Source organism: Roseateles sp. FW301-B2 (assembly GCF_058788955.1).
In genome coordinates this window covers 54,765-169,243 of the sequence record NZ_JBYTBE010000007.1, presented here as the reverse complement: position 1 = coordinate 169,243, position 114,479 = coordinate 54,765, and the positions used below count along the sequence as shown (strand labels likewise).

Genomic DNA, 114,479 nt, shown 5'->3' with positions numbered 1-114,479 from the left:
GTCAACCTCTCGACCGCGCACATCGCCGCGATCGAGACCGCCGACCTGAAGTCGCTGTCGACCTCGGCCCTGCGCGCACTGACGAGCGACCAGCTGGATGCGCTGACCAACGGCCAGCTGCAGGCCCTGACCTCGGCGCAGGTTGCCGCGCTCACCACGGCCCAGGTGCAGGGCCTCAACACCGGTGATCTGAACGCCTTCACCAGCGACCAGTTCGCCAAGTTCACCTCGGCCCAGGTCGCCGCGATGAGCAGCGACCAGATCGCCCACCTCACGACCGAAGACCTCAACGCCCTGGGTACGGCCCAGTTCGCGGCGATGAACTCCGACCAAGTGGCGGCACTGACCTCGGTGCAGCTGCCCAAGCTGGAGTCCGCCGACCTGCGCGCCATCAGCACGGCCGCCCTGCGTGCCCTGAGCTCGGATCAGGTGGCCGACCTCACCAGCGACCAGATCGCCCAGCTGACCACCGCCCAGGTGGCGGCGCTGAACATCAACCCCGACCAGTTCGGTGGCCTGTCCACGGCCGACGTGGTGGCCCTGAGCTCGGCCCAGATCGCCGCGCTGACCTCGGCCCAGGTGGGCAACCTCTCGACCGCGCAGATCGCCGCGATCGAAACCGCCGATCTGAAGTCGCTGTCGACCTCGGCCCTGCGCGCGCTGACGAGCGACCAGCTCGACGCGCTGACCAACGGCCAACTGCAGGCCCTGACCTCGGCCCAAGTCGCCGCGCTGACGACCGCCCAGGTCCAAGGTCTCAACACCGGTGACCTGAACGCCTTCACCAGCGACCAGTTCGCCAAGTTCACCTCGGCGCAAGTCGCCGCGATGAGCAGCGACCAGATCGCGCATCTGACCACCGATGACCTGAATGCCTTCGGTACGGCCCAGTTCGCCGCCCTGAACTCCAGCCAGGTAGCGGCCCTGACCTCGGTGCAGCTGCCCAAGCTGGAATCGGCCGATCTGCGTGCCATCAGCACGGCCGCCTTCAAGGCGCTCAGCTCCGACCAGATCGCCGACCTGAGCAGCGACCAGATCGGCTCACTCACCACCGGCCAGATCAATGCGCTGACCACCGACCAGCTGCCCGGCCTGTCGTCCGCCGACATCGTGGCCCTGAGCTCGGCCCAGGTGGCCTCGCTGACGGCCGCCCAGATCGTCAACCTCTCGACCGCGCATATCGCCGCCATCGAGACCGCCGACCTGAAGTCGCTCAGCACCTCGGCCCTGCGTGCGCTGACGAGTGACCAACTCGATGCGCTGACCAACGGCCAGTTGCAGGCCCTGACCTCGGCGCAGGTCGCCGCGCTCACCACGGCCCAGGTGCAAGGTCTCAACACCGGTGACCTGAACGCCTTCACCAGCGACCAGTTCGCCAAGTTCACCTCGGCCCAGGTCGCCGCGATGACCAGCGACCAGATCGCACACCTCACCACCGAGGACCTGAACGCCTTCGGTACGGCCCAGTTCGCCGCGCTGAATTCCGACCAGGTCGCTGCGCTGACCACGGTGCAACTGCCCAAGCTGGAGTCCGCCGACCTGCGTGCCATCAGCACCGCAGCGCTGCGCGCCCTCAGCACCGAACAGATCGACGCGCTGACCAGCGACCAGATCGGTGCCATGACCACGGCCCAGGTGGCGGCACTGACCACCAACCCCGACCAGTTCGGCGGCCTGTCCACGGCCGACGTGGTGGCCCTGAGCTCGGCCCAGATCGCCGCGCTGACCTCGGCCCAGGTGGGCAACCTCTCGACCGCGCAGATCGCCGCGATCGAGACCGCCGATCTGAAGTCGCTGTCGACCTCGGCCCTGCGTGCTCTCAGCAGTGACCAGCTCGACGCCCTGACCAACGGCCAGCTGCAAGCGCTGACCTCGAGCCAGGTCGCCGCGCTGACGACCGCCCAGGTCCAAGGTCTGAACACGGGTGACCTGAACGCCTTCACCAGCGACCAGTTCGCCAAGTTCACCTCGGCCCAGGTGGCCGCGATGAGCAGCGACCAGATCGCACACCTCACCACCGAGGACCTGAACGCCTTCGGCACGGCCCAGTTCGCCGCGCTGAATTCCGACCAGATCGCCTCGCTGACCTCGGTGCAGCTGCCCAAGCTGGAGTCGGCCGACCTGCGTGCCATCACGACGGCGGCCTTCAAGGCGCTGAGCTCTGACCAGATCGCGGCACTCACCAGCGACCAGATCGGCCAGCTCACCACCGGCCAGATCAATGCGATGACCACCGACCAGCTGGCGGGCTTCGCCACGGCCGACATCGTTGCGCTGAGCTCGGCCCAGGTGGCCTCGCTGACGGCCGCCCAGATCGTCAACCTCTCGACCGCGCATATCGCCGCGATCGAGACCGCCGACCTGAAGTCGCTGTCGACCTCGGCCCTGCGTGCGCTGACCAGCGACCAGCTCGATGCGCTGACCAATGGCCAGCTGCAGGCGCTCACCAGTGCCCAGGTGGCGGCCTTGACGACCGCCCAGGTCCAGGGTCTGAACACCGGTGATCTGAATGCCTTCACCAGCGACCAGTTCGCCAAGTTCACCTCGGCCCAGGTCGCCGCGATGACCAGCGACCAGATCTCGCACCTGACCACCGAAGACCTGAATGCCTTCGGCACGGCCCAGTTCGCCGCGCTGAACTCCGAGCAGGTCGGTTCGCTGACCTCGGTGCAGCTGCCCAAGCTGGAGTCGGCGGATCTGCGTGCCATCAGCACGGCGGCCCTGCGCGCCCTCGGTACCGACCAGATCGCTGCCCTCACGAGCGACCAGATCGGCAGCATGACGACCGCCCAGGTCGCCGCGCTGAACACCAACCCGGATCAGTTCGCCGGCCTGAACACCGCTGCCATCGTCGCGATGAGCTCGGCCCAGATCGCCGCGCTGACCTCGGCCCAGATGGCCAATCTCTCGACCGCGCAGATTGCCGCGATCGAGACGGCCGATCTGAAGTCGCTGTCGACCTCGGCCCTGCGTGCTCTCAGCAGTGACCAGCTCGACGCCCTGACCAACGGCCAGCTGCAAGCGCTGACCTCGAGCCAGGTCGCCGCGCTGACGACCGCCCAGGTCCAAGGCCTCAACACGGGTGACCTGAACGCCTTCACCAGCGACCAGTTCGCCAAGTTCACCTCGGCGCAAGTCGCCGCGATGAGCAGCGACCAGATCGCTCACCTCACGACCGAAGACCTCAACGCCCTGGGCACCGCCCAATTCGCGGCGCTGAACTCCGACCAGGTGGCGGCACTGACCTCGGTGCAGCTGCCCAAGCTGGAGTCGGCCGACCTGCGTGCCATCACGACGGCGGCCTTCAAGGCACTGAGCTCGGATCAGATCGCGGCGCTCACCAGCGACCAGATCGGCCAGCTCACGACCGGCCAGATCAACGCGATGACCACCGACCAGCTGGCGGGCTTCGCCACGGCCGACATCGTCGCCCTGAGCTCGGCCCAGGTGGCCTCGCTGACCTCGGCCCAGATCGTCAACTTCTCGACCGCGCATATCGCCGCGATCGAGACCGCCGATCTGAAGTCGCTGTCGACCTCGGCCCTGCGTGCGCTGACCAGCGACCAGCTCGATGCCCTCACGAATGGCCAGCTGCAGGCCCTGACCTCGGCGCAGGTCGCCGCGCTCACCACGGCACAGGTGCAAGGCCTGAACACCGGTGACCTGAACGCCTTCACGAGCGACCAGTTCGCCAAGTTCACCACCGCCCAGGTGGCGGCAATGAGCAGCGACCAGATCGGCCACCTCACCACGGAGGACCTCAACGCCCTGGGCACCGCCCAGTTCGCGGCGCTGAACTCCGAGCAGGTCGGATCGCTGACCTCGGTGCAACTGCCCAAGCTGGAGTCGGCGGACCTGCGTGCCATCAGCACGGCGGCCCTGCGCGCCCTCAGCACCGACCAGATCGCTGCCCTCACGAGCGACCAGATCGGTTCGATGACGACCGCCCAGGTCGCGGCGCTGAACACCAACCCGGATCAGTTCGCCGGCCTGAACACCGCCGCCATCGTGGCGATGAGCTCGGCCCAGATCGCCGCCCTGACCTCGGCCCAGATGGCCAATCTCTCGACCGCGCAGATCGCGGCCATCGAGACGGCCGACCTGAAGTCGCTCAGCACCTCGGCCCTGCGTGCCCTCAGCAGCGACCAGCTCGACGCCCTGACCAACGGCCAGCTGCAGGCCCTGACCAGTGCCCAGGTGGCCGCGCTCACCACCGCCCAGGTGCAAGGTCTGAACACCGGTGACCTGAACGCCTTCACCAGCGACCAGTTCGCCAAGTTCACCTCGGCACAAGTGGCCGCGATGAGCAGCGACCAGATCGCCCACCTGACCACCGAAGACCTCAATGCCCTGGGCACCGCCCAATTCGCGGCGCTGAACTCCGACCAGGTGGCGGCGCTGACCTCGGTGCAGCTGCCCAAGCTGGAGTCCGCCGACCTGCGTGCCATCACGACGGCGGCCTTCAAGGCACTGAGCTCGGATCAGATCGCGGCGCTGACCAGCGACCAGATCGGCCAGCTCACCACCGGCCAGATCAATGCGATGACCACCGACCAGCTGGCGGGCTTCGCCACGGCCGACATCGTCGCCCTGAGCTCGGCCCAGGTGGCTTCGCTGACCTCGGCCCAGATCGTCAACCTCTCGACCGCGCATATCGCCGCGATCGAGACCGCCGATCTGAAGTCGCTGTCGACCTCGGCCCTGCGTGCGCTCACCAGCGACCAGCTCGATGCGCTGACCAATGGCCAGCTGCAGGCGCTGACCAGCGCCCAGGTGGTGGCCCTGGGTACCGACCAGGTGCGCAGCCTCAACACCGGTGACCTGAATGCGCTGACCTCGGATCAGTTCGCCAAGTTCACCACCGCCCAGGTGGCGGCGCTGAGCAGCGACCAGATCTCGCACCTCACCACGGAGGACCTCAACGCCCTGGGCACCGCCCAGTTCGCCGCGATGACCACCGAGCAGGTGGCGGCCTTCACCTCGGTGCAGCTGCCAAAGCTGGAGTCGGCGGATCTGCGTGCCATCAGCACGGCGGCCCTGCGCGCCCTCGGTACCGACCAGATCGCTGCCCTCACGAGCGACCAGATCGGCAGCATGACGACCGCCCAGGTCGCCGCGCTGAACACCAACCCGGATCAGTTTGCCGGCCTGAACACCGCCGCCATCGTGGCGATGAGCTCGGCCCAGATCGCCTCACTGACCTCGGCCCAGATGGCCAACTTCTCGACCGCACAGATCGCGGCCATCGAGACGGCGGACCTGAAGGCCTTGTCGACCTCGGCCCTGCGTGCGCTGAGCAGTGACCAGGTGGATGCGCTGACCAACGGCCAGCTGCAGGCCCTCACCTCCACGCAAGTGGCGGCGCTGACCACCGACCAGGTACGCGGCCTCAACACCGGGGATCTGAATGCACTGACCTCGGATCAGTTCGCCAAGCTGACCTCGGCCCAGGTGGCCGCGATGAGCAGCGACCAGATCTCGCACCTCACCACGGAGGACCTGAACGCCCTGGGCACCGCACAGTTCGCCGCGATGAGCACCGAACAGGTGGCGGCGCTGACCTCGGTACAGCTGCCCAAGCTGGAGTCCGCCGACCTGCGTGCCATCAGCACCGCGGCCCTGCGCGCCCTGAGCTCGGATCAGATTGCCGACCTCACCAGCGAGCAGATCGGCCAGCTCACCACCGGCCAGATCGGCGCGCTCACCAGCGACCACCTGCCGGGCCTCAGCACGGCCGACGTCGTGGCCCTGAGCTCGGCACAGATCGCGGCGCTGAGCTCGGCCCAGATCGTCGACTTCTCGACCGCGCAGATCGCGGCCATTGAAAGCGCCGATCTGAAGTCGCTCGGCACCTCCGCCCTGCGTGCGCTGAGCAGCGACCAGCTCGATGCCCTGAGCAACAGCCAGCTGCAGGCGCTCACCTCGGCCCAGGTGGCGGCACTCACCACCGAGCAGGTGCGCGGCCTCAACACCGGGGATCTGAACGCGCTGACCTCGGATCAGTTCGCCAAGTTCACCTCGGCCCAGGTGGCCGCGATGAGCAGCGACCAGATCCTGCATCTCAGCACCGAGGACCTCAACGCCCTCGGCACGGCACAGTTCGCGGCGATGAGCACCGAACAGGTGGCGGCGCTGACCTCGGTGCAGCTGCCCAAGCTGGAGTCGGCGGATCTGCGTGCCATCAGCACCGCAGCGCTGCAGGCGCTCAGCTCCGACCAGATCGCGGCGCTGAACTCTGACCAGATCGGCCAGCTCACCGCCACCCAGGTGGCGGCGCTGGGCTCCGACCAGATCGCCGGCCTGGCCACCGCGGACATCGTCGCACTCGGCTCGGCCCAAGTGGCGGCGCTGACCTCGGCCCAGATCGTCGACTTCTCGACCGCCCAGATCGCGGCGATCGAGACCGCCGATCTCAAGGCCCTGGGCACCGCCACGCTGCGCGCCCTGACCAGCGATCAGCTCGATGCGCTGAGCAACGGCCAGCTGCAGGCGCTGAGCTCCAGCCAGATCGCGGCCCTGGGTACCGACCAGATCCTGAGCCTGAACACCGCCGACCTGAACGCCTTCACCAGCGATCAGTTCAGCAAGTTCACCTCGGCCCAGGTGGCGGCCTTCAGCACCGACCAGATCAAGCACCTCACCACGGACGATCTGAACGCCCTGGGTACCGCGCAGTTTGCGGCCCTCAGCACCGACCAGGTGATGGCGCTGAGCACGCTGCAGATCAGCAATCTGGAAACCGCCGATCTGCGCGCCCTGAGCTCCAACTCGCTCCGCTCGCTGACCAGTGACCAGCTCGATGCGCTCACGGCCAACCAGCTGCAAGCGCTGGGCGGCCAGGTCATCCTGCTGACCACCGACCAGCTGGCCGGCCTGTCGAGCACCGACCTGAACGCCTTCTCGTCCACGCAGTTCGGCGTCATGACCAGCGCCCAGGTGCAGGGCTTCACCACGCTGCAGATCGCCAACCTGGAGACGGCCGACCTGAAGGCCCTCAGCACCGCGGCGATTGGCGCCCTGCACACCGATCAGTGGGCGGCCATCACCTCGACACAGATCGGCGTGCTGTCCACCTCGCAGATCGTGGCCATGACCACCGAGCAGGCCTCCGTGCTGAGCTCCGACCAGGTGCTGGGCTTCAGCACCACCCAGGTGGTGGCGCTGGAGACGCGCGACATCGCGGCCATGACCATGGAGGCGGCGAATGCCTTCACCAGTGAGGACATCCAGGTCATGAGTGGTGCGCAGCTCGGCGCTCTGCTGGCGGTCTCGCCCATCGTGCTGGACCTGAACGGCGACGGTGTCAGCACCACCAGTGCGGCCAACGGCGTCAACTTCGACCTGCTGGGCATCGGCCAGAACTCCAAGGTCGGCTGGGCGGCGGCGACCGACGGTCTGCTGGTGATGGACCGCAACCATGACGGCGTCATCAACGACGGCCGCGAGCTGTTCGGTGCCGGCACCCTGCTGGCCGACGGCAAGCGCGCCGGCGACGGCTACACCGCGATGGCGGCGGAGGACAGCAACCACGATGGCAAGCTGACAGCGGCCGACGCCCATTACCAGGACCTGCGTGTCTGGGTGGACGCCAACCAGGACGGCAAGACCGAGGCCGGCGAGCTGAAGACGCTCACCGAACTCAACATCGTCGAGCTGGACCTGCACGCGAGCAAGGGCTCCACGGTCGACAACGGCAATCTGCTGGGCCTGGTATCGGGCTACAAGACGGCCGATGGCGCCGAGCACGCGATGGCCGACGTCTGGTTTGCCAAGGACAGGACGGCCGGCACGGAGGCGCCAGCAGCCGACGTCAAGCTGACCGACCTGTTGGCGGCGCCAAGCGTCGAGGTCTTGCCTGGCGGTGGCATGGTGACAGCGCAGCAGCACCGCGACGCCGAGTTGCATGCCCATCTGTTGCCGCTCAAGCGACCGGAGGACGACGAGAACAAGGGCGTGCCGCTGATCTGATGCAGCATCAGCCTGCCTGAGTGGCGGAGGGCGGAGGTGGGGCCTGCGTGCACCACCTCCGCCCGCCGCGTATCTGCAACCCTGGCCACACTCACACGCACAGCCGCATCGCGATGCTTGGCTCCATCACCCAGCGCCTGCTGACCCTGTTCGGCCAGGCCCCGCCCCCGGACCCGCTGGCCATCAGCGATGCCCAGGCGGCCGCGCTCACCTCGACCCAGATCGCGGCGATGAGCACGGCCCAGCTCAATGCCCTGAGCGCGGTGCAGTTCGCCAACCTGACGAGTGCGCAGCTGCCCGGCATCACCACCCAGCAAATGTCCAAGCTGGAGACGCGCGACCTGGCCTCGCTCAGCACCGCCAATCTGCAGCTGCTCTCCAGTGCCCATATCAACGCCCTCACCTCGGCGCAGACACCGGCCCTCACCGCCTTCCAGGTGGCGGCGCTCACCACCCAGCAGATCGCCAAGCTGGGCACGGCGGACCTGAACGCCTTCAGCAGCAAGCAGTTCGCGGCCTTCACCAGCAGCCAGGTGCTGGCCTTCAGCAGCGCCCAGCTGGGCGCGCTGGAAAGCGCCGATCTGGCCACCCTCTCCACCCAGGTGATGGCCAGTCTGACGACGGCGCAGATCGTGGGCCTGGGCACGGCGCAGTTCGCCGCGCTGAGCAGCCAGCAACTGGCGGCGCTGGGCCCCAGCCAGATCGCCGCGATCGAGACGCGCGATATCGCCAAGCTCGCCACCCAAGGGCTCAGGGCGCTCACGCCGGAACAGCTGGACGCCTTCAGCACGGCGCAGATGCGCGCGCTCTCCTCGGCCCAGCTGGAGGCGCTGAGTTCGACCCAGCTGCAATCGCTCAGCGAGGCCCAGGTGGCGGCGATCGCCAGCCAGCAGCTTGGCAAGCTCACGCCCGACACCCTCAACGCGCTGAGCTCGGACCAGTTCGCCGCCCTCACCAGCGCCCAGGTGGCGAGCCTGAACACGGCCCAGATCGCCGCGCTGGAGCTGGAAGACCTGGCGGCGCTCAGCACCGCCGGCATCAAGGCCCTGGGCAGCGCCGCGATGGCGGCAATCAGCCCGGCGGGCATCGCCGCGCTCAGCAGCGATCAGTTCGCCACGCTCAGCTCGGCGCAGACCAGCAGGCTCAGCGCCGGCCAGATCGCCGCGATCGAAACCGCCGATCTGGCGGTGCTCAGCAGCGCCGCCCTGCGCGCGCTGGCGACCCAGCAGCTCGGCGGCCTGACGGCCGAGCAGCTGCTCTCGCTGAGCACGCTGCAAGTGGCGGCACTCACCACCGCCCAGCTGGCGGCGCTGACAAGCAGCCAGCTCAACGCGCTCGACAGCGGCCAGTTCGCCGCACTCGGCTCGGCCCAGGTGGCGGCGCTGCGCCCGGATCAGATCGGCAAGCTGGAGCTGGAGGACCTCGCCGCGCTCAGCAGCGCCGCCATCAAGGCGCTCGGCACCCTGGCCATCGGCGCGCTGCAGCCGCAGCAGATTGCCGCGCTGACCTCCAGCCAGTTCACCGCCTTCGGCTCGGGCCAGATGGCGGCGCTGAAGGCCGCGCAGATCGGCGCGATCGAGACCCAGGACCTGGTGGCCCTGGGCACGGCCGCGATCCGCGGCTTTGCCGACTCGCAGCTGCAAGGCCTGACCCCCGCGCAGATCGCCGCCCTCACGCCGGCCCAGGTGGCGGCCTTCAGCAACCATCAGCTGGCGGCCCTGAGCACACAGGCGCTCAACGGCCTCAGCACCACCCAGTTCGCCGCGCTCACGAGCGCCCAGATCGCGGCGCTGACGCCGCTGCAGATCAGCAAACTGGAAACCGCCGATGTGGCGGCCATCAGCACCAGCGCGCTGCGCGGGCTGGGCAGCACCGGTATCGCCGCGCTCAGCAGCGCCGCCATCGTGGCGCTGAGCACCACCCAGTTCGCCGCCCTCAGCACGGCCCAGGTCGTGGCGCTCAGCTCCAGCCAGATCGCGGCGATCCAGACCCAGGACATCGCGGCCATCTCCACCGCGGCCTTCAAGGCCTTGACGCCGGCCCAGTTCGAAGCCCTCAGCAGCGCCCAGTTGGGGGCCCTCTCGCCCAGCCAGGTGGCCTTGCTGAGCAGCGCCCAGCTGGGTGCGCTCGCCACCCAGGTGCTGAACTCGCTGGGCACGGCGCAGTTTGCCGCGCTCAGCAGCGCGCAGCTGGCCGGCCTCAGCCCGACCCAGGTGGCGGCGCTGGAAACCGCCGACCTGGCGGCCATCAGCAGCAGCGGCTTGCGCGGCTTCAATGCCGGCGCCCTGGCGAGCCTTGGCACGGCCGCCATCGTGGCCCTGGGCACCCAGCATTTCGCGGCGCTCACGTCGGCCCAGGTGGCGGGCTTCAGCAGCAGCCAGATCGCAGCCATCGAGACGCGCGACATCGCCGCCCTGGCCACCGCCGCCTTCAAGGCCCTGAGCCCCGCCCAGTTCGAGGGCCTGGGCACGGCCCAGATGGCGGCCCTCGTGCCGGCGCAGATCGCCCAGCTGGGCTCGGCCCAGCTGGCGGCGCTCTCCACCCAGGTGCTGAATGCCCTCGGCACGGCCCAGTTCGCGGCGCTCGGCAGCGCCCAGGTGGCAGGCCTCAGCACCCTGCAGATCGCCGCGCTGGAGACCGCCGACCTGGCGGCCCTCAACAGCAGCGCGATCCGCGGCCTCAGCGCCAGCGCCTTTGCCGGTCTCAGCACCGATGCCATCGTCGCGCTGAGCACGCAGCAGTTCGCCAACCTGACCACCGCGCAGGTGGCGGCCCTGCAGTCGCAGCAGATCGCGGCGATCGAGACGCGCGACCTCGCGGTGCTCTCCAGCGCCTCGCTGCGCGCGCTGGCGCCCGAGCAGGTGGCCGGCCTCAGCACCGCCCAGATCGCCGCGCTCACGCCCACCCAGGTCGGCTCGCTCACCACCGCCCAGGTGGCGGGCCTGTCCACCGAAGACCTGAACGCCCTCAGCCCGGTGCAGTTCGCGCGCCTGTCCACCGCCCATATCGCCACCCTCAGCAACGAGCAGGTGGCGTCCATCGGCACCAGCCTGTTCGCTACCCTCAGCACCGCCCAGGTCAGCGCCTTCACGACGGCCCAGATCCGCTCGATCAGCACCACCGACATCGTGGCCTTCACCACCGCACAGATCCCCGGCCTGCAGACCGAGGACATCGCGGCCATGAGCACGGCCCAGATCGCCGCCTTCGAGGTGGCCGATATCGGCGTCATGACGGGCGCGCAGCTGAGCGCCTATTTCCTCGCCACCCCGGTGATGCTGGACCTGAACGGCGACGGCGTGCGCACCCTGGCCGCCGCCCAGGGCGTGCAGTTCGACCTGAATGCCAGCGGCCATGCCGGCAAGGTGGCCTGGGTGGCGCCCAGCGACGGCCTGCTGGCCATGGACCGCAACCACGACGGCCGCATCAACGACGGCAGCGAGCTGTTCGGCAGCGCCACCCGCCTGCCCGACGGCAGCCGCGCGCGCGATGGTTTTGCCGCCATGGCGGCGCTGGACAGCAACCACGACGGCAAGCTCAGCGCCGCCGACCACGATTTCAAGGACCTGCGCGTCTGGGTCGATGCCAACAGCAATGGCCAGAGCGACGCGGGCGAACTCAAGACCCTGGCCGAGCTGGGCATCACCGAGCTGAACCTGCAGGCGCAGCCCGGCAAGGAGATCGACCACGGCAATCTGCTGGGCCTGACGGCCAGCTACCGGCGCGAGGACGGCAGCAGCGCGGCGCTGGCCGATGTCTGGCTCACCGGCGAGGGCACGCGTGGCAGCCAGCAGGCTGCCCTGCCGCCGCTGACCGAACTGCTGGCCCCGGCGGCCACGCCGCCCCTGCCCGAAGCACCGCTGCCGATTCAGGAGCGGCAAGCGGAGAGCCCCGCAGCGCTGCTCACGCAAACGCACCAGGCCTGGCGCGACGAGGGCTGGCAGCAGCTGCCGCTGATTTAGCCGCTGATTTAGCCAGCAAAGCCCCGGCGTCTCCCCGGGCTCGGGGCTGGCGCGCTGTGCTCTACTCTTGGTCATGAGCCAGATCGATCCGCGCGCCCATCTCGACCCCAGCGCCAGCCTGGCACCCGGCTGCGTGCTGCGCAGCGGCGCCTATGTGGGCGCCGGCGTGCGCCTCGAGGCCGGCGTGCAGCTCGATGCCAACGCTGCCCTGGTGGACTGCGAGGCCGGCCAGACCACCAGGCTGTGCCAGGGCGTGCGCGTCGGCGCCAACGCCACCGTGCTGGCCGGCGTGGTGATCGCGGCCAAGGCCGTCGTGCGGCCGGGCTCGGTGGTGACGCGCGCGGTGCCGCCCAACGCCATCGTCGAGGGCAACCCGGCCACCATCGTCGGCTATGTCGACACCTTGCACGAGGCCGCCGCGGCGCTGCGGCCGGCGCCCGGCAGCGGCCCGGCCAGCGTCGAGAGCACCAGCGTGCGCGGCGTCAGCGTGCACCAGTTCCCGATCGTGCCGGACATGCGCGGCAACCTCACGGTGGGCGAATTCGAGCGCCAGATCCCGTTCACGCCCAAGCGCTACTTCATGGTGTTCGGCGTGCCCAGCCGCGAGATCCGCGGCGAACATGCGCACCGCCGCTGCCACCAGTTCCTGATCTGCCTGCGCGGCAGCTGCTCGGTGGTGGCCGACGACGGCGAGCGCAAGGTCGAGGTGGAGCTGAACGCACCCAACCGCGGCCTCTACCTGCCCCCGATGACCTGGGGCATCCAGTACAAGCACACGCCCGACGCCTTGCTGATGGTGTTTGCCTCCGATTACTACGACGCCGGCGACTACATCCGCGACTACGCGGACTTCCTGCAGGCCGTTCAAGCAGCGTGATATGTCCGTTCCCTTTCTCGACCTCAAGCAGATCAATTTGGCCCACAAACAGGCGCTGATGCAGGCCTTCGAGCGCGTGCTCGACTCGGGCTGGTTCATCATGGGCGAGGAGCTCAAGCGCTTCGAGCAGGCCTGGGCCGACTACTGCGGCGCGCGCCATTGCGTGGGCGTGGCCAACGGCCTGGATGCGCTGGCGCTGTCGCTGCGGGCCATGGACATCGGCCCGGGCGACGAGGTCATCGTGCCCTCCAACACCTATATCGCCAGCTGGCTGGCCGTGACCCATGTGGGCGCCACGGTGGTGCCGGTGGAGCCCGACCCGGCGAGCTTCAATATCGACCCGGCGCGCATCCAGGCCGCCATCACGCCACGCACCCGCGCCATCATGCCGGTGCATCTGTACGGCCAGGCGGCCGATCTGGACCCCATCCTGGCGCTGGCCCAGCGCCACGGCCTGCGCGTGCTGGAGGACGGCGCCCAGGCCCATGGCGCGCGCTACCAAGGCCAGCGCCTGGGCGCCCATGGCGACGCGGTGGCCTGGAGCTTCTATCCCGGCAAGAACCTCGGTGCCCTGGGCGATGGCGGCGCCATCACCACCAACGATGCGGCCCTGGCCGAGCGCCTGCGCGCGCTGCGCAACTACGGCTCCAAGCGCAAGTACCACAACAAGGTGATCGGCTACAACTCGCGCCTGGACGAGTTGCAGGCCGCCCTGCTGAACGCCAAGTTGGGCGCGCTGGATGCCGAGAACGCACAACGCGCCGCGGTGGCCGCGCAGTATCTGGCGGGCCTGGCCGGCACCAGCCTGGGCCTGCCCCAGGTGCCGGCCTATGCCGAGCCGGTCTGGCATCTATTCGTGGTGAGGCATGGTCAACGCGACCTGCTGGCCCTGCGCCTGGCCGAGGCCGGCATCGCCACGGTGATCCATTACCCGGTGGCACCGCATCTGCAGCCGGCCTATGCCTTCATGGGCCAGGGCCCGGGCAGCTATCCGATCTCCGAGGCCATGCACCGCGAGGTGCTGAGCCTGCCGATCGGCCCGACCCAGACCGAGGCCGAGACGCGCGAGGTGATCGCGGCGCTGAAGCAGACCCTGGCCGGGCTCTGAACCATGGACATCACCACCCTGATCCCGGCCTACAAGCCCAAGTACATCCGCGAGCTGTTGGGCTGCCTGCGCCACCAGACTTTTCCCTCCAAGCGCATCCTGATCTCGGATGACAGCCCGAATGGCGAGTTCCGCCAGGCGCTCATGTCCGAGGCCCACCAGGCATTGCGCCAGCGCCTGCCCATCGAGGTGATCGAGGGGCCGCGCCAGGGTGCGTACGCCAACGTCAAGCACCTGATACGGCAGTGGAACGGCAGTTCCGAACTGGTGCACCTGCTGTTCGACGACGATGTCATCTACCCCGAGTTCTACCAGCGCCATCTGGTCACCCATGCCTCGGCCGAGCTTTCCTGCAGCATCAGCCGGCGCTGGACCGCCAACGAGACCGGCCTGCCCCTGGTGGTGGGCCTGCCGGTGCCGCCCCAGGTGGCCCAGCATCCCAACCGCCTGCTGATGCTGGACAGCGACGTGGTCTTCATGACCACGGTGGCCAAGTGCGAGAACTGGTTCGGCGAGTTTTCCAACGCGGTGCTGCGCGCCAGCAGCTGCGAGTTGCTGCTCCGGCCCGAGCTGGGCGGTGTGTCCTACGCCGGCATCTGGGACCTGGGCTTCTTCGTCAATGCCAGCCTGCACGGGCCCATCGGTTTCATCCAGGATCATCTGGGCTTCTTCCGCGTCGGCGGCAGCGGCAATTCGGCCGACCGCAACGGCCCGTTCATGAAGGGTGCCTTCCTGGGCTATACCGCGCTGGCGATGGGTGCGCACCGGCTCGGCCGACTGAGCCGCGAGCAATTGCTGGCCTGCTACCGCGTCATCGGCCCCTCACTGCAGCTGGACTATGCCGGGCAGGCCGACATGCAGGAGTTCCTGCGCATTCTGCCGGCGCTGGCACGTGAGGAGCCGGGCGCCGAAGAGCGCTTCATCCAGGCCTGGACCGAGTTCCAGACCACCCATCGCTTCTGAAAACATGGCACTCAAGCTGGAACGCTACCAGGCCCTGATCAGCGGCACCGAGCCCGGCCGGCTGGAGGCGATGGTGCGCGGCCTGCTGGTCCACTACTTCTTCCACGTCTCCAACAAGGCCATCGTCGAGGTGCTGACCGAGACGCCCACGGCGCCGCGCCGCGTGAACCTGCTCACGCCCACGCAGTTCCTGGGCCATGGCCGCATCCGGCTCGCGCCCGATGTGGTGTTCGGCGTGCCGCTCTCGCCCGGCAGCTATGGCTGCAGCTATGTGGAGGCGCGCACGCCCGGCGCGCTGATCGAGATCGGCGCCGGCACGACGCTCAACAACCGCGCCATGCTGCTCTCCGAGGGCGCCGGCATACGCATCGGCCAACGCTGCCTGATCGGCACCGACCTGCAAGTGATGGACACGAACGCGCATGAGCTGGCGGTGGCGCGCCGCCATATGGCGGATCAGCAACCGCAGGCGGTGGAGATCGGCGACGATGTCTTCATCGGCTCGAGCGTCATCATCCTCAAGGGCGCGCGCATCGGCGCGGGCTGCATCATCTCGGCCGGCACGGTGGTCACACCGAAGTTCCAGGCGCCGCCCAACAGCATCATCGCCGGCAACCCCTGCAGAATCGTCGGCACAGTACCCCAAGCATGAACGAGCAAGCCCACATTCATCCCCTCGCCGACGTGCAGAGCACCCAGCTCGGTGCCGGCACGCGCGTCTGGCAGTTCACCGTGGTGCTGGCCGGCGCGCGCATCGGCCGCGACTGCAACCTCAACGCCCAGGTCTTTGTGGAAAACGATGTGGTGGTAGGCGACCGCGTCACCGTCAAATGCGGCGTGCAGCTGTGGGACGGCATCACGGTGGAGGACGATGTCTTCATCGGCCCCAACGTCACGTTCACCAACGACCGCTACCCGCGCTCCAAGCAGTATCCCGAGGCCTTCCAGCGCACCCTCATCAAGGCCGGCGCCTCGATCGGCGCCAACGCCACCGTGCTGGGCGGCCTGACCATAGGCGCGGGCGCCTTGATCGGCGCGGGCAGCGTCGTCACCAAGCATGTGCCGGATGGCGAGCTCTGGGTCGGCAACCCGGCGGTGAGCCGCGGCCCGGTGCCGCGGCCCTAGCCCTCAGTACATGTCCGAGAGGTGCAGGAACTGCGAGTTCCTGGAATCGTCCACGCTGGCGACGATGCGCGCCGGGTCCATGATGTGGTCCATCAGCGTGATGCCGGTGGTGTCGGTGGACGCATTGGCACGATCGTAATCGCCGCGGTAGGAGATGCTGGAGACCGGCTGGCCGTTCATCATCTCGCGGTTGCACAGCGCCAGGTATTCCCAGGAGGCGATGTGGGTGCGCGCCGCCCAGGGATCGGGGTAGTTGGGCGTGGCCTCGTCGACCGCGCGGCACACCACCGACATATAGCCGCTGTCCTGCCCCGGCACATAGTTGTGCGGGTTCACCGGTGAATGCGGCAGGTAGAGGAAGTCCAGCGGCACCAGGTTGAAGTAGCGCAGCAGGTATTCCAGCATCGGCACCGAGTGGTACCAGAAGGTATTGGTCTCGGTCTGCAGCTTGCCGGCGTTGTTGAACTCGAGGCTGTAGCCCTCGCGCCGCATCACATTGGTGGAGACCACCATCAGCCCGCCCTTCTTCAGGAGCGGCCGGATGCCGGCCAGCACATGCAGGGGCGAGTAGACGTGGTAGAGCACGCCCGAGAGATTGATGAAGTCGAAGCCGCCATGGTCCTTGAGCTTGGCGCTCAGGTCATAGAGCAGGCCCACCTGCTGGAAGTCGAAGTTCACGCCATAGACCTGGCGCAGCACGTCCATCTTCTTCTGGCAATGCGGGATGGCGTCGGTGGCCAGCACCTTTCGGGCGCCCTGGCGGCACATCAGCGTGGGGATCAGGCCCTCCATGCTGCCGATGTCCAGGCAGTCCATGCCGCGCAGATTGCAGTTGCGCAACATCATGCGCGGCAGCATCGGCGTCTGCGGCGTGTCCACGCCCCTGGCCATCACACCGGGGGCCAGCTCGACGCTGTAATACCACCAGTCGTTCAGCACCGAGGCGATCAGTTCGGCATTGTCCAAGGCTTGCTCCTCTGCTTGTCGTTGTTCAACGCAGGCTGGCACCGACGCCACGGCCCATCGACCACATCATCGCCACCACCTGCTGGGTGTCGTAGAGCGCGCTGACATGGGCCACGCGCATGCCGTAGTAGTCGCCCTCGGCGGCCATCACGTCGAACAGCGAGCGCCGGCCCAGCTGCTGCCATTGCTGCAGCGTGGAGGCGCGCACGCGGTCGCTGTTGCGCAGGATCTCGACCACGCGACGCGCGCGGTCCAGCGAGGCGGCGGCGGCATCGTTCATCTCGATCAGGCGATAACGCTTGGCCTCGATGGCCTCGTCGCGCTGCAGCTGCGCCGCCTCGGCGCGGCGCTGCGCGGCGCTCAGGGTGTAGTCGGCGCCGGGTTGCAGCAAGGGGATGTTGACCGACACGCCGCCGGCCCAGTCGGTGGACCTGCCCTGCCCGCCCACCGCCGCGCCGATCACGCTCAGGTTGACGCTGGGCTTCTGGCCGGCGCGCACCGATTCGGCATAGCTGCGCTGCGCCTGCGCCTGCGCGCTGGCCTGGGCCACGTCGGGCGCGTCGAGGATGTCGCGCTCCAGCTCGGCCAGATCGGGCAGCTTGGTCAGCACCACGCTCATGCTGGCGCTGGCGGGCAGCTTGTCGCCCACCAGGCGGCGCATGCGCACCTCGGTCTGGCGCAGCGTGGTGAGGTTCTGTTCATAGGCCAGCTCGGCCTGCTGCAGGCTCTTCTGTGCCTGCACCAGCTCGCTGGCTCTGCCGCGGTCGGCCTTGGTGATGATTTCCAGCGCGTCCACCAGGCAGGCCATCTTGCGGGCGTACTGGTTGTAGATCTGGCCCACCAGTAGATAGCGGCTGCGGTCCAGCGCCAGCGACACGGTCTGCAGCGCCAGCTGCTCCTCCACGCTGCTCTGGCCCAGGCGCGCGGCCTCGGCCAGCGCGACGCGCCACTCGGTCAGCTTGGCGACGCGGCCGGCGTCGTAGAGCGGATAGATCACGTTCAGGTTCAGGCGCGTCTGTGCGCCCTTGGTCTGCTCGATGCCGCGCACCGAGGTATCGACGCCATTGAGCATGCCCACCACGCTGGCGCTGGGCAGGCTGCCGGCCTTGGCCTCGCGGATCTCGGCGTCGGCGGCCTCGCGCAGCAGGCGCATCGCGCCCACCGTGCGGCTGCGCTCGCGTGCCGCATCCATCAGGCTGAGCAGCTGCGCGCGCGGATCGGTGTCGCTGGTCTCCAGGCCATTGGCGCTGCGGCCCGTGCCGGCGGGCGCGGCGTCGTCCTCGTTGCAGCGGCTGGGCGGAACCACCGTCGTTGCAGCCGGCGCCGGCGCGGCCGCCTGCTTGCGAGCCACGCTTGCAACCGCCGGCGCGCTGGCCGGCATGGCAACGGGTTTCAGCGGCTGCAGGGCGCCATCGGCGCGCGCTGCGGCGGCGGCACCGGTCTGGCCCAGCGGCATGGCGGCCGCGATGGCCAGCAGGCCGGCGCGCCAATTCGCGTGGGTGAAAAAGTACTTGCTCGACATGAGCAGTACTACATCACAGGGTCGGAAAACTTAAGCGCCAAACAAGCGCCCTTGCGCGGCGCAAATCAGCGCTCGCGCAGCGCTTCCTGCGATTTCATCATCGGCCGCAGCAGATAGCTCAGCACGGTGCGTTCGCCGGTGCGTATCTCCACCTGCGCCGTCATGCCCGGGATCACCGGCAGGGTCTTGCCCTTGAAGTGCAGGTTGTTGCGCTCGGCCGCGACGATGGCGCGGTAGTAGCTGCCCTCGCCGCTCTTGTCGGCACCGTCGCTGATGGCATCGGGGCTGATGACCTCGATCTTGCCCTCCAGCCCGCCATAGACGTTGAAGTCGTAGCCGGTCAGCTTGACCTCGGCGGTCTGGCCCACGCGCACAAAGCCCACGTCGCGCGGCTTGATGCGCGCCTCCACCAGCACGCGCGGCCCCAGCGGCACGATCTCCATGATGGGCGCGCCGCCGGTGACGATGCCGCCCACGGTGTTGATGCGGATGTTCTTGACCATGCCCTTGACGGGCGAGCGCAGCACGGTGCGGCTCATCGCGTCGTGGCGCACCACCATCTGCTCGTCCACCTGGGCCAGCTCGGTCTTGGCGCGCACCAGATCGCTGCTGGCCTCCTGGCGGAAGCGGCTGATGCGTTCGGCGCGCTGCTGGTGCAGCTCGTTGACCTGGCGGTTCAGGCGCATCACCTCGACGTCCGACATCAGGCCACGCGCGGCCATGTCCTGGGCCATGCGCTGCTCGCGCTCCACCAGACCGGCGCTGCGGTTGATGCTGCTCACCGCCTCGTCGAGCAGGCGGCGCCGTGCCTCGAAGGCCTCGGTCTCGGCCTGGGCAATCGCCGGCAGGGCCTGCACCTCGGGCGGGAAGCTCAGGGTCCGGCCATAGGCCTCGGCCTGCAGGCGCGAGACCTGGGCCAAGAGCGCGACGCGCTTGGCCTGGCCCTCGTTCTGCTGCGCCTCGACGCGCGTCGGATCCAGCTGGGCCAGCTCCTGGCCGGCCTCGACCTGCATGCCCTCGCGCACCAGCAGCTGCTGCAGGATGCCGCTCTCCAGGCTGGCGATGATCTGCTCGCGCCCATCGGGAACCACCTTGCCGTCGCTGCGCGTGATCTCGTCGACGCGCGCGATCGAGGCCCAGGTGATCGCGGTCACCACCACCACCAGCATCAGGTAGATGGCCCAGGTGGCGCGCGGCAGCGGCTCGTTGATCTGCGCGCTCACCGCCGCGGAGACGAACATCGCCTCGTCGGGGCGCAGCGCCAGTTCCTTGCCTTGGGCTTTGTTGGGCTTGGCCATGGCTCAGACCGATGCCGAACGCTGCACCGGCTGGGTGGCCGGATGCATATGCAGATTGGAGGCGCCCGCACCATCCCCGCCGGCGGCCGCCGTGGGCTTGACGCCCGAGAGCGCGGCCAGCACCTGGTCGCGCGGGCCGTCCACCACCAGCTTGCCGCTGTCGATCACCATCACGCGCTGCACCAGCTCCAGCACCGCCGGGCGGTGCGTCACCACGATCAGGGTGCAGGCGCCGGCGGCATCGCGCAGCTGGCGCAGGAAGGCCATCTCGGACTGCGCGTCCATCGAGCTGGTGGGCTCGTCCATCAGCAGGATCTGCGGCTTGGTGACGAGGCTGCGCGCCAACGCCACCAGCTGGCGCTGGCCGCCCGACAGCAAGCCGCCCATCTCGCCCACCGGCAGATCCCAGCCGAGCGGATGCGCGGCGACCACGCGGTCCAGGCCGGTGAGCTTGGCCACCTCCACCAGGTGCGAGGCATCCAGGTGGGCACGGCCCATCAGCACGTTGTCGCGCAGCGTGCCATGGAACAGCCGCGGCTCCTGCGAGACGAAGCCGACGCGGGCGCGGAACTCGGCCGGGTCGATCTGGCGCAGGTCGATGCCGTCCACCTCCACCATGCCCTCGGTGGGCTGGTAGAGCCCGGCCAGCAGGCGCAGGATGGTGCTCTTGCCGCTGCCGATGCGGCCCAGCACGGCGACGCGCTCGCCCGGCTCGATCTTCAGGCTCACGCCCTTCAGCACCTTGGGCGAGGCGACCTGGCCCACCGGCGGGTAGGCAAAGCCAACCTCGTGCAGACCGAGGCGGCCGTTCAGCTTGCTGAGCGGCACGTAGTTGCGGCTGGCCTCGCGCTCATTCGGCGCGTTCATCATCTGGTCCAGCGAGATCATGGCGTTGCGCGCGCCCTGGTAGCGCGAGGCCAGCGCCACCAGGCTGCCCAGCGGCGCCAGCGCGCGGCCGGCAAACATCACCGCGCCGATCAGGGCGCCCGAGGTGATCTCGCCATCCTTGATCAGGTAGACGCCCCACACCAGCATCACCAGGGTGATGGCCTGTTGCAGGCTGGCGGAGATATTGCCGCTCCAGCTGGTGAGGTAGCGCGCGCGCAGCGAGGAGGCGGCGGCGATCGACAGGCCGTTCTCATAACGGCGCAGGAAGCGGCCCTCGGCGCCCGAGGTCTTGAGGTCTTCCAGGCCTTCGATCGCTTCCACCAGGGTGCCGTGCAGATCGGCCATCTCGGCCATATTGGTGTGCATGGCCTTGCGCAGATAGCCCTGGATGGCGATGTTGACCGCGATCACCATCGGGATCACGAACACCAGCACCCAGCCCAGCGGCCCGCCGATCACGAAGGTCATGGCCACGAACACCAGCACGAAGGGCAGGTCCGAGAGCGCCGACATGGTGGCCGAGGTGAAGAAGTCACGCACCACCTCCACCTGCGCCAGGTAATGCGCGTAGGAGCCGGCCGACTGCGGCTTGTGCTCCATGCGCACGCCCAGGGTCTGGCGGAACAGCTTGGAGCCGATGATGAGGTCGGCCTTGCGGCCGGCCAGGTCGATCAGATAGCTGCGCAGCTGCCGCGCCACCAGGTCGAACACCAGCGCGATGGCCGCACCGATCGCCAGGGTCCACAGCGTCACCGTGGCCTGGTGCGGGATCACCTTGTCGTAGATCACCGAGGTCACCAGGCCCGACACCAGCATCAGCACATTGCTGAGCAGGGCCGCCAGCATGGCGGCGCGGTAATAGGGCGTGAAGCGCTTGAGCGTGCCCCACAGCCAATGCTGGCTCATCGGCGGCAGCAAGGCATCGCTGCGCTGCTGGGCCTGGGATTGCTCCTGCGGCGTCACCGCGATCATGAAGCCGCTGTATTCGGGCTCCAGTTCGGCCAGGCTGGCGGCGCAGGCCTGGGCCTGCTCGCCCGGGAACACCACCTCGAAGCGCGGCATGCCCTGGGCATCGGGCTCCAGGTGCTTGACCAGCAGGCATGCATCGCCCTCCTTGAGCAGCAGCACCGCGGGCAGCAGCAAGGGGCTGATGTCCTCGATCGGCTTGCGCAGCAGGCCGGCGTTGTAACCGGCCTCGCGCATCATGCGCAGCGCCTGGCTGGGCGCCAGCGCGCCCTCCACCGGCATGCCGGCGCGCAGCGATTCGGGCGAGCGGGCGCGGCCATGGTGGCGCGTCAGCCAGGCCAGCGCGGCCAGCAGGGGGTCGACGCTCAGCTCGGCGCGCTCATCCAGCAACGGATCGGCGGCATGGCCGGGGTCGGCAGGCGCGGGTGCCGGATCGGCCAGGCGCAGGCTCGGCGGGGCGGCCCGCGTCGCGCGCTGGCCACCGTCGAAGAAGGGGTCTTTGCGTTGTGTCACCGATCAACCCATTCCTGCTCGCTTGCCGTTCAGCCGCCCTGACGCTGGCGTGCCGCCAGCGCCATGGATTCGAACTGCGCTTCCAGATCGCGCACCATGCCGGGTATATCGAACAGCGGCGAGGCATGGCCATGCTCTTCGAGATAGCGGCGGTAGGAGGCTGCCCGTGCCGGCTGCTGGCCGATCTGGATGGCGCGCTGCTCGTACTCGGCCAAAGAATAGGTCACCAGGTCCGGCAAGCCCACATTCGTCAGCAGGCTGCCGGCCATGCGCGAGATATAGCTGCGGCCGGCGCGCGTCAGCATCGGCGTGTTCATCCACAGGCAGTCGCTGGCGGTAGTGCCGGCGTTGTAGGGGAAGGTGTCCAGCACCAGGTCGGCCAGCACGAAGCGCGCCAGATACTCGGGCGGCGCCACGCGCGGCGCGAAGATCAGGCGTTCCTCGCCGACGCCGTACTCGGCGGCGACGCGCAGCATATTGGCCTTGGCCCAGGCGTTGTCGGCCAGCAGCCACAGCACACTGCCCTGCACCGCCGACAGCACCCGCATCCAGCAGCGGAACATCTCTTCGCTGAACTTGTGGTTGTTGTTGAAGGAGCAGAACACGAAGGCGTCTTCCGGCAGGCCGTACTGGGCACGCGTGGGGCGCGCGCCGATGACGCGCTGGCGATCGCTGACCTGGTAGCAATGCGGCAGGTAGATCGGCTTCTCGGTGCAGTAGGGCAGATAGTCCTCGGGCATCGCGAAGCGGTCCGCGATGATCCAGTCCACGCCCGGGATGGCCGAGGTGGCGGGCAGGCCCAGGTAGCTGACCTGGATGGGCGCGGGGCGCTGCACCAGGATGTTGGGGCGCGCGCCGCTGGTGAGGCCCTGCAGGTCCACCAGGATGTCGATGCCGGCCTCGGCGATCAGGCGCGCGGCGGTCTGGTCGTCCACGCCGGCCAGGCGCACATGCTGATCCATGGCCTTGAGGATGCGGGCGCGCTGCGCGCTGCCGTCCTCGCGGCTCCAGCAGAAGGCCGTGACCTCGAAGCGCTCGCGGTCGTGCAGCTCGAACAGCTCGGGCGTCAGCAGGCCCACCGCATGCATGCAGAGGTCGCCCGAGAGATAGCCGATCTTGATCTTGCCGCTGCGCGGCTTGGCCGCTGCGGCTGTCTCGTGCAGGGGCTTGCCCTTGTAGGCCAGCACCTTCTCGTGCACGAAGCGCTGCGCAATCATCAGCTGCACGGCCGGATCGTCGCTGGCGCTGAGCGTGGCAAGCAGCGAGGTGCTGCGCAGCAGCTGGTTGTGCGTGACCTCGCCGACGGGCTGGTAGACCGGCCAGTCGCATTGCTTCTGGCGGATGTGCACATAGTGCTGCAGCACATCGGACTGGTCGGCCTTGAGCATCAGGCTCTGGCGCATGCAGGCCTGCGATTCCTCGTAGCGGCGCTGCTCTTCCAGCAGCCGCGCCATATTGTTGAGGGCATGCAGGCGCAGGCTCAGCACGTCGACGCCCATGGTCTCGAACGGGGCTTGCAGCGCCACCACCGCCTGCCAGCAGGCCAGCGCCTCCTCGACGCGGCCCAGATGCTCGCGCTGGTGGCCCAGGTTCAGCTGCGCCTGGGCAAAGCCCGGCTTGAGCTGCAAGGCCATCAGATAGGCCTGCTCGGCCTCGGCGGCGCGCCGCAGCGCGCCCAGGATGGTGCCCCAGTTGTAGCAGGCCAGGGGCTTGAGCGGCGAATCGTTGGCGGCGATCCAGGCCTGGTAGAGCTGGGCGGCGGGCTCCAGCTGGCCGGCCTGCTGCCAGGCGCTGGCGGTCTCCATCACATCCGCCAGGCTCACCTGACCCGGCTTGCCGGCGCGCGCAATCAGCTCCGCCTTGGCGGCGGCCTGGGCTTCGGAGGCGGTCAGGGTCTTGAGATCGGGCTGGGACATGTCCATGACGGAAGTACCGGCAAAGGTAAAAAAAGGGCACGCGAACCCGCAGGGTCCACGGCGATGTTGCCCAATCGTAGCCTCGCACCCCGCGCCGCGGCCGCCGATTAGCCCCCTCAATCCACCCCTATTTCCAGGCTTGCCGGCTTCCAACGCGGTGCGGATTTGGGCGGTGTTCCCTGCGTTGTTCCGGCTCAAGTTGGCGCATGAGCCCCACCATAATCGCCAGCAGATTGTGGTCTGCGCCGCTCATCCAGCGCGCAACAGGGAGTGTTGGCATGTGCGGAATTGCGGGAATCTGGCTGAAAGAAGCCGCCGACAGCGGGCGCATTGACCGCGCGGTGGAGCATTTCCGCCTCAGCATGCATCACCGCGGCCCGGATGCCTTCGGCGTGCACCGCAGCGAGCGTGCCGCCTTCGTGAACCTGCGCCTGGCCATCGTGGACCGCGCCAGCAGTGGCAACCAGCCCTTTTATGCGCCCGATGGTGGCAGCGGCATCGTCTACAACGGCGAGGTCTACAACTGGCAGGAACTGCGTGCGCCGCTCGAGGGCAAGTTCCCGTTCAAGAGCCACACCGACACCGAGGTGGTGCTGGCCAGCCACCTGGCCCAGGGCGACGCTGCCTTCGCCGCGCTGAACGGCATGTTCGGCCTGTGCATCTGGAACGAGGCTGACAAGAGCTTCGTGCTGGCGCGCGACCGCTTCGGCGCCAAGCCCCTCTATGTCTACGAAGACGCGCACTGCATCGCCTTCGCCTCCGAGCTCAAGGGCCTGCTGGGCCTGGAGGGCCTGGACCTGACGCCCGATGCCGCCGGCCTGCAGGACTACCTGGCGTTCCGCTACAACCTGGCGCCGCGCACCCTGTTCCAGCGCATCGAGAAGCTGCCGGCCGGCCATCTGCTGCGCTTCGTGAACGGCCAGCGCCGCGAACTGCGGCCCTATGCCCGGCTGGAAATCACCGAGCCGGCGCTGAGCCGCCCGGCGCACGACTATGTGGAAGAGCTGGACGCGCTGCTGGCCAGCTCGGTGAAGGGCCAGCTGATGGGCGAGGTGCCGATCGGCGTGCTGCTCTCCGGCGGCCTGGATTCCTCCAGCATCGCCGCCTATGTGCACAAGGCCGGCGCGCACCTGAAGGCCTACAGCATCGGCTTCCCCGAGGTCAACGAATTCAGCTTCTCGCGCGATGTGGCGCAGCGCTTCGAGCTCGACTATGTGGAGCTGTGCATCACGCAGGACGAGCTGCGCGGCGGCATGGACCGGGTGCTGCGCGAGCTCGACGAACCGATCGCCGACCCCGCCTGCTTTGCGCTCTCGCGCCTGTGTCAGCGCATTCGCGAGGACGTCACCGTGGTGCTGTCGGGCGAAGGCGGCGACGAGCTCTTTGCCGGCTATGGCCACCACCAGCTCGCCACCGTGCCGGGCCTGGGGCGCGACCAGGCCTTCGTCGAGTTCTTCCAGCGCAGCGCCAACAATATCGAGGCCCCGCAGTGGCTGCGCGACAAGGCCATGCCGCTGCAGCATCTGCGCTTCCGCCCGCATTTCGACCGCGCCGACAGCCTGCTCTCGGGCATGCAGAACTTCGAGCTGCACACCTGGCTGCCCGAAGACCTGATGATGAAGGCCGACAAGATTGCGATGGCGCATTCGCTCGAGGGCCGCTTCCCCTTCCTGGACCTGAAGGTGTTCGAGTTCGCCGCGCGCCTGCCGCGCGAGCTCAAGATCCCCACGCCCGGCGCCTCCAAGCAGGTGCTGCGCGATCTGATGCAGCCCCAGCTGCCGCGCTCGGTGCTGGAGCGCCCCAAGATGGGTTTCACCGTGCCGCCGGCCTTCTTCCTGGCACCGCTGCGCGAGCGCTTGGCTGGCGCCATTGAGCAGCTGCGCCATGGAAACCTGGACGGCGTGATGGACCTGGACGCGGTGCGCGCCACCCTCACGCAGTACTACGAGCAGCCCGGCAGCGTGGCGGTCTTCAAGGCCTGGAACCTGGCGGTGCTGCTGCTGTGGTGGGCCGAGGTGCTGCCCGCGTATTTGCCCAAACAGCTGCCCAAGCCCCTGACCCCCGTGATCACCCCATCGGAGACCCCCGTGACGATTCATCATGTGCTGTGCGACGGGGGCCTGAGCAACCGCTTCAACGCCCTCGCCTTTGCCCTGGTGCTGCGCAACAAGTTCGGCGGCGACTGGCGCATCTCCTGGCCCATCAACAACTGGTGCGGCGCGGCCTTCCACGAGCTGTTCGAATGCGAGCTGCCGGTGGACGAGCTGGGCATCGACCATTACAAGGCCCGCGAGGCCGAGCATCTGCTGCTGATGCACGAGAACCAGGTCGGCTTCTCCGGCGAGCACCTGGTCATCAATCGCCAGTTCCAGGGATATGAGGACTATGCGCGCCACTTCGCCAGCGGCCGCAGCATCGTCTACTACAACAACCTGATCCCCGGCTTCGCCAGCTTCGAGGACCTGCGCCAGGCGCTGGCCCAGCTGCGCCCGAACGCGGTTGCGGCCCGGCGCGCGCTTGACTTCTGCCAGCAGCACCGCATCGGCCCCGAGGTGGTGGGCCTGCATATCCGCAAGACCGACTTCGGCGATCGCGTCGACGACCAGGCCCTCTTCAAGCAGGCCCAGGGCAGCAGCACGCGCTTCTTTGTCTGCTCCGACGATGCCGAGGTCAACGCGCGCTTTGCCACCCTGCCCAACTGCGCCGTGTTCACGAAGACCGCCTTCCCCGAGAAGATGGTGGCCGAGGCGGGCTGGAACCAGTGGACCCAGGACGGCAACGGCCGCCAGTTCCCCTTCAATATCTCGCGCCCCTCCGCCTCGGTGGTGGAAGGCTTTGTCGATCAACTCATCCTGTCACGGACGGCCATCATGAGCACCTCGAATTCGACCTTTCTGCACACCGCCAAGCTGTTCGGCCAGACGCAGTTCCTCGGCGGGCAGAATGCGCAAGAGGCGGCGCCGGCCATCACCCCACCTCCTCCCATGCCCAAACCCGCGGAGCGTCCCGTGACCCCATTCGACCTCTATGCCTTGCTGAACCTGATCCGCCCCTGGCAGATGAACAGCGACGTCAAGGTGCGCATCGGTGCCCCGCATGACGGCGGCTATGTGATGCCCAGCTCCTCGCGCCGCAGCAACACGGTGCTGTCGATCGGCATCGGCGACGAGGTCAGCTTCGACGACGAGCTGGCCGGCCTGGGCGCGCGCGTGCTGCAGTTCGACCACACCATCGAGGGCAGCCCGAGCCGCCACCCCAACTGCCAGTTCCATCGCCAGGGCTGGGGCGCCAGCGACAGCGCACCGCTGGTCTCGCTGAAGACCATGGTGGGTATGCTGGACTGGAGCCAGGCGCGCCATCCGATCCTGAAGTTCGACACCGAGGGCGCCGAGTGGTCCTGCCTGAGCGCGGCCGACAGCGCCGACCTGGCCCGCTTCGAGGTGCTGACCGGCGAGTTCCACGACTTCCACCAGCTGCCCGACCGCGCCTTCTTCGACACCGTGTTCGGCGTCTTCAGCAAGCTCAACGAGACGCACCGCGTCGTGCACCTGCATGCCAACAATGCCGGCGGCATGGTGATGATCGGCGGCGTGCCCTTCCCGCGCCTGCTGGAGCTGACCTGGATGCGCATCAGCTCGGCCAGCTTCTACGGCCATTCCAACGAGCCCATCCCCGGCCCGCTGGACCGCCCCAACGTGCCCCAGCTGCCCGACCTGCATCTGCGCGCCTTCTGAACGGCCGGACGCCATGAGTGCAACAGCCAGCTTCCAGGACTATGTGCAGGCGCTGGAGCGCCAGGCCGGTGAGGATGCCAAGGGCATCACGGCGCGCCTGCAGGCAGCCGGCGCGCCGCGGCGCGGCCTGTTCATCGACTGCGGCTCCAATCTGGGCCAGGGCTTTGGCCAGTTCTCGCGCTACTTCCTGCCGCGCGACTTCGACTATGTGCTGATCGAGCCCAACCCCAATTGCTGGCCGGCGCTGGAGAAGATCGTGGCCGCCGGCGAGGGTCGCATCGAGCTGCTCAAGCAGGCCGCCGGCACCAAGGTCGGCGTAGTGCAGTTCTTCGGCCTGGAGCAGGACCCGACCTCGCAGGGCGGCTCGATGCTGGCCGAGCACAACAGCAAGTACTACGCCGCCAACGCCGCCACCGCGCTCGACGTGCCCTGTTTCTCGCTGGCGCAGCTGATCGAGGACGCGCGCGCCCGCTATCCCAGCGTGGTGCTCAAGCTCGACATCGAGGGGGGCGAGTACGAGGTGCTGCCCGACCTGATCGCGCGCGGCGCCCACAAGCTGCTGGACGCCGCCTACATCGAGTTCCACTCGCAGTACATGGCCGAACCCAAGGGCGCGGTCTACCGCGAGCTTGAGGCGCGGCTGAAGGCACAAATCGTTCACGACCAGGTTCCGCTGCGGATCTGGTTCTAGGAGCCCACCCACCATGACGTTCTCGCTCTTCCCGCGCCTGCGCGAACTGGGCCTGCCCGCCCCCCTGGGCGTTATGCAGCTGGGGGCCAGCTACGGCCAGGAGCTGCGCGAGTTTGCCGAGAACGGCATCCGCGCGGGCGTGTTCGTCGAGCCCCTGCCCGAGCCCTTTGCCAACCTGGCGAAGAACTGCAGCATGGTGCCCCACTACATCGCCGTGAACACCTTGTGCGCGGAGACCTCGGGCAAGACCTACCCCTTTCACGTCGCCAGCAATGGCGGCATGAGCAGCAGCATCCTGGCGCCGGGCACGCATCTGGCGGTCAACCCGGGCGTGCATTTCACCCACACCGTCAACGTCGTCTCGTCGACGGTGGACGATGTGCTGGCGCTGGTGCAGGCCAACGGCCATGCGGCCGCGGTGCAGGCGCTGGACCTGATGTACCTGGACTGCCAGGGCGCGGAGTTCCAGATCTTCCGCGGCGCGGCGCGCAGCCTGCCGCAGTTCAAGTACATCTACACCGAGGTGATGCGCAACGAGCTCTACGCCGGCCAGGTGCCGTTCCTGAGCTACTGCCATTTCCTGGACGCCATCGGCTTCACGCTCAACGACGTCTACTTCGGCTATCCCGAACAGGCCGGCAACGCCCTCTTCATCCGCAAGGACCTGGTGGCGGTCAAGTAAGGCCTCAGCCGCCACCCCACTCGAAGCTCAGGAGGCTGTTCCGCAGCGGCTGCTCCAGGCTGTCGTGCAGGCTTTGCTGCACGCCGGTGAGGCAGCTGCCGCGCAGCTGCAGCATGGCCTGCTCCACCCGCGCCACGTCCATCACCGCGGCCGGCGTGCAGGCGATCGCGCACAGCAGGCCGCGCGCAGCGGTGAGCACCGGCACCAGCATGGCATAGGCCTGGGTCAGCAACTCGCCAGGCAAGCCCAGCAAGACCACCAGCTCGTAGCCGCGCGCGTCGGGCTGCAGGCGGATCGCGCCGGAGGCGAGCTGGGCGCTCGTCAGCTCCAGGCGCACGCCCTCGTACTTGGCGCCCATGAAGGTCGCCAGCACGACCTCGGCCTGGCCGGCCTCGGCGGCGTCGAAGGCGGTTTCGCCCTCGGCCAGCACGCGCACGATCAGCATGCGGCCCTGCGCCTCCAGCCGGTAGGGTTGCAGCAGCAGCTGCAGCGGCGCGGCCAGATTGCGCCGCGGCGCCACCTGGTTGCCCAGACTGGAGCCATAGCGGTAGCTGAGGAATTCCAGCAGCTCGGAGCGGGCCGCATAGTCCTGGCCAGTGTGCTGGCCGGCCTTCAGGTAATGCGCCCGGGGGTCACGTCTTGCCTCGGGGTCGTCGCGATGCATCCAGCCGTAGCGCACCGGATCGAAATTGGCCAGCACGCGGCCGGCATGCATGTTGACGGTCTTGTAGACCAGCTCGCTGTCGCCCATGGTGCCCGGGAAATACTCCACCGCGGCGCCGCTGGACTTGAGCGAGAAGTCGAAGGACATCTGGTCGCGCTTGCAGAAGTTCAGGATCTGCTCCCACCAGGTGCGCCCGAAGCCCTGCACCTGCGCATGGCCATGCTGGCGCAGCATCACCGTGCAGGTGCTCAGCGGCGTGATCTCCTCCAGCGGCATCAGCTTGGCGTAGAAGTCCAGCTGGGCGGCCACGCGCTCGGCCTTCTCGTAGCCGATCTGCAGGATCGCCTCGGCCTCCTGCAGGGGGTTGTTGCGCGTCGGGTGCTTGAAGAGCTTGAACAGGTAGGGCCGCTCGGTGCGCAGGTCCGCCGCCTGCGGCAGGCGCTTGAACAGCACGATGTTGTCGATGTAGAGGCTGTACTCCCACTCGGGCAGATAGTCCTGCGGCATCGCCTTGGGCCGGCGCGACGCCTTCTCGGGCGGCAGCGGCAGGCGGTCGAGGTAGCGGAAGCTCCAGACCGGCGAGCTCAATGCGCGGTTGTCGGTGAAGCAGACGAAATCGATGTCCAGGTCCGAGCTGGCATCCGGCGGCAGCTGCGCCAGCGGGTTGCCCAGCGCCTCCTTGGATCCGGTCAACACGGTATAGACGACCAGGCGCGTGCGTGAGGTGTTCGAACTCATGCGCGCATATTAGGCGGCGGCGCGGCGCCGAAGCGCTGGATTTGCACCCCGAGGGACGGGCATCTTTGCTTCTGAATGCGGGACTTCCCTGATCAGGCCCCGTACTGCGCGGCCCGGGCGGCCCATTTCATCGCATCAGCAAGACCTGACCCTGCTCAAAATCCTGACGAGCCCCACCCGGAGGAGGGTGGCGCGTCACCACAAGAATCCCGAACATGATCAATGCGATTTTCTCTCGTTGGGTGCGCAGCGATACCGATGCGTTGGGCGAAGCCATGACCGCGTTTGCCGGCGTGACGGCGAGCCCGCCGGCGCGGCGCTCGCATGATTCGATCTTGCAAAGCCTGCTGCGCTGGCTGCCCGGTGACGCCGACCCCTGGGGCTCGACGCAGTCCTCGCTGGGCAAGCTGCCCGAGCTGCGCGCGGCCTTCCTGGCCTGCCTGGACGATCTGGATGCGGACGGCCCGGGCGTGCAGGAGCTCAAGCGCAGCGTCATGCGCAGCCGCAGCCTGCGCGACTTCTGGCATCTGCGCGCCGGCATCTACACCCAAGTGGCGCGCAGCCACAGCCAATGGGAGGCCGAGCAGCGCCTGGCGCGGCTGAACCGGCATTTCCCGTTCAAGCCGGTGGCGGTGAACCGCCGCGGCGCCGAGCGGCGCGGGGGCCGGCCGTGCAACTGACGCTGCGCGAGATTCCCGGCTTTCTGCCGCCCTGGGCCTATGCCTCGGCGGGCCAGCCCGGCGAGCGGCGCGGCCGCATCGCCGCACGCCGCGCCTTCGTGGACCTGAAACTCAGCTTCATGCGCGCCGCCGCCGAACTGCCGGGCGAGCGCGGCGCCGAACTGCAGCACCTGGTGCGCCAGGCCTGCGAACCGATCGAGCTCTGGCTGCTGCGCGGCTGCATACTCGCCGCCCTGCCCGACGAGGACCTCGAGCGCCAAAGCCAGCACCGCCAGTCCATGCAGGCGGCGCTGGACAGCATGTTCGGCTGAAGCCTCAGCGCCCCAGATAGTCTGGCTTGCCCAGGCTCACACCGGCATGGCGCAGCAAGGCATAGGTGGTGGTGACGTGGAAGTAGAAGTTCGGCGTGGCGTAATGGCGCAGAAAGTCCTCGCCGCTGTACTTCAGCACCGTGCCATTGCGCATCACCAGCTCGATCACGCGCTCCTCGCTGCCGATCAGCTGCTCGGCCGGCACCGAGTTGACGAAGTCGATGGTGCGGCGCACGCGCGCCTCCAGCTCGTCCAGCGTGGCCTCGTTGTCTTCCCATTTCGGGATCTCGATGCCGCCCAAGCGCGCCACGCAGCCCTTGGCGGCATCGCTGGCAATCTGGATCTGGCGCGAGAAGGGCAGCATGTCGGGCGCCAGCCGCAGGCCCAGATAGACCGAGGTGTCGAACTTCTTGGTCTCGGCATGGGTACGGGCGAGCTGCAACCAATGCAACATATTGCCCAGCATCTTCACGAACACGGGGCTGCTGGCGCTGTGCATATTGATACTCATGGGGGTCTCCTCACGGGGCATGTCGGGTGGCACGATGCTAACGAGATTCGCGCAAGTGCGTGCTGACCCGGACGCCATCACCCCGCGCACAAGGCACAATCCCAGGCGCACGCCATGAACATCATCATCCTCGACGACTACCAGGACGCGGTGCGCAAGCTCCGCTGCGCAACCAAGCTGGACGCGCTCAATGCCAAGGTCTTCACCAACACGGTGAAGGGCATCGGCCAGTTGTCGGTGCGCCTGCGCGATGCCGATGTGCTGGTGCTGATACGCGAGCGCACCCAGTTCCCGCGCCAGCTGCTCGAGAAGCTGCCGCGCCTGAAGCTGATCGCCCAGACCGGCCGCGTCGGCGCGCACATCGACGTGGAGGCCTGCACCAAGCTGGGCATCGCGGTGGCCGAAGGTGTGGGCTCGCCGGTGGCGCCGGCCGAGCTGACCTGGGCCCTGATCATGGCCTCGATGCGGCGGCTGCCGCAGTACATCGGCAATCTCAAGCATGGCGCCTGGCAGCAGTCGGGCCTGAAGGCGGCCTCGATGCCGCCGAATTTCGGCGTTGGCATGGTGCTCAAGGGCAAGACCCTGGGCATCTGGGGCTACGGCAAGATCGGCCAGATGGTGGCGGGCTATGCGCGCGCCTTCGGCATGAAGGTGCTGGTCTGGGGCAGCGAGACCTCGCGCGGCCGCGCCGCGCTGGACGGCTATGAGGCGGCCGAAAGCCGCGAGGCCTTCTTCGAGGGCTGCGATGTGCTGAGCCTGCACCTGCGCCTGAGCGAGGCCACGCGCGGCATGGTCACGCCCGAAGATCTGGCGCGCATGAAGCCCACCGCCCTGTTCGTCAACACCTCGCGCGCCGAGCTGCTGGCCGACGGCGCCCTGGTCTCGGCGCTCAACCGCGGCCGCCCCGGCATGGCGGCGGTGGACGTGTTCGAGAGCGAGCCGATCCTGCAGGGCCATCCGCTGCTGCGCCTGGAGAACGCCGTCTGCACGCCGCATATCGGCTATGTCGAGCAGGACAGCTACGAGCTCTACTTCGACGCGGCCTTTGACAATGTGCTGGCCTTCATCAACGGCGCGCCCAGCAACATCGTCAACCCCGACGCCCTGAAGGTGCTGCGCTGATGGCCGGCGAGCGGGCCGCACCGCAAGACCTCTGGGCGCTCTACCTGGCCTTCAATCGGCTGGCCCTGCAGGGCTTCGGCGGCGTGCTGGCGGTGGCACAGCGCGAGCTGGTGGACCGCCTGGGCTGGCTCAGCCGGGCCGAATTCCTGGAGGTGCTGGCGGTGGCCCAGGTGCTGCCCGGCCCCAATGTGGTGAACATCTCGCTGATGATTGGCGACCGCTTCTTCGGCCTGCGCGGTGCCTTCACGGCCTTGGCCGGCATGTTCGTGCTGCCCTGCGCGATCGTGCTGGGCCTGACCGCCCTGACCGGCCAGTTCCTGCACCAGCCCCTGGTGGCGGGGGCGCTGCGCGGCATGGGCGCGGTGGCGGCCGGCCTGATCCTGGCCACCGGGCTCAAGCTGATGGGCGGCCTGAAGGCCAATGTGCTGGGCCGCAGCGTCAGCCTGGGTCTGGCGGCGCTGGGCTTTGCGGCGATTGCGTTGCTGCGCCTGCCGCTGATCTGGGCCGTGCTGGGCATTGGGGGCCTGGGCATGGCGCTCGCCTGGCATCGATTGGGCAAGGACTGACCCCATGCCCCCGCCACCCGACCTGCTGGCCCTGTTCCTGCACTTCCTGAGCCTCTCCCTGCTCTCGATCGGTGGCGCCATCACCACCGCGCCCGAGATGCACCGCTATCTGGTGGGCCAGCAACATTGGCTGTCCGACACCGATTTCACCGGCTCGATCGCGCTTGCCCAGGCCGCGCCCGGACCCAACATCCTGTTCGTCGCGGTGCTGGGCTGGAATGTGGCCGGCCCGGCCGGCGCCGCGGCGGCCATGGCCGGCATCATGCTGCCCTCCACCACCCTGGTGCTGGCGGCGACGCGCTGGGCGCGCGAGCACCAGCAGGCACGCGGCATCCGCGCCTTCACGCAAGGCATGGCACCGCTGACGCTGGGGCTGATCGTGGCCACCGGCTGGCTGCTGGCGGCACCCTATGTGGCCGCACCGGAACACCGGCTGGCCACGCTGGCCCTGATCGCCGTGACGCTCGCACTCACGCTGCGCACCAAGCTCGGCCTGGTGTGGATGGTGCTGGCGGGTGGGGTGGTGGGGGCGCTGGGCTGGGTCTAGCTTCGAAGGAATGAACTGAGGGCCCACTGGGCCCTCGATTCATTCCTTCGTTCCGAAGATCTTGTCGCCCGCATCGCCCAGGCCCGGGATGATGTAGCCATGCTCATTGAGATGGCTGTCGATCGCCGCCGTCCAGCAGCGCACCTCGGGGTGGGCTTCGTTCAGCGCCTTCACGCCCTCGGGTGCGGCCACCAGCACCAGGGCGCGGATGTCCTTGCAACCGCGCGCCTTGAGCAGATCCACGGTGGCGATCATCGAGCCGGCGGTGGCCAGCATGGGGTCGATGATGAGGGCGGTGCGCTCGTCAAGCTGGCCGACGAAGCGGTCGAAGTAGTTCACCGGCTTGAGCGTCTCGTGGTCGCGCGCCAGGCCCACCACGCTGACCTTGGCATTGGGCATCATGTCCAGCACGCCATCCAGCATGCCCAGGCCGGCGCGCAGGATGGGCACCACCGTGACCTTGCGGCCGGCGATCTGGTCGATCTCGGTCGGGCCGCTCCAGCATTCGATGGTGGTTTTCTCGAGCGGAAAGTCGGCCGTGGCCTCGTAAGCCAAGAGACGCGCCACCTCGCCGGTGAGCTCGCGGAACTTCTTGGTCGAGATATCGGCCTCGCGCATCAGGCCGATCTTGTGTTTGACGAGGGGGTGGTGGACTTCGATGACGGCCATGATGTGGACTCTGCTTTCTTACCGGATGGTCAGATTATCTCCGCTCAGTGCCCGCGCTGGCGCAGCGCCTCGTAGAGGCAAACCCCTGCCGCCACCGAGACGTTGAGGCTCTCCACCGCGCCTTTCATGGGGATGCGCACCAGCTCGTCGCAGGTCTTGGCGGTGAGCGCGCGCATGCCCTCCCCCTCCGCACCCAGCACCAGCGCCACCGGGCCCTTGAGGTCCAGGTCGTAGATGGACTTCTCGGCCTGGTCGGAGGTGCCGATCACCCAGATATTGCGTTCCTTCAGCTCACCCAGCGTGCGCGCCAAGTTGGTGACCATCAGATAGGGCACGGTCTCGGCCGCGCCGCTGGCCACCTTGGCCACGGTGGCGTTCAGCCCCACCGCATGGTCTTTGGGTGCCACCACCGCATGCGCGCCGGCACCATCGGCCACGCGCAGGCAGGCGCCCAGATTGTGCGGGTCGGTCACGCCGTCCAGCACCAGCACCAGCGGGGCGGCCTCCGCAGCTTCCACCTCGTCCAGCACATCGTCCAGCGAGTGATGCTGCTGCAGCGCGCTCACGCGCGCCACCACGCCCTGGTGGCGGTGCGTGCCGCAGAGCTTGTGCAGGCGCTCGTCATCGCTCTCCACCAGCTTCACGCCCGCCTCCTTGCAGCGCTCGACGAACTGGCGCATGCGCTGGTCGCGGCGCGTTTGGTCGATGTGGATTTCGGAGATGGAAGCGGCGGCGGTCTTGAGCCGCACCGTGACGGCGTGGAAGCCGAAGAGAATGTGTTTGCTAGCGCTCATGCGCCCATCGTAGCGCCGCCGGGCCTTGCGCCCGGCGGCGCAGGTCCGATCAGCGGCCCATTTCCTTCAAATAGGCAGCGCGCGCGGCCAGGGCGGTGTCGGGGAAGTCCGAGAACAGGCCGTCCAGCCCCAGGCGGTAGAACTGCAGGTACTCCTTCTGCGGATCGCCACCATAGTCGAAGGCCAGGCGGCGCTTCTCGTTGCGGAAGGTGTAGGCATGCACGAACAGGCCGGCCTTGTGCGCGTCGGCGATCAGGCTGGTGGGCGCCTGCGTGTTGGCGTCGGCCCAGTTGGTCTTGCCGTCGCCGTTCTGGTCCTTCAGCGAGCCATCGGCGTTCAGCACGCCCTTCACCGGCACGATATAGGGCTTCCAGGGGCCGATGCCGTCGGCATAGCTCTTGATCTCGGCCAGGCCGGCGGGCGTGACCATGTCGCTGAACAGGCGCTTGTCGCCGGCCTTGAACCAGTCGTAGGGCCGGTCGTAGGGCGCCACATAGGTGAGTTTGCCGGTCTTGAGGTCCACGTCGTCGGCGTCGATGAGCTGGATCAGGCGCGTCTTCAGGCCCTTGCTCTTCAGGTATTTCAGGCTGCCGGGCTCGAAGCTCTGCACGAACACCGGCGCATCCTTGGCATTCCAGCCGGCGGCGTCCAGCAGGGCGATCAGCTTGTCTTCCAGCGGCAGGCCGAGGTCGCGGTGGAAGCTGGGGTTCTTGGTCTCGGGATAGACCGCGATGCTGCGCCCCTTCTCCTTGCTCTTGGCCTTCACCAGATCGATCAGTTCCTGGAAGGTGATGAGCTTGAACTTGCCGTTGTTGCCCTGCGGGCGCTCGGCATCGGTGATCAGGCCGCCCAGGGTCTTGATCTCGGCGAGCGTGAAGTCGCTGGCGAACCAACCTTCTTGCACTTCGCCGTCCACCGCCATGGTCTTCTTGCGCGCGGCAAATTCGGGATGGCTGGCCACATCGGTGCTGTAGGCCAGGTTGGGGTCATGTCTTGCGATCAGCACGCCATCCTTGGTGGAGATCAGGTCGGGCTCCACCACATCGGCGCCCTGCTCGATCGCCAGCGCATAGGCCTCCAGCGTCTCTTCGGGCAGATAGCCCGAGGCACCGCGGTGCCCCACCACCAGGGGCTGCTGACCATCCAGGGTCGGCAGGGGATCCAGGTCGTCGCTGCCGCCACAGGCGCTCAGCATCAGGCCAATCACCGCCGCGGCCACGGCCGCACGCTGCATCGAATTCATCGTCTTCACCTCCGTTGAACAACACCGCATTGTTCGAACAGGAGGTGACAGGCTGATGAAGCTGCTAGATCAAGCGCTGATACAGATAAAGCAGGCCCAGCAGCACCGGCTGGTGCAGCATGTAATAGCTCAGCGACCAGCCGCCCAGCCAGGCCAGCGGCCGCAGCGGCGCCGCGATGCCGCCCTGCAGCACGCGCTGCCGCGCCAGCCAGGCCCGGCCGAGCGCAAAGCCCAGCAGCATCACGCCCAGCCAGGGCAGCAGCGGCACATAGTCCTCGGTGACGGGCTTGCGCGTGACCAGCCCGACCCAGTTGGTCCAGCGGCTGTCGAAGAAGGCGTGCTGCCAGAGCTGCGGCGCCGCCAGCGCCAGCAGGGCCAGGCCCAGCAGGGCCCAGCCGGGCAGGCGCGGGCCGGCCCAGCGCAGCAGCAAGAGCATCAGCGCCATGCCATGCAGCACGCCGAAGCTGATGTAGCTGCGCGGAAACATCCACCAGGAGCCCAGCGATACCAGCAGGGCGCAGCCCGCCACCTGGGCCCAGCGCTTCCAGAAGCGCGGCCAGCGCTGACCCTGCGCCACCGCCACCGCCTGGCCCAGGCCGGCGCAGAGCAGGAACAGGCTGACGATGGCCGTGCGCTGCCAGGTCCAGAAGGGGTCGCGGTAGAAATCCTGCCGTATCAGGCCGGCATGGTTGAGGTCGAAGCCGAAGTGGAACAGCGTCATCCACAGCATCGCCAGGCCGCGCAAGGCGTCCAGGCGTGGCATGCGAGAGTTCGGAGCGGTCAAAATAGAAGCCACGCAAAACGAATGGCCGCAGTCTAGCCGGCAACATCTGACCCCATGCGACGTTTGCCCACCCTCTTCCTGCTCTGTGCCGCGCTGCTGGCCGCCCTGCCCGCCGCGGCCCAGCGTCCGGTGCAGCCGCGCGGCGCGCTCGACGCCGCCGAGCTCAACAACATCAGCGTGTTCAAGAAGAGCTCGCCCTCGGTGGTGCACATCACCACGCTGGACGTGCAGCGCGACTTCTTCTCGCTGGACGTGCAGCAGGTGCCGCGCGGCACCGGCACCGGCTTCATCTGGGACGAGCGCGGCCACATCGTCACCAACTACCACGTCATCCAGGGCGGCGACGCGGCGCGCGTGACGCTCGCCGACCAGAGCAGCTACGCTGCCCGGCTAGTGGGCGCCTTCCCCGACCGCGACCTCGCGGTGCTGCGCATCGAGGCGCCGCGCGAGAAGCTGGTGCCCATCGCTATCGGCAGCAGCCGCGAGCTGCAGGTGGGCCAGGGCGTGTACGCGATCGGCAACCCCTTCGGCCTGGACCAGACGCTGACGCGCGGCATCGTCTCGGCGCTCAACCGCGAGATCGAATCGGTGAACCGGCGCGCCATCCGCGGCGTGATCCAGACCGATGCCGCCATCAATCCCGGCAACTCGGGCGGCCCCCTGCTCGATTCGGCCGGGCGGCTGATCGGCGTCAACACGCAGATCTACAGCCCCAGCGGCGCCAGCGCCGGCATCGGCTTCGCCATCCCGGTGGACGAGGTCAACCGCGTCGTGCCCAGGCTCATCAAGGACGGACGCTACATTCGCCCGGCCATCGGCGTGACCTCGGGCTCGGCCCAGCTGCAGCAGGCGCTGCGCCTGCCCAAGGGCGTGGCCATCGTCGGCGTGGGCGCGCGCAGCCCCGCCGCCGAGGCCGGGCTGCAGCCCTTCACGCGGGCGCGCGACGGCCGCATCGTGCATGGCGACGTGATCACCGCGATCAACGACGAGGCGATCGCCGATCTCGACGACATGCTGGCCCTGCTGGAGCGCCGCCAGGTCGGCGAGCGCGTCACGCTCACGCTCTGGAACAACGGCAAGACGCGCAGACAGGCGCTGGTGTTGGCCGCATCCGACTAGGCCAGCGAGGTAGCTGTGATACCGTGGCCGGGCCCGCGCCACTGTCACCGAGCCACCTCGCCAGGATGATCCCGCCCCACCCGCCACCCGCCGCGCCCAGACGGCCCTGGGCCCTGCTGGTCTGGTACTGGCCGGCGCTGCTGAGCGTGCTGGTGGGGGCGCTGATCGTGGCCGGCCTGCTGCGCCTGCATCTGCAGACCGACCGCGCCGCCGTGCGCGGCCAGCTCGAGGCACAGCTGACCCTGCTGCGCGCCCGCATCGAGGCCACCGCACAAAGCACCTTCAGCCCCACCCTCGGGCTGGAGGCCATGATCCAGCTTGATGGCGACATCTCCGAGGAGCGTTTCGAGCGCCTCACCAGCCGTGCCGTCAAGCTCGTGCCGCAGCTGCGCAGCGTGGTGGCGGCGCCCGACGACGTGGCCCGCCATGTGTTCCCACGCGCCGGCAACGAGCGCGTGTTCGGCCTGGTCTACCGCAGCATCCCGGCGCAATGGGCGCAGGTGCAGGCGGCGCGCGCGCAGCGCGGGCCGCTGATCGTCGCGCCGGTGGTGCTGGTGCAGGGCGGCATGGGCATCATCCAGCGCACGCCGGTGTTCCTGCGCGATGCCGCCGCGCCGGACGGCCAGCGCTATTGGGGCGTGGTGTCGGTGGTGGCGGACCTGGAGCGCTTCATGCAGGTCGCCGGCCTGGAGCGCCAGGCCGGGCTGGCGCTCGAGATCGTCGACGAGCGCGAGGGCCGGCAGGCGGCGCGCCATATCTGGGGCGAGACCAGGCTGGCCGAGGCCGGCGCGGTGCGGCAGGTGGCGCAGCTGCCGGGCGGCCTGTGGACCCTGCTGGCCCTGCCCCAGGGGGGCTGGGAGAGCGGCCTGGCCTGGCAGTCGGCCGATGTGATGGCCAGCCTGATCGGCGCGGCCCTGGTCACCGCCCTGCTCGCCCTGCTGGGCCGGCAGCGCCATGTGCTGAGCCAGCGCAACGAGGCCCTGGCCCATGAGATCGAAACGGGCCGCCAGGCCAGCCAGCAGCTGCAGGAATCGCAGGCGCGTTTTCGCAGCCTCGCCGCGCTGGCCAGCGACTGGGTCTGGGAGCAGGACGCCGAGCTGCGCTTCACCTACATCTCGCGCACCGCCGAGGAGGCCTCCAATGTGCACAGCAGCAGCGTGCTGGGCCACCGGCGCTGGGAGTCGCCGGCGATCGCGCCCGGCGTCGACTGGGAGGCGCACAAGGCGCAGCTGGCGCGACACGAGCCCTTCCGCGACCTCGAGTATTCGCAGTACACCGAAGACGGCACGCTGCGCCATGTGAGCGTGTCCGGCACGCCGATCTTCGATGCCGACGGCGTGTTCCGCGGCTACCGCGGCACCGGCCGCAACATCACGCCGGCCAAGCAGGCGGAGGCCGCGCTGCGCCAGTCCCAGGCCGATCTGATGCAGGCGCGCGATCGCCTGCAGGCCCTGCTCGATGCGGCCATCGAGGTGGCCATCATCGCCACCGATCTGCAGGGCCGCGTGATGCTGTTCAACCGCGGCGCCGAGCGCATGCTGGACTACCGCGAGGAGGACATGCTGGGCAAGAGCCCGGCCCTGCTGCACCTGCCGGCCGAGGTTGAGGCACGCGGCTTGGCGCTCAGTGCCGAACTGGGGCGCCCCATCCAGGGCTTCGAGACCTTTGTGGCGCTGGCGCAGCGCGATGGCATCGAGACGCGCGAATGGACCTATCTGCGTCGCGACGGCCAGGCCCTGGCGGTCTCCCTGAGCGTCACCCATGTGCGCGACCGCCATGGCACGCCGCTCGGCTATCTGGGTGTGGCGCGCGACATCAGCGCGCAGCGCCAGGCCGAGCGGCAATCGCGTGAACTGCATGCCGAGCTCGAGAGCCGGGTGAGCCGGCGCACCGCCGAGCTGCGCGAGGCGCTGGCCCATCTGCACCGTGCCCAGGACGAGCTGCTGCGCTCGGAAAAACTGGCCGCGCTGGGCTCGCTGGTGGCGGGCGTGGCGCATGAGCTCAACACGCCGCTGGGCAACTGCCTCACCACCGCCTCGACGCTGGACGAGCGCACGCGCGAGACCCGCCAGGCCTTTGTGGAGGGCCATATGCGCCGCTCCAGCCTGGCCTCCTATCTGGACGATGCCGGCGCCGCCACCGCGATCCTGCTGCGTGGCCTGGGCACGGCCAACGAACTGGTGACGCACTTCAAGCAGCTCTCGGTGGACCAGACCAGCGTGCAGCGCCGCCAGTACCGCCTCGACGCGGTGGTGGCCGATGTGCTGAGCCTGATGCGGGCGCGCTGGAAGACCACGCCCTACCGCATCCGCACCGACATCCCGCCGGAGCTCGAGCTGGACGGCTACCCCGGCCCGCTCAGCCAGGTGCTCAGCAATCTGATGCTGAACGCCCTGCTGCATGCCTTCGAGGGCCGCGACAGCGGCGAGCTCAGCATCAGCGCACGCGCGCTGGACGCGCAGCAGTTCGAGCTGGTGGTGGCCGACGACGGCCTGGGCATGAGCGAGGAGGTGCGGCGCCGCGCCTTCGACCCCTTCTTCACCACCAAGATGGGGCGCGGCGGTACCGGCCTCGGGCTCAACATCGTCTACAACATCATCACCGACATCCTGGGCGGCCATGTGGAGCTGCACAGCGAACCCGGCCTGGGCAGCCGCTTCGTGTTCCGGCTGCCGCGCGTGGCGCCCGAGCTGAAGGGGCATTGAGCGCGCCTCAGCAGGCGCCCGCGCTCTGCCGCAAGATGACGCCCATGCACACGCCTCTTTCCATCTTGGATCTCGCGCCCATCGTCGAGGGCAGCGATGCCCGCAGCGCCCTGCTCAACAGCCTGGAGCTGGCCCGCCATGCCGAAGCACTGGGCTACCGGCGCTACTGGGTGGCCGAGCACCACAATATGGACGGCGTGGCCAGCTCGGCCACCGCGGTGCTGATCGGCCAGATCGCCGCCGCCACCCGGCAGATCCGCGTCGGCTCGGGCGGCATCATGCTGCCCAACCACGCGCCGCTGACCATCGCCGAAGCTTTCGGCACCCTCGCCACGCTCTTCCCCGATCGCATCGACCTGGGCCTGGGCCGCGCGCCCGGCACCGACGGCCCGACCATGCGCGCGCTGCGCCGCCACCTCAGCACGGCGGCCGAAGACCGCTTCCCGGAGGACGTGCAGGAGCTACAGGCCTATCTGGCGCCGGCCCGCGAGGGTCAGGTCGTGCGCGCCATCCCGGGCCAGGGCACCGAGGTACCGATCTGGCTGCTCGGCTCCAGCCTCTACAGTGCCCAGCTGGCCGCCTATCTGGGCCTGCCCTTTGCCTTTGCCTCGCATTTCGCGCCCGAGCTGCTGATGCAGGCGCTCGAGCTTTACCGCGGCCAGTACCGCCCCAGCGAGCGCCACCCCAGGCCCCATGCGATGGTGGGGCTGAACGTGATCGTGGCCGACAGCGACGCGCAGGCCGCGTATTTGTTCAGCTCGCTGCAGCAGCGCTTCCTGGGCATGGTGCGCGGCCGGCGCGGCCCGCTGCCGCCGCCGGTGGACGATATGGCTGCGCGCTGGAACGCAGCCGAGGCGGCCCAGGTGGCGCGCATGCTGGCGGAATCCATCGTCGGCTCGCCCGCCACGGTCAAGGCGGGGCTGGCGGCCACCCAGGCGCGCACCGGCGCCGACGAGTTCATCGTCGCCTGCGCCCTGCACTCGCAGGCCGCGCGACTGCGCTCCTACGAGTTGCTGGCCGGCCTGGCCTAGGGGGCGGGCGCCAGCCGCTGGGCGCCTCTCAATTGCTTACAGCTTGCGCCGCGCATTCGCAGTAGGCTCGCCGCCCAAAGCCGAGTTTCACAGCCGGGACGCCCGGAATGCCCAGACATGCAGATTGCTGCTTATGAATTCATCACGGCCGAAGGTCGCTTTGCGATCAGCCTGCGCCCCTACGGCCGCTGGCGGGTGCGTTGCGCCAGCGGCCTGCTGGACCGCTCCTTCGCCGACCCTGAGGAGGCGCTGGCCGAATTGGCCGCCCATTGGCCGGTGCCGCCGCGCCTGAAGGACTGGACGCCGCTGCCCACGCACAGCGGCGAAACCATGCTGGGCGGGCTCGACCCGCTGGAGCACCTGTCGCCAGGCTAGCCGGCAGGCCGGTTCAACCCAGGGCGCGACGCGCGTTCGCGAACATGCGCGCCCAGGGGCTCGCCTCGCTCTTGTCGCCGCTGGTCCAGCTGAGCTGGATATTGCGCTGCACGCGTTCCGGATGCGGCATCAGCACGGTGAAGCGGCCATCGGCCGTGGTCACCGAGGTCAGGCCCTCGGGGCTGCCGTTCGGGTTGAGCGGATAGACCTCGGTGGGCCGGCCATGGTGGTCCACGTAACGCATTGCGCGTGCCACCTTGCTGGCATCGCCGCGCTGCGAGAAATCGGCATAACCCTCGCCATGCGCCACCGCGATCGGCAGGCGGCTGCCGGCCATGCCTTGGAAGAACAGGCTGGGGCTCTCCAGCACCTCCACCATCGCCAGCCGGGCCTCGAACTGCTCGCTCTTGTTGCGCGTGAACTTGGGCCAGTGCTGGGCGCCGGGGATGATGGGCGAGAGCGCGGCCATCATCTGGCAGCCATTGCACACGCCCAGCGCGAAGCTGTCGCTGCGCGCGAAAAAGGCCTTGAACTGATCGGCCAGCACCGGATTGAACATCACCGAGCGCGCCCAGCCCTCGCCGGCACCCAGGGTGTCGCCATAGCTGAAGCCACCGCAGGCGATGAAGCCCTTGTAGCGGTCCAGCGTGGTGCCGCCGGACTGCAGATCGCTCATGTGCACGTCATAGGTATCGAAGCCGGCCCGGGCCAGGGCATAGGACATCTCCACATGCGAGTTGACGCCCTGCTCGCGCAGGATCGCGATCCTGGGGCGCGCGCCCGTCGAGATGAAGGGCGCGGCGACGTCTTCCTTGGGATCGAAGCTCAGGTGCACATGGCGGCCGGGGTCGTCGGCCTGGCCGGCCAGCGCATGCTCGGAATCGGCGCAGGCCGGGTTGTCGCGCAGCTGGGCGACACGCCAGCTGACCTGGTCCCATTCCTTGTGCAGCGCCTCCAGCGCCGCGCCATAGACCTTCTTGCTGTCGCGCCAGACTTCCATCTGGCCGCTCGCATTGGGCTTGCCCACCACATGGCTGTGCTTGGAGAGGCCGTGCTTGCGCAGCAGCTGCATCACCGCATCGCGCTGGGCGGTGGGCACCTGCAGCAGCGCGCCCAGTTCCTCGTTGAACAGGGCCTTGAGCGTCAGCTCCTCGCGGCGCGCGCTCACCTGGCTGGCCCAGTTCTTGGAATCGCCCACATCGGCGCGGCTGTCGGAGACGCCATCGCCCTCGGTGACCAGCATGTCCACATTCAGGCTGATGCCGCAATGGCCGGCAAAGGCCATTTCGCAGGCGGTGGCCCAGAGGCCGCCGTCGCCGCGGTCGTGGTAGGCCAGCAGCTGGCCGCTGGCGCGCAATTCATTCACGGCGGCCACCAGGCTCTTGAGCGCTTCAGCATCGTCCAGATCGGGCACCTCGCCACCGAACTGGCTCAGGGTCTGAGCCAGGATGGAGCCGCCCATGCGCTGCCGGCCCTGGCCCAGGTCGACCAGGATCAGGCTCGTGTCACCGGCCTGCAGCTCGGGCGTGAGCGTGCCCCGCACATCGGCGAGCGTGGCGAAGGCGGTGATGATCAGCGAGACCGGTGCGGTGACCTGCTTGACCGCGCCGGCTTCATCGTTCCAGCGCGTGCGCATCGACAGCGAATCCTTGCCCACCGGGATCGAGATGCCCAGCGCCGGGCACAGCTCCATGCCCACCGCCTTGACGGTATCGAACAGCGCGGCGTCCTCGCCGGGCTCGCCGCAGGCCGCCATCCAGTTGGCGCTGAGCTTGACGCGCTCCAGCTCGATCGGCGCGGCGAGCAGATTGGTGATGGCCTCGGCCACCGCCATGCGCCCCGAGGCCGGGCCGTTGACGGCCGCCAGCGGGGTGCGCTCACCCATGCTCATGGCCTCGCCGCGGAAGCCCTTGAAGTCGGCCAGGGTGACGGCGCAATCGGCCACCGGCACCTGCCAGGGGCCGACGAACTGGTCGCGATGGTTCAGGCCGCCGACCGTGCGGTCACCGATCGAGATCAGGAAGCGCTTGGAGGCCACGGTCGGGTGGCGCAGCACTTCCACCGCCGCGGTCGCCAGGCTGGCGCCGCCCAGCTCCAGGCGGCCGGCGTCGCGCGCCACGCGCTGCACATCGCGGTGCATCTTGGGCGGCTTGCCCAGCAGCGTCGCCATCGGCATGTCGATGGCGCGGTCTCCTGCCGGGCCGTCTTCCAGCACCAGCTCGCGCTGCTCGGTGGTCACGCCCACCACCGCAAAGGGGCAGCGCTCGCGTTCGCACATGGCGCGGAAGGTCTCGAGACTCTCGGGCGCGATCGCCAGCACATAGCGCTCCTGGCTTTCGTTGCACCAGATCTCCTTGGGGGCAAGACCTGACTCCTCCAGCGGCACGGCGCGCAGATCGAAGATGGCGCCGCGGCCGGCATCGTTCACCAGCTCGGGGAAGGCGTTGGAGATGCCGCCGGCCCCGACGTCGTGGATGGCGAGGATGGGATTGTCGGCACCCAGGCCCCAGCAATGGTTGATGACCTCCTGCACACGGCGCTCGATCTCGGGGTTGCCGCGCTGCACCGAGTCGAAGTCCAGGTCGGCGGTGTTGGTGCCGGCCGCCATCGAGCTGGCGGCGCTGCCGCCCATGCCGATGCGCATGCCCGGGCCGCCCAGCTGCACCAGTAGGCTGCCGGCGGGGAATTCGATCTTGCGGGTGAGGTCGGAGCGGATCGCGCCGACGCCCCCGGCGATCATGATGGGCTTGTGGTAGCCGCGCGTGATGCCGTCCACCTCCTGCTCATAGGCACGGAAGTAGCCGCCCAGATTGGGCCGGCCGAACTCGTTGTTGAAGGCGGCGCCGCCAATCGGGCCCTCGATCATGATCTGCAGCGGGCTGGCGATGTGCTCGGGCTTGCCGATGTCCTGCTGCTCCCAGCGCTCGGTGAGGCCGGGCAGGCGCAGATTGGAAACGGTGAAGCCGGCGAGGCCGGCCTTGGGCTTGGCCCCGCGCCCCGTCGCGCCCTCGTCGCGGATCTCGCCGCCGGCGCCGGTGGAGGCGCCCGGGAAGGGCGAGATGGCGGTCGGGTGGTTGTGCGTCTCCACCTTCATCAGCACATGCGAGGTCTCGGCGCGGGCCTGGTACTGCGGTGCCTTGTCAAAGCCGGCCGGCATCCAGCGTTCGAGCTCATGGCCTTCCATCACCGCGGCGTTGTCCGAATAGGCGATCACCGTGTGCTGGGGGTGAAGCTTCTCGGTGTTGCGGATCATGCCGAACAGGGACAGGTCTTGCTCTTCACCGTCCACCGTGAACTTGGCATTGAAGATCTTGTGGCGGCAATGCTCGCTATTGGCCTGCGCGAACATCATCAGCTCGACATCGCTGGGGTTGCGCTTGAGCCCCTGGAAGGCCGTCACCAGGTAGTCGATCTCGTCGTCGGAGAGCGCCAGACCAAAGGTCTTGTTGGCGGCCTCCAGGGCCGGGCGGCCCGATCCCAGCACGTCCACATGCTCGAGCGGCTGGGCGTCTTTTTCGTCGAACAGATGGGCGGCGGCCGCGCGGCTCAGCAGCACGCTCTCGGTCATGCGGTCGTGCAGCAGCGCGGCGCAGGCCAGGCGTTCGGCCTCGGACAAGGTCTTCACGCCGCCCAGCAAGCCGCTCTTGAGCGTGATGCGGTACTCGGTGACACGCTCGACGCGATGGATATCCAAGCCGCAGTTGTGCGCGATGTCGGTAGCCTTGGAGGCCCAGGGGCTCACCGTGCCCAGGCGCGGCGCCACCACGATCAGTTCGCCGTCCTGCGCGCCCTGGTAGGCATCGCCATAGTCCAGCAGGGCCGCCAGCTTGGACTTGACCTCATCGGCCAGCGCTGCATCGCTCCAGACCCAGTGCACATGGCGTGCGGCAATGGCGGTGATGCGCTCGTTGACGGCCTGCAGCCGCGGCAGCAAGGCATTGGCACGGAAGGAGGAAAGAGCGTTGCCGCCCTCGAAGTGGAGCAGATGCTTGGGCTTGGAGGAGGAAGAGGCCATGGGGTCCCGGGATGCGCGCATGCGGCGCTGGAGGTTGCGGTCTCAAGCCTGGTGGGCCTGGCCGTTGAAGCCCGGGATTTTAGCTAGGGTCTGTACCGATACGGCGGAGCCCGCAAAGTTTCACAGCTTGGTGAAATCTTTGCCTGGCATTCACACAGTCTTTTCGCCGTCTCGCGATACTTTGCACATGAACGATCCGCGCCAAATCTGGGACCAGCGCTACGGCCTCGGCCAGGCCAGCCTGGCCGACAACTGGCTGGAGCATTGGGGCGCCGCCTGGCTCGCCCATGCCCATGGCCAGGGCTATCAGGCGCTGGACATTGGCTGCGGCAATGGCCATGAGAGCGCCGCCCTGCTGGCCCTGGGCTGGCAGGTCACCGCCACCGAGATCTCGCCCACCGCCCTGGCGGCGGCCGAGGAACGCAATCCGGCGGCGCGCCATCTGCTCGCCGATGTGCGCACCATGCCCGAGATCGCCAGCGCCAGCATGGACCTGGCGGTGGCCCATCTCTCGCTGCACTACTTCGACCAGGCCGGCAGCCTGCAGGCCTTCGCCGAGATCGCACGGGTGCTCAAGCCCGGTGGCCTGCTGCTGGGCAGCGTCAACGCCGAGGACGACCTCAACTACGGCGCGCCGGCCGACGCCAGCGGCTGGGAACCGGTCCTGGTGGACGGCGTGCCCAAGCAGTTCTTCACCTCGCCCAAGCTCTTGAGCTGCCTGCGCCAGCACTACGAGTTGCTGGAGCTGCGCAAGTCCATCAGCCTGCGCTACGGCGCGCCCAAGTCGGTATGGGACTTCGCGGCGCGGCGTTTGCCGCCGACTTAGCGTCCGACTTAGCGGCCGGCCTTCATCTGGCCGACGATGTGCTCGGCGCGCTCGATCAGCGCGGCGGTGTCGATGGTGGTGAGCGCCCTGCCCTTGAGCACCTGGCGGCCGCCCACCCAGACGTCGGACACATGCTCGCGGCCGGCCACATAGACCAGCTGCGCATCGGCGTGGTAGACGGGCCGGCATTCCAGCGCGTCCAGCGAGACGGCCACCACATCGGCCAGCTTGCCGACTTCCAGCGAGCCCAGATCGGCCTCGCGGCCCATCGCCTTGGCGGCACGGATGGTGGCCATTTCAAGCGCGGTGCGCGCCGAGACCGTGAGCGGGTCGCCCGTCACGCCCTTGGCCAGCAGGGCCGCGGCGCGGATCTCGGCAAACATGTCCTGGCGGTTGTTGGAGGCGGCGCCGTCGGTGCCCAGAATCGTGTTCACGCCAGCGGCTTCCAGCGCCTTGATCGGCGCCACACCCGAGGCCAGCTTGAGGTTGGAGCTGGGGTTGTGCACCAGATGCACCTGCTGCGCCGCCAGCATCGCGATCTCGGCCTCGGTGAGATGCACCATGTGCACGGCCAGCATGCGCTCGTTCAGCACGCCCAGCTTGTTGAGGCGCTCCAGCGGCCGCATGCCGTATTGCTTCAGGCTGCCATCCACTTCCTCCTGGGTCTCGTGGATATGGCAGTGCATCTGGATGTCCAGACGCTCGGCCAGTTCGCGCAGCTTGACGAAGGTCTCATCCGACACCGTGTAGGGCGCGTGCGGCGCGCTGGTCCAGTCCAGCAGGCTTTCGCCCTTGTACTGCTCGTAGGCGGCCACGCCACGGTCGATGTACTCCTGGGCATTGGCGGCATAGCCGGTGGGGAAGTCGATCACATTGATCGACACGCCGGCGCGGATGCCCGCGTCCACCGCGGCACGGGCCATCGCGGTGGGGAAGAAATACATGTCGTTCAGATAGGTCACGCCACCGCGCAGCGCCTCGGCGGCGGAGAGCAGCGAGCCCTGGTAGGTCCAGTCCTCGCTGACCCACTTCTTCTCCAGCGGCCAGATATGGTTGTTGAGCCAGTCCATCAGGGCCAGGTCGTCGGCCACGCCGCGCAGCAGCGACATGGCCGAATGGGTGTGGCCATTGATCAGGCCGGGGATCAGCACATGCTGGCCCAGCTCGACGCGCTCGGCATCGGCATAGCGCGCCTCGGCCTCACCCCAAGGCAGCACGGCGGCGATGCGCTCGCCGTCCATCACCACCGCATGCTGCTCGAGCACGGCACCGCCAGGGGTCATGGGAAGGACCCAGCGGGCCTTGAGGATGGTTTGCTGCTTGCTCATGATGGGGTCGCTCAGTCGAAAAGACGGGTGAATTCTGACAGCACGCGGGCCGCATCCACGCGCACGCAGACCTGCTGCGCGGGGCTGTGGGCCCAGGGGGAATCGGGGGCGGCCAGGCCCTGGTGATCCTGGATGGTCTGGCCGCGCGCGATGCCGTCCAGCACCACGCGCACCGGGCCGGCGCGCAGGCCGAAGGCCTCGGGCGCGGCCAGGTACACGGCCGCGCTGGCATCGTGCGAGTAGATGCCGCCGATGCCGTCGCGCTCGTGATAGAAATCCTGGTAATGGCGTGTCGCGGCCCAGAGGAAGTCGCCCACGGCGCCCTGCTTGCCGCCACGGCCCTTCAGGGCGGCCAGATCGTCGTGCTTCATCACCACCTCCTGGGTCACGTCGAGGCCGACGATCACCACCGGCCAGGCCGCGGCAAACACCGCATCGGCCGCCTCGGGGTCGTTGATGACGTTGGCCTCGGCCACCGGGCTGACATTGCCGCCATGGCCATGGGTGCCGAAGGCGCCGCCCATCACCACCACCTGCCGCACCTTGGCGGCGATGCCGGGGTCGTGGCGCAGCGCCAGCGCGAGGTTGGTGAGCGGGCCCACGGCCACCAGCGTGATCTGGCCCGGCTCGGCATTGACCATGGCACAGATCAGCTCATGCGCCGGACGGCCATCGACCTCGCGCCGTGGCGCGGGCACCAGCGCGCCCACGCCACCCAGGCCGTCCTCGCCGTGCACATGGGCCGGAAAGGCCTGGTCCTGGCGCGGCCGCAAGGGGCCGGAGGCGCCGGCCGCCACCGGCAGCTCGAGCTCATAAAGCGCCGCCAGCGCCAGCGCATTGCGCGTGGTGGTGGCGACGGCGGCATTGCCGAACACGGTGGTGATGGCACGCAGCCGGATGGCGGGGTGGCGCGCCAGCACATAGAGCGCCATGGCGTCGTCGATGCCGGGATCGGTGTCGAAGATGACGGATTGGGGAACTGCTTGCATGGCTGAAAAACCTCAGGAGCGCGGCTGCAGCTCGGCTGCGAGTTCGGCACGGCGCGGCATGGCCGTCTGCACGCCGGCGCGGCTCACCGCCATTGCGGCTGCGGCCTGGCCCAGGCGCACCGCGTCTGCGGGCGCCCAGCCTTCGGCCAGGCCGGTGGCCAGGCCGCCGACAAAGGTATCGCCGGCACCCACCGTGTCCACCGCGGTGACGCGCTGCGCCGGCAGATGTTGCGCGCCTTGTAGTGCGCCTTGTTGCGCACTGCACAGCAGCACGCCCTGGGCGCCCAGGGTGACCACAACCTGGCCCGGGCCACGCGCGAGCAGCGCCTCGGCCGCCGCCCGCACCTGCTCCAGGCTGGCGCTGGGCATGCCCGCCATCTGGCCGGCCTCGGTTTCATTGAGCACCAGCCACTGCGTCTGGGCCAGCAGCTCGGCGCTCACCGGCAGGGCCGGCGCGGCGTTCAGAATGGTCGTCACCCCGGCCGCGCGTGCCAGCGCAAAGGCATGCGCAATGGCGGGCTGCGGCACTTCCAGCTGGGCCACCACCACGCGCGCCGCCTGCAGCACCGCCTTGGCCTGCTCGACGTCGGCCGCGCTCAGCTGCGCATTGCTGCCCGGCACATAGACGATGGAGTTCTCGCCGCCCTGGCTGGCCACCATGATGACGGCGATGCCCGGCAGCGCCGTGGCATCGGTGGCAACCGCCGCGGTGTGCACCCCCTCGGCGCCCAGCGCCGCCAGCAGCTCGGCGCCATGCTGGCGCGTGCCGACGCGCGACACGAAGGCCACCTCGGCGCCCAGGCGCGCCGCGGCCACCGCCTGGTTGGCACCCTTGCCGCCCGGGGCCATCACAAAGGCCTCGCCCACCAGGGTCTCGCCGGGCGCCGGCAGGCGCGGCGAATGCGAGACCATGTCCATATTGATGCTGCCCACCACCACCACGCTGGCGGGCTTGCTGCTTGCTGTTGCAGTCATGAAAAGATTCCTTGGCAATCAGGCGCGCGCGGCGCTGCTTTCGCGCACCACCAGGCGCGGCGTCAGCAACACATCCTTCAGCGGTGCGCCAGGGTTGTCGATGCGGTCCAGCAGCACGCGAGCGGCCTCGCGGCCGAGCTCCTTGATGGAACAACCCACGGTGGTGAGCGCGGGGTAGACGAAGCTGCTCAGCTCGATGTCGTCGAAGCCCACGATGGAGAGTTGCTCGGGCACCTTGCGCCCCAGCTCGGCCGCGGCGCGCAAGCCGCCCATCGCCATCATGTCGTTGCCGGCGAACACGGCCGTGATCTCGGGATGCTTGCGCAGCAGCGCCCGCACCGCCTCGTAGCCGCCGGCGCTGGAGAAGTCGCTCTCCACCAGCCAGCCTTCCTGCGGCGTGATGCCGCGCTCCAGCAGCGCCTGGCGCCAGCCCTCGACACGCTCGATCGCCACCTCGAACTCGGCCGGGCCACTGATGCAGCCGATGTGCCGGTGCCCCAGCTCCAGCAGATGCGCCACCGCCGCATGCGCGCCGGCCTGGTTGTGCACGCTGACGCGGTCGGCGCGTGCGCCGGGCACCAGGCGGTCCACCGTCACCGCGGGCACGCTGGCCAGCTTGAAGATCTTCGCCAGCGAGGCGGCATCGCCGGCCGAGGCCAGCAGCAGGCCGTCGATGCGCTTTTCCAGCAGGGTGCGCATGTACTGCTGCTGGCGCTTGGGGTCGTTGTCGGAGTTGCACAGAAACACCGAATAGCCCGCCAGGCGGCAGCATTCCTCGACGCCGCAGACCAGCTCGGCGAAGAACGGGTTCTGCACATTCGGCACCAGCACGCCGATGATCTTGGTCTCGCTCTTGCGCAACGAACGCGCCACCGCGCTGGGCAGGTAACCGATCTCCTCCACCGCGGCCAGCACGCGCCGGCGCGCATCGGCGCTCACCGGGCGGGTGTCGTTGAGGACATGCGATACCGTCGTAAAGGACACCCCGGCCAGGGCGGCCACGTCTTTGATCGTGCTCACGGATGCTTGTTGCTCGCTAGGGTCGGATCGATGGATCCGGATTGGCAAACGTTTGCCAGTCTGCGTAGCATAGCCCAAAAAGCCTGATCTACATCAGGCTGGCGCGCCGCCCACACCGGGGACAAACCCAGCAAAAACAAAGCCCCCGAGCAAGGCTGCGGGGGCTGCTGCGATCGGGCAGGCGCGGAGCCTGCCGACGATCATCAACGCTGGGCGATGGGCTTGACGTTGCGCGAGGTGGCGCCGACGAAGAGCTGGCGCGGACGGCCGATCTTGTACTCGGGGTCGCCGATCATCTCGTTCAGCTGGGCGATCCAGCCCACCGTGCGGGCGAGTGCAAAAATCGCAGTGAACAGCGGCACCGGGATGCCGATGGCGCGCTGCACGATGCCCGAGTAGAAGTCCACGTTCGGGTAGAGCTTGCGGGCGACGAAGTATTCGTCTTCCAGCGCGATCTTCTCGAGTTCCATCGCGAGCTTGAAGAGCGGGTCGTCGTGCAGGCCCAGCTCGTTCAGCACCTCGTGGCAGGTCTCGCGCATCAGCTTGGCGCGCGGGTCGTAGTTCTTGTAGACGCGGTGACCGAAGCCCATCAACTTGACGTTGCTGTTCTTGTCCTTCACCTGCTTGATGAACTCGCCGATCTTGGCCACGCCACCCATTTGCTGGATGTCGCTGAGCATGTTCAGGCAGGCCTCGTTGGCGCCACCGTGGGCAGGGCCCCACAGGCAGGCCACTCCGGCGGCGATGGCTGCAAAGGGGTTGGTGCCCGAGGAGCCGCACAGACGCACCGTCGAGGTCGAGGCGTTCTGCTCGTGGTCGGCATGCAGGGTGAAGATGCGGTCCATGGCGCGCACCAGCACGTCATTGGGCTTGTAGTCCTCGCAAGGCGTGGCAAACATCATGCGCATGAAGTTGCCGGCGTAGCTGAGGTCGTTCTTCGGATAGATATAGGGCTGGCCGACCGTGTACTTGTAGGCCATCGCCACCATCGTCGGCATCTTGGCGATCAGGCGGATCGCCGCGATCTCGCGATGCTCGGGGTTATTGATGTCGGTGCTGTCGTGATAGAAGGACGACATCGCACCCACCAGGCCGGTCATCACGGCCATCGGATGGGCGTCGCGGCGGAAGCCGCGCAGGAAGAACTGCATCTGCTCGTTGACCATGGTGTGGTTGGTCACGCGCGAGACGAAATCCGCCTTCTGGGTTTCGTTGGGCAGCTCTCCGTAGAGCAGCAGATAGCAGGTCTCGAGGTAGTCGCAGTTCACCGCCAGCTGCTCGATCGGGTAGCCGCGATACAGCAGCTCGCCCTTGTCGCCATCGATGTAGGTGATGGTCGAGTTGCAGGAGGCGGTGGAGAGGAAGCCCGGGTCGTAGGTGAACTTGCCCGTCTGCGCGTAGAGCTTGCGGATGTCGATCACATCCGGGCCTACCGAGCCCTTGTAAATGGGCAGGTCCATTTGCGGGCTGCCGTCCGAGAACGACAGGGTGGCTTTGACGTCAGACGGGGTCATAAGTCTTTCCTTGTGACAGCTTTTCGAAAGAATTCACTACTTGGGAACACGCAGCAGCTTGAGCACGGCCCGCACCTCGGGGCGATCCAGTTCGCCCTCAGGTTCCTTGCGGGCCAGGAACAGGTCCATCAGGTCGTTGTCGGCCAGGTCCATCAGAAGCGTCAGGCCCAGGGCCTGGGATTCCGTGAGCGTGGCCTCGTGGCGCACAAAGAAGCGCTCGATGAAAAGATCATTCTCAAGCAAACCGCGGCGGCAGCGCCACTTGAGTTTGGAGAGAGCTCTCTCGTCGATGCGGGCTTCTTCAGTGCTGGTGCTCATGCTGTGCAGACAATGTTCGCGCTCAGACCGCGCGACGCACCATCAGTTCCTTGATCTTGCCAATCGCCTTGGTGGGGTTCAGACCCTTGGGGCAGACGTCCACGCAGTTCATGATGGTGTGGCAGCGGAACAGGCGGTACGGATCTTCCAGGTTGTCCAGGCGCTCGGCGGTGGCTTCGTCGCGGCTGTCGGCGATGAAGCGGTAGGCCTGCAGCAGACCGGCCGGGCCCACGAACTTGTCGGGGTTCCACCAGAAGCTGGGGCAGCTCGTCGAGCAGCTGGCGCACAGGATGCACTCGTACAGGCCGTCGAGCTCCTCGCGCTCCACCGGCGACTGCAGACGCTCCTTCTCCGGCGGAATGTTGTCATTCACCAGATAGGGCTTGATCGAGTTGTACTGCTTGAAGAACTGCGTCATGTCGACGATCAGGTCGCGCACCACCGGCAGGCCCGGCAGCGGCTTCAGCACGATCGTGGCCGGCAGCGACAGCATATTGGTCAGGCAGGCCAGACCGTTCTTGCCGTTGATGTTCATCGCGTCCGAGCCGCACACGCCTTCGCGGCAGGAGCGGCGGAAGGACAGCGTGGGGTCCACGGCCTTCAGCTTGATGAGGGCATCCAGCAGCATGCGCTCATGGCCATCGAGCTCGATCTCGATGGTCTGCATATAGGGCTTGGCGTCCTTGTCCGGGTCGTAGCGGTAGATCTGGAAGGTGCGTTTCATGGCTCTAATCCTTTAGAAGGTGCGGACCTTGGGCGGCACCGATTCCACCGTCAGCGGTTGCAGGTTCACGGGCTTGTAGTCGAGGCGGTTGCCCTCGGAGTACCACAGCGTGTGCTTCATCCAGTTGGCGTCGTCGCGGTTCGGGAAGTCGTTGTGCGCATGCGCGCCACGGCTTTCCGGGCGGGCGGCCGCCGAGATCATGGTGGCCTTGGCGGCCTCGATCAGGTTGTCGACCTCCAGGGCCTCGACGCGGGCGGTGTTGAACACCTTGCTCTTGTCCTTCAGGCCGATGCTCTTGACGCGCTCGGCCACTTCCAGGATCTTGCTCACGCCCTCGTTCATCACCGCCTGGGTGCGGAACACGCCGGCGTGCTTTTGCATCGTCGAGCGGATGTCGTTGGCCACGTCCTGCGCGTATTCGCCGTTGGTGGCCGACTCCAGGCGCGCCAGGCGTGCCAGGGTCAGGTCCGCCGCGTCCTTGGGCAGGGGCTTGTGGTTCTTGTTCTTGAGCGCGAAGTCGACGATGTGGTTGCCGGCCGCGCGGCCGAACACCACCAGGTCCAGCAGCGAGTTGGTGCCCAGGCGGTTGGCGCCGTGCACGCTCACGCAGGAGCATTCACCCACGGCGTAGAGTCCGTTGACGATGTCGTTGACCTTGCCGTTCTTGGGGATCACCACCTGGCCATGCACATTCGTCGGAATGCCACCCATCTGGTAGTGGATGGTCGGCACCACGGGAATCGGTTCCTTGGTGATGTCGACGTTGGCGAAGTTGTGGCCGATCTCGAACACCGAGGGCAGGCGCTTCATGATGGTCTCGGCGCCCAGGTGGGTCATGTCCAGCAGCACATAGTCCTTGTTGGGACCGCAGCCGCGACCTTCCTTGATTTCCTGGTCCATCGAGCGCGACACGAAGTCACGCGGTGCCAGGTCCTTCAGCGTCGGCGCATAGCGCTCCATGAAGCGCTCGCCATTGCTGTTGCGCAGGATCGCGCCCTCGCCGCGGCAGCCTTCGGTCAGCAGCACGCCCGCGCCGGCCACGCCGGTGGGGTGGAACTGCCAGAACTCCATGTCTTCCAGCGGGATGCCGGAGCGGGCGGCCATGCCCAGGCCGTCACCGGTGTTGATGAAGGCATTGGTGGAGGCGGCGTAGATGCGCCCTGCCCCGCCGGTGGCCATCAGCACGGTCTTGGCTTCGAGGATGTGGATCTCGCCGGTTTCCATTTCCAGCGCGGTCACGCCCACCACATCGCCCTCGGCGTCGCGGATCAGGTCCAGCGCCATCCATTCGACGAAGAACTGGGTCTTGGCCTTGACGTTCTGCTGGTACAGGGTGTGCAACAGCGCGTGGCCGGTACGGTCGGCCGCGGCGCAGGCGCGCTGCACCGGCTTTTCACCGTAGTTGGCGGTGTGGCCGCCAAAGGGGCGCTGGTAGATGGTGCCGTCCGGATTGCGGTCGAAGGGCATGCCGAAATGCTCAAGCTCGTACACGACCTTGGGCGCTTCGCGGCACATGAATTCGATCGCATCCTGGTCGCCCAGGTAGTCCGAACCCTTGATGGTGTCGAAGAAGTGATAGTGCCAGTTGTCCTCGGACATATTGCCCAGGGAGGCACCAATGCCGCCCTGCGCCGCCACCGTGTGCGAGCGCGTCGGGAACACCTTGGACAGCACGGCCACGTTCAGGCCGGCCAGCGAGAGTTGCAGCGATGCGCGCATGCCGGAGCCACCGGCACCGACGATCACCACATCGAATTTGCGCTTTGCGAGCGTCGTTCCAATTTGCATTTTCAAAGTCTCCAAAGCACTTGGACCGCCCAACCGGCGCAAGCCACGAGCCAAACCAGGGTGAAGAGGTGCAGGGCCAGGCGAATGCCCACGGGCTGCACATAGTCCATCCAGATGTCGCGCATGCCCACCCAGGCGTGGTAGGCCAGCGAGATGATGAGGGCGAAGGTCACGACCTTCATCCACTGCTGCGAGAAGATGCCGGCCCAGCGGTCGTAGCCGAGCTCGCCGGGCATCAGCAGCTGCGCCAGCAGCACGACGGTGAACAGCGCCATCAAGAGCGCGGTGGCGCGCTGCGCCATCCAGTCACGCAAGCCGTAATGCGCACCCACGACGATGCGCTTGGATCCGAAAGTACTCATGGTTGTTGTTGCCTCTAGGCTAGAGATCGGTACGGGCCGCTCAGTACAGACCGAACAGCTTGGCACCCAGCAGCGCCGTCAGCGCCAGGCTCACGACGAGCGTGAACACCGCGCTGGACTTGCCGAATTCCTTGCTGACGCTATGGGTGGCATCCATCCACAGATGGCGCAGGCCGGCGATGAAGTGGTGCAGATAGCCCCAGATCAGGCCCAGCGTCGCCAGCTTCACGAACCAGGCGGGCACGAAGCCGATGCCGGCCACGAAGGCATTGGTGAAGGCGCCGTAGGAGATTTCAGACGTCAGACTGTTGTCGAACATCCAGATCACGAAGGGCAGCAACAGGAACATCAGCAGGCCGCTGACGCGGTGCAGGATGGACACGAAGCCCGCCACCGGCAGGCGGTAGGTGCGCACATCCGTGAAGATGTTGATGTTGCGGTAGACCGGTCTTTTGCCGGCCGTGCTGTTGGTGGTGTCCGTCATACCCGACCTTTTGTAATCAACGTGAAACCCAAAGATTTTATTGCAACGCAACACATCCAAAGCTTGTGCGGGGCGTGTTGCGAACCAAACAACGACTCTCGATCAATTCAAATCATTGCGGTAGAAATGCGTAGAAGTGTTGTATAGGCCGCGCCGCAACTCCACCGGTTTGTCGCCGTAGGTGAAGGACAGGCGCTCCACGCTCAGCAGCGGCGTGCCTTCGGCCACCTGCAAGAGCGCAGCAGTCTCGGCGTCAGCCGCCACCGCCCTGATCTTTTCCTGCGCGCGAATCATGTGCACACCAAACTCGGTCTCGAACAAGCCATAGAACGGGCCGCGGTGCTGGCTCAGGCGCTCGGTGGTGAGCCCCTTGAACAAGTTCCCCGGCAGCCAGATATCGTCCAGCACCACCGGCCGCCCGGCACTGTGCAGCAGGCGGCGCACCTCCACCATCGCGTCACCGGCCCGCATCTGCAATTGCTTGGCAATCCAGGCCGGCGCGCGCTGACGTTTGCAGTCCAGCAACTGGCGCCCCAGGCCCGGATCCTGCCCCTCGTCGGGCATCAGGCGCAGAAAGCGGTATTGCTGCTGCTGCTCGGCATGGGTGGCCACGAAGGTGCCCTTGCCCTGGCGGCGCACCAGCAGATTCTCGGCGGCAAGTTCGTCAATAGCCTTACGCACCGTGCCCTGGCTGACGCCAAAGCGCTGCGCCAGCTCGATCTCGCTGGGAATGCTCTCGCCCGCCTTCCATTCGCCGCCCTGCAGGCCGGCAATGATGAGCCCCTTGATCTGGCGGTAGAGCGGGCTGAATGAGGGCCCCGCCTCTGGGATGGCGGGAGGAATGGGCTGCGCAGGCATGGCCGGCATTGCAGCACAAGCGCGCAGGCCAGTCCACCATCTGACGCCTGCTATCTTCTATAAGACAGATGACTGTCAGATTTGTGCAAAGCAGCACGGATAATCTGCCGTCAAATTGACCCCAGGCAATTGGTCAAGCTCGGGAATGCCCGGAGTCTGGCCTACACTTGGCGCCACTTCGGCGCAGCGCGTTGCCGGCCTGGCGACGCCCTGCGCAAGACCACAGTTTTGATCTGCACCTTCACCAACCTTTCCGGAGATTTCCCATGAGCAAGACTCCCGTTCGCGTTGCCGTCACTGGCGCCGCCGGCCAGATTGGCTATGCCCTGCTGTTCCGCATCGCCTCCGGCGAAATGCTGGGCAAGGACCAGCCCGTGATCCTGCAGCTGCTGGAGATCCCCGACGAGAAGGCCCAGAACGCGCTCAAGGGCGTGATCATGGAACTCGAAGACTGCGCCTTCCCGCTGCTGGCCGGCATCGAGGCCCACAGCGACCCGATGACCGCCTTCAAGGGCACCGACTACGCCCTGCTGGTGGGCTCGCGCCCGCGCGGCCCCGGCATGGAGCGCTCGGAGCTGCTGGCCATCAACGGCGCCATCTTCACCGCCCAGGGCAAGGCCCTGAACGCCGTAGCCTCGCGCAACGTCAAGGTGCTGGTGGTGGGCAACCCCGCCAACACCAATGCCTATATCGCGATGAAGTCGGCCCCGGACCTGCCGGCCAAGAACTTCACCGCCATGCTGCGCCTGGACCACAACCGCGCCGCCTCGCAACTCGCTGCCAAGACCGGCAAGGCCGTGGCGGACATCGAGAAGCTGGCCGTCTGGGGCAACCACTCGCCCACCATGTACGCCGACTACCGCAACGCCACCATTGGCGGCGCCTCGGTCAAGGCCATGATCAATGACGAGACCTGGAACCGCGAGACCTTCCTGCCCACCGTGGGCAAGCGCGGCGCCGCCATCATTGCCGCACGCGGCCTGTCGTCGGCAGCCTCGGCCGCCAACGCCGCCATCGACCACATGCGCGACTGGGCCCTGGGCACCAACGGCAAGTGGGTCACGATGGGCATTCCCTCGGGCGGCGAGTACGGCATCCCCAAGGACGTGATGTTCGGCTACCCGGTCACCTGCGCGAACGGCGAATACAAGATCGTCGAAGGCATCGAGATCGACGCCTTCTCGCAAGAATGCATCAACAAGACCCTCAACGAGCTGCTGGAAGAGCAGAACGGCGTCAAGCACCTGCTGTGATGGCATGACGTGATCAGCCAAGGCTGACGCGATACTCCAAGGGTCGGCTATCGCGCCGGCCCTTTTTCATTTCGACTTGCACCATGTCCGCTGCCCTGCATCCCAAACTGGCCCTGTTCGAAGAGGGCGATGCCGCCACCCTGCTGCCCGTGGTGGACCACTATTGCGGTGTCGAGCTGCGCATGCGCAAGAGCCTCGAGTTGCAGGCGCAGATGGGGCCGCTGTTCGACATCACCCTGGATTGCGAGGACGGTGCCCCCATCGGCGGCGAGGCCGAGCATGTGCTGCTGGTGTCGGAGCTGCTGAACAGCAACCTGAACCGCCACGGCCGGGTGGGCGCACGCGTGCATCCGCTGGACCACCCCGCCTTCGAGGCCGATGTGGACGGCCTGCTCGCGCTGGCCGGCGAGCGTCTGGCCTACCTGATGCTGCCCAAGCCGCGCAGCCTGGCCGATGTGCACAAGGCCATTGCCTTCATCGACGACAGCCTGCAGCGCCACGGTGTCGAGAAGCCCCTACCCGTCCATGTGCTGATCGAGACCCATGGCGCGTTGCGCGATGTGCAGGCGATTGCCGCGCATCCGCGCATCGAATCGCTGTCCTTCGGGCTGATGGACTTCGTCTCCGCGCACCGCGGTGCCATCCCGCGCAGCGCCCTGAGCGTCGAGGGCCAGTTCACCCACCCGCTGGTGGCGCGCGCCAAGCTCGAGATCGCCGCCGCCGCCCATGCCAACGCCAAGACGCCCTCGCACTGCGTGGTGACCGAGTTCAAGAGCGCCCGCGCCATCCTGGCCGCCGCTACGCGCGCGGCGCGCGAGTTCGGCTACACCCGCATGTGGAGCATCCATCCCAGCCAGATCCAGCCCATCATCGACGCCTTCGCACCCAGCGTGGCCGAGATCGACGAGGCCATCGAGATCATCCACGCCGCGCAGGCGGCGCATTGGGCGCCCATCCAGCATCGCGACAGCCTGCACGACCGCGCCAGCTACCGCTACTTCTGGCAAGTGCTGGAGCGCGCCCATCGCACCGGCCAGGCCCTGCCGGCCGAGGTCTGCCGCGCCTATTTCGAAACTTGTTGATACCGCCTTGTTGCGCCACTTACGAATGGCGCACGCTTGAGGCGAGAAATGCAGGGAAACGCTAGGCTGCGGCGGGTCTTGCAGCGCGACAATCAGCGCATCGAACTCCAAGCGTGGTGATATGAAGTCTGCAGTAAGCCAACTCCGCCCCCTCCTCCTTGCCCTCGCCAGCCTGGCCCTGTGCGGCAGCGCCTGGTCGGCCGCCGTGGAGAACCCCAAGCCGCGCAACCGCCTGGCCGCCAAGGTCAAGCCGCAGGCACCGGCACCCGCGGTCGTGGACGAGGACAACACGCCCTTGAACGACGATCAACTCGCCGTGGGCCCGCGCGTGCACAGCGGCGACGCCCAGTGCGAGTTCAATCAAAAAGTGCAGATCACGCCGCATCCCGACAAGCCGGGGCGCTTCCGCCTGCAGTTCGGCAAGCTGGTCTACAACATGACGCCCGAACCCACCACCACCGGCGCGGTGCGCCTGGAGGACAAGAAGGCCGGCGTGGTGTGGCTGCAGATCCCCGCCAAATCGATGTTGATGAATGCCAAGATCGGTCAGCGCATGGTCGACAGCTGCCAACACCCCGAGCAGGTGCAGAGCGCCCAGGCCATGGTGGCGCCCGACAGCGGCATCGGCATCACCCCCGGCACCAGCCTGCCCAAGAACTGAGGCGCTGCGCCAGCACACCAGGGGAGGCCACCGGCCTCCCCTTTTTCATTGCCGCAGTAGCGCGCTCGGGCTTGGTATGCACACGGAAGTATGTAAAATCAATGCATACTTCGCCGCACATACCGAGGAGTGCCCATGGAAGCCACCGTTGCCGAACGCGGCCAGATCACCCTGCCCAAGGCAGTGCGTGACGCCCTGGGCCTGACCAAGGGCACGACGCTCAAGGTCGAACTCGACGGCGGCCGCATCATCCTGCGCAAGAACGTCGACGACGCCATTTCGCGCGCCCGCGGCAAGTTCAAGCTGGATGGCTTCGCCTCGGTCGACGACGCCATGCGCGCGGTGCGCGGCCGCGCCCCCGGCGACCCGGTGGAGCGCTGAAGCGGCCCGCCCATGATTGCCATCGATTCCTCCGTGCTCGTCGACCTGCTGAGCGACAGCGAACGCGCCGATCTGGCCGAGGCGGCGCTGCGCGAGGCGCTCTCGCACGGGCCGGTGGTGGTCTGCGACGTGGTGGTCTCCGAGATCTGCTCCTCGCTGCACGACGGCGACCAGGCCATGCAGGTGCTCGAAGACATGGGCATCGTCTACAGTGCCGTTGAACAACGCGCCGCCATACGCGCCGGCGAGATGCAGCGCCGCTACCGTGCGCGCGGCGGCGAACGCCAGCGCACCGTGCCGGACTTCATCGTCGGCGCCCATGCCCTGCTGCAATGCAGCGCCCTCATCACCGCCGACGACGGATTCTTCCGCGACTATTTCAAGGGTCTGAAGCTGATCAAGCCCAAGCCGGTCTGAACAGCAGCACCCATCCCACTCAACGACACCAGGAGTAGCCATGTTGCAAGCCTATCGCCAACACCAAGCCGAGCGCGCCGCGCTGGGCATCCCGCCCCTGCCGCTGGATGCCAAGCAGGTCGCCGAGCTGATCGAGCTGATCAAGAACCCGCCGGCTGGCGAGGGCGAATTCCTGCTCGATCTGCTGACGCACCGCGTGCCGCCGGGCGTTGATGACGCCGCCAAGGTCAAGGCCAGCTTCCTGGCCGCCGTGGCCCATGGCGACCTCGCCGTCGGCCTGATCTCCAAGGCCAAGGCCACCGAGCTGCTGGGCACCATGGTGGGCGGCTACAACGTCAAGCCGCTGATCGACCTGCTGGACGATGCCGAGGTGGCCGGCGTGGCTGCCGCAGGCCTGAAGAAGACCCTGCTGATGTTCGACTTCTTCCACGACGTCGAAGTCAAGGCCAAGGCCGGCAATGCCAAGGCGCTGGAAGTGATCCAGAGCTGGGCCGATGCCGAATGGTTCACCAGCCGCCCCGAGGTCGAGAAGAAGATCACCGTCACCGTCTTCAAGGTGCCCGGCGAAACCAATACCGACGACCTCTCGCCCGCCCCGGATGCCTGGAGCCGCCCGGACATCCCGCTGCACTACCTGGCGATGCTGAAGAACACCCGCCCCGACGCGGCCTTCAAGCCCGAGGAAGACGGCAAGCGCGGCCCGATGCAGTTCATCGAGGACCTGAAGAAGAAGGGCCACCTGGTCGCCTACGCGGGCGATGTGGTCGGCACCGGCTCCTCGCGCAAGAGCGCCACCAACAGCGTGATCTGGGCCACCGGCCAAGACATCCCCTTCGTGCCGAACAAGCGCTTCGGCGGCGTGACCCTGGGCGGCAAGATCGCCCCGATCTTCTTCAACACGCAGGAAGACTCGGGCTCGCTGCCGATCGAGGTCGACGTCAGCAAGCTGGAAATGGGCGACGTCATCGACGTGCTGCCCTATGAAGGCAAGCTAGTGAAGAACGGCCAGACCGTGGCCGAGTTCAAGCTCAAGAGCGACGTGCTGTTCGACGAGGTGCGCGCCGGCGGCCGCATCAACCTGATCATCGGCCGCTCGCTGACCGGCAAGGCACGCGACTACCTGGGCCTGCCCGCCTCCACCCTGTTCCGCCTGCCGCAAGCCCCCGCCGAGACCAAGGCCGGCTTCACGCTGGCGCAGAAGATGGTCGGCCGTGCCGTCGGTCTGCCGGAAGGCCAGGGCGTGCGCCCCGGCACCTATTGCGAACCGAAGATGACCACCGTCGGCTCGCAGGACACCACCGGCCCGATGACCCGCGACGAGCTGAAGGACCTGGCCTGCCTGGGCTTCAGCGCCGACCTGGTGATGCAATCGTTCTGCCACACCGCGGCCTATCCCAAGCCCGTGGACGTGAAGACGCATCGCGAGCTGCCCGCCTTCATCAGCAACCGTGGCGGCGTGGCCCTGCGCCCGGGCGACGGCGTGATCCACAGCTGGCTGAACCGCCTGCTGCTGCCGGACACCGTCGGCACCGGCGGCGATTCGCACACCCGCTTCCCGATCGGTATCTCCTTCCCGGCGGGCTCCGGCCTGGTCGCCTTCGGCGCCGCCACCGGCGTGATGCCGCTGGACATGCCCGAGTCGGTGCTGGTGCGCTTCAAGGGCCAGATGCAGCCCGGCATCACCCTGCGCGATCTGGTGCATGCGATCCCGCTGTACGCGATCAAGGCCGGTCTGCTAACCGTCGCCAAGGCCGGCAAGAAGAACGTGTTCTCGGGCCGCATCCTCGAGATCGAAGGCCTGCCCGATCTGAAGGTCGAGCAAGCGTTCGAGCTCAGCGACGCCTCCGCCGAGCGCAGCGCCGCCGGTTGCACGGTCAAGCTGAACTCCGCGCCGATCAAGGAATACCTCAGCAGCAACATCGTGCTGATGAAGAACATGATCGCCGACGGCTATGCCGACGCGCGCACCCTGCAGCGCCGCATCGAGAAGGTCGAAGCTTGGCTGGCCAACCCCAGCCTGCTGGAAGCCGACAAGGACGCCGAATACGCGGCCGTGATCGAGATCGACCTGGCCGACATCAAGGAGCCCATCCTCTGCTGCCCCAACGATCCGGACGATGCCAAGACCCTCAGCGAAGTGGCTGGCACCAAGATCGACGAGGCCTTCATCGGTTCCTGCATGACGAACATCGGCCACTTCCGCGCCGCGGCCAAGCTGTTGGGCGGCCAGCGCGACATCCCGGTCAAGCTGTGGGTGGCACCGCCCACCAAGATGGACCAGAGCGAGCTGATCAAGGAAGGCCATTACGCCGCCTTCGGCACCGCCGGTGCGCGCACCGAGATGCCCGGCTGCTCGCTGTGCATGGGCAACCAGGCGCAGGTGCGTGAAGGTGCCACCGTGGTCTCGACCTCGACCCGCAACTTCCCGAACCGCCTGGGCAAGAACACCAATGTGTTCCTGGCCTCGGCCGAGCTGGCCGCGATCGCCTCCAAGCTGGGCAAGATCCCCAGCGTGAGCGAGTATCACGAAGCCATGGGCGTGGTGAACAAGGACGGCGCCTCGATCTACAAGTACATGAACTTCGACAAGATCGAAGAGTACGCAGAGACCGCCAAGGGCGTCACCGCCTGATCACCATCTGAAGCGCCGCGCTGATCGGTGCTGACAAGCCCGCCCGGGCAGCCGGGCGGGCTTTTTTTGTTGCGACACCCGTCACTTGATCTTGATGACGACCTTTCCCTTGGCTCGGCCGAGGGCCAGGTAGTCCAGGGCTTCCTTGGCCTGGTCGAACGGGAACACCTTGTCGATGACCGGTCGGATCCGTTCGGTCTGGAGCAGCTCAGCGATTTCTGCGAGCTGTTGGCCGTCAGGCCGCACGAAGAGGAAGGCGTAGTCGACGCCCTTCTTCCGGGACAGTTTGCGGATCTTGCGGCTCATCAGGCCGAACACAAACGTCAGGAAGAAGTTCAGCTTCTTCGTCTTTGCGAAGGCCGCATCCAGCGGGCCGATGAGCGAAACGATGCGGCTTCCCGGCTTCAGGATATCCAGCGACTTCTCGATGGCATCGCCCCGGACCGTGCCAAGCACGGCGTCGTAGTCGCGCAGCAGCTTCTCGAATTCCTGCTTCTTGTAGTCGACGATTTCATCGGCACCCAAGCCGCGAACGAACTCGACGTTGCCCGTACTGACCGTCGTCCCGACCTTGGCGCCGAGTTGGTGAGCCAGCTGGATCGCAAAGGTCCCGATGCCACCCGAGCCTGCGGGGATGAACACCTTCTGACCACGGCGCAGCTTGATACGTTCCTTCAACGCCTGCCAGGAGGTGAGCGCGACCATGGGGACGGACGCGGCCTGCACGAAGTCCAGCTTGGGCGGCTTCAGGGCGGCGGCGCTTTCCGGCACCGCGGCGAACTCTGCAATCGACCCCTTGCCCAGGTCAAAGAGGCTGGCGAAGACCTCGTCACCCGGCTTGAAGCGGGTCACACGGCTCCCGATCTCGACCACCACGCCGGCCAGATCGCTGCCCAGGATGGCCGGCAGCTTGAAATGCAGCACAGGTTTGAAGGTGCCGGCCGGGACCATGTTGTCGATGGGGTTCACGCCCGCAGCGTGAACTTGAACCAGCAACTCGTCGGGTTGCAGCGTGGGGCGGTCGACATCGGAGAACCCGATATCGGGCGACTTGCCGTAGCGCTTGAATGTGAGGGCTTTCATGTCTTCTTCCTTGTTCCTGGCGAACCCAGGGTCGTGGTCAATCGGGTCACAAGCCTCGCACTCAGGCGTGCGCACGCAGGCGCCGTGTGCGAAAGGTGCCCCAGCTACTGCCGAGCGCCGACTTCAGGAATGCCGCCAGGCCGCTCTCGGCCGGGCGTGGATCCTTGCCCTTGGCGATCCGTTTGAGCTGGCGCTCATACCAGAGCACCTCCATGATTCCCATGCGATCCACGGCCTTGAGACCCGTGCTGATTGGTCGGACCCGCTGTGCGCTGTCGCGCCCTTGCAGCAGTGCTGCGGGCGCGTCGGGGTCGATCGCCAGCAGCCGGGCCAGGCCCACCACATCCAGTGCACCGGTACGCAGCGCAGCGTTCATGCCGGCCGCCGTGCGGAAGCCACCGGTCACCATGAGCGGCAGCTTGGTCGTGGCGCGCGCCTTTTCCGCGAAGCCAAGGAAGTAGGCTTCCCGCGCTGCGGTGGAGGCCTTCTTCGGCTCCTGCATGGCGCCACTCATCGCAGGGGCTTCGTAAGTGCCGCCGGAGACCTCGATCAGGTCAATGCCAGCCTCCGCCAGCGCGCGAATCGTCGCAAGCGATTCCTCCTCGGTGAAACCACCGCGCTGGAAGTCGGCCGAGTTGAGCTTGATGCCCACCGGGAAATCCGCGCCAACCTGGCGGCGGATCTCGGCATAGACGGCCATCAGGAAGCGCCGGCGCTTCTCGGCCGTACCGCCCCATTCGTCGTCGCGACGGTTGTGATGGGGCGAGAGAAACTGGTTGATCAGGTAGCCATGCGCGGCGTGGATCTGGACACCACTGAACCCCGCCTTCTTGCAGATGGCCGCGCTGCGCCCAAAGCGCTCGATGATGTCCAGGATGTCATCGCTGCTGGCCTCGCGTGGGGTGTCGAAGAACGCCGCCATGTCCTCGCGGAAGGGGACGGCAGAGGGCGCGAGGTTGAACGCGTTCAAGCCCCGCGTCGACTGCTTGCCCGGATGGTTGAGTTGCGCCCACAGCGCCGATCCATGGGCTGTTGCCGCCTGCGTCCATTGCCTCAGCACCGGCATGTCGGACTCATCCTCGATCACGACGTTGCCGGGCTCGCCGAGCGCGCGCCGGTCGATCATCACATTGCCCGTGACGATCAGACCCAGACCCGAGGCGCCCCAGCGGCGATACAACCGCACAAGGCCATTCGTCGGACGGTTGTCGTAGGTGCCCAGCGTCTCGCTCATGGCCGCCTTGGCCAGACGATTGCGCAGCACGCTGCCGTTCGGCAGGTGCAAGGGCTGCTTCAGCAGATTGGATTCCATGGGCAACTCAGAAGGCCGTGCGCTCATAAGGCGAGATGATTTTGGGTGGCTGCAGGAATGCCGTCAGCCCCTGAAACCACATCACTTCCTGGAAGTCGCCGCTGATGACCATCTCCTTGCTACCCAGAGCCCGGAGGAAGGCGGCCTGGCTGTCCTTGGCCGACAGGATGGCGAATCCCCTGGCCGCGTCTTTGAAGCTGAACGTGAACTGGGGATTCGCGGCGAGCCCGGCAAAGGACCGGATGGCGCCGCCTTCGATCACGAAGGTGCGGCCTGCGCCCGAGGCAGTGCGGATCTGGAACACCAGGCGCTTGTTGGCGACGTAGCGCGCGCAGTCGGGCCGGCTGCGAATCTTGCGCTTGAGGATCTGGGCGAACGCCCACAACAGGAACTTGAACTTCAACATGAGGGGCAACCTTTAGAGAGCCGGCAAGGCGATGCGGACGACGGCGGTCGCCGCCATCACTCGCCGAGGAACTGGACCGCGTGACGCAGGAATCGCTGCGGGTACTGGAACTGCGCGGCGTGGCCCGCGTCGGGATAGATGAACAGCTGGGCGTTCGGCAGGTTGCGCGCCATGTAGAACGAGTTGGCCGTCGGGATCATCACGTCGTGCACGCCGTTGAGGATGAAGGTGGGCTGCTGGATGCCGCGCAGGTAGGCGAAGGGATCGTCTTCCGACCGCCTGGGCAGGTAATGCATATTGGCCTCGATCTGCGCCTTCGCGGCATCGGGTGAGGACGGCGGGTCTTGATCGACGCGCCGATGGCGCCGCTCCCAGAAGTCCCTTCCTGCTTGCGCCGCCGTCTCGGAGCGGCCGAAGAACAGATACAGGAAGTCTTCCAGGGTCGGCACCGGGTTGACGGCCGTGCCCAGCACGCGATGCTCCATCTCCGGATCACCGCCGCGCGGGCCCGTGCCCAGAAGCATCAGCTTGCGCACAAGCGTCGGATGACGCCAGGTCAGATCGAGCGCCTGGAAGCCTCCCAGCGAGAAGCCCAGCAGGTCGACCTGTTCCAGGCCCAGTGCACGAACGAAGGCCGCCGCATCGTCGGCCATGTCCTCGATGCGCGTGCGTGGTGCCCCATCAGAGGATGCGATGCCTCGACCGTTGTAGAGGATCACCTCCCGGCCTTCGGCCAGGCCATCCGTCATCAGCGGGTCCCAGTGGTCCATGCCGCCCCGGAAGTGTTGCAGCATCAGCAGCGGCGGCTGCCCAGCAGCCGCATTGCCCCAGCGCCGGTAGGCAAGCCGTGCGCCGTCGACGCTCACGAAACGGGTGGGTGCGGTGAGATGGGTGTCAGTCATGAGGGCCTCCGAAATCAATTCGCCAGGAAGGCCAGCGCCTTGGGCACGAAGTCCTCGTGATACTGGAAGATGCCACCGTGCCCTGCATCCGGGTAAATGATCAACTGGGCATTCGGCAGGCGCTTCGCCAGCTCATGCGAGTTGCGCGTGGGCACCATCCGGTCATCCTCACCATTGGCCACGAGCACCGGCTGCTTGATCACCGAGAGGTCGGCCGGCCGCTTCTGCCCCCAGGCACTGAGCGCCTGCAGTTGCGACACATAGGCCGAGATGGCGATCTCGCTGTCGCGCCGGTCGGTGCGCTCCTGCAATCGCTTCAGAAACGCCTTGCCGGCCTCGATGCCGTTCGGCGTGCGGGTGAAGAACAGGTACTGCTTCGGATCCTGGCCGGTCAGCGTGGCGCGAATCAGGTCGTAGTTCGCCACGCCGGCGACAGCGCTGATGCCCTCGCCTCCGGCAGGGCCCGTGCCTGCAAGAATCATCTTGCGAACCAGCTGTGAATCCTTCAGCACGATCTCCTGCGCGATCATTCCGCCCATCGAGAAGCCGAACAGGTCCACCTGCGTGAAGCCCTTGGCCTTGATGAAGCTGATGGCGTCGTCGGCCATCTGCTCGATGGTGTTGGCCGGCTTGCCGGTGGAGGAGCCGACACCTCGGTTGTCGAACGCGATCACGTGATGTTTCGCGGCGAGCCCGTCCACCACGCGCGGATCCCAGTTGTCCAGCACGGCAGCCAGGTGGACGAGAAGCACCACGGGCGTGCCGCCGTTTTGCTGCCCGAGCTCGCGGTAGGAGAAGCTCACATCGCCGGCCGTGACACTTTGCGTCGGCACGCTCTTCCATGTCGCCGGCTGCACATCGCTCGCCAAGGCGCTCGAAGAGGCCAGCACACCGGACAGTGCGAGCGCGTGGAGGATCGATTTCATCAGCTTGATAGGCATGACAGACTTCCGTTTGCGAGGGATGGGGGCTCAGGCCTGCTGGCGGTAGCGATCGGCCGCGCGGGCCTGCCGGACGTCAGACAGCAAGCCTTGGCGCGCGCCATCCAACGCGTCCCAGCGCTCGGCCACATGGAGCGGCGGGATCGTGACGAGTTCGCGGCGGTCGAAGCCGACCATGGCCGCATCGACCAGTTCCTCGACGTCCATGACTTCGGGGAGGGTGTTGATGTCAACGCCGGCACGCTCCCAGATCTCCGTGCGCGTCGCGGCCGGCAGCACCGCCTGCACATAGATGCCCCTGGGCGAGAGCTCCAGGTTCAAGCCCTGCGACAGGAACAGCACGAAGGCCTTGGTAGCACCGTAGATCGTCATGCCGAGTTCGGGTGCGAAGCCCACCACCGAGCCGATGTTGACGATGGTGCCGGTGCCGGCCTGTACCAGGCGTGGGGCAATGGCGGCCGCCAACCGGGTCAACGCCGTGGTGTTGAGGGCGATCAGCCTCTCGATGGCCTGCGCGCTTTGCTGGACAAAGCTGCCGGGCTGCGCCATGCCCGCGTTGTTGATCAGGATGCCGATGCGAGCGTCCTCGCGCAGGCGGGTTTCGACCGCCGCCAGGTCGCTCTGCTGCGTCAGGTCCGCCTGCAGCACGTCGACCGTGACCTTGTGCGCCTCCTGCAGGCGTGCTGCAAGCGCATCGAGCCGGGATTTGTCGCGGGCAACCAGAACCAGGTCGTGGCCACGCTTTGCAAAGCGCTCGGCGTAGACGGCGCCGATGCCGCTGGAGGCGCCGGTGATGAGGACGGTGGAAGGAGTGCTGGTCATGTTCATGAGTTCCTGAGCAGTGATGGCCGCTTGTCGAGTGAGTTCGACTTCCGGCGGGATTGGCTTGGCATGTATTAATGATGATGCTCGTAATCAAAAATGTCAAGATTTTGATTACGATCGACATCAATATAGAATCAACATCGACAAATGCATCACTCCAGGGCAAACAAGCGATGAGAGTCACCAAAGCGCAGGCGCAGGCGAATCGGGCGCACGTGGTGGAAACAGCTTCCCAGCTGTTTCGTGAACGCGGCTATGACGGCGTCGGCGTGGCCGACCTGATGGCCGCCGCCGGCTTCACCCACGGCGGCTTCTACAAGCAGTTCGGGTCCAAGACCGACCTGATCGCGGAATCGGCGGCCTGCGGCATCGCCCAGACAATTGCGCTGACAGGGGCCGGTGTAGAACTTGCTGAGTTCGTCAGGCAGTACCTGTCGCGCGAGCACCGTGACAGTCGTGGTACCGGCTGCACGATGGCCGCCTTGGGCGGGGACGCGGCACGTCAGCCCGATTCAGTCCGAAGCGCTTTTGCAACGGGCATAGAGAGCTTGGTGGCGGCATTGAGCCGCGGCGATGGCGCTGCGGCAGATTCCGCTGACGCGCGCCAGACGCGCGCCCAGGTCCTGGACATGCTCTCGCACGCCGTGGGAGCCCTCGTCATGTCGCGAGCCTGCCCGGACGACTCGCCCCTCGCCGACGAATTCCTCACGGTATGCCGTGACGCGATGCTTGGGATGCTGGTGGCAACTCCCGTAGCAGAGGCAGCTAAACCGGCGCGCTGACCGCGCCCCGCCCGTTCGTTCTGACACCTGCGTAGCGCGATGCCTCGGGGTGCAGACCAGTCGGCCAGCTTCCGACTACCCTTTTGACCGCGTAGAGAAAACGGCCTCATCCATTCTTACGCTCCAGCCCGCAGCACCTTGCTCAGGCGCGCGACCAGCGGCGCCATCTGCGCCACCGGCACCTGGGCATAGCCCAGCAGCAGGCCGCGCCAGGCCTGGGCGCGCGGCCCCATCGCCAGCTCGCTGAGCGCCGGCGCGACGATGCCGGCCCGCAGTGCCCGCGCACTGATGGCCACGTCATCAAGGCCGGCGCTGTCTGCAAAGCGCAGCGCCAGATGCATGCCGGCCGAGCCGCCGTGGACGCTGGCCAGATCACCCAACTCGCGCTCCAGCGCCGCCACCAGCGCGTCGCGGCGCTGGCGATAGAGCCGACGCATGCGGCGCAGGTGCAGGCCGAACTGGCCGCTGCGCAGGAACTCGGCCAGGGCCAGCTGATCGGCCATGCGGCCGCGCGGCTGGCTGCGCGCCAGCAGGCGCGCGAGCGCCTCGCACAGGCCCTCGGGCACCACCATGAAGCCGATGCGCAGGCCCGGGAACAGGGTCTTGCTGAAGGTGCCCAGGTAGAGCACCGGCGCGTCCGCCTGCAGGCCCTGCATGGCCGGCAGCGGTGGGCCGTCGTGGCGGAACTCGCTGTCGTAGTCGTCCTCGATGATCAGGCTACCGGCCTCGCGCGCATGGGCCAGCAGGGCCAGGCGCCGCTCCAGGCTCATCACCGCGCCGGTGGGGTATTGGTGCGAGGGCGTGGTGTAGATCAGGCGCGGGCGCTGGCGCCGCCAGTCCTGCGCGCGCGGCGCCATGCCCTGCTCGTCCACCGCGATGCCGATCAGCTTCAGCTGGGCGCCGCGCAGCGCCGTCTCGGCGCCGGCATAGCCGGGGCTCTCCAGCCAGGCCTTGTCGCCGGCATCGGCAAAAACGCGCGCGCACAGGTCCAGGCTGGCCTGCGTGCCGTCGGTGACGAAGACCTGCTGCGGCTCGCATTGCACGCCGCGCGAGGCGCGCAGATGCTCGGCGATCGCCTGGCGCAGCCCGGCCTCGCCGGCCGCGTCCGCATAGTTGAGCTGGGCCGGACCCAGGCCGCGCCAGCAACGCTCCAGCAGGCGTCGCCAGCGTTGGGTGGGGAAGTCGTCCAGCGCCGGCACGCCCGGTGCAAACGCCAGCGTGGTCTCCAGCACGGGGCCGGCGGCCAGCGCCGCCTCGGCGCGGCGCGAGAGTGGCCGCGCCAGTGGCCCGAGCGACCCGGACGCCCCGGGCGGACGCGTCTCCTTGGCCGGCGGGCGCAGCAGCTCGCTGACCCGGCTGCCGCGCCGGTCGGGTGCGATCAGCCCCTCGGTGGCGAGCTGTTCATAGGCATAGAGCACGGTGTTGCGCGCCACGCCCAACTCGCGCGCCAGCACCCGGCTAGCCTGCAGGCGCGTGCCCGGCGCCAGCACGCCGGCGCGGATGGCCGCGCGCAGCGCCTCGTGCAGGCGGCGCTGCATGGGGCCCTGCGGGCTGGCGAAGCGATCGATCAGCAGCTGGTACGTCATGGCCCCATGATATTGGCGATCGGTGGACCTTTTCATGGAACCAGCCTGGCACTACATTGCGCCCTCTTCCACGCAAGCAAACACCCGCACCTCAGCATGAAGCAAGCTCCCAGCGACCGCAGCCGCATCCGCCGCGTGGCCGAGAACGCCCGCTACGACAGCGCCACCCTGCACGCCATCATCGACGCGGCCTATCTGTGCCACCTCGCCTTTGCCGACGACAAGGGCCTGCACAGCATCCCGATGGCCTGCTGGCGCACGGGCGAGCACCTCTACATCCACGGCTCCAACGGCGGCCGCCTGATGAAGCAGCTGGCGGGGGGCGCGGCGGTGTGCATCAGCATCTGCCATCTGGACGGCCTGGTGCTGGCGCGCTCAGCCTTCAACCATTCGATGAACTACCGCTCGGCGGTGATTTACGGCCGCTTCGAGAAGGTCGAGGGCGAGGCAGACAAGCGCGCCGCGCTGGCCGCCTTCATGGACAAGCTCGCGCCGGGCCGCCAGGCCGAGATCCGGCCTGGCAACGAGCGCGAGTTCGCCGCCACCACGGTGCTGCGGATGGCATTGGCAGAGGCCGCTTGCAAGACGCGCAGCGGCGGCCCGGTGGACGATGAGGAAGACCTCGGGCTCGCGGTCTGGGCCGGCGTGCTGCCGCTGGCGCAGGTGCACGGCCAGCCGCAGGCCGATGGCGACGGCCACCAAGCCGTGCCGGCCTATGTGAGGGGCTGGGCATGAACCATACCCCCCTTTGGAGGGATAACATCGGCGCAGTCCCTGCCCCGCCCCTCCACGATGCAACTCGCCGGCTATCAACTGACAGGCATTCTCTACACCGGCGGTGAAACCACGGTGGCCACGGCGCAGTCACCGCAGGGCGAGCGCGTGGCGCTCAAATACCCCGAAAGCGAGCAGCCGGCGCCGGCCCTGAATGCGCGTTGGCGCCATGAGTACGGCATGCTGCGGGCGATCGATTCGCCCTGGGTCATCAAGGCGCTTGGCCTGCATGAGGTGGGTCACCGGCTGGTGCTGGTGCTGGAGAACTTTTCGCCCCTTAATCTGAGCCAGGTGATCGAGCAGGGCCTGCTGGACCTCGGCGAGCGTCTCGGTCTGGCGATGCAGCTGACGCAGGCGCTCAGCGCCGTGCACCAGGCCCGCCTCATCCATGGCGACATCGCGCCCAAGAATGTGCTGGTGGACCTGGCCAGCCTGCAACTCAAGCTCTGCGACTTTGCGCTCTCGACGCGGCTGGCGCATGGCCAGACGCAGCCGGCCGGCGGCGGCCTGCGCGGCACGCTGGACTACATCGCACCCGAGCAGACCGGGCGTACCAATCTGGAAGTGGACTACCGCAGCGACTTCTACTCGCTGGGCGTGAGCCTGTACGAACTGTTCAGCGGCCACAAGCCCTTCCAGCTGAGCGATCCGATCGCCCTGCTGCATGCCCAGGTGGCACTCATGCCGCCACCGCTGGACCAGCTCGGCCACGGCGTGCCCGCGCCACTGGCCGCCATCGTGCAGAAGCTGCTCGCCAAGTACCCGGACGACCGCTACCAGAGCAGCTATGGCCTGCTGAAGGACTTGCAACGCTGCGCCGAGCAATGGCAGCAGCAGCGCCGCATCGAGGCCTTTGCGCTCGCCAGCGAGGACATCCCGGAGCGCTTCTGCGTCTCGCAGAAGCTCTATGGCCGCGCCGCCGATGTGCTGACGCTGCGCGAGGCCTTTGCGCGCGCCAGCGCCGGCCATGCCGAGCTGCTGCTGATCGGGGGCAGTGCGGGCGTGGGCAAGACCGCGCTGGCGGCGGAACTGCATCGGCCCGTGGTCGCGCAAAGGGGCTATTTCCTGCGCGGCAAGTGCGACCAATACAGCCACCAGCAGCCCTATGCCGCGCTCAGCCAGGCCTTCCAGCTGCTGATGCAGCAGCTCGCCAGCGAGGGCGCCGAGCGCCGTCGCTACTGGCAGGCCAGCCTGGGCAAGGCGCTGGGTGACGCGGCCGCCGCGGTGGCCGCCATCGTGCCCGGCCTGAGCCTGCTGATCGGCACGCCGGCGCCGCTGACGCCGCTGCCGGTGGCCGAACATGAACAGCGCTTTCACCTCGCCTTCGCCCGCTTCGTCAAGGCGCTGGCCGCGCCGGCCCATCCGCTGCTGCTCTTCATCGACGATCTGCAATGGGTCGATGCGCCCAGCCTGCGCCTGCTGCGCCGGCTCATCAATGCCGACGAGGCCGGCGCCTGCCTGCTGGTGGTGGGCGCCTACCGCGACAACGAAGTGGACGCGGCCCACCCGCTGGCACAGCTGCTGGAGCAGCAGCGCCAGCTGGGCACGGCGCTGCAGCAGCTGACGCTCCAGCCCCTCGGCCTGCCTGAGGTGCAGGCCCTGCTGGCCGACACCTTGCGGGCCGAGGGCCAACGCGTCGCGCCACTGGCCGCGCTGTGCCTGGAAAAGACCCGCGGCAACCCCTTCTTCCTCGGCCAGTTCCTGCGCAGCCTGCATGTCCATGGCGACCTGCACTACCAGCGCGCCCAGGGCGCCTGGCAGTGGGACATCGAGCAGATCGCCCGGCGCGGCATGACCGACAACGTCGTCACCCTGATGCTGGAGCGCCTGCGCGGCCTGCCCGCGGCCACCCAGACGCTGCTGACCCGCGCCGCCCAGCTGGGCGACAGCTTCTGCCTGCGCGAGCTGATGGCGCTGCTGCAGGCCGACGCCGGCAGTACCGCGGCGATGCTCTGGCCGGCCCTGGAGGCCGGCCTGCTGCTGCCCATGGATGAGGACTACAAGTTCGAGCACAGCCCGGCCCTGCTGGAAGCGGCGCGCTACCGCTTCCTGCACGACCGCGTGCAGCAGGCCGCGCATGAGCTCACGCCCGAGCCCGAGCGCCAGGCCATGCTGCTGCATTGCGGGCGCCAGCTGCTGGCCTGCAGCCCGGGCGCGCTGCTGGACGAGCGGCTCTTCAACATCGTCGACTGCCTCAACCAGGCGCTGGCGCTGATCAGCGCCGCCGATGAGCGCGCGCTGTTGCTGCGCCTGAACGTGCAGGCGGGCCTGCGCGCCAAGAACGCCTCGGCCCATGGCGCTGCCGTGGCCCTGCTGCGCCAGGCGCGCGCGCTGCTGCCCGAGCAGGCCTGGCAGCACGCACCCGACGAGACGCTGGCGCTGTTCACCGCGCTGGCCGAGGCCGAGTACCTGGCCGGCCATTTCGATGCCGCCGAGCGGCTCTACCCCGAGGTGATGGCGGCCTGCCCGCTGCGGCTGGGCCGGGTCAGCATCTGCCTGGTGCAGGCCGACCAATACCATATCCAGGGCCGCTTTGCCGACGCCTTCCCGGTGCTGCTGCAGGCCATGGCCCTGCTGGGCCAGCCCTTCCCGGCCAGCGAGGAAGAGGCGCAGGCGCTGTTCCCCGCCGAGTTCGAGCGCACCGAGGCGCTGCTGCAGCGGCTCGGCCCATCCGCCCTGCTGCAGGCGGCCGAGATGCAGGCGCCCGAGCGCCTGATGGAAATGCGCGTCTACTACGCGCTCTCCTACGCCAGCTACCAGACCGGGCGCTTCGCCGCCTTCGTGCTGGACGCCTGCCGCATGGTGCAGACCACGCTCGCCCATGGGCAGGGCGACCTCAGCTGCATCGCCTATGTGGCCTACCTCACCGCCATGTCGGTGATGCACCGGCCCTATACCCAGTGCCATGCGCTGGGGCGGCTGGCCATGCGGCTGGCCGAGCAGCGCGGCGGCCCCTATTACCGCATCACCGTCTACCAGTATTTCTCGGCCTTCTACCAGCATTGGGGCGAGCCCCTGGCCGAGGCCATCGCCCAGGTGGAGCTGGGCCTGGAGCTGGGCCAGGGCGGGGTGAACCCGCTCGCTGCCGGCTATTGCGCGCTGCTGGGCGCGGTCAACCGCTTCGCCCTGGGCGAGGAGTTGGCGCAGCTGGAAGCGCGTTGCCAGCAAGGCCTGCGCTTTCTGCAAAAGACCCGCCAGCCCAATACCGAGCTGATGCTGCGCCACGGCGTGCTGCAACCCCTGCTGGCCTTGCGCGGCAAGACCCTCGGCGCCCACAGCTTCGACACCGAGGACAGCGCCAGCAGCACCCTGTTCGCCGATGCGGCGCCCTCGATTCCGCTGGCGCTCTACAGCGCCGCCATGCTGCGCCACGCCTATCTGATGGGCGACCGGGCGCAGTGGCAGGCCTGCGTGGCACGCCAGGCGGTGATAGGCATGTGCCTGCCCGACAGCCCCTCGATGGTGGAGGCCTGCTTCTACACCGCCCTGGGCCAGCTGCGCCCGGGCTTTGTGGACGCCGCGCAGCAGGCCGAGGCCGTGCTGGCCGCCGAGCAGCAACTGGCGCGTTTCGCCGGCTGGGCCGAGGGCTGCGCCGCCAACTTCCACCACAAGCAGGCGCTGATCGCCGCCGAGCTGGCGCGCGTGCGCGGCGAGGAGCGCGCCGCCATGGACTTCTATGCCCAGGCCATCGACGCCGCGGCCGCGGCCGGCTTCATCGCCTGCGAAGCCCTGGCCAACGAGCTCTATGCCGAGTTCTGGGCCGCGCAACAGCAAAGGCAGCTGAGCAGCAACTTCATCCGCGAGGCGCATTACCACTACCGCCGCTGGGGCGCGCTGGTGAAGTGCCTGCAGCTGGAGGCGCGCTGGCCGCACATCAGCTTCGGCCAGCCGCGCCCGTCCGGCGGCTCTGGCGGCTCGGCGGGCCGCAGTCGCAGTAGCGGCAGCAGCTACCGCGACTCGCTGGAGCCGGGCGCCAGCCTGGACCTGCATTCCCTGCTCAAGGCCAACCAGCTGCTGGCACAGGAAATCCATCTCGACACCTTGCTGCCGCAGATGCTGGGCGTGCTGCTGGAGCATGCCGGTGCCGAGTTCGGCGCCATCGTGCTCGACGAGGACGAAAGCCTGGTGGTCGAGGTAATGGGGGCGATGGCGCCCGAGCAGCAAGGTGACATGCAGCGTCTGTGCATGCCCCTGGAAGAGCTGGGCGAGGCCGGCCAGCAGATGCTGCCCGCGGGCCTGATCGAATACGTCAGGCTGACGCGCCGCACCCTGGTGCTGAACCGCCCCGCCGAGGACGAACGCTTCTCCCACAGCGCCTGCCTGCAGCGGCGCCAGATCAAGTCCCTGGTGTGCCTGCCGGTGCTCAGCCAGGGCAAGCCGGTGGCCCTGGTCTATCTGGAAAACAACCAGCTCGAGAACGCCTTCACCACCCAGCATCTGCAGACCCTGGAACTGCTCAGCAGCCAGGCAGCGATCTCGCTGGTGAATGCCAGGCTGTACGAGAGCCTGGAGCACAAGGTGGCGCAGCGCACCGAGGAGCTGCGCCAGATGAGCATGAAGGATGGGCTCACCGGCATCGCCAACCGCCGCGCCTTCGACGAGCGCCTGGCGCTGGAGTGGCGACGCAGCCAGCGCCAGGGCTCGCCGCTGTCGCTGCTGATGGTCGACATCGATCACTTCAAGCAATACAACGATTGCTATGGCCACCTCGAGGGCGACCGCTGCATCCGCGCCGTGGCGTCAGTGCTCAGCGAGGTGGCGGGCCGCGGCGGCGACCTGGTGGCACGCTATGGCGGCGAGGAATTCGCGCTGCTGCTGCCCGACACCGACGCCCCGGCCGCGGCGCGCCTGGCGCAGGCCTGCCTGGACGCCACCGAACTGCTGGCCATGCCGCATGCGCAGTCGCTGGCCGGCCCGCTGGTGAGCATCAGCCTGGGCTGCGCAACCCTGGTGGCAACGCCACTGAGCAGCCCCGAGCATTTGCTGGGGCAGGCCGATGCCGCGCTCTACCAGGCCAAGCGCGCCGGCCGGCGGCGCTGGCAGCACCACGCCGACGCCGCTTGATCGGCACCTGCGTGGTGAGCCCGCGGCGCTCAGCTACACATTGCGCAACTCGCGCAGCGCCACGGAGAGCATCGCCAGGTCGGCGCCCTTGGCCTCGGCCAGCTCGGCCAAGAGGCGTTGCGAACGTTCCAGCGCCGCGGCCTTGTCGTGCTCCCAGGCCGCCAGGCGGGCGCTCGCACCGCCCGCGCCGCCCATCAAGACCTGTTGCGCAATGTCGCGCCGCAGGCCCCAGAGGTCGTCGCCCAGCGCGGCCTTGGCCAGGGCCTGCCAGTAGCTGCCGGCCGGCAGGGCCTCGATCTGCTGGCGCAGCCGCGCCAGGCCCAGGCGACGCTCCACCTCGGCATGCACCTCGGCCACCTCGGCCACATCGCGTTGCAGGGCATCGGCCAGCTCGGCGATGTCGAGCGCGGCATACAGCCCCTCGGCGCTGGCCACGCGCTGCGCCAGCGCCGCCGGCACGCCGGCCGCCACCCAGGCCTGGGCCAGGGGCGAGGCCTCGGCCTGCGCGGCCAGCTGCGTGCGCAGGGCCTGCACCGCCGGCGTGAAGCGCGCGATGGTCTGCTCCAGCGGCTCGGCCAGCCGGCGCGAGCGCAGGAACCAGGCGGTGGCGCGCGCGGTCAGGCGGCCCTCCTCGATCAGCAGCTCGGACTGCACCGCGTCGGCGACACGGTTGTCCAGCGCCTCGACCTGCTGCCACAACTCCACATGGCCCATCACCTCGCGCGTAGCCAGGTAGGCGCGCACCACCTGGGCGGGGCGCATGCCGGTGGCGTCGGCCAGGCGGTGCACAAAGGTCGAGCCGACGCGGTTCACCATGCTGTTGAGCACATGGGTGGCGATGATCTCGCGCTTGAGCGGATGGCGCGCGATATGGGCGCCAAAGCGCTCGCGCAGCTGGGCCGGGAAGTAGCGGTACAGCGCGGTGCTGATCCAGGCGTCCTCGGGCAGTTCGGAGGCCACGATCTCGTCGAACAGCCACATCTTGCAATAGGCCAGCAGCACCGCGCGCTCGGGCGTGGTGAGGCCTACGCCGCGCGCCTTGCGCTCGACGATCTCCTCGTCGCTGGGCAGGAACTCGATGGCGCGATTCAGACGCCCGGCCTTCTCCAGGAAGCGGATGAAGCGCGCCTCCTCGTCCAGCAGGGCCACGCCCAGGCGGCCGGTGACCGAGAGCGCCTGGGTCTGGAAGTAGTTGTCGCGCAGCACCAGCGCGGCCACCTCGTCGGTCATCTCGGCCAGCACGTTGTTGCGCTGCTTCTCGGTGATCTCGCCGTCGGCGCTCGCCAGGCCCAAGAGGATCTTGATGTTGACCTCGTGGTCGGAGGTATCGACGCCGGCCGAGTTGTCGATCGCATCGGTGTTGAGCGCCACGCCATGGCTGGCGGCCTCGATGCGGCCGCGCTGGGTGAAGCCCAGATTGCCGCCCTCGCCCACCACCTTGCAGCGTAGCTCGCAACCATTGATGCGCAGCGCGTCATTGGCGCGGTCGCCCACCTCGGCATGGCTCTCGCTGCTGGCCTTCACATAGGTGCCGATGCCGCCGTTGTAGAGCAGGTCCACCGGCGCCCGCAGGATGGCGCTGAGCAGTTCGTTGGGCGCGAGGCGTTCGGCGTCGATGCCCAGCGCCGCACGCGCCTGCGGCGAGATCGGGATGGATTTCTCGGAACGCGACCAGACCCCGCCGCCGGCCGAGATCAGCGCGGTGTCGTAGTCGGCCCAGGAGGAACGCGGCAGCTTGAAGAGGCGCTCGCGCTCGGCAAAGGAGCGCGCCGCATCAGGGCTCGGATCGATGAAGACATGGCGATGGTCAAAGGCCGCCAGCAGCCGGATATGGCGCGACAGCAGCATGCCGTTGCCGAACACATCGCCCGACATATCGCCCACGCCGACGACCGTGAAGTCGCTGCTCTGGATGTCCTGGCCGCGCTCGCGGAAACAGCGCTTCACGCTCTCCCAGGCGCCACGTGCGGTGATGCCCATGGCCTTGTGGTCGTAGCCGACGCTGCCGCCCGAGGCAAAGGCGTCGCCCAGCCAATGGCCGTATTCCTTGCTCACCGCATTGGCGTAATCGCTGAAGGTGGCCGTGCCCTTGTCGGCCGCCACCACCAGATAGGGGTCGTCGCCGTCCAGGCGCCGCACCTGGGGCGGCGGCACCAGGGCCGTGCCGGCCAGGTTGTCGGTGAGGTCCAGCAGGCCGCGCAGATAGTCCTGGTAGCAGGCCACGCCTTCTTTGAGGTAGGCGTCGCGCTCGCTCGCCGGCGGTGCCTTCTTCAGCACAAAGCCGCCCTTGGAGCCCACCGGCACGATCACCGTGTTCTTCACCATCTGCGCCTTCACCAGGCCCAGCACCTCGGTACGGAAGTCTTCCGGGCGGTCCGACCAGCGCAGGCCGCCGCGCGCCACCTTGCCGCCGCGCAGGTGGATGCCCTCGAAGCGCGGCGAGTAGACGAAGATCTCGTACAGCGGCTTGGGCTCGGGCAGGCCCGGCACCTTGGCCGACTCGAGCTTGAAGCTCAAGAAGCTGCGGCGCGGCCCGGCGGCACCGCTGTGGCCGGTGCCGGTGCGCCAGAAGTTGGTGCGCAGGGTGGCCTTCATCAGCGCCAGCAGCTGGCGCAGCACGCGGTCCTCGGAGAGGTTGCTGACGCGGTCCAGCGCCTGCTCGATCGCATTCACCTGCGATTGCGCGCCCTGCTCATCGGCCGTGGCGGGATCGAAGCGCAGCTTGAACAGCGCCACCAGCATGCGAGCCAGATGCGGGTGCGCACCCAGCGTGGCCTCGATGGCGCCCTGCGAGAGCGCAAAGCCGATCTGCTTGAGGTACTTGGCATAGGCGCGCAGCACCACGATCTCGTCGGCCGCCAGTGCGCCACGCAGCACCAGGCGGTTGAAGTCGTCGTTCTCCACCTCGCCGCGGAACACGCGCGCAAAGCAGTCCTCGAACAGGCTGGCCAGCAACTCGGGCTCGAACTCCTCGTTGAGCTGGGCCTGCAGCTCGAAGTCGTGCAGCGAGATGGCCCCGCCCTTTTCGTTGATTCGGTAGTTCTGCTCGCCCAGCACACGCACGCCCATATGCTCCAGCATCGGCAGGCTGTCGGACAGCACGATGGCCTCGCCCAGGCGGTAGACCTTGAAACCCAGGGCGTTGGCGGCCGCACCCAGCGGCCGGTAGAAGGCCAGGGCCAGCGGCGCCTCGGGGGTCAGCGCGGCCATCTTGCGCACGTCCGGCACGGCCGCACGCGCGCTCACGCGCTCGCGGTACTCGGGCGGGAAGGCGCCGCTCCATTGCTTGAACAGCGCGATGCCGCGCGCGTCGCCCTCGGCCTCGATGAGGGCATCGCGCAGCTGGTCGCCCCAGCGGCGCGCGGCCTCGGCCAGGCGCAGCTCCAGCTCGCGCTGGTCGACCGCCGGCACCTGGCCCGGCGTGGTGCGCACGTAGAAGTGGATGCGCGCCAGCACGGTGTCGCTGAGCAGCACATTGAAGTCGGCGTTGACGCCCGCAAAAGCCTCCATCAGGATGGCCTGGAACTTGATGCGCAGATCGGTCGCATAGGCCTCGCGCGGCACATAGACCAGGCAGGAGACGAAGCGGTCGAAGGGATCGCGGCGCAGGAACAGGCGCAGGCGCTGGCGTTCGCCCAGCGAGAGGATGCCCAGCGCGGTTTCGTAGAGCTCGTCGTCGGCGATCTGGAACAGCTCGTCGCGCGGATAGGTTTCGAGGATGTGGTGCAGCGCCTTGGCCAGATGGCCGCCCGGCGGCAGGCCGGCGCGCTCGGCGATCGCGCCCACCTTGTCGCGCAGCAACGGCGTCTCGGACACGCGCGCGCTGTAGGCGGTGGAGGTGAAGAGGCCCAGGAAGCGGTGCTCGCCCACCACCCGGCCCTGCGCGTCGTAGCGCTTCACGCCGATGTAGTCGGTATAGCCGGGCCGGTGCACGGTGGAGCGGGTGTTGGCCTTGGTGACCACCAGCGGCGGCGTGGGCGCACGCGCCAGCGCGCGCGCATTCGCGGGCAGCACGGTGATGCTGCCACTGCGCTGCTCGGCCTCGCTCTCGCGCAGCACGCCCAGGCCGCTGCCGGGCACCAGGCGCAGCGCATCGGCGCCCTGCTCCTCCACCAGCTCATGTTGGCGGTAGCCCAGCAGGGTCAGGTGTTCGTCGGCCAGCCATTCCAGGAAGGCGCGGCTCTCCGCCACCTGGGCGTTGGGCAGCACCTGCTCGAGCGGGGCCAGCTCGGCGGCGGCCGCGCGCAGGCGTGCCAGCATGGGCTGCCAGTCCTCCACCGCGGCGCGCACATCGGCCAGCACGCGCTCGATGCCGGCCGCCAGTTCGGCGCGCTGCTGCGGATCGACCAGGCGGTCGACCTCGATATACATCCACGATTCGCGCCCGTCCTGCGGCGCCTGGGCGCGCGCCTGCAGCGCCGTCAGCGCGCCGTCGGCGGCGCGCTGCACCGCGAAGATCGGGTGGACGATCAGGTGCAGGGTCAGGCCCTGGCGGTTGATCTCGGCCGAGGCGGAGTCGACCAGAAACGGCATGTCGTCGTTGACGATCTCGATCACCGAATGGCGCGAACTCCAGCCATGCTCGGCCATGGTGGGGCTGAACACCCGCACCTTGGGCCGCCCGGCCGCGCGCGCGGCGCCGAACTGCCAGTGCGAGAGCAAGGCGCCGCAGAGGTCCTCGTTGCGGCGCTCGGCCCAGTCTTCGGCATCGAACTGGCGGAAGCAGCCGCGCGCGAAATTCTCCAGCATGGCGTGCTGATCGGCGGGCAGGCGCTCGCAGGCCATGGCCAGCACGGCCTCCATGCGTTCGTGGTGCGCGGTCTCGGTGGCGTCATTCATCAACTTGTCTCCTTGGGCCTAGTCAGCCCGTTGCCTGTGCCGGTTTTGCCGGCTTGTCGGCCAAGTATCCCAAGCCTGCCACAGGCGGCCAAGCTCGGGGCGCGGCAGCGCCAAATTCTGTTCGGCGCATGCCGCTGTTGTTGCTACAGCGCTAGGGCCTGTTAACACTACGTCTGCCTGTGCGAGCGGGGCTGAAAGGGCCCCAATCTAGGCGGACGACGACGCCCAGGCTGGCCGCCTGGGCTAGGAGTTCAACGACGCGTGGGGCCCTTTCAACCCCGCTCCCGGAGGGTTGCCACACAAATCGCCGTGCACGTCGTTGCAAAGCCTCACCGGGGGGCTACCCCGGTTTCGTTTTGCGCCTAGTTCACGGCGATTTGTGTGGCAACGCATCAGGCAGACGTAGTGTTAACAGGCCCTAGAGCAGGCGCGCCAGCAGGCCACCCTCGGCCGGCTGGCCCAGCGGCAGCCAGACGCGCAAGGGGCTGCCGGGCGCCACCTGGATGGCGCGGCCCTCGGCGTCCTGCATCTGGGTGAGGCGCAGGCGCCGGTTGCCGCCCGGGTGGATCAGCTCCAGCTCGTCGCCCACCTCGAAGCGGTTCTTGGTCTCCACCTCGACCCAGCCGTCCGCGCGCACACCTCGCACCTCGGCCACGAAATGGCTGCGCTGCAGCTGCGAGCTGCCGCTGAGGTAGTTCTGGTAATCCTGATTGGGGCGGCGCTCCAGGAAGCCGCTGGTATAGCCGCGGTTGGCCAGGCCCTCCAGCTCCAGCATCAGCTCGGGATTGAAGGCCCGCCCCGCCACCGCATCGTCGATGGCGCGGCGGTAGACCTGGGCGGTGCGCGCCACGTAGTAGAGGCTCTTGGTGCGGCCCTCGATCTTGAGCGAATCCACGCCGATGCGCGCCAGCCGCTCCACATGCTCGACCGCGCGCAGGTCCTTGCTGTTCATGATGTAGGTGCCATGCTCGTCTTCCATGATGGGCATCAGCTCGCCGGGCCGGCCCTGCTCCTCGATCAGGTAGAGCTGCTCGGCGGCGGGGTGGCGGTCGGCACGGGCCGGCGGCGCGATCGGCACAGCCTCGCCGGTATCGCCGCAGTTGCCGGCCTCGTGCGTGTCATAGCACCAGCGGCAGGCATTGGTGCAGGTACCCTGGTTGGAATCGCGTCGGTTGAAATAGCCCGAGAGCAGGCAGCGCCCCGAGTAGGCGATGCACAGCGCGCCGTGCACGAACACCTCGATCTCCATGTCCGGGCATTCCTGGCGTATGCCCTCGATCTCTTCCAGGCTGAGTTCGCGCGAGAGGATCACCCGCGCCACGCCCATCTTCTGCCAGAACTTCACCGCCGCCCAGTTGGTGGTGTTGGCCTGCACCGAGAGGTGGATAGGCGTCTCGGGCCAGCGTTCGCGTACCTGCATGATCAGGCCGGCGTCGGCCATGATGAGCGCGTCGGGCTTGAGCGCGATCACCGGTTCGATGTCGCGCAGATAGGTGCGCACCTTGTCGTTGTGGGCGATCAGATTGCTGGTGACGAAGAACTTCTTGCCACGCGCATGCGCCTCGGCGATGCCCTCGGCAAGCTGTTCGAGGCGGAATTCGTTGTTGCGGGCGCGCAGCGAATAGCGCGGCTGGCCGGCATAGACGGCATCGGCGCCAAAGTCATAGGCGGCGCGCATCTTGGCGAGCGAGCCGGCAGGGAGCAGGAGTTCGGGGGCTTTGAGTGACATCGCGGGATTGTCTCCAGCCCATCGCCCCCGCCTGCTCAGCGCAAGCGCCCGCCTCGCACTCCTTTGAGCCAGATCAATCCACAAACAGCAGGGCCGGGCTCTCCAGCATGCCCCGGATGGCCTGGATGAACTCCGCCGCCACCTGGCCATCGACCACGCGGTGATCGAAGGAGGACGAGAGATTCATCATCTGCCGCCCCACCACCAGGCCGCCGCGCAGCATCGGCCGCTCGACGATGCGGTTCACGCCGACGATGGCCACCTCGGGATGGTTGATCACCGGTGTGCTGACGATGCCACCCAGCGCGCCCAGGCTGCTGAGGGTGATGGTGGAGCCGCTGAGCTCGTCGCGCGTAGCGCGGCCGCTGCGCGCCACCTCGGCGAGGCGGCGGATCTCGGCGGCGCAGCACCAGGGGTCCAGCGCCTCGGCATGGCGCAGCACCGGCACCATCAGGCCGGCCGGGGTCTGGGTGGCGATGCCCAGATGCACCGCATCGAAACGCGTCAGCACGCCGGCCTCGTCGTCCAGCCGGGCATTGAGCTGCGGATGCTGACGCAGCGCGCGGCAGATGGCGCGCGCCAGCAGCGGCAGCAGGGTGAGCTTGCCGCGCGTGGCGCCATGCTGCTGGTTGAGCGTCTGGCGCAGCGCCTCCAGCTCGGTGACGTCCACCTCCTCCACATAGCTGAAATGCGGGATGCGGCGCTTGGCCTCCTGCATCTTCTGCGCGATCTTGCGGCGCAGGCCGATGATGGGGATGGCCTCGACGGCATCGCTGCCGGTGATGGCCGGCGGCCGCGGCGCTGCGGCCGCCGCTGCTGGCGTTGGCGCTGAGACACGCGCACTGCGCTGCGGATGGGCCGCCGCATAGGCTTCCAGATCGGCATGCATGATGCGGCCGGCGGTGCCGCTGGCGCGCACCTGGCTCAGGTCCACACCCAGCTCCCAGGCCTGGCGGCGCACCGAGGGCGAGGCGATCGGGCGCTCATGCGCCAGCGCTGGCGCGGCCATGGGCAGCGCCGCCGGCACCGCGGGGGCAGGTCTTGCCTGCACCGGTGCCGGGGCAGCCGGCGCGGGCGTGGGCGCCGCGGCCGGCGCCGCGTCGCCTTCTTCCATATCGATCTTGATCAGCGCCGCACCCACCCGCATCACCGTGCCGGCCGCGGCGCCCAGTTCGGCCACGCGGCCATGCACCGGCGAGGGGATCTCCACCGTGGCCTTGTCGGTCATCACATCGGCCAGGATCTGGTCTTCCTTCACCAGCTCGCCGGGCTGCACGCGCCAGGCCACCAGCTCCACCTCGACGATGCCTTCGCCGATATCCGGCATCTTGATCACATGTACGCTCATCACGACTCCATCGCGCGTTGCATCGCGGCCGCCACGCGGGCCGGGCCGGGGAAATAGTCCCATTCCTGGGCATGGGGGTAAGGTGTGTCCCAACCCGCCACGCGTTCGATCGGCGCCTCCAGGTGGTAGAAGCAATGCTCCTGCACCAGCGCCAGCAGCTCGGCACCGAAGCCGCTGGTGCGCGTGGCCTCGTGCAGCACCAGGCAGCGGCCGGTCTTCTTCACCGAGTTGACGATGGTCGGCAGGTCCAGCGGCCAGATGCTGCGCAGGTCGATGATCTCGGCATCGATGCCGGTCTCGCGCGCCGCCGCCTCGGCCACATAGACCATGGTGCCGTAGGTGATCACGCTCAGCTGGCTGCCGGCGCGATAGACCGACGCGCTCTCCAGCGGCACGCGGTAATGGCCCTCGGGCACCTGGCTCAGCGGATGGTCGGTCCAGGGCGTGGAGGGGCGGTCGTGGTGGCCGTCGAAGGGCCCGTTGTAGAGGCGCTTGGGCTCCAGAAAGATCACCGGGTCGTCGCATTCGATCGCCGCGATCAGCAGGCCCTTGGCGTCATAGGGGTTGGAGGGCATCACGGTGCGCAGGCCGCAGACATGGGTGAACAGCGCCTCGGGGCTTTGGCTGTGGGTCTGGCCGCCATAGATGCCGCCGCCGCAGGGCATGCGTATGGTGAGCGGCGCGGTGAAGTCGCCGGCCGAGCGGTAGCGCAGGCGCGCCGCCTCGGAAACGATCTGGTCGGAGGCCGGGTAGAAATAGTCGGCGAACTGGATCTCGGCCACCGGCCGCAGGCCATAGGCGCCCATGCCCACCGCCACGCCGACGATGCCGCCCTCGGAGATCGGCGCATCGAAGACGCGGTGCTTGCCGTACCTGGCCTGCAGGCCATCGGTGCAGCGGAACACGCCACCGAAATAGCCCACGTCCTGGCCGAAGATCACCACATCGGGGTCGCGCGCCAGCATCACGTCCATGGCCGAGCGCAGCGCCTGGATCATGGTCATGGTGCTGACGGCGGGCTGCTCCTCGAGCAACTGGCTCAGGTCTTCGGGTTTCATGCGCGGCCTCCTCGCTCGTGTACCTGGCGCAGCTGATCCTTCAGGTGCGGCGGCATCTCCTTGTAGACATCCTCGAACATCGAGGCCGCCGTCGGGATATGGCCGTCGGCCAGGCTGCCATAGCGCTCAGCCTCCTTCTGCGCCGCGATCACCTCGGCCTCCAGCTCGGCCTGCAGGGCCTCGTGCTGGGAATCGGACCAGATGCCGGTGAGGGTCAGGTGTTGCCTGAGGCGCGCAATCGGGTCGCCCAGCGGGAAATGCGACCAGTCGTCGGCGGGCCGGTATTTGCTGGGGTCGTCCGAGGTGCTGTGCGGGCCGGCGCGGTAGGTCACCCATTCGATCAGGGTCGGCCCGAGGTTGCGGCGCGCGCGCTCGGCGGCCCAGCGCGAGACGGCGTAGACGGCCAGGAAGTCATTGCCGTCCACACGCAGCGAGGCGATGCCGCAGCCCACGCCGCGCGCGGCGAAGGTCGTGCCCTCGCCGCCCGCAATCGCCTGGAAGGTCGAGATCGCCCATTGGTTGTTCACCACATTCAGGATCACCGGCGCGCGGTAGACATGGGCAAAGGTCAGCGCGGTGTGGAAGTCGCTCTCGGCGGTGGCGCCGTCGCCGATCCAGGCAGAGGCGATCCTGGTGTCGCCCTTGATGGCGCTGGCCATGGCCCAGCCCACCGCCTGGATGAACTGGGTGGCGAGGTTGCCGCTGATGCTGAAGAAGCCGGCGCGCTTGATCGAGTACATCACCGGCAGCTGGCGGCCCTTGAGCGGGTCGCGCTCGTTGGAGAGCAGCTGGCAGATCAGGTCCACCAGGGGCACGTCGTCGCGCGCGATCAAGAGGCTTTGCTGGCGGTAGGTGGGGAAGCACATGTCGCCATCGTGCAGCGCCATCGCATGGGCGCTGCCGATCGCCTCCTCGCCCAGGCTCTGCATGTAGAAGCTGAGCTTCTTCTGGCGCTGCGCGATCAGCATGCGGGCGTCGAAGATGCGCGTCTTCAGCATGGTGCGCAGGCCGCGCAGCAGTTGCGCCTCGCTCAGCTCGGGGGCCCAGGGGCCGACCGCCCGGCCCTCCTCGTCCAGCACCCGCACCAGGCTGTAGGCCAGCGGACCCATCTCCACCGGTGCCACGTCGATGGGCGGCTGCAGCACCGCGCCGGCGGGCGAGAGCTTCAGATAGGAAAAATCGGTATGGCAGCCCGGACGCCCGGTGGGCTCGGGGACATGCAAACGCAAAGGCTCATAGCTCATGCGGCTCGCTCCTGCGCAGGGTAGTGGCTGCGCGGCTTGTCATGGTTGGATGCAGCGGCGGGCTTGATGAGGCTCGCGCTGCCCAGCAGGCGCCACGCCGGGATCACCAGCGCGGCACTTGCGCAGGGCTAGCGTAGCGCAATCTGCGGGCCCCGCCGCGGTCTCGCTAACCCTAGCCGGCTACCATGCGCCCCATGCTGAATCGCCGCCTGTTGTTTGCATCGCTGTCCTTGCTGCTGAGCCTGGCCAGCGCCCATGCCGCCGACCTGAAGCTGCGCATCCTCGAGACCACGGATGTGCACATGAGCCTGCTCAACTACGATTACTACCGCGACCAGGCCACCGATGAGTACGGCCTGGCCAAGACCATCACCCTGATCAAGGCGGCGCGCGCCGAGGTGGCCAACAGCCTGCTGTTCGACAACGGCGACCTGCTGCAAGGCAATCCGCTGGGCGATCTGGTGGCGCGCGTGCGGCCGCTCGCCCAGGGTGAGCTTCACCCGGCGTTCAAGGTGCTGAACGAGCTCGGGGTGGACGCCGCCAATATCGGCAACCACGAGTTCAACTACGGCCTGCCCTTTCTGCGCCAGGCCCTGGCCGGCGCGCGCTTTCCCTATGTGAACGCGAACGTGCGGCTGGCCGGCAATGGCCAGCCCGCCTTCACGCCCAGCGTGATGCTGCAGCGCCAGTTCAAGGACGAAGCCGGCCGGCCGCAGCGGCTCAAGATTGCGGTGTTCGGCCTGGTGCCGCCGCAGATCATGCAATGGGACAAACAGCACCTGAGCGGCCGCGTGCAGGCGCAAGACATGGTGGAGACGGCGCGCGCGCTGGTGCCCAGGCTGCGCGCCGCCGGCGCCGACCTGGTGATCGCGATCGCCCACACCGGCATCGAAGCCCAGGCCTCGGCGCCGCTGGCCGAGAACGCCGCCGTCAGGCTGGCCCAGGTGCCAGGTCTTGACCTGCTGCTGCTGGGCCATGCCCACGCGCAGTTCCCCGGCCCCGAGTTCGAGGGGCTGCCGGGCGTCGATGCCAAGGCCGGGCGCCTGCACGGCCTGCCCGCGGTGATGCCGGGCCGCTGGGGCGACCATCTGGGCCTGATCGACCTGACCCTGCGCAGGAGCGCCGGGCGCTGGCGCGTGCTCGAGAGCCAGGCCAGCCTGCGCCCCATCTACGACCGCCAGGCGCGCCGCGCCCTGGTGGCGGCCGACCCCGCACCGGCGCGCCTGATCGCCGACGAGCATGCGCGCACGCTGGACTATGTGCGCCAGCAGGTGGCCAGCACCGAGGCGCCCATCCACAGCTACTTTGCCCAGGTGGCCGACGATCCCTCGGTGCAGCTGGTGGCGCAGGCCCAGCTCGCCTACATGGCGCGCGCGGTGAAGGGCACGGCCTACGAGGGCCTGCCGCTGGTGTCGGCCGCGGCGCCCTTCAAGAGCGGCGGGCGCCAGGGCTGGAGCCACTACACCGACATCCCGGCCGGCCCCCTGGCCATCAAGCATGTGGCCGATCTCTATGTCTACCCCAACACCATCAAGGGGCTCAAGCTCAAGGGCCGCGAGCTGCGCGAATGGCTGGAGATGGCGGCGGGCCAGTTCCGCCAGATCGACCCGGCGGGCCCGGCCGAGCAGGCCCTGATCGAGCCGCGCTTTCCGAGCTTCAACTTCGACACCCTGGACGGGCTCGCCTACGAGATCGATGTGAGCCAGCCGGCGCGCTACGACCTCGAGGGGCGGCTCGTGCAGCCGCAGTCGCATCGCATCCTGGGCCTGAGCTACCGCGGCGCGACGATCGATGACGAGGCCGAATTCCTGGTCGTCACCAACAACTACCGCGCCAGCGGCGGCGGGCATTTCCCCGGCCTGGGCCCGGAACGCATCGTGGTGGACGCGCCCGACGAGAACCGCGCCGCGCTGGCCGAGTACCTGGCCGACACCAAGCGCGTCAACCCCAGCGCGGATGGCAACTGGCGCATCCGGCCGGTGCCGGGCGTGCGGCTGCAATTCGTCTCGGGGCTGGGCGGCATCGCCCATCTGGCCGCCACACCGGCGGTGCGCCTGGTGCGTGAGCTGGGCGACGGTTCGGCGCTCTACGAGCTGAGCGGGGCCGGCCCCGCGCCCTGATCAGGCCTGGATGTCCAGCAGCGCGCCCTCGGCGCGCACCTGGGTCTGCAGCACGCGCAGATTGGCCACGAAGGCATAGGTGGCACCATGCTGGTTGATGAGGTCCTGCTCGGGCACCTGGCCGCTGGCCGGCACCTGGCGCAGCTGCGCCTTCACGCCACCGCCCTCGACGGTCTGGGCCTCGACCTGCAGCCGGCGCAGATCGCCGGTGCCCGAGGAGGCGATGTTGCTGGCGGCCGCGCGCAGCCTCTCCTGGGCCGCGGACATGCCGGACAGGGCGGTGGAAAGGCTGATGGACATGATGGCGGCGCTCCAGACTGCAGGCGATATGCCGGGTGATTTCCCTGCATATCGGCAGCGCGCCGCCGGACTTTAGAACTGAAGGGTAAAAAACCCTCAATTCATGCGGTCATCAACCGGCCAGCTCCTCGAAACCGCCGTTGGAGACGAACACGCGCACGCAATCGCCGCCCGCCGCCTTGGCCTCGGCACAGGCCAGCGAGCCGGCGCCCAGCACCGCGTCCACGGTTTCCAGCGTGGGATGGAGCTGCACCACGCCCAGGCTGGCCTTCACGCGCGTGCGGTGCAGGCCCCAGCGCAGGCGGTAGCCGGCCACCGACGCGCGCATCTTCTCGGCCACGATCTGGGCGTAATGCTGGTCGCAGTCGGGCAGCAGCACGGCGAAATGGTCGTTCTCCAGGCGCGCCACCAGGTCGGAGGCGCGCACCTTGGTGATCAGCATCTGGCCCAGGCCATAGAGGAAATGGTCGGCCACCTCGGTGCCCATGCCGTGCACCACCTCGGTAAAACGGTCCACATCCACCCACAGCACCGACACCGGCTCGTGCCGGCGGCTGCCCACATGCTCGGCCAGGCGGCGCTCGAACTCGCGGCGATTCGCCAGCTCGGTGAGCACATCGTGCTTGGCGGTCCAGGTGGGTTGCAGACGCAGCTGGCGCGCCGCGGTCACGTCCTCGACGATCCAGAGCGCCTCGCCGGCGGGCGCATCCCAGTGCACCGGCGTGGCCTGCAGTCGGCCCCAGAAGCGCGAGCCGTCGCGGCGCACATATTCGATCTCCTCGTCCAGCGGCCGGCCGGCCGCAAAGGCGGCGCCCTGGCGCTCCAGCACGCCGGCATGGGCGGTGTCCGAGACATGCACGCTGCGCGTGGTCTGCCCGCACAGATCGGTCTCGTCGCCATGGCCGAACAGGTGGTTGAACTGTTCGCTCACCACCTCGAAGCCGGGCCCGCTGACGAAGGCCACCGCCATCGGCGCGCGCACCAGCAGGGCGCGCATGCGGGCGGCGATCACATCGGCTGCGGGCTCGCTGGCCGCGGGGGTGGTGGCTTGCATTCGGTTCTCCTTGGTATTGACCATGGTATGGCCATGGCCTCGGCGCCGGCGTCAGCAGGTCATTTCGACACGCAGCGGGCCATGCTTGAGGGTGTACCGCGTTTGCGCCTGCCTGAAAAGCCCGAACAAGACCTTGTTTGACTGGTTCAGCATTCGCACGCCGCGGCGGTGGCCCCACGCAATCCCGCATGGCCGGGCCGCTGCCCAGCCCCTAGAGTGCCTGCCAGCAAGACCCGCCCTAAGAGCGTGTTTACGATCCCATCATGGCGCCCGTTGCCCCGCAAAGGCAGTGGATGCAAGGCGCAAACTGCAGCCGGGTTGGACACCCGGCGAGGATTTGCACCGCCGCAGACGCTGTCTTTGCGGGGCAACCCGAAGGGCAAGACAGCCCAGGGGCGCACTCGTCGTTGCCCACCTTGGCCAGGCAGCAAGCCTGGCCTGCGGCGCGCGCCTAGATTGCGTCCCTGGGCTGCCTCGCGGGCACCATGATGGGACCGTAAGCACGCTCTACCGACCCAAGGAGGATGCCATGCCCAGCCATCGATGCGGTGCGCCACGCGCGCCGCGGTCTGTTTTCGCCCTGGCGGCCGGCGCGCTGGTGCTGACGGCGGCGGCCCAGCCCGGCGTCGAGCGCGTCGAAGGCCTGCACGACCACAGCCCGCGCTGGCACGCCATCACCGAGGCGCGCCTGGTGCTGGCGCCGGGCAAGGTGATCGAACGCGGCACCCTGGTGATGCGCGACGGCCTGATCGTGGCCGTCGGCGCGCAGCTGCCGGTGCCGGCGGGTGCGCGCGTCTGGGCCCTGCCCGGCCGCACCGTCTATGCCGGCTTCATCGACCTGGCCAGCAGCCTGGGCGTGCCAGCGGCCCTGCGCGAGCGGCCGCCCGCCAATCCGCGCTGGGGCCCCGGCGCCGATGCGCCGCCGGCCGCCGCGCGGCCGATCCCGCCGCTGACGGGCCGCGGCCTGGCGGCGTCCAACACCATGCTGCGCGCCGAACAGCAGGTGGGCACGCAGCTGGAACTCAAGGCCGATGAGCTCAAGGCCGCGCGCGAGCTGGGCTTCACCACCGTGCTGGCCGCGCCCTCGGTGGGCATCTTCCGCGGCCAGAGCGCGCTGCTGAATCTGGGCGATGGCGGCGACGCCAAGCGCCTGCTGCTGGCCGAGCGCGTGGCCCAGCATCTGGGCCTGGATGTGGACAGCGGGCGCGCCTATCCCAATTCGCTGATGGGCAGCATCGCGCTGCTGCGCCAGACCTGGTCGGACGCGCGCTGGTATGGGCAGGCGCAGCAGGCCGCCCGTGGCGGCCCCCAGGGCATTGAGCGCATCGCCGCCCATGCCGGCCTGGCGGCGCTGCAGGACGCGGTGGCCGGGCGCCAGCCGGTGTTCTTCGCCGCCGACGACGAGCAGGACTATGCGCGCATCGGCCGCCTGCGTGAGGAGTTCGGCTTCAGGCTGGTGCTGCAGGGCAATGGCCACGAATACCGTCGCGCGGCCCAGCTCAAGGCGCTCGGCGCGCCGCTGCTGTTGCCGCTCAACTTCCCGCCCGCGCCCGAGCTGGAGCAGCCCGATGCCGCGCTGGATGTGGGCCTGGAGACCCTGCAGCATTGGGAGCAGGCGCCCTCCAACGCGGCCTATCTGGCGGCCCAGGGCCTGGAGTTCGCACTCTCAGCCCATGGGCTCAAGGAGCCGCGCCGCGAGTTCTGGCCGCGCCTGCGCCAGGCGGTGCGCCGCGGCCTGGCGCCCGAGCAGGCCCTGGCCGCGCTGACCACCGTGCCGGCCCGGCTGGTGGGCGAAAGCGCACGGCTGGGCAGCCTGGAGCCGGGCCATCTGGCGAATCTGCTGGTCGCCCGCGGCGACCTGTTCCGCGACGAGCAGGCCGAGCCGGAGTGGAGTTTTGTCGATGGCCAGCCCTATGCGCTGGAAGCCGCCGCGCGCCCCGATCTGCGCGGGCGCTGGCAACTCGCCGACGCGAGCTGGCAGATTGGCGGCAGCGCGGCCAAGCCCGAGCTGAGCCTGGGCGATGCGCGCTGCGAGCTGCGCCAGCAGGGCCGCCAGCTGCTGCTGCGCCGGCCCTGCGGCCAGGTCGAGCCCGCGCAATGGCAGCAGCTGGTGGCCGAGCTCGATGGCGAGCGCCTGAGCGGCCAGCTGCTGCGGCCCGATGGCAGCCGGCAGAGCTGGGAGGCGCGGCGCGTGGCGGCGCACCAGGCCGGCGAGGCGGCCCCGCCCAAGGCGGAAGCCCTGCCGCCCCCGCCCTCGGCCGGCTACCCGGCCGGCGCGCTGGCGGAAACCCTGGCGCCCCGCCCCGCTGCCCTGCTGCTGCGCCATGCCACGCTCTGGACCAGCGGCCCCGCCGGCAAGCTGGAGAACCACGACCTGCTGGTGCAGGACGGCAAGATCAGCGCCATCGGCCAGGACCTCAAGGCCCCGGCCGGCGCCGAGCTGCTGGAGCTGGCCGGCAAGCATGTCAGCCCGGGCCTGATCGACGCGCATTCGCATACCGCGATCGCGCGCGGCATCAACGAGTTCAGCAGTTCCATCACCGCCGAGGTGCGGGTGGGCGATGTGCTGGACGCCACCGACATCAACCTCTACCGCGAGCTGGCCGGCGGCCTCACCACCGCCAATCTGCTGCATGGTTCGGCCAACACCATCGGCGGCCAGAGCCAGGTGATCAAGCTGCGCTGGGGCCAGGACGCCGAGGCGCTGAAGTTCAAGGGCGCCCTGCCCGGCATCAAGTTCGCGCTGGGCGAGAACGTCAAGCAGAGCTGGGAGGCCGCGAGCAGCCGCTATCCGCAGACCCGCATGGGCGTGGAGCAGCTGCTGCGCGATGCCTTCCAGACCGCGCGCCATTACCAGCGCGAGCGCGCGCGCTGGCAGGGCAACCCCAAGGCGATCGCCGAGCCGCGCCGCGACCTGCAGCTGGAGACCCTGGTGGAGCTGCTGGAGCGCAAGCGCGCCATCCACATCCATGCCTACCGCGCCGACGAGATCCTGATGTTCACCCGCCTGGCCAGGGAATTCGGCCTGCGCGTGGCGGCCTTCCAGCATGTGCTGGAGGGCTACAAGGTGGCCAGCGAGATCGCCAGCATCGGCGCCGGCGCCTCCACCTTCAGCGATTGGTGGACCTACAAGATGGAGGTACAGGACGCCGTGCCCTACAACGGCGTCATCATGACGCGCGCCGGCGTGCTCTCCAGCTTCAACTCCGACAGCGACGAGCTGGCACGCCGCCTCAACACCGAGGCCGCCAAGGCGGTCAAGTACGGCGGCCTGTCCGAGCCCGAGGCGCTCAAGCTGGTGACCATCAACCCGGCGCGCCAGCTGGGCGTGGAGCAGCGCGTCGGCTCGCTGGAACCCGGCAAGGACGCCGACTTCGTGATCTGGAGCGGCCCGCCGCTGTCCGGCTACAGCCGTGCCGAGCAGACCTGGATCGACGGCCGCCGCAGCTACAGCCTGGCGCGCGATGCCGAGCTGCGCCAGGCCGCCGAGCGCGAACGCCAGCGCCTGCTGGCCAAGGCCCTGCCCGAGCGCCTGGCCGCGCTGCAGGCGGCACCCGCCGGCCGCCCCGCGGCCACCGGCGGCAGCCCGGTGCGCGAGCTGCTGGACTGGCTGGCCTTGCAGAACGAGGTCCACCAGGCCACGCGCCTGCGTGGCAGCTATTGGGCCGGCGGGGCCTGGCATGAATGCACGGAGGACGCACCATGAAGCGCGGGGCCAGCATCACGACTATTTGGCTGGCAGCGCTGCTCACCAGCGGCGCTGTGCACGGCACGCCCAATGTGCCGCCCGCGCCGCAGAGCCGGCCGCTGCTGATCAGCGGCGCAACCCTGCACACCATCAGCGGCGCGGTGCTGGAGCGCGGCCAATTGCTGCTGGAGCAGGGCCGCATCAGCGCGGTGGCCGCCGAGGGCGAGGCCCTCCAGCTGCCCGCCGGCACCGAGCGCCTGGCCCTGCCCGGCAAGCATGTCTACCCCGGTTTCATCGCCGCCAATTCGGCCCTGGGCCTGGTGGAGGTGGCCGCGGTGCGCGCCACCGTCGACACCGCCGAGGCCGGCAGCCTGAATCCGAACGCGCGCGCGCTGGTGGCGGTGAATGCCGACAGCGAGCTGATCCCGGTGACGCGCGCCAACGGCGTGCTGGCCACGCAGACGGTGCCGCGCAGCGGCCCGGCCGGCCTGATCTCGGGCACCTCGGCCCTGCTGCAACTGGACGGCTGGAACTGGGAGGACATGGCGCTGCGCCCCGCCGTGGGCCTGCATGTGCGCCCGCCCTCGCTGCGCGCCAATGCGCAGCTGCTGCCGATGCTGGACGAGGCCAGGCTGGCCGACTACAAGCGCCTGGCGCGCCAGCGTCTGCAAAGCCTGGAGGAGAGCTTCGAGCAGGCCGCCGCCTATCTGAAGGCGCGCAGCGCCGAACCCGGCCTGGCGCCGGACACGCGCTGGGAGGCGATGCTGCCGGCGCTGCGCGGCGAGCTGCCGGTGTTCGTGCATGCCGACGAGGCGGCGCAGATACGCTGGGCCCTGGGCCTGGCCCAGCGCCACCATCTGAAGCTGGTGATCGTGGGCGGCTACGACGCCCCGCTGCTGGCCGACGCCCTCAAGGCGGCCGATGCCGCGGTGGTGATTGCCGGCGTGCACCGGCTGCCGCTGCGCCGCGACGATGCGGCGGACGCGCCCTTGCGCCTGGCCGCGCGCCTGCATGCGGCCGGGCTGCGCTACTGCATCGCGCGCGGCGGCGCGGAGGGCGATGCGGCCAACGAGCGCCGCCTGCCCTTCGAGGCCGCCACCGCCGTCGCCCATGGCCTGCCGCGCGCCGAAGCGCTCAAGGCCATCACGCTCTACCCCGCGCAGATCCTCGGCGCCGAGGCCTTGCTGGGCTCGCTGCAGCCGGGCCGGCTGGCCAATCTGTTCGTCGCCGATGGCGATCCGCTGGAGGCCGGCACCCGCATCGAGCGCATCTTCATCGCCGGCCGCGAGCTGGCGTTGGAAGACCGCCAGACCCGGCTGCGCGACAAATACCAGCAGCGCTACCCGGCCACGGCCCGGTAAATTTCAGGGGCAAAGCGGCTTGGCCGGCGCCTCCTTGGCGCGCTCGCGCTCGGCGGCCGTGAGCGGCACGCCCTTGTCGAGCACGATGCGCCATTGGCCCGGCGCCTCCTGCCGCCACACCGAGGCAAAGCGCGACACCAGCTCGCCCTGGGGATTGCGCACCGGCCCGGTGGAATGGGCCAGCGTGCCGTCGCCCAGCACCTCGACCGAATCGGGCGCCCAGGAGAACGGCGCCTGCGCGCCCTCGTAAAAACCTTTCCAGGCCGCCAGCACCGCCGGCTTGCCGCGGTGCACCTGGCTGGAGCCGAAGAACAGCGCCTGCTCGGAGAGATGGCGCTCGAAGGCCGGCAGGTCGCGCTCGGCCATGCTGCGCGCGAACGCGCATTCCGCGGCCCAGACCTGGGCGCGCAGATCCGCCGCGCCGCCGGCGGGCACCTCGCCGGCCATGGCCGATCCCCCCAGCAGGGCGAGCATCAATAGGCGGCACAATCCGATGTACTGATCGCTACGATTCACGGCAAGACCTCCGGATGGGTGTGGGGTGACAAGAACGACGTTGGGCAAGCAGGCATGAATCCGTGCATCACCGCGAGCACCGCAAGCAAGCGCGCCGCAGGCAAGACCTGGCACCGGCGCCGTTGGCTATGCAGTCTGGCCATGCTGGCCTGCGCTGCTTATAGCAAGGCCGGCAGCGCGCAGCCGGAAGCCATGCCGGCCGATGCGCCGGTGCTTCATCTGGTCACCACCGAATTCGCGCCCTATATGGGCGAGAAGTTGCCCGAGCAAGGCGTGGCGGTGGCGATCGCGCGTGCCGCCCTGGCCAGCCAGGGCTGGCGCCTGCAGGTCGCGTTCCGCCCCTGGGCGCGCGCCCTCACCGAGCTGGAGGCGGGCCAGCACGACGGCGTGATCGGCGCCTGGTACCAGCCCGAGCGCGAACGCGTCATGGATTTCGCCAAGCCCATGGGCATCGACAACCAGGTCGGCTATTTCGGCCTGGCCAAGCAGCGCAACGCGGCCAAGAACCAGCTGCCCGCTGACCTTGCCGGTCTGCACATCGGCACCGTGCAGGGCTATGCCAACCCCAAGGCCTTCGAGCAGGCGGTACAGCTGGGTGCGAAGGCCGACCCGGCGCGCGATGACCTCACCAATCTGCGCAAGCTGCTGGCCGGCCGGGTAGACCTGGTGCTGATCGACAAGGGCGTGGCGCGCTACCTCATCAATACCGAGTTGAAAGGCGCGGCCGCGCAATTCGTCTGGATGGAGCCGGCCCTGGAGCGCATGCCCCTGCATTTCGCAATGGCGAAGTCACGCCCCCAGCACCAGGCCCTGCGCGAACTGATGGATCGGGGCCAGGAGGCGATCGCCCGCAATGGCGAGTTGGAGCGCATCCGCCTGCGCTGGAAGGACTGGCTCTAGGAGACCGCCGCGTTCATGGCGGCGGCGGCGCGATCTGCTCGGCATAGTCGTAGAGCGCGCCGAGGATGGCCTCGCTGCGCTCGTCCTCGGCGCTCTCGCCCAGCGCGTCGATGCGCTCGAAGAACTGCGCCAGCGTCTGCGCCCCGCCCGCACCGGCATGCAGGCGCGCGGCGCAATGCGCCTGCCACTGCGCCTGCTCGGCAGCGCTGAGCGACGCGGGAAAGTTGCGGGCGCGGTAGCGGAACAGCAGCTCGGCCAGGCGCGCGTCCTGGAACGCCGCCTTGCCCTGCGCCACGCGCTCGGCCAGGGCCTCGGCATCGAGGCCGCGCAGGCGATTCAGCAGGCGCCGGTCGTCGGGGCTCAGAAAACCGCCATAGAGATCCTCGTCCACGTCCACCGGCCCGGCCGTCGCGGGGCGCTGGAACACCTCGCCCCAGAGCCCGGCCAGCAGCTGGCCCTCGCGCGCCAGCAGCTCGGCATGCCGCAGGCCCTGCGCCAGGTCCAGCCCCCAGCGTTCGGCCATGGCGGGGCTGAGCGTCTTCAGATTGCCGATCACGATGGGCGACTTGTTGACGTGGATGGTCTTGATGGGCAGGCGCGTCACGCCCTCCTCCAGCGCCTCCTGCTTGACGAACATGCGCGCGCGGATCGCCTCGGCGTTGAGCGTCAGCAGCTCGGCCGGATCGCTGGCCAGGTCCCAGACGATCAGCTCGTTCTTGTTGCTCGGGTGCGGCGCCAGCGGCCACACCAGGGCCATGCAGCCGCGCTCCACGCCATACATGCCGGAGATGTGCAGGAAGGGGCGGCCCACGCCGATCTCGGCCCACACCGCCTCCTTCTTGCGCAGCCTGAGGCAGAACTCGAACAGCTTGGGCTGGGCGCTCCTGAGCAGGCGCGCCAGCGCAATGGTGGCGCGCACGTCCGAGAGCGCGTCGTGCGCCGCCTCGTGGGCGAGGCCATTGGCGGCGCTGAGATGCTCCAGCTTGAAGGAGGGGCGGCCGTCCTCGTGCCTGGGCCATTCAATACCCTCGGGGCGCAGCGCGTAGGCGCAGCGCACCACGTCCAGCAGATCCCAGCGGCCGCAGTCGTTCTGCCACTCGCGCGCATAGGGGTCCATCAGGTTGCGCCAGAACAGATGGCGCGTCACCTCGTCGTCGAAGCGTATGGTGTTGTAGCCCAGGCCCACGGTGCCAGGTCTTGCCAGCTCGGCCTCGATGGTGGCGGCGAACTCATGCTCGGCCAGGCCCTGTTCGAGGCAGGTCTGCGGCAGGATGCCGGTGAGCAGGCAGGCCTCGGGCTCGGGCAGGTAGTCGGGCGCGGGCCGGCAGTACACCATCAGGGGCGCGCCGATCTCATTGAGTTCGGCGTCGGTGCGGATGCCGGCGAACTGCGAGGGGCGGTCGCGGCGCGGCACGCGACCGAAGGTTTCGTAATCGTGCCAGTAGAAGGTCAGGGCTTGCATGGCCGGCACGATAACCGATCGCTGCCCCGCCGCTTCAGCAGGCCTTCACCGAAGGGTCGCGATAATCACCCGTCCCCGCTTGTCTGACCCGCCTTGATGCGCACACGCTTCAGCCACTCCTCCGCGTCCCAGTCCGGCCTGGCCTGGCAACGCCTGCTCATCATCCTGGCCGCCACGGCCGCGCTGCTGGTGCTGCTGCTGGCGATGGCCGCGGCGCTGGTCTATCCCAACCTGCCCTCGATCGACAACCTCACCGACTACCAGCCGCGCCAGCCCCTGCGCGTCTACACCGCGGATGGCCAGCTGATGGGCGAGTTCGGCGCCGAGCGCCGCCACTACCTGCCGCTCAAGGACATTCCCAAGCGCATGCAGGACGCCCTGCTGGCGATCGAGGACACCGGCTTCTACGAGCATGGCGGGCTCTACTACCCGGGCATCGCGCGTGCCGCGCTGGCGAATCTGTTCAGCTCGCGCAGCCAGGGCGCCTCCACCATCACCCAGCAGCTGGCGCGCGATCTCTACCTCACCAAGAAGAAGCTCTACACGCGCAAATTCGTCGAGATGATGCTGGCGCTGAAGATCGAGAGCCAGCTGAGCAAGCAGCAGATCCTCGAGGTCTATATGAACCAGATCTATCTGGGTCAGCGGGCCTACGGCTTCGAAGCGGCGGCGGCGGCCTACTTCGGCAAGAGCCTGAAGGAGCTGAGCATTGCCGAGACCGCGATGCTGGCCGGCCTGCCGCAGAACCCCTATTACGCCAACCCGATCAGCAACTTCCAGCGCGCCACGCGGCGCCAGCTGATCGTGCTGGAGCGCATGCACGACACCGGCCTGATCAGCCCCGAGGACTATGCCGCCGCCAAGGCCGAGAAGCTGCATATCCGCTCGGCCCAGGATCCGCGCCTGCACGCCGAGTACGCGGCCGAGATGGCGCGCGCCGTGGTGCATGCGCAGTACGGCGACGAGGCCTACAGCCGCGGCCTGAAGGTCTACACCACCCTGGTGGCCGAACAGCAGCAGGCCGCCTACAAGGCGCTGCGCAAGACCCTCATGGAGTACGAGCGCCGCAAGCCCTACCGCGGCCCAGAGGGCCATGTGGACCTGCCCGGCGATGCCGCCGAGCAGGATGCCGCCATCACCCAGGCGCTCGCCGAGCACCCCGACCAGGACGAGTTGCGCGCCGCGGTGGTGACCCAGGCCTCGCCCGCCAAGGTGCTGGCCAGCCTGCAGAGCGGCGAGGATCTGGTGATCACGGGCGAAGGCCTGCGCTCGGTGCAGGCCGCGCTGTCCGACAAGGCCAGGAGCGAGCTGCGCATCCGCAGCGGCAGCATCATCCGCGTGCTGCGCGGCGCGCCCAGCAAGGCCGAGCCGCAGGGCGCCTGGCTGATCACCCAGGCGCCCGAGGCCGAGGGCGCGCTGGTGGCGCTGGAGCCCGGCAGCGGGCGCGTGCACGCGCTGGTGGGCGGCTTCGATTTCGCGCGCAACCAGTTCAACCATGTCACCCAGGCCTGGCGCCAGCCGGGCTCGAGCTTCAAGCCCATCGTCTACTCCTCGGCGCTGGAGCTGGGCGTCTCGCCCGCCACCCTGGTGAACGACGCGCCCTTCGTGGCCGGCGACTGGGAGCCCAAGAACTACGACGGCACTTTCGACGGCCCGATGACGGTGCGCCAGGCGCTGGCGCGTTCCAAGAACATGGTGACGATCCGGGTGCTGGAACAGCTGGGCCCGCAGCGCGCCAAGGCCTGGGCCGGCCGTTTCGGCCTGGACCAGGACAAGCAGCCCGACAACCTCACGCTGGCGCTGGGCTCGGGCTCGGTGACCCCGCTGCAGATGGCCAGCGCCTACGCGGTGTTTGCCAACGGCGGCCATGCGCTCAAGCCCCTCATCATCACGCGCATCACCGATGCCAAGGGCGTGCCGCTGTTCGAGGCCGAGGCCCCCGCCATCAGCGAGGACAACCGCGCCATTCCCGAGCGCAACGCCTTCGTGATGAGCAGCCTCTTGCAGGAGGTGGCGCGCAGCGGCACCGCGGCGCGCGCCCAGGCCAGCCTGCGCCGGCCCGACATCTATGGCAAGACCGGCACCACCAACGATGCGGTGGACGCCTGGTTTGCCGGCTACCAGCCGAGCCTGGCGGCGGTGGTGTGGATCGGCTATGACAACCCGCGCAGCCTGGGCGACCGCGAGACCGGTGGCGGCATGGCCCTGCCGGCCTGGATCGATTTCATGAGCGTGGCGCTCAAGGGCGTGCCGGTGGCCGAGATCACCCCTCCCACCGAGGGCCTGGTGCGACCCGAGGGTGGCGATTGGAGCTTCGAGGAGTTTGCCGGCGAGGCCGGCATCCGCTTCATCGGCCTGGACGCGGCGGCCAGTTCGCCGCCGGCCTCGGCCCCCGGGATCTAGCTATCGCTTCCTGACGATCACGCTGCCGACCGAATAGCCGGCACCGAAGGAGCAGATCACGCCCAGATCGCCCGGGGCCAGGTCGGCACGGTGGCGGTGGAAGGCGATGATGGAGCCGGCCGAGGCGGTGTTGGCGAACTCGTCCAGGATCAGCGGCGCCACGTCGGAGCCGGCTTCACCGCCGACCAGGCGCTTGATGACCAGTTGGTTCATGCCCAGATTGGCCTGGTGCAGCCAGAACCGGCGCACGTCGGTGGGGGCCTTGTCCAGCGCCTTCAGATGGCCCTCGATATGGGCGGCGGCGATCGGCACCACTTCCTTGAAGACCTTGCGGCCCTCCTGGCGGAAGGTCTTGTCGCGTGCCAGCGGGTCGCTGTCCTCGCTGCGGTTCATGAAACCGAAGTTGTTGCGGATGTTGTTGGAGAACTGCGTGGCCAGCTTGGTGCCCAGCACCTCCCATTGCTCGGCGGCGGTCGCGGTGTCGGCACGCTCGACCACGATGGCGGTGCAGACATCGCCGAAGATGAAGTGGCAGTCGCGGTCCTTCCACTCCAGGTGGGCCGAGGTGATCTCGGGGTTCACCACCAGCACGCATTTGCTGGCGCCCGAACGCACCGCGTTATAGGCCTGCTCGAGCGCGAAGGTGGCCGAGGAGCAGGCCACGTTCATGTCGAAGCCGTAGCCGCCGGCGCCCAGGGCCTGCTGGATCTCCACCGCCATGGCCGGGTAGGCGCGCTGCATATTGGCGGCGGCGCAGAAGATCGCGTCCACCTCGCTGGCCTGCTTGCCGGCCGCGGCCAGCGCGTCGCGGGCCGCCACCACGGCGATCTCGGCCATCAGCGAGAGCTGATCGTCGGCCCGCTCGGCAAAGCGCGGGTACATGCGGGTGGGGTCGAGCACACCCTCTTTCTCGATCACGTAGCGCTGCTTGATGCCGGAGGCCTTTTCAATGAACTCGACGCTGGAATGCGTCAGCGCCTCATGCGTGCCGGCCGCAATGGCCTCGGCATGTTGGGCGTTCTGCAGGTCCACGTACTGGTTGAAGGCTTGCACCAGCTCGGCGTTGCTGATGGTGTGCGGCGGCGTGTAGATGCCGGTGCCGCTGATGACGACTGCATGCATATGAATCTCGGATTCTGGTGCCCACCAGGCGGGCGGGCGGTGCCGGAAGTGTAGCGACCGCTATGCAGGCACCGCTTAAGGGTGTTCAGCATGGCGGTGGAATCTGCGTAGAATCGGGCACCGGGCCCAAATATTGGCGCCCGGTTTTTTGTGCCTGCACCGTCCCTTGCCTCGGACGGCTTCGCGGGCCGGCCGGGCTCCAAGTCAAGCGCTCGCAGCCCAGGGCATGCACTGCACGAACGCATCCCGACCTTGCGAACTTGGACTTCCGTCATGGAAATTTTTGACTACGACAACATCCTGTTGCTGCCGCGCAAATGCCGCGTGGAAAGCCGCGCCGAGTGCGACACCTCGATCGAATTCGGTCCGCGCCGCTTCAAGCTGCCGGTGGTACCGGCCAATATGAAGACGGTGGTGGATGAAAGCATCACCGAATACCTGGCCGCCAATGGCTACTTCTATGTGATGCACCGCTTCGATCTCGACAACGTGGCCTACGCGCGCAGCATGCGCGACAAGGGCCTGTTCGTCTCGATCAGCTCGGGCGTCAAGCCGGCCGACTACGCGGTGATCGATGCCCTGGCCGCCGATGGCGTGGGCGCCGACTACATCACCATCGACATCGCCCACGGCCATGCCGACAGCGTGCAGCGCATGATCGCGCACATCAAGCAGAAGCTGCCCAAGGCCTTCGTGATCGCCGGCAATGTGGGCACGCCCGAGGGCGTGATCGACCTGGAGAACTGGGGCGCCGACGCCACCAAGGTGGGCATCGGCCCGGGCAAGGTCTGCATCACGCGCCTGAAGACCGGCTTCGGCACCGGCGGCTGGCAGCTCTCGGCGCTGAAATGGTGTGCGCGCGTGGCCACCAAGCCCATCATTGCCGACGGCGGTATCCGCCACCATGGCGACATCGCCAAGAGCGTGCGCTTCGGCGCCGCCATGGTGATGGTGGGCTCGCTGTTCGCCGGCCATGAGGAGTCGCCCGGCGCCACCGTCGAGGTGGACGGCAAGCTCTTCAAGGAGTACTACGGCTCGGCCTCGGACTTCAACAAGGGCGAGTACAAGCATGTCGAGGGCAAGCGCATCCTCGAGCCGGTGAAGGGCAAGCTGGCCGACACCTTGCGCGAGATGCAGGAGGACGTGCAGAGCTCGGTCTCCTACTCCGGCGGCAAGCAGCTCGCCGATCTGCGCAAGGTGAACTACGTGATCCTGGGTGGGGAAAACGCCGGCGAGCATCTGTTCATGTGAACGGGCAAGGCTTGTCGCCCGCGTTTCGGTGTAGCCAAAACGCGGGGCGCAGCAGTTCCTGTAGACGGCTCGTCTGCTGGTCCGCGTCATCTAACATCCGGCAGCCGATCAACCGCCGGATTCACCAACCGGGCCACTAAGGCGCGGAACTCTAGTGACTATTGATGACGCCCGTCCCGCAGACACCCACGCCCTAGGCAGCAGCGAAGGCTCGCGACTGGCCCACCTGGACGGCTGGCGCGGCCTGGCCATCCTGCTGGTACTGGAAGCGCATTTCTATCAGCTGCTGCCGCTGGAGGCCGGCCGTCTGGGCGTCGACATCTTCTTCTGCCTCTCGGGCTGGTTGATGTCAGGCATCCTGTTCATCCAGAGAGAGCACCTGGCGCGTTTCTACAAGCGCCGCATCAGCCGCATCGTGCCGGCCTTTCTGGCCTTCGTGGTGATCATCCATGGCCTTGCTAGCGCCACGGGACTGCCGTATACGCCCACCGAGCTGCTCGCCACCATCGCCTTCCTTCGAACCTACCTGCCCATTGAGCCGGGCATCTGGAAGAGCGCAGTGCCGATCGGTCATCTCTGGTCGCTCAACATCGAAGAGCACTGCTACGTCTTCATGAGCCTGATCATTGCGCTGAGGTTGTTGCGAGGCCGGGAGCATCTGCTGCTGCTGGGCGCAGGGCTGAGCTGTATGGCCATCGGCCAGCTCTACGTCCGATGGCCCCAAATGTCGCCACCTTGGGGCGCCTTAGGCACCGAGGTCGCGGCCGCGCACCTGCTGTTGGCGGCCGGCTATCGGCTGCTGCGGGCGAAGGCAGACTGGTCGGCGCCAGCGTGGGTTGCGCCACTTGCACTGATGGTCGGCGCCGCCTGCTATTTGTCTGTCGCCCCCTGGTGGGCGGGCTCTTTGATAGCGCCGATCGCGATGGCTGTTGCCATCGGCCACCTGGGAGACAGCTACGCGCTGTTCAAGCGAATCCTGTCATCCCGGCTGCTCTGCAATTTCGGCGTTTACTCCTATTCCATCTATCTGTGGCAGCAGCCCCTGTATGTCGGCAAGGCGCAGATACCGGGTGGCGGCACCACGGCGCTGGCGCTGGCGCTCGGGATTGCCTATGTCAGCTTTCACTGCATTGAAAAGCCCTGCCGGACCTGGCTGAACAAGTACTGGTAAGCCGCGTCTCCCACCGCCCGTTGCCAGCAAAGCAGTTCCAAATGACGGTTACAACCAATCAGAACGTCGAGTTCCGCACCGACATCAACGGCTTGCGCGCCCTGGCCGTCCTGGGTGTGATCGCCTACCACTTCAATCTGCCGGGAGCGTCAGGCGGCTTTGTCGGCGTCGACATCTTTTTCGTCATCTCAGGCTTCCTGATGACAGGCATGGTCGTCGGCGGCCTGGAACGCCACCGTTTTTCACTGGTGGGCTTTTACCTTGCACGGGCGCGGCGCATTGTGCCGGCCCTGCTCGCGCTGTGCGTGGCTCTGCTGGCACTCGGATGGCTGCTGCTGCTGCCGAATGACTACCGCAGACTGGCCATCCACAGCGCCACCAGCGTGCTGTTCGCGTCAAACTATCGCTACCTCGGCGAGGCGGGCTATTTCGACACCGCATCGCACGAAAAGTGGCTGCTGCATACCTGGTCGCTGTCGGTCGAATGGCAGTTCTATCTGCTGCTGCCGCTGTTGTCGTTACTGGTCTGGCGGCTGCGGCCGGGACGCAAGGCGCAGCTTGGCATGTTGCTGCTGCTTGGCCTCGCTTCGATGCTGGTCAATCTTCTGACCGTTGGCGAGCAGCCGAGCGCCGCCTTCTTCCTGCTGCAGAGCCGCGCGTGGGAAATGATTCTCGGCGGCCTCTGCTGGCAACTTTCCGGCCGTCTGCAGTTCCGTGCCTGGCCAGCCCGCGCGCTGAGCCATGGCGGCCTCGCGCTCGCGTTCACCTCGATCACGACGGCGCATCTGGCGCCACGGTGGCCAGGCATCGCTGCGCTGGCGCCGGCGCTAGCGGCCATGGTGATACTGCTGGCGCACGCCGACGCACGCTGGGCATCCAACCGCACCATGCAGTGGCTGGGTGACCGTTCCTACTCGCTCTACCTCTGGCATTGGCCCGGCGTCGTGCTGCTGAACTATACGGGGCTGCAGCAGCACCCCCTGGCGGTGCTCGCGGCAATCGCCGCCGTGTGCCTGGCAGCGCATCTTTCCTACCAAGGCATCGAGGTTCCGGGCCGGCGCGGCCTGAGCCGGTGCGCACCGCGTGCCGCCACCATGGCTCTGGCGGCGGCCCTGCTCGCGGTACTGGTTCCCAGTGCTCTTGTGTGGCGGGCGGGCGGTGTCACGGGCCGCTTCGATGCAGCCGTCGAGGCTGCTGCCGCCGTCGCATCCGATCGAAATCCGCGCACGGCGGAGTGCCATCGCGGCAGGGGCAGCGCCTCCCCCTCCTGCGTCTACGGAGGTGAGCAGCCAGGCCTGCTGGTCGTCGGCGACAGCCATGCGATTCCGTTGATGAACACCTTGCGGGCAGCGCTGCCGACCGGGCAGGGTGCCATCCAATGGTCCTACAGCGCCTGCCCCTTGGTCGAGGGCATGAAGACCGCGCAGCGCCGAGAAGGCAAGGACTACCGCTGCGAGGACTTCCTGTCCTGGACCACGGCGCAACTGGCTCAGACCCATCCCGGCGTGCCGGTGCTGCTGGTGGGTCGCTATGGCGCGCTCGCCTATGGACGCAATGAGGACGGCCCGGCGCTAGGAAAGCCGCTGGTCTTCTTCTCTCGGCCCTACGACGACGCCGCGCCAGCCTTCATCGCCGAGTTCGCGCAGCGGTACGAGCAGACCGTCTGCCGGCTCGCGGCGACGCGCAAGGTCCTGCTGCTCCGCCCTATCCCGGAGATGGGCTTCGATGTGCCACGTGCCCTGTCTCGGCGCATGGCCCTGGGGCTGCGCGAAGACCTTGGCATCGCGCGCTCCGACTACGAGGCCCGCAATGGCTGGCTCATCCGCGCGCAGGACCGGGTCAGCAAGCGCTGCGGTGCAACGGTTGTCGATCCCCTGCCCTTTCTTTGCGACGCTCAGCGCTGCTGGGGCAGCCGGGACCTTCGACCGCTGTACTTCGACGACAACCATCTCAGCGAGACCGGCGCGCGTCGCTTGCTGCCGCTGTTTCAGTCCACCTTGCCACGCTGAGTCGGGCCCTGGCGACCTTGTAGGACAATTGCCGGCCGAGCCGCGGTCGCGTCAAAACCGTCGGCCCTCCCCATTCTCCGCAACACGCCGCCATGACCGAACTCGCCAAGTCCTTCGAACCCGCCGCCCTGGAAGCCCATTGGGGCCCCCTGTGGGAGTCCAAGGGTCTGTACAAGCCCAGCCTGGACAAGGCGCGCGAGTCCTTCTGCATCCAGCTGCCGCCGCCCAATGTGACTGGCACCCTGCACATGGGCCATGCCTTCAACCAGACCATCATGGACTCGTTGACGCGCTACCACCGCATGCTGGGCCACAACACCCTGTGGGTGCCGGGCACCGACCATGCCGGCATCGCCACCCAGATCGTGGTGGAGCGCCAGCTGCAGGAGCGCGGCGTCGAGGGCGAGAAGAGCCGCCATGAGCTCGGCCGCAAGAACTTCGTCGCGCGCGTGTGGGAGTGGAAGCAGGAGTCAGGCAACACCATCACGCGCCAGATGCGCCGCATGGGCGACTCGGTCTCCTGGGAGCACGAGTACTTCACCATGGACGAGAAGCTCTCCAAGGTGGTGACCGAGACCTTTGTGCAGCTCTTCGACGACGGCCTGATCTACCGCGGCAAGCGCCTGGTGAGCTGGGACCCGGTGCTGAAGTCCGCCGTCTCCGATTTGGAGGTCAGCAGCGAGGAGGAAGACGGTTTCCTCTGGCATATCCGCTACCCGATGGCCGATGGCGCGGGCGAGATCGTGGTGGCCACCACCCGCCCCGAGACCATGCTGGGCGACGTGGCGGTGATGGTGCACCCGGAGGACGAGCGCTACCAGGCCCTGATCGGCAAGCGGGTGACGCTGCCGCTCACCGGGCGCGAGATCCCGGTGATTGCCGACGACTATGTGGACCGCGAGTTTGGCACCGGCGTGGTCAAGGTCACGCCCGCCCACGACACCAACGACTACGCGGTGGGCCAGCGCCATGGCCTGCCGATGATCTGCGTGCTGACGCTGGACGCCACCATCAACGACAACGCGCCCGAGGCCTACCGCGGCCTGGACCGCTTTGTCGCGCGCAAGAAGGTCGTCGCCGATCTGGAGGCCCTGGGCCTGCTGGTCGAGGTGAAGAAGCACAAGCTGATGGTGCCGCGCTGCGAGCGCACCGGCCAGGTGATCGAACCGATGCTGACCGACCAGTGGTTCATGGCCGTCAGCAAGCCGGGCAAGGATGGCAAGAGCATCGCCCAGCGCGCCACCGAGGTGGTGGCCGACGGCTCGGTGAAGTTCTACCCCGAGCAATGGGTCAACACCTACAACCACTGGATGAACAACATCCAGGACTGGTGCATCTCGCGCCAGCTCTGGTGGGGCCACCAGATCCCGGCCTGGTACGGCACGGGCGGCGAGCTGTTCGTGGCGCGCAGCGAGGATGAGGCGCGCGCCAAGGCCGCGGCGGCCGGCTATAGCGGCGCGCTGACGCGCGACGAGGATGTGCTGGACACCTGGTACTCCTCGGCCATGGTGCCCTTCTCCACGCTGGGCTGGCCCGAGCAGACGCTGGAACAGGATCTCTTCCTGCCCTCCTCGGTGCTGGTGACCGGCTACGACATCATCTTCTTCTGGGTCGCCCGGATGATCATGATGACCACGCACTTCACCGGCAAGGTGCCGTTCAAGCATGTCTACATCCATGGCCTGGTGCGCGACTCGCAGGGCCAGAAGATGAGCAAGAGCGAGGGCAATGTGCTGGACCCGGTGGACCTGATCGACGGCATCGAGCTCGGCCCCCTGCTGGACAAGCGCACCACCGGCCTGCGCCGCCCCGAGACGGCGCCCAAGGTGCGCAAGGCCACCGAGAAGGAGTTCCCCGAGGGCATTCCCGGCTTCGGTGCCGATGCGCTGCGCTTCACCTTCGCCTCGCTGGCGTCCTTGGGTCGCAACATCAACTTCGACAGCAAGCGCTGCGAGGGCTATCGCAACTTCTGCAACAAGCTCTGGAACGCCACCAAGTTCGTGCTGATGAACACCGAGGGCCAGGATTGCGGCCTCGCGCATGAGCAGGGCCAATGCCCGCCCGGCTATATGAGCTTCAGCCAGGCCGACCGCTGGATCGCCAGCGAGCTGCAGCGCGTCGAGCAGGCGGTGGCCCAGGGCTTTGCCGACTACCGCCTGGACAACGTCGCCAACGCGATCTACTCCTTTGTGTGGGACGAGTACTGCGACTGGTACCTGGAAATCGCCAAGGTGCAGATCCAGAGCGGCGACGAAGCGCAGCAGCGCGCCACCCGACGCACCCTGGTGCGCACGCTGGAAACCATGCTGCGCCTGCTGCACCCGATCGCGCCCTTCATCACCGAGGAGCTGTGGCAGACGGTCGCTCCGCTGGCAGGCAGGAAGACGGTGGACTACATCGTCAACGCGCCTTACCCGCTGGCGCAGCCCGAGCGCATCGACGCAAAGGCCGAGGCCTGGGTGGCCAATCTCAAGGCGCTGGTGGGCACCTGCCGCAGCCTGCGCAGCGAGATGGCGCTGAGCCCCTCGGAGCGCGTGCCGCTCCTGGTGGGCGGCGACACCGGCTTCATCGCCGAAGCGGCGCTGCTGCTGAAGGCGCTGGCCAAGCTCGCCGATGTGCAGCTGATCGCCGACGAGGCCGAGTTCGCCAAGGCCAGCGCCAGCTCGCCGGTGCTGGTGCATGGCGAGGCACGCCTGGCGCTCAAGGTGGAGATCGACGTGGCGGCCGAGCAGGCCCGCCTGGCCAAAGAAATCGCGCGTCTGCAGGGCGAGATCAGCAAGGCCCAAGGCAAGCTGACCAACGAGAGCTTCGTGGCGCGCGCGCCCGCCGCCGTGGTGGAGCAGGAGCGTCAGCGCGTGGCCGAGTTCAGCGCCACCGTTGCTCGGCTACAGGATCAGGCAGCGCGGCTGGCGTAGTCGAACGGAATTCCGCCGCGGGTTCGGGCGGAATCATCAGCAGCTCGTCGATGCGCCGCGCAATGCCCCAGGCGGCGCGCGTGCGCGACTCGCGCGTGGTGCTGGCCACGCGCGGCGTCACCTGCAGGCCCGGCGCGCCGTAGAGCGGCCGCCCCGGCTCCATCAGGCCGGGCTCGACGCTGTCGAACCAGGCGGCCAGCACGCGGCCGCTGTGCAGGGCCTCGGCCAGCGCCTGCTCGTCGAACAGGGCCGAATGGCCCAGGCTCACCAGCACCTGCGAGGGCCTGGCAAAGCCCAGCACGCGCTCGCCGATGAGGCCGCGGTAGCGCTGGAAATAGGCCAGCTGCACGCTCACGCCGTCGGACTGTTCCATCAGGTCCTTGAGCGGCAGGGGCTCGATGCCCCATTGCGCCCACAGCGGGTCGTTCTGGTGCAGGCTGGGGTCGTAGCCCAGCACGCGCGTGCCAAACACCGGCAGGATCTGCGCCAGCATGCGCGAGGCCGGCGTCATGCCGATCAGACCGATGGTGGCACAGCCTAGCTCGCGCCCCACCCACATGCCGTCGGTGGACTGCACCGGCACACGCCGCAGCAGCGCCAGCAAGGCGCCGATCACGAACTCGGCCTCGGCCGCCGCGGTGGCGGTGAGGCTGCGCACCACCTCCACGCGCGCCGCCCGGCAGGCCTCGAGATCGATGTTCTCGGCCCCGGCGCTCATGCGCCCGACCACGCGCAACTTGGGCGCCATGCGTATCAGGCTGGCGTCCAGCGCCACCGAGGGGGGCAAGACCAGACCCTGGGCCTGGTGCAGCAGCCCCTTCAAGGCCTGCGGCTCCAGCGCGAGCTCGGGGGCGTAATGCACCGGATGCCGCTCGGACAACCATTGCATCACTTCCAGCTCGAGTGGCTCCAGGATCAGCAGGCTCATGCGCTATTTAGGGGGTTCGGGATCCGCGGCACGGCCATGTGGCAATGCCACAATGCGCGCCAACGCAAACCGGAGAGTGTACGGATATGAAAGTCACGAAAGCGATCTTCCCTGTTGCAGGTCTTGGCACGCGCTTCCTGCCGGCCACCAAGGCCCAGCCCAAGGAAATGCTGCCCGTGGTGGACAAGCCCCTCATTCAGTACGCGGTGGAAGAAGCCTATGCCGCCGGCGTACGCGAAATGATTTTTGTGACGGGCCGCCACAAGCGCCCCATCGAAGATCACTTTGACATGACTTTCGAGCTCGAGGTAGCCCTTGAACAGGCGGGTAAGAAGGAGCTGCTCGAGGTGGTGCGCAGCGTCAAGCCCGACGACATGGAGTGCATCTATGTGCGCCAGGCCCAGGCGCTGGGCTTGGGCCATGCGGTGTTGTGCGGTCAGCGACTCGTCGGCAACGAGCCCTTCGCGGTACTGCTGGCCGACGACCTGATGGTGGGAGAGCCTCCGGTGCTCAAGCAGATGGTGGAGCAGTACGCCGAATGGCGCGCCTCCATCCTGGCGGTGCAGGAAGTGCCGGCCGAGCACACGCGCCGCTATGGCATCGTGGCCGGCACGCCGGTGAACGACAAGCTGATGGACGTGAGCCGCATCGTCGAGAAGCCCGCGCCCGAGGTGGCGCCCTCACGCCTGGGCGTGGCCGGCCGCTACATCCTCACGCCCGGGGTGTTCCACGAGATCGCCAGCCAGCCGCGCGGCGTGGGCGGCGAGATCCAGCTCACCGACGGCATCGCCGGCCTGCTGCGCCGCGAGAAGGTGTTCGCCTACCGCTATGACGGCAAGCGCTACGACTGCGGCAGCAAGGAAGGCTTCCTGCAGGCCAATGTGGAACTGGCGCTTGCCCACCCCGACCTGGGTCCGGGTTTCCGTGCCTATCTGAAGAGCCTCGATATCTGAGGATTGTGAGGGTTTGGCGCCGCTCTAGCGGCGCCGCAGCACGTGCACGAACTCGTCGGCCTGGCTGCTCTGCTCGACCAGCTCGTTGCCGGTCTGGCGCGCAAAGGCCTGGAAGTCGCGCGTCGAGCCCGGGTCGGTGGAGAACACCTTCAGCAACTGACCGCTCTCCATCTCCGCCAGGGCCTTCTTGGCCTTGAGTATGGGCAGCGGGCAGTTCAGGCCGCGCGTGTCCAGTTCCTTGTGTACGTCCATGTCTCGTCCTCGGGTTGCAAGGGATTCTAGGCCGGCCCCGGCTCGAACCACTGGGGTTCGATGCCGCGCGAGCGCAACCATTGCGCCAGCGCCTGGCCGGTGCCGGCGGGCCAGCATTTGAGCTTCTGCGGTGCCAGCAGCTTGGCTTCGGCCAGCTCGGGCGACAGGCGGATCTCGCCACGCGCCGCCACATGGTAGGCAATGATCACCTGGTTCATGGGCTGGAAGTCGTAGACGCCGATCAGGTCCAGCGACTCGACCTGCAGCGCGGTCTCCTCCATCACCTCGCGCCTGAGCCCCTGTTCGGGTGATTCACCCGCCTCCATGAAGCCGGTGATGAGGCCGAAGAGGCGCCCCGGCCAGGCCGCGTTGCGCGCCAGCAAGACCTGACCCTCGCGGTCCACGCATTCCACCACCGCGGCCAGCACCGGGGTCGGGTTGTTCCAATGCGTGAAGTCGCAGCTGCTGCAGCGCAGCCTCGATTTGGGCCCACCGTCTTCCAGCTCGGTGCGCCAGCACAGCTCGCTCGCGCAGAGCGGGCAGAAGCGGTAGGCGGGCAGTTGGCTCACCGCGCGGCTCAGGCGGGGAACACGCCGGTGGAGAGGTAGCGATCGCCGCGATCGCAGACGATGAAGACGATGGTGGCGTTCTCCAGCGTGCGCGCCAGCTGCAGCGCCACCCAGCAGGCGCCCGCGGCCGAGATGCCGGCAAACAGGCCCTCCTCGCGCGCCAGCCGGCGCGCCATCTCCTCGGCGTCGGACTGGCTCACCAGCACCAGCTCGTCCACCGTCTCGGGCTTGTAGATGCGCGGCATATAGGCCTCGGGCCATTTGCGAATGCCCGGGATGCGCGAGCCCTCGGCCGGCTGGGCGCCGACGATGCGGATGCCGGCGTTCTGCTCCTTCAGGAAGCGCGAGGTGCCGGTGATGGTGCCGGTGGTGCCCATGGCGCTGACGAAGTGGGTGATCTCGCCGCCGGTGTCGCGCCAGATCTCGGGGCCGGTGGTCTCGTAATGGATGCGCGGGTTGTCCTCGTTGCCGAACTGGTCCAGCACGCGGCCCTTGCCGTCGCGCTGCATCTGCTCGGCCAGGTCGCGGGCATATTCCATGCCACCCGAGCGCGGCGTGAGGATCAGCTCGGCGCCGAAGGCCTTCATGGTCTGGGCGCGCTCGATCGAGAGGTCCTCGGGCATGATCAGCAGCATGCGGTAGCCGCGCATCGCCGCGGCCATCGCCAGCGCGATGCCGGTGTTGCCGGAGGTGGCCTCGATCAGGGTGTCGCCCGGCTTGATCTCGCCCCGCTCCTCGGCGCGCCGGATCATGCTGATGGCTGGGCGGTCCTTCACCGAACCGGCCGGGTTGTTGCCCTCCAGCTTGGCCAGCAGCACATTGCCGCGGGAGGCAAGATCTGACCCCAGCACGCGCTGCAAGCGCACCAGGGGAGTGTTGCCGATGACGTCTTCAAGGCTGGGGTAGGTCTTTTCGCTCATGGGCGGATTGTCTCAGCCGGCGCCAAA

83 protein-coding genes are annotated in these 114,479 nt (G+C 68.2%); 39 read left to right on the top strand and 44 right to left on the bottom strand.

Annotated elements, in window-relative coordinates; translation table 11 throughout:
* The 7 genes from AC3WQY_RS07420 to AC3WQY_RS07390 form a co-directional block, all read left to right on the top strand.
* On the top strand, nucleotides 1-7,968 hold a 7,968-nt coding region (locus AC3WQY_RS07420), incomplete at its 5' end, for an SPM autocatalytic domain-containing protein (protein ID WP_492707083.1).
* Between the two features lie 113 nt (nucleotides 7,969-8,081).
* Nucleotides 8,082-11,930: an SPM autocatalytic domain-containing protein gene (locus tag AC3WQY_RS07415; RefSeq protein WP_492707081.1), complete on the top strand. Its 3,849-nt coding sequence runs from the start codon at nucleotides 8,082-8,084 to the stop codon at nucleotides 11,928-11,930.
* Between the two features lie 73 nt (nucleotides 11,931-12,003).
* Nucleotides 12,004-12,807, top strand: a complete 804-nt coding sequence (locus tag AC3WQY_RS07410) for a WxcM-like domain-containing protein (RefSeq protein ID WP_492707079.1) — start codon at nucleotides 12,004-12,006, stop codon at nucleotides 12,805-12,807.
* 1 nt (nucleotide 12,808) lies between these two features.
* Entirely contained in the window at nucleotides 12,809-13,915 is a 1,107-nt protein-coding gene (locus tag AC3WQY_RS07405) for a DegT/DnrJ/EryC1/StrS family aminotransferase (protein ID WP_492707077.1), read from the top strand.
* A 3-nt stretch (nucleotides 13,916-13,918) separates the two neighbouring features.
* Nucleotides 13,919-14,878 carry a glycosyltransferase gene (locus AC3WQY_RS07400; RefSeq protein WP_492707075.1) on the top strand — a complete coding sequence of 320 codons (960 nt, stop codon included), beginning with the start codon at nucleotides 13,919-13,921 and terminating at the stop codon, nucleotides 14,876-14,878.
* 4 nt (nucleotides 14,879-14,882) lie between these two features.
* Nucleotides 14,883-15,530, top strand: coding sequence for an acyltransferase (locus AC3WQY_RS07395; RefSeq protein WP_492707073.1), 648 nt, complete (start codon nucleotides 14,883-14,885; stop codon nucleotides 15,528-15,530).
* Nucleotides 15,527-16,003 (top strand): acyltransferase, encoded by a 477-nt coding sequence (locus tag AC3WQY_RS07390; RefSeq protein ID WP_492707071.1) that lies wholly within the window; start codon nucleotides 15,527-15,529, stop codon nucleotides 16,001-16,003. Before AC3WQY_RS07395 ends, AC3WQY_RS07390 begins: the two co-directional genes overlap by 4 nt.
* A gap of 3 nt (nucleotides 16,004-16,006) precedes the next feature.
* Here the strand turns inward: AC3WQY_RS07390 and AC3WQY_RS07385 are convergent, their stop codons facing one another.
* The 5 genes from AC3WQY_RS07385 to AC3WQY_RS07365 all read right to left on the bottom strand — a co-directional run bounded on the left by AC3WQY_RS07385 (nucleotide 16,007) and on the right by AC3WQY_RS07365 (nucleotide 24,078).
* Nucleotides 16,007-16,969: a class I SAM-dependent methyltransferase gene (locus AC3WQY_RS07385; RefSeq protein WP_492707069.1), complete on the bottom strand. Its 963-nt coding sequence runs from the start codon at nucleotides 16,967-16,969 to the stop codon at nucleotides 16,007-16,009.
* A gap of 25 nt (nucleotides 16,970-16,994) precedes the next feature.
* On the bottom strand, nucleotides 16,995-18,491 hold the full coding sequence (locus tag AC3WQY_RS07380) for a TolC family protein (RefSeq protein ID WP_492707067.1): 1,497 nt from the start codon (nucleotides 18,489-18,491) through the stop codon (nucleotides 16,995-16,997).
* A 65-nt stretch (nucleotides 18,492-18,556) separates the two neighbouring features.
* The gene (locus AC3WQY_RS07375; RefSeq protein ID WP_285231985.1) at nucleotides 18,557-19,789 is read right to left on the bottom strand and encodes an HlyD family type I secretion periplasmic adaptor subunit; all 1,233 of its coding nucleotides are present in this window, start codon (nucleotides 19,787-19,789) and stop codon (nucleotides 18,557-18,559) included.
* A 3-nt stretch (nucleotides 19,790-19,792) separates the two neighbouring features.
* Entirely contained in the window at nucleotides 19,793-22,156 is a 2,364-nt protein-coding gene (locus AC3WQY_RS07370) for a type I secretion system permease/ATPase (RefSeq protein WP_285231984.1), read from the bottom strand.
* A gap of 29 nt (nucleotides 22,157-22,185) precedes the next feature.
* Nucleotides 22,186-24,078, bottom strand: coding sequence for an O-linked N-acetylglucosamine transferase, SPINDLY family protein (locus AC3WQY_RS07365; RefSeq protein ID WP_492707064.1), 1,893 nt, complete (start codon nucleotides 24,076-24,078; stop codon nucleotides 22,186-22,188).
* A 272-nt stretch (nucleotides 24,079-24,350) separates the two neighbouring features.
* Here AC3WQY_RS07365 and asnB point away from each other — a divergent pair, with 272 nt between their 5' ends.
* The 3 genes from asnB to AC3WQY_RS07350 are packed head-to-tail and all read left to right on the top strand — an operon-like array spanning nucleotide 24,351 to nucleotide 29,179.
* The gene (gene asnB, locus AC3WQY_RS07360) at nucleotides 24,351-27,806 is read left to right on the top strand and encodes an asparagine synthase (glutamine-hydrolyzing) (RefSeq protein ID WP_492707062.1); all 3,456 of its coding nucleotides are present in this window, start codon (nucleotides 24,351-24,353) and stop codon (nucleotides 27,804-27,806) included.
* A gap of 13 nt (nucleotides 27,807-27,819) precedes the next feature.
* On the top strand, nucleotides 27,820-28,497 hold the full coding sequence (locus AC3WQY_RS07355) for an FkbM family methyltransferase (protein WP_492707060.1): 678 nt from the start codon (nucleotides 27,820-27,822) through the stop codon (nucleotides 28,495-28,497).
* 13 nt (nucleotides 28,498-28,510) lie between these two features.
* Entirely contained in the window at nucleotides 28,511-29,179 is a 669-nt protein-coding gene (locus AC3WQY_RS07350; protein ID WP_492707058.1) for an FkbM family methyltransferase, read from the top strand.
* A gap of 4 nt (nucleotides 29,180-29,183) precedes the next feature.
* Here AC3WQY_RS07350 and AC3WQY_RS07345 read toward each other — a convergent pair whose 3' ends face one another.
* Nucleotides 29,184-30,581, bottom strand: coding sequence for a glycosyltransferase domain-containing protein (locus AC3WQY_RS07345; protein ID WP_492707056.1), 1,398 nt, complete (start codon nucleotides 30,579-30,581; stop codon nucleotides 29,184-29,186).
* Between the two features lie 215 nt (nucleotides 30,582-30,796).
* On the opposite strand from AC3WQY_RS07345, the gene AC3WQY_RS07340 reads away from it, so the two are divergent.
* Nucleotides 30,797-31,261, top strand: coding sequence for a hypothetical protein (locus tag AC3WQY_RS07340; RefSeq protein ID WP_285231978.1), 465 nt, complete (start codon nucleotides 30,797-30,799; stop codon nucleotides 31,259-31,261).
* Nucleotides 31,252-31,572 (top strand): hypothetical protein, encoded by a 321-nt coding sequence (locus tag AC3WQY_RS07335; RefSeq protein WP_285231977.1) that lies wholly within the window; start codon nucleotides 31,252-31,254, stop codon nucleotides 31,570-31,572. The genes AC3WQY_RS07340 and AC3WQY_RS07335 overlap by 10 nt, the downstream gene beginning before the upstream one ends.
* A 4-nt stretch (nucleotides 31,573-31,576) precedes the next feature.
* Here AC3WQY_RS07335 and AC3WQY_RS07330 read toward each other — a convergent pair whose 3' ends face one another.
* Nucleotides 31,577-32,083, bottom strand: coding sequence for a DUF1993 domain-containing protein (locus AC3WQY_RS07330; RefSeq protein ID WP_492707053.1), 507 nt, complete (start codon nucleotides 32,081-32,083; stop codon nucleotides 31,577-31,579).
* 114 nt (nucleotides 32,084-32,197) lie between these two features.
* Here AC3WQY_RS07330 and AC3WQY_RS07325 point away from each other — a divergent pair, with 114 nt between their 5' ends.
* From AC3WQY_RS07325 to AC3WQY_RS07315, 3 genes are read left to right on the top strand one after another with little or no spacing between them, the layout of a single operon-like run.
* Nucleotides 32,198-33,205 (top strand): D-2-hydroxyacid dehydrogenase family protein, encoded by a 1,008-nt coding sequence (locus tag AC3WQY_RS07325; protein ID WP_285231975.1) that lies wholly within the window; start codon nucleotides 32,198-32,200, stop codon nucleotides 33,203-33,205.
* Nucleotides 33,205-33,771, top strand: coding sequence for a chromate transporter (locus AC3WQY_RS07320; protein ID WP_285231974.1), 567 nt, complete (start codon nucleotides 33,205-33,207; stop codon nucleotides 33,769-33,771). The genes AC3WQY_RS07325 and AC3WQY_RS07320 overlap by 1 nt, the downstream gene beginning before the upstream one ends.
* Before the next feature lie 4 nt (nucleotides 33,772-33,775).
* Nucleotides 33,776-34,318, top strand: a complete 543-nt coding sequence (locus tag AC3WQY_RS07315; RefSeq protein WP_492707050.1) for a chromate transporter — start codon at nucleotides 33,776-33,778, stop codon at nucleotides 34,316-34,318.
* Nucleotides 34,319-34,357: 39 nt separating this feature from the next.
* Here AC3WQY_RS07315 and upp read toward each other — a convergent pair whose 3' ends face one another.
* The 4 genes from upp to AC3WQY_RS07295 form a co-directional block, all read right to left on the bottom strand.
* The gene (gene upp, locus AC3WQY_RS07310) at nucleotides 34,358-34,987 is read right to left on the bottom strand and encodes a uracil phosphoribosyltransferase (RefSeq protein ID WP_285231972.1); all 630 of its coding nucleotides are present in this window, start codon (nucleotides 34,985-34,987) and stop codon (nucleotides 34,358-34,360) included.
* 44 nt (nucleotides 34,988-35,031) lie between these two features.
* Nucleotides 35,032-35,781, bottom strand: a complete 750-nt coding sequence (rlmB, locus tag AC3WQY_RS07305) for a 23S rRNA (guanosine(2251)-2'-O)-methyltransferase RlmB (protein ID WP_492707047.1) — start codon at nucleotides 35,779-35,781, stop codon at nucleotides 35,032-35,034.
* Nucleotides 35,782-35,830: 49 nt separating this feature from the next.
* Nucleotides 35,831-37,024: a glycerophosphodiester phosphodiesterase gene (locus tag AC3WQY_RS07300; RefSeq protein WP_492707045.1), complete on the bottom strand. Its 1,194-nt coding sequence runs from the start codon at nucleotides 37,022-37,024 to the stop codon at nucleotides 35,831-35,833.
* Between the two features lie 64 nt (nucleotides 37,025-37,088).
* Nucleotides 37,089-37,787 (bottom strand): acetyltransferase domain-containing protein, encoded by a 699-nt coding sequence (locus AC3WQY_RS07295; RefSeq protein ID WP_285231969.1) that lies wholly within the window; start codon nucleotides 37,785-37,787, stop codon nucleotides 37,089-37,091.
* A 75-nt stretch (nucleotides 37,788-37,862) separates the two neighbouring features.
* On the opposite strand from AC3WQY_RS07295, the gene AC3WQY_RS07290 reads away from it, so the two are divergent.
* From AC3WQY_RS07290 to AC3WQY_RS07275, 4 genes are all read left to right on the top strand, one after another.
* Nucleotides 37,863-38,927 carry a S1C family serine protease gene (locus AC3WQY_RS07290; RefSeq protein WP_285231968.1) on the top strand — a complete coding sequence of 355 codons (1,065 nt, stop codon included), beginning with the start codon at nucleotides 37,863-37,865 and terminating at the stop codon, nucleotides 38,925-38,927.
* Nucleotides 38,928-38,992: 65 nt separating this feature from the next.
* On the top strand, nucleotides 38,993-41,632 hold the full coding sequence (locus tag AC3WQY_RS07285) for a PAS domain S-box protein (RefSeq protein ID WP_492707041.1): 2,640 nt from the start codon (nucleotides 38,993-38,995) through the stop codon (nucleotides 41,630-41,632).
* Nucleotides 41,633-41,676: 44 nt separating this feature from the next.
* Nucleotides 41,677-42,663 (top strand): LLM class flavin-dependent oxidoreductase, encoded by a 987-nt coding sequence (locus tag AC3WQY_RS07280; protein WP_492707039.1) that lies wholly within the window; start codon nucleotides 41,677-41,679, stop codon nucleotides 42,661-42,663.
* 117 nt (nucleotides 42,664-42,780) lie between these two features.
* Entirely contained in the window at nucleotides 42,781-43,038 is a 258-nt protein-coding gene (locus AC3WQY_RS07275; RefSeq protein WP_285231965.1) for a hypothetical protein, read from the top strand.
* Nucleotides 43,039-43,051: 13 nt separating this feature from the next.
* On the opposite strand, the gene purL is transcribed toward AC3WQY_RS07275, so the two are convergent.
* Complete coding sequence (gene purL, locus AC3WQY_RS07270) at nucleotides 43,052-47,053, bottom strand: phosphoribosylformylglycinamidine synthase (protein WP_492707036.1); 4,002 nt, start codon at nucleotides 47,051-47,053, stop codon at nucleotides 43,052-43,054.
* 187 nt (nucleotides 47,054-47,240) lie between these two features.
* Here purL and AC3WQY_RS07265 point away from each other — a divergent pair, with 187 nt between their 5' ends.
* Nucleotides 47,241-47,879 carry a class I SAM-dependent methyltransferase gene (locus tag AC3WQY_RS07265; RefSeq protein ID WP_285231963.1) on the top strand — a complete coding sequence of 213 codons (639 nt, stop codon included), beginning with the start codon at nucleotides 47,241-47,243 and terminating at the stop codon, nucleotides 47,877-47,879.
* Between the two features lie 8 nt (nucleotides 47,880-47,887).
* Here AC3WQY_RS07265 and AC3WQY_RS07260 read toward each other — a convergent pair whose 3' ends face one another.
* From AC3WQY_RS07260 to AC3WQY_RS07210, 11 genes are all read right to left on the bottom strand, one after another.
* A complete protein-coding gene (locus AC3WQY_RS07260) occupies nucleotides 47,888-49,207 on the bottom strand; it encodes a TRZ/ATZ family hydrolase (RefSeq protein ID WP_492707034.1) in 1,320 nt (439 codons plus the stop codon).
* Nucleotides 49,208-49,218: 11 nt separating this feature from the next.
* Complete coding sequence (locus AC3WQY_RS07255; RefSeq protein WP_492707032.1) at nucleotides 49,219-50,196, bottom strand: nucleoside hydrolase; 978 nt, start codon at nucleotides 50,194-50,196, stop codon at nucleotides 49,219-49,221.
* A gap of 12 nt (nucleotides 50,197-50,208) precedes the next feature.
* Nucleotides 50,209-51,171, bottom strand: a complete 963-nt coding sequence (rbsK, locus tag AC3WQY_RS07250) for a ribokinase (RefSeq protein ID WP_492707030.1) — start codon at nucleotides 51,169-51,171, stop codon at nucleotides 50,209-50,211.
* An 18-nt stretch (nucleotides 51,172-51,189) separates the two neighbouring features.
* Complete coding sequence (locus tag AC3WQY_RS07245) at nucleotides 51,190-52,191, bottom strand: LacI family DNA-binding transcriptional regulator (protein ID WP_285231959.1); 1,002 nt, start codon at nucleotides 52,189-52,191, stop codon at nucleotides 51,190-51,192.
* 203 nt (nucleotides 52,192-52,394) lie between these two features.
* A complete protein-coding gene (gene gltA, locus AC3WQY_RS07240; protein WP_285231958.1) occupies nucleotides 52,395-53,705 on the bottom strand; it encodes a citrate synthase in 1,311 nt (436 codons plus the stop codon).
* A 36-nt stretch (nucleotides 53,706-53,741) separates the two neighbouring features.
* Nucleotides 53,742-54,023 carry an FAD assembly factor SdhE gene (locus AC3WQY_RS07235; RefSeq protein ID WP_492707027.1) on the bottom strand — a complete coding sequence of 94 codons (282 nt, stop codon included), beginning with the start codon at nucleotides 54,021-54,023 and terminating at the stop codon, nucleotides 53,742-53,744.
* Between the two features lie 22 nt (nucleotides 54,024-54,045).
* The gene (locus tag AC3WQY_RS07230) at nucleotides 54,046-54,747 is read right to left on the bottom strand and encodes a succinate dehydrogenase iron-sulfur subunit (RefSeq protein ID WP_285231956.1); all 702 of its coding nucleotides are present in this window, start codon (nucleotides 54,745-54,747) and stop codon (nucleotides 54,046-54,048) included.
* Nucleotides 54,748-54,759: 12 nt separating this feature from the next.
* Complete coding sequence (sdhA, locus tag AC3WQY_RS07225) at nucleotides 54,760-56,535, bottom strand: succinate dehydrogenase flavoprotein subunit (protein ID WP_285231955.1); 1,776 nt, start codon at nucleotides 56,533-56,535, stop codon at nucleotides 54,760-54,762.
* 2 nt (nucleotides 56,536-56,537) lie between these two features.
* On the bottom strand, nucleotides 56,538-56,897 hold the full coding sequence (sdhD, locus tag AC3WQY_RS07220) for a succinate dehydrogenase, hydrophobic membrane anchor protein (protein ID WP_285231954.1): 360 nt from the start codon (nucleotides 56,895-56,897) through the stop codon (nucleotides 56,538-56,540).
* 40 nt (nucleotides 56,898-56,937) lie between these two features.
* Nucleotides 56,938-57,381, bottom strand: a complete 444-nt coding sequence (gene sdhC, locus AC3WQY_RS07215) for a succinate dehydrogenase, cytochrome b556 subunit (RefSeq protein ID WP_285231953.1) — start codon at nucleotides 57,379-57,381, stop codon at nucleotides 56,938-56,940.
* A gap of 102 nt (nucleotides 57,382-57,483) precedes the next feature.
* A complete protein-coding gene (locus AC3WQY_RS07210; protein WP_285231952.1) occupies nucleotides 57,484-58,239 on the bottom strand; it encodes a GntR family transcriptional regulator in 756 nt (251 codons plus the stop codon).
* Between the two features lie 266 nt (nucleotides 58,240-58,505).
* Between AC3WQY_RS07210 and AC3WQY_RS07205 the strand changes: the two genes are divergently transcribed.
* The 6 genes from AC3WQY_RS07205 to acnB all read left to right on the top strand — a co-directional run bounded on the left by AC3WQY_RS07205 (nucleotide 58,506) and on the right by acnB (nucleotide 64,665).
* Nucleotides 58,506-59,492 carry a malate dehydrogenase gene (locus AC3WQY_RS07205; RefSeq protein WP_285231951.1) on the top strand — a complete coding sequence of 329 codons (987 nt, stop codon included), beginning with the start codon at nucleotides 58,506-58,508 and terminating at the stop codon, nucleotides 59,490-59,492.
* A gap of 83 nt (nucleotides 59,493-59,575) precedes the next feature.
* Entirely contained in the window at nucleotides 59,576-60,574 is a 999-nt protein-coding gene (locus AC3WQY_RS07200; RefSeq protein ID WP_285231950.1) for an HpcH/HpaI aldolase/citrate lyase family protein, read from the top strand.
* A 121-nt stretch (nucleotides 60,575-60,695) separates the two neighbouring features.
* Nucleotides 60,696-61,235, top strand: a complete 540-nt coding sequence (locus tag AC3WQY_RS07195) for a hypothetical protein (RefSeq protein ID WP_492707023.1) — start codon at nucleotides 60,696-60,698, stop codon at nucleotides 61,233-61,235.
* Between the two features lie 135 nt (nucleotides 61,236-61,370).
* Entirely contained in the window at nucleotides 61,371-61,616 is a 246-nt protein-coding gene (locus AC3WQY_RS07190) for an AbrB/MazE/SpoVT family DNA-binding domain-containing protein (protein WP_285231948.1), read from the top strand.
* A gap of 12 nt (nucleotides 61,617-61,628) precedes the next feature.
* Nucleotides 61,629-62,033 carry a type II toxin-antitoxin system VapC family toxin gene (locus tag AC3WQY_RS07185; protein ID WP_285231947.1) on the top strand — a complete coding sequence of 135 codons (405 nt, stop codon included), beginning with the start codon at nucleotides 61,629-61,631 and terminating at the stop codon, nucleotides 62,031-62,033.
* Nucleotides 62,034-62,073: 40 nt separating this feature from the next.
* Nucleotides 62,074-64,665, top strand: coding sequence for a bifunctional aconitate hydratase 2/2-methylisocitrate dehydratase (gene acnB, locus AC3WQY_RS07180; RefSeq protein WP_492707020.1), 2,592 nt, complete (start codon nucleotides 62,074-62,076; stop codon nucleotides 64,663-64,665).
* 81 nt (nucleotides 64,666-64,746) lie between these two features.
* On the opposite strand, the gene AC3WQY_RS07175 is transcribed toward acnB, so the two are convergent.
* The 6 genes from AC3WQY_RS07175 to AC3WQY_RS07150 form a co-directional block, all read right to left on the bottom strand.
* On the bottom strand, nucleotides 64,747-65,748 hold the full coding sequence (locus AC3WQY_RS07175; protein ID WP_492707018.1) for an NADP-dependent oxidoreductase: 1,002 nt from the start codon (nucleotides 65,746-65,748) through the stop codon (nucleotides 64,747-64,749).
* A 61-nt stretch (nucleotides 65,749-65,809) separates the two neighbouring features.
* Nucleotides 65,810-67,060 carry an NADH:flavin oxidoreductase/NADH oxidase family protein gene (locus tag AC3WQY_RS07170; RefSeq protein ID WP_492707016.1) on the bottom strand — a complete coding sequence of 417 codons (1,251 nt, stop codon included), beginning with the start codon at nucleotides 67,058-67,060 and terminating at the stop codon, nucleotides 65,810-65,812.
* 7 nt (nucleotides 67,061-67,067) lie between these two features.
* Nucleotides 67,068-67,466: a helicase gene (locus tag AC3WQY_RS07165; RefSeq protein WP_492707014.1), complete on the bottom strand. Its 399-nt coding sequence runs from the start codon at nucleotides 67,464-67,466 to the stop codon at nucleotides 67,068-67,070.
* A gap of 56 nt (nucleotides 67,467-67,522) precedes the next feature.
* The gene (locus AC3WQY_RS07160; protein ID WP_492707012.1) at nucleotides 67,523-68,368 is read right to left on the bottom strand and encodes an alpha/beta fold hydrolase; all 846 of its coding nucleotides are present in this window, start codon (nucleotides 68,366-68,368) and stop codon (nucleotides 67,523-67,525) included.
* A gap of 14 nt (nucleotides 68,369-68,382) precedes the next feature.
* On the bottom strand, nucleotides 68,383-69,309 hold the full coding sequence (locus AC3WQY_RS07155) for an alpha/beta fold hydrolase (RefSeq protein WP_492707010.1): 927 nt from the start codon (nucleotides 69,307-69,309) through the stop codon (nucleotides 68,383-68,385).
* 30 nt (nucleotides 69,310-69,339) lie between these two features.
* Nucleotides 69,340-70,131, bottom strand: coding sequence for an SDR family NAD(P)-dependent oxidoreductase (locus AC3WQY_RS07150; protein WP_492707089.1), 792 nt, complete (start codon nucleotides 70,129-70,131; stop codon nucleotides 69,340-69,342).
* Nucleotides 70,132-70,307: 176 nt separating this feature from the next.
* On the opposite strand from AC3WQY_RS07150, the gene AC3WQY_RS07145 reads away from it, so the two are divergent.
* Complete coding sequence (locus AC3WQY_RS07145) at nucleotides 70,308-70,916, top strand: TetR/AcrR family transcriptional regulator (RefSeq protein WP_492707087.1); 609 nt, start codon at nucleotides 70,308-70,310, stop codon at nucleotides 70,914-70,916.
* Nucleotides 70,917-71,032: 116 nt separating this feature from the next.
* On the opposite strand, the gene pdxR is transcribed toward AC3WQY_RS07145, so the two are convergent.
* Nucleotides 71,033-72,502, bottom strand: a complete 1,470-nt coding sequence (pdxR, locus tag AC3WQY_RS07140) for a MocR-like pyridoxine biosynthesis transcription factor PdxR (protein WP_492707008.1) — start codon at nucleotides 72,500-72,502, stop codon at nucleotides 71,033-71,035.
* A gap of 96 nt (nucleotides 72,503-72,598) precedes the next feature.
* On the opposite strand from pdxR, the gene AC3WQY_RS07135 reads away from it, so the two are divergent.
* Together AC3WQY_RS07135 and AC3WQY_RS07130 are read left to right on the top strand one after the other, a co-directional pair.
* Complete coding sequence (locus tag AC3WQY_RS07135; protein WP_492707006.1) at nucleotides 72,599-73,237, top strand: pyridoxamine 5'-phosphate oxidase family protein; 639 nt, start codon at nucleotides 72,599-72,601, stop codon at nucleotides 73,235-73,237.
* Nucleotides 73,238-73,294: 57 nt separating this feature from the next.
* Nucleotides 73,295-78,340, top strand: a complete 5,046-nt coding sequence (locus AC3WQY_RS07130) for a diguanylate cyclase domain-containing protein (protein ID WP_492707004.1) — start codon at nucleotides 73,295-73,297, stop codon at nucleotides 78,338-78,340.
* Nucleotides 78,341-78,373: 33 nt separating this feature from the next.
* On the opposite strand, the gene AC3WQY_RS07125 is transcribed toward AC3WQY_RS07130, so the two are convergent.
* The 5 genes from AC3WQY_RS07125 to AC3WQY_RS07105 form a co-directional block, all read right to left on the bottom strand.
* Complete coding sequence (locus AC3WQY_RS07125) at nucleotides 78,374-83,179, bottom strand: NAD-glutamate dehydrogenase (protein ID WP_492707002.1); 4,806 nt, start codon at nucleotides 83,177-83,179, stop codon at nucleotides 78,374-78,376.
* 418 nt (nucleotides 83,180-83,597) lie between these two features.
* A complete protein-coding gene (gene trhP / locus AC3WQY_RS07120) occupies nucleotides 83,598-84,908 on the bottom strand; it encodes a prephenate-dependent tRNA uridine(34) hydroxylase TrhP (RefSeq protein WP_492707000.1) in 1,311 nt (436 codons plus the stop codon).
* A gap of 73 nt (nucleotides 84,909-84,981) precedes the next feature.
* Entirely contained in the window at nucleotides 84,982-86,256 is a 1,275-nt protein-coding gene (locus tag AC3WQY_RS07115; protein ID WP_492706998.1) for a dihydrolipoamide acetyltransferase family protein, read from the bottom strand.
* Nucleotides 86,256-87,314 (bottom strand): alpha-ketoacid dehydrogenase subunit beta, encoded by a 1,059-nt coding sequence (locus AC3WQY_RS07110; RefSeq protein ID WP_425334623.1) that lies wholly within the window; start codon nucleotides 87,312-87,314, stop codon nucleotides 86,256-86,258. The genes AC3WQY_RS07115 and AC3WQY_RS07110 overlap by 1 nt, the downstream gene beginning before the upstream one ends.
* The gene (locus AC3WQY_RS07105; RefSeq protein ID WP_492706996.1) at nucleotides 87,311-88,558 is read right to left on the bottom strand and encodes a 3-methyl-2-oxobutanoate dehydrogenase (2-methylpropanoyl-transferring) subunit alpha; all 1,248 of its coding nucleotides are present in this window, start codon (nucleotides 88,556-88,558) and stop codon (nucleotides 87,311-87,313) included. The genes AC3WQY_RS07110 and AC3WQY_RS07105 overlap by 4 nt, the downstream gene beginning before the upstream one ends.
* Before the next feature lie 194 nt (nucleotides 88,559-88,752).
* Here AC3WQY_RS07105 and AC3WQY_RS07100 point away from each other — a divergent pair, with 194 nt between their 5' ends.
* Nucleotides 88,753-90,678 carry a bifunctional 2',3'-cyclic-nucleotide 2'-phosphodiesterase/3'-nucleotidase gene (locus AC3WQY_RS07100; protein ID WP_492706994.1) on the top strand — a complete coding sequence of 642 codons (1,926 nt, stop codon included), beginning with the start codon at nucleotides 88,753-88,755 and terminating at the stop codon, nucleotides 90,676-90,678.
* Here AC3WQY_RS07100 and AC3WQY_RS07095 read toward each other — a convergent pair whose 3' ends face one another.
* On the bottom strand, nucleotides 90,679-90,978 hold the full coding sequence (locus tag AC3WQY_RS07095) for a flagellar basal body rod protein FlgC (RefSeq protein ID WP_492706992.1): 300 nt from the start codon (nucleotides 90,976-90,978) through the stop codon (nucleotides 90,679-90,681). It abuts the gene before it with no gap.
* Between the two features lie 112 nt (nucleotides 90,979-91,090).
* A complete protein-coding gene (locus tag AC3WQY_RS07090; protein ID WP_285231931.1) occupies nucleotides 91,091-92,032 on the bottom strand; it encodes a GGDEF domain-containing protein in 942 nt (313 codons plus the stop codon).
* Nucleotides 92,033-92,561: 529 nt separating this feature from the next.
* On the opposite strand from AC3WQY_RS07090, the gene AC3WQY_RS07085 reads away from it, so the two are divergent.
* Nucleotides 92,562-95,738: an amidohydrolase family protein gene (locus AC3WQY_RS07085; RefSeq protein WP_492706989.1), complete on the top strand. Its 3,177-nt coding sequence runs from the start codon at nucleotides 92,562-92,564 to the stop codon at nucleotides 95,736-95,738.
* Nucleotides 95,735-97,081: an amidohydrolase family protein gene (locus AC3WQY_RS07080; RefSeq protein ID WP_492706987.1), complete on the top strand. Its 1,347-nt coding sequence runs from the start codon at nucleotides 95,735-95,737 to the stop codon at nucleotides 97,079-97,081. Before AC3WQY_RS07085 ends, AC3WQY_RS07080 begins: the two co-directional genes overlap by 4 nt.
* Nucleotides 97,082-97,084: 3 nt before the next feature.
* Here the strand turns inward: AC3WQY_RS07080 and AC3WQY_RS07075 are convergent, their stop codons facing one another.
* Nucleotides 97,085-97,597: a YybH family protein gene (locus tag AC3WQY_RS07075; protein WP_285231928.1), complete on the bottom strand. Its 513-nt coding sequence runs from the start codon at nucleotides 97,595-97,597 to the stop codon at nucleotides 97,085-97,087.
* A gap of 141 nt (nucleotides 97,598-97,738) precedes the next feature.
* Between AC3WQY_RS07075 and AC3WQY_RS07070 the strand changes: the two genes are divergently transcribed.
* Complete coding sequence (locus AC3WQY_RS07070) at nucleotides 97,739-98,497, top strand: substrate-binding periplasmic protein (protein WP_492706985.1); 759 nt, start codon at nucleotides 97,739-97,741, stop codon at nucleotides 98,495-98,497.
* Nucleotides 98,498-98,510: 13 nt separating this feature from the next.
* Here the strand turns inward: AC3WQY_RS07070 and sbcB are convergent, their stop codons facing one another.
* Nucleotides 98,511-99,959 carry an exodeoxyribonuclease I gene (sbcB, locus tag AC3WQY_RS07065; protein ID WP_492706983.1) on the bottom strand — a complete coding sequence of 483 codons (1,449 nt, stop codon included), beginning with the start codon at nucleotides 99,957-99,959 and terminating at the stop codon, nucleotides 98,511-98,513.
* A 96-nt stretch (nucleotides 99,960-100,055) separates the two neighbouring features.
* Between sbcB and AC3WQY_RS07060 the strand changes: the two genes are divergently transcribed.
* A complete protein-coding gene (locus AC3WQY_RS07060) occupies nucleotides 100,056-102,362 on the top strand; it encodes a penicillin-binding protein 1A (RefSeq protein WP_492706981.1) in 2,307 nt (768 codons plus the stop codon).
* On the opposite strand, the gene AC3WQY_RS07055 is transcribed toward AC3WQY_RS07060, so the two are convergent.
* Complete coding sequence (locus AC3WQY_RS07055) at nucleotides 102,363-103,484, bottom strand: beta-ketoacyl-ACP synthase III (RefSeq protein ID WP_285231924.1); 1,122 nt, start codon at nucleotides 103,482-103,484, stop codon at nucleotides 102,363-102,365.
* Between the two features lie 273 nt (nucleotides 103,485-103,757).
* Between AC3WQY_RS07055 and AC3WQY_RS07050 the strand changes: the two genes are divergently transcribed.
* From AC3WQY_RS07050 to AC3WQY_RS07035, 4 genes are all read left to right on the top strand, one after another.
* Nucleotides 103,758-104,735, top strand: a complete 978-nt coding sequence (locus AC3WQY_RS07050; protein ID WP_285231923.1) for a GMP reductase — start codon at nucleotides 103,758-103,760, stop codon at nucleotides 104,733-104,735.
* 154 nt (nucleotides 104,736-104,889) lie between these two features.
* Entirely contained in the window at nucleotides 104,890-105,906 is a 1,017-nt protein-coding gene (locus AC3WQY_RS07045; RefSeq protein WP_492706978.1) for an acyltransferase family protein, read from the top strand.
* A 41-nt stretch (nucleotides 105,907-105,947) separates the two neighbouring features.
* Nucleotides 105,948-107,915 (top strand): acyltransferase family protein, encoded by a 1,968-nt coding sequence (locus tag AC3WQY_RS07040; protein WP_492706976.1) that lies wholly within the window; start codon nucleotides 105,948-105,950, stop codon nucleotides 107,913-107,915.
* Nucleotides 107,916-108,007: 92 nt separating this feature from the next.
* Nucleotides 108,008-110,830 (top strand): valine--tRNA ligase, encoded by a 2,823-nt coding sequence (locus AC3WQY_RS07035; RefSeq protein WP_492706974.1) that lies wholly within the window; start codon nucleotides 108,008-108,010, stop codon nucleotides 110,828-110,830.
* On the opposite strand, the gene AC3WQY_RS07030 is transcribed toward AC3WQY_RS07035, so the two are convergent.
* Entirely contained in the window at nucleotides 110,781-111,758 is a 978-nt protein-coding gene (locus AC3WQY_RS07030; RefSeq protein ID WP_285231921.1) for an NAD(P)-dependent oxidoreductase, read from the bottom strand. The genes AC3WQY_RS07035 and AC3WQY_RS07030 overlap by 50 nt on opposite strands.
* Nucleotides 111,759-111,844: 86 nt before the next feature.
* On the opposite strand from AC3WQY_RS07030, the gene galU reads away from it, so the two are divergent.
* The gene (gene galU / locus AC3WQY_RS07025) at nucleotides 111,845-112,711 is read left to right on the top strand and encodes a UTP--glucose-1-phosphate uridylyltransferase GalU (protein WP_492706971.1); all 867 of its coding nucleotides are present in this window, start codon (nucleotides 111,845-111,847) and stop codon (nucleotides 112,709-112,711) included.
* 24 nt (nucleotides 112,712-112,735) lie between these two features.
* Here the strand turns inward: galU and AC3WQY_RS07020 are convergent, their stop codons facing one another.
* From AC3WQY_RS07020 to cysM, 3 genes are read right to left on the bottom strand one after another with little or no spacing between them, the layout of a single operon-like run.
* Complete coding sequence (locus AC3WQY_RS07020; protein WP_285231919.1) at nucleotides 112,736-112,963, bottom strand: sulfurtransferase TusA family protein; 228 nt, start codon at nucleotides 112,961-112,963, stop codon at nucleotides 112,736-112,738.
* A gap of 26 nt (nucleotides 112,964-112,989) precedes the next feature.
* Nucleotides 112,990-113,532 (bottom strand): NUDIX domain-containing protein, encoded by a 543-nt coding sequence (locus AC3WQY_RS07015; RefSeq protein WP_492706969.1) that lies wholly within the window; start codon nucleotides 113,530-113,532, stop codon nucleotides 112,990-112,992.
* An 8-nt stretch (nucleotides 113,533-113,540) separates the two neighbouring features.
* The gene (cysM, locus tag AC3WQY_RS07010) at nucleotides 113,541-114,452 is read right to left on the bottom strand and encodes a cysteine synthase CysM (RefSeq protein WP_285231918.1); all 912 of its coding nucleotides are present in this window, start codon (nucleotides 114,450-114,452) and stop codon (nucleotides 113,541-113,543) included.
* Nucleotides 114,453-114,479 lie beyond the last annotated feature (27 nt).

What these genes read in the sequence shown, in the direction of transcription:
- AC3WQY_RS07155 (WP_492707010.1), bottom strand. Translation starts at nt 69,309, where the DNA reads ATGCCTATCAAGCTGATGAAATCGATCCTCCACGCGCTCGCACTGTCC.
- AC3WQY_RS07095 (WP_492706992.1), bottom strand. Translation starts at nt 90,978, where the DNA reads ATGTCCATCAGCCTTTCCACCGCCCTGTCCGGCATGTCCGCGGCCCAG.
- AC3WQY_RS07020 (WP_285231919.1), bottom strand. Translation starts at nt 112,963, where the DNA reads ATGGACGTACACAAGGAACTGGACACGCGCGGCCTGAACTGCCCGCTG.
- AC3WQY_RS07105 (WP_492706996.1), bottom strand. Translation starts at nt 88,558, where the DNA reads ATGAGCTATGAGCCTTTGCGTTTGCATGTCCCCGAGCCCACCGGGCGT.
- AC3WQY_RS07175 (WP_492707018.1), bottom strand. Translation starts at nt 65,748, where the DNA reads ATGAAAGCCCTCACATTCAAGCGCTACGGCAAGTCGCCCGATATCGGG.
- AC3WQY_RS07395 (WP_492707073.1), top strand. Translation starts at nt 14,883, where the DNA reads ATGGCACTCAAGCTGGAACGCTACCAGGCCCTGATCAGCGGCACCGAG.
- AC3WQY_RS07300 (WP_492707045.1), bottom strand. Translation starts at nt 37,024, where the DNA reads ATGAATTCGATGCAGCGTGCGGCCGTGGCCGCGGCGGTGATTGGCCTG.
- AC3WQY_RS07115 (WP_492706998.1), bottom strand. Translation starts at nt 86,256, where the DNA reads ATGAGCGTACATGTGATCAAGATGCCGGATATCGGCGAAGGCATCGTC.
- upp (WP_285231972.1), bottom strand. Translation starts at nt 34,987, where the DNA reads ATGGCCGTCATCGAAGTCCACCACCCCCTCGTCAAACACAAGATCGGC.
- AC3WQY_RS07375 (WP_285231985.1), bottom strand. Translation starts at nt 19,789, where the DNA reads ATGGCCAAGCCCAACAAAGCCCAAGGCAAGGAACTGGCGCTGCGCCCC.
- sdhC (WP_285231953.1), bottom strand. Translation starts at nt 57,381, where the DNA reads ATGACGGACACCACCAACAGCACGGCCGGCAAAAGACCGGTCTACCGC.
- AC3WQY_RS07035 (WP_492706974.1), top strand. Translation starts at nt 108,008, where the DNA reads ATGACCGAACTCGCCAAGTCCTTCGAACCCGCCGCCCTGGAAGCCCAT.
- AC3WQY_RS07080 (WP_492706987.1), top strand. Translation starts at nt 95,735, where the DNA reads ATGAAGCGCGGGGCCAGCATCACGACTATTTGGCTGGCAGCGCTGCTC.
- AC3WQY_RS07195 (WP_492707023.1), top strand. Translation starts at nt 60,696, where the DNA reads ATGAAGTCTGCAGTAAGCCAACTCCGCCCCCTCCTCCTTGCCCTCGCC.
- sbcB (WP_492706983.1), bottom strand. Translation starts at nt 99,959, where the DNA reads ATGCAAGCCCTGACCTTCTACTGGCACGATTACGAAACCTTCGGTCGC.
- AC3WQY_RS07100 (WP_492706994.1), top strand. Translation starts at nt 88,753, where the DNA reads ATGCTGAATCGCCGCCTGTTGTTTGCATCGCTGTCCTTGCTGCTGAGC.
- AC3WQY_RS07320 (WP_285231974.1), top strand. Translation starts at nt 33,205, where the DNA reads ATGGCCGGCGAGCGGGCCGCACCGCAAGACCTCTGGGCGCTCTACCTG.
- AC3WQY_RS07260 (WP_492707034.1), bottom strand. Translation starts at nt 49,207, where the DNA reads ATGAGCAAGCAGCAAACCATCCTCAAGGCCCGCTGGGTCCTTCCCATG.
- AC3WQY_RS07190 (WP_285231948.1), top strand. Translation starts at nt 61,371, where the DNA reads ATGGAAGCCACCGTTGCCGAACGCGGCCAGATCACCCTGCCCAAGGCA.
- AC3WQY_RS07410 (WP_492707079.1), top strand. Translation starts at nt 12,004, where the DNA reads ATGAGCCAGATCGATCCGCGCGCCCATCTCGACCCCAGCGCCAGCCTG.
- AC3WQY_RS07200 (WP_285231950.1), top strand. Translation starts at nt 59,576, where the DNA reads ATGTCCGCTGCCCTGCATCCCAAACTGGCCCTGTTCGAAGAGGGCGAT.
- AC3WQY_RS07130 (WP_492707004.1), top strand. Translation starts at nt 73,295, where the DNA reads ATGCAACTCGCCGGCTATCAACTGACAGGCATTCTCTACACCGGCGGT.
- AC3WQY_RS07295 (WP_285231969.1), bottom strand. Translation starts at nt 37,787, where the DNA reads ATGCCACGCCTGGACGCCTTGCGCGGCCTGGCGATGCTGTGGATGACG.
- AC3WQY_RS07290 (WP_285231968.1), top strand. Translation starts at nt 37,863, where the DNA reads ATGCGACGTTTGCCCACCCTCTTCCTGCTCTGTGCCGCGCTGCTGGCC.
- trhP (WP_492707000.1), bottom strand. Translation starts at nt 84,908, where the DNA reads ATGTCACTCAAAGCCCCCGAACTCCTGCTCCCTGCCGGCTCGCTCGCC.
- asnB (WP_492707062.1), top strand. Translation starts at nt 24,351, where the DNA reads ATGTGCGGAATTGCGGGAATCTGGCTGAAAGAAGCCGCCGACAGCGGG.
- acnB (WP_492707020.1), top strand. Translation starts at nt 62,074, where the DNA reads ATGTTGCAAGCCTATCGCCAACACCAAGCCGAGCGCGCCGCGCTGGGC.
- AC3WQY_RS07040 (WP_492706976.1), top strand. Translation starts at nt 105,948, where the DNA reads ATGACGGTTACAACCAATCAGAACGTCGAGTTCCGCACCGACATCAAC.
- AC3WQY_RS07145 (WP_492707087.1), top strand. Translation starts at nt 70,308, where the DNA reads ATGAGAGTCACCAAAGCGCAGGCGCAGGCGAATCGGGCGCACGTGGTG.
- pdxR (WP_492707008.1), bottom strand. Translation starts at nt 72,502, where the DNA reads ATGACGTACCAGCTGCTGATCGATCGCTTCGCCAGCCCGCAGGGCCCC.
- AC3WQY_RS07400 (WP_492707075.1), top strand. Translation starts at nt 13,919, where the DNA reads ATGGACATCACCACCCTGATCCCGGCCTACAAGCCCAAGTACATCCGC.
- purL (WP_492707036.1), bottom strand. Translation starts at nt 47,053, where the DNA reads ATGGCCTCTTCCTCCTCCAAGCCCAAGCATCTGCTCCACTTCGAGGGC.
- AC3WQY_RS07340 (WP_285231978.1), top strand. Translation starts at nt 30,797, where the DNA reads ATGATCAATGCGATTTTCTCTCGTTGGGTGCGCAGCGATACCGATGCG.
- AC3WQY_RS07315 (WP_492707050.1), top strand. Translation starts at nt 33,776, where the DNA reads ATGCCCCCGCCACCCGACCTGCTGGCCCTGTTCCTGCACTTCCTGAGC.
- galU (WP_492706971.1), top strand. Translation starts at nt 111,845, where the DNA reads ATGAAAGTCACGAAAGCGATCTTCCCTGTTGCAGGTCTTGGCACGCGC.
- AC3WQY_RS07345 (WP_492707056.1), bottom strand. Translation starts at nt 30,581, where the DNA reads ATGAGTTCGAACACCTCACGCACGCGCCTGGTCGTCTATACCGTGTTG.
- AC3WQY_RS07055 (WP_285231924.1), bottom strand. Translation starts at nt 103,484, where the DNA reads ATGCATGCAGTCGTCATCAGCGGCACCGGCATCTACACGCCGCCGCAC.
- AC3WQY_RS07090 (WP_285231931.1), bottom strand. Translation starts at nt 92,032, where the DNA reads ATGCAAGCCACCACCCCCGCGGCCAGCGAGCCCGCAGCCGATGTGATC.
- AC3WQY_RS07350 (WP_492707058.1), top strand. Translation starts at nt 28,511, where the DNA reads ATGACGTTCTCGCTCTTCCCGCGCCTGCGCGAACTGGGCCTGCCCGCC.
- cysM (WP_285231918.1), bottom strand. Translation starts at nt 114,452, where the DNA reads ATGAGCGAAAAGACCTACCCCAGCCTTGAAGACGTCATCGGCAACACT.
- AC3WQY_RS07030 (WP_285231921.1), bottom strand. Translation starts at nt 111,758, where the DNA reads ATGAGCCTGCTGATCCTGGAGCCACTCGAGCTGGAAGTGATGCAATGG.
- AC3WQY_RS07285 (WP_492707041.1), top strand. Translation starts at nt 38,993, where the DNA reads ATGATCCCGCCCCACCCGCCACCCGCCGCGCCCAGACGGCCCTGGGCC.
- AC3WQY_RS07230 (WP_285231956.1), bottom strand. Translation starts at nt 54,747, where the DNA reads ATGAAACGCACCTTCCAGATCTACCGCTACGACCCGGACAAGGACGCC.
- AC3WQY_RS07330 (WP_492707053.1), bottom strand. Translation starts at nt 32,083, where the DNA reads ATGAGTATCAATATGCACAGCGCCAGCAGCCCCGTGTTCGTGAAGATG.
- AC3WQY_RS07275 (WP_285231965.1), top strand. Translation starts at nt 42,781, where the DNA reads ATGCAGATTGCTGCTTATGAATTCATCACGGCCGAAGGTCGCTTTGCG.
- AC3WQY_RS07415 (WP_492707081.1), top strand. Translation starts at nt 8,082, where the DNA reads ATGCTTGGCTCCATCACCCAGCGCCTGCTGACCCTGTTCGGCCAGGCC.
- rlmB (WP_492707047.1), bottom strand. Translation starts at nt 35,781, where the DNA reads ATGAGCGCTAGCAAACACATTCTCTTCGGCTTCCACGCCGTCACGGTG.
- AC3WQY_RS07125 (WP_492707002.1), bottom strand. Translation starts at nt 83,179, where the DNA reads ATGAATGACGCCACCGAGACCGCGCACCACGAACGCATGGAGGCCGTG.
- AC3WQY_RS07280 (WP_492707039.1), top strand. Translation starts at nt 41,677, where the DNA reads ATGCACACGCCTCTTTCCATCTTGGATCTCGCGCCCATCGTCGAGGGC.
- AC3WQY_RS07405 (WP_492707077.1), top strand. Translation starts at nt 12,809, where the DNA reads ATGTCCGTTCCCTTTCTCGACCTCAAGCAGATCAATTTGGCCCACAAA.
- AC3WQY_RS07150 (WP_492707089.1), bottom strand. Translation starts at nt 70,131, where the DNA reads ATGACCAGCACTCCTTCCACCGTCCTCATCACCGGCGCCTCCAGCGGC.
- AC3WQY_RS07060 (WP_492706981.1), top strand. Translation starts at nt 100,056, where the DNA reads ATGCGCACACGCTTCAGCCACTCCTCCGCGTCCCAGTCCGGCCTGGCC.
- AC3WQY_RS07390 (WP_492707071.1), top strand. Translation starts at nt 15,527, where the DNA reads ATGAACGAGCAAGCCCACATTCATCCCCTCGCCGACGTGCAGAGCACC.
- AC3WQY_RS07110 (WP_425334623.1), bottom strand. Translation starts at nt 87,314, where the DNA reads ATGAAACCCGAAGACCTGAGCCAGTTGCTCGAGGAGCAGCCCGCCGTC.
- AC3WQY_RS07205 (WP_285231951.1), top strand. Translation starts at nt 58,506, where the DNA reads ATGAGCAAGACTCCCGTTCGCGTTGCCGTCACTGGCGCCGCCGGCCAG.
- AC3WQY_RS07085 (WP_492706989.1), top strand. Translation starts at nt 92,562, where the DNA reads ATGCCCAGCCATCGATGCGGTGCGCCACGCGCGCCGCGGTCTGTTTTC.
- sdhA (WP_285231955.1), bottom strand. Translation starts at nt 56,535, where the DNA reads ATGCAAATTGGAACGACGCTCGCAAAGCGCAAATTCGATGTGGTGATC.
- sdhD (WP_285231954.1), bottom strand. Translation starts at nt 56,897, where the DNA reads ATGAGTACTTTCGGATCCAAGCGCATCGTCGTGGGTGCGCATTACGGC.
- AC3WQY_RS07265 (WP_285231963.1), top strand. Translation starts at nt 47,241, where the DNA reads ATGAACGATCCGCGCCAAATCTGGGACCAGCGCTACGGCCTCGGCCAG.
- AC3WQY_RS07170 (WP_492707016.1), bottom strand. Translation starts at nt 67,060, where the DNA reads ATGGAATCCAATCTGCTGAAGCAGCCCTTGCACCTGCCGAACGGCAGC.
- AC3WQY_RS07165 (WP_492707014.1), bottom strand. Translation starts at nt 67,466, where the DNA reads ATGTTGAAGTTCAAGTTCCTGTTGTGGGCGTTCGCCCAGATCCTCAAG.
- AC3WQY_RS07050 (WP_285231923.1), top strand. Translation starts at nt 103,758, where the DNA reads ATGGAAATTTTTGACTACGACAACATCCTGTTGCTGCCGCGCAAATGC.
- AC3WQY_RS07365 (WP_492707064.1), bottom strand. Translation starts at nt 24,078, where the DNA reads ATGGACATGTCCCAGCCCGATCTCAAGACCCTGACCGCCTCCGAAGCC.
- AC3WQY_RS07235 (WP_492707027.1), bottom strand. Translation starts at nt 54,023, where the DNA reads ATGAGCACCAGCACTGAAGAAGCCCGCATCGACGAGAGAGCTCTCTCC.
- AC3WQY_RS07255 (WP_492707032.1), bottom strand. Translation starts at nt 50,196, where the DNA reads ATGCAAGCAGTTCCCCAATCCGTCATCTTCGACACCGATCCCGGCATC.
- AC3WQY_RS07355 (WP_492707060.1), top strand. Translation starts at nt 27,820, where the DNA reads ATGAGTGCAACAGCCAGCTTCCAGGACTATGTGCAGGCGCTGGAGCGC.
- AC3WQY_RS07135 (WP_492707006.1), top strand. Translation starts at nt 72,599, where the DNA reads ATGAAGCAAGCTCCCAGCGACCGCAGCCGCATCCGCCGCGTGGCCGAG.
- gltA (WP_285231958.1), bottom strand. Translation starts at nt 53,705, where the DNA reads ATGACCCCGTCTGACGTCAAAGCCACCCTGTCGTTCTCGGACGGCAGC.
- AC3WQY_RS07380 (WP_492707067.1), bottom strand. Translation starts at nt 18,491, where the DNA reads ATGTCGAGCAAGTACTTTTTCACCCACGCGAATTGGCGCGCCGGCCTG.
- AC3WQY_RS07325 (WP_285231975.1), top strand. Translation starts at nt 32,198, where the DNA reads ATGAACATCATCATCCTCGACGACTACCAGGACGCGGTGCGCAAGCTC.
- AC3WQY_RS07070 (WP_492706985.1), top strand. Translation starts at nt 97,739, where the DNA reads ATGCTGGCCTGCGCTGCTTATAGCAAGGCCGGCAGCGCGCAGCCGGAA.
- AC3WQY_RS07185 (WP_285231947.1), top strand. Translation starts at nt 61,629, where the DNA reads ATGATTGCCATCGATTCCTCCGTGCTCGTCGACCTGCTGAGCGACAGC.
- AC3WQY_RS07210 (WP_285231952.1), bottom strand. Translation starts at nt 58,239, where the DNA reads ATGCCTGCGCAGCCCATTCCTCCCGCCATCCCAGAGGCGGGGCCCTCA.
- rbsK (WP_492707030.1), bottom strand. Translation starts at nt 51,171, where the DNA reads ATGACTGCAACAGCAAGCAGCAAGCCCGCCAGCGTGGTGGTGGTGGGC.
- AC3WQY_RS07160 (WP_492707012.1), bottom strand. Translation starts at nt 68,368, where the DNA reads ATGACTGACACCCATCTCACCGCACCCACCCGTTTCGTGAGCGTCGAC.